This window comes from Haloarcula pellucida, assembly GCF_014647235.1.
Taxonomy (GTDB): Archaea; Halobacteriota; Halobacteria; order Halobacteriales; family Haloarculaceae; genus Haloarcula; species Haloarcula pellucida.
The window spans coordinates 445962-555663 of sequence record NZ_BMOU01000002.1 but is presented as its reverse complement, the minus strand read 5'-3'; the positions used below and the strand labels follow the sequence as shown (position 1 = coordinate 555663).

Below are 109702 nucleotides of genomic sequence, written 5' to 3'. Positions count from 1 at the left end.
GCCGTCAGCATGATGATAGCGCCCTCGTAGCCTCGCTCACGGAGTCGGTCGAGGACCTCGTCACCGTGTACGTCCGGCATCCGACGGTCCAGTAGAATCGCGTCCACGTCCGGTCCGGCCAGTTCCAGCGCCGCCTCGCCCCCGTACGCGACGCTCGTCTCGTAGCGCTCACGGAGTCGAAGCGCCTGCGTGTCCGCGATGTCGTGTTCGTCGTCGACAATCAGGACATGCCCACGTCTGTCTGTGCCGGGGGACACGTCCCTCCAGTAGGACGGAGAGACGCATATGTCTTATCGCCCGGCGGCGTCTCGAAAAAGGTTAACTCGTGGCCCGTCGACTCCGAAGTAGGATGGACGACACCTCCGGTAACGGCGCCGCGGCGTCCGGACGATTCGGGAGCCTCGCTGTCGTCGTCGGCTACATCGGCGCCGGAGCGATAACGCTCGCTGTGCTCATACTCGGGGTCGACACAGTAGCTGATCTCCCCGTCTCGCGAACGGTCGGACTCGGTCTCGGCGTCGCACTCGGCGGTGGTCTCGGCGCCGTGGTTCACTTCCTCCAGACTGCGGACGACGCCGAGATAGCGGACGAGACGATGACCGTCGACGTCGACGACTCGTCCGTGCCGGCGCCACAACCAGCGGACCTCTTTGACGGTCATCCGGATCCCGTCCTCTACTACGCGAACGAGGGTCACGGGCCGGTGATTCGAGCGGCCAACGAGGCGTTCGCCGCGACGTTCGGCGTTCCGGCCGACCAACTGGCGGGGACACCACTCTCCGAGGCAGTGCTCGTTACCGGTGCCGAGACGGCGGCGGAAACACAGCTAGACACGGACGGGTTCGACGCCGTCGTCACCTGCGAGACTGACAGTGGGGCGGCGTCGTTCCGACTCAGGACTGTCGCTTCCGAGACGAGCGGGTACGTCCTCTACACTCCGCTAGACGACTGAGCGAGTTAGCTCGGCCGGCGGCCGATCTCTTTGAACGCGGTGTCGATGCTCTCGAACTCCGAGAGCGCCTCGTCCATCTCCGATTTGAGTTCCTCCACACGTCGTTCGAGCGACTCGATACCGTCGCTGTCTTCGAGTGTCTGCGGAGTCTTCTCGCCTTCCAGCAGCGCGAGTTTCGACGTGACTTCGAGATACTCCGCGAGTCTGTCATCGTACCGGCGCGCGGCCAGTTGCTGGTCGATAGCCGCCACGAGGTCCGATTTATCGACCGGCTTACAGAGGTAGTCGTCGAACGGCATGTCGATGATGTCGAAGTCCGGGTCCACCGCCGTTATCATGATGACGCGGGTCGAGATGTCGCGGTCCCGTATCTCCGCGAGGACGTCGTCGCCAGAGATGTCTGGCATCCGTCGGTCCAGTAGCACGACGTCGACGTCCTCGTCGACCCGGGCGAGTGCGGCCTCGCCACCGTAGGCCGTCTCTGTCTCGTACTGGTTGCGGAGACGCAACGCATAGACGTCTGCGACCTCTTCCTCGTCGTCTACGACGAGAACGGTCGCATCCGCAGTGGAGTCTGACACGATATTATCTACTGCTAGCTGCGTACATATAACTATTCGTCACCGTCTGAGTCCCGGTACTGCCGGTCGGGAGCGGTGTCGAGGGCCGTCTCGGTGTGTGCCAACGAGCGGTGACGGAACGGAACTTTAAAGATTGCGTCACGGCCAGATTCGGGATAGGAATGCTCGCGCCACCGCTGCAAGTCATCGACAGCTTCCTGCTGAACTACACCATCGGTGATATCCTGCTCTTGGGGTTCGTCGTGGGCGCTGTCGGCATCCTCCCGATGCGCTCGCTCCGGATGCTGGGCGTCCACACCATCGCGATGGGTGCCCTGCTCCTCATCACGCCCGCAGCAGCGATGGAACCGAACGCCGGCAGCGTCCTCGCCTCGTCGTTCCAGTACAAACTGTTCGGGCTGGTACTGCTCGCCGTCGCGCCGGTCCTCTACGCCGTTGGCCGCCGCTAACCCAGTTTCCCCAGCGCGGTGAAGAAATCGAGCGGTGGCCCGGCCAGCCGGATCGGTTCGCTCGCCCGCGACAGCGTCACGCGCTCCGGCGGTGTTATCTCCTCGCGGACCCGTCCGTCACTGACTACGACGCCACTTTCTGCATCCGTCAGCGTCACGACCACGTCGCTGTCCGCGTCGACGACCAGCGGCGGCATCCCGTCGACCTCGGCCATCCCCGTCACCACGAGGCCCGCGACGTCGGGGTGGACGAGCGGCCCGCCCTCGCTGAGGTTGTACGCCGTCGACCCCGTGGGCGTCGCGACGAGTACCCCGTCGGCGTGCCCGCTGGTGTACAGCGACCCGTCGACGCGCACCTCGAACGTCCCGCCACCGCCGGAACCGCGGTGGGACCCCTGCACGACCACTTCGTTGAGCGCCGGAGAGAGCGTCCATCCGGGGCCGCTGGCCCGTAGCCGCGGCATCGCTCGCGTGCGGGCACTGCCGGTCTTCTGGATGTGTTCGACCTCGGCGACCACCGTCTCGACGGCCTCCTCGGGCGCGAGGGCGTTGAGAAAGCCGACTTCGCCGAGGTTGACGCCCATGAGCGGCGTCGACCCGGCACCGCGGGCGGCATAGAGGAAAGTCCCGTCCCCGCCGATGCTGACGACGAGGTCACAATCACGCATCTCCTCGACCGGACGACTCGACGGCTGTGATGCGTCCCACGCCTCGTGGTCGTCTAAGGCCGCTCCGGTCGTCTGGTCTACGGCCACCGATTCCCCCACCTCGGCGAGGCGGCCGGTCAGCCTGCTTGCGAGCGACATCGCCCGGTCGTTGTCTCGCTGGGCGACGATACCGACGGTCATTGCCCGTGTGTTTCCCGCGGGCGGGTATAAACCCTCCACGACGGCAAGGTTATATTTATCTGGGCGAGAACGTCACTCCATGGCCCGGGTCTGTGGCCGGTGGTCGGGGCGATGAGTGACGACGAGCGACGGGACGACGACTGGTTCGAGAGCGCTGTCCAGAGCGAACCCGAAGACGATACCGACGCCGACGACACGGAGCGCGAGGAGTCGACCGACGCGGAGCGTGACGACGGTCCGTTCGAGGACGCTGATGGCGACAGCCCGTTCGGGGACGCTGGCGGCGACAGCCCGTTCGGGGACGCTGGCGGCGACAGCCCGTTCGGGGACGCTGGCGGCGATAGCCCGTTCGAGGACGCTGGCGGCGATAGCCCGTTCGACGAGTCCGGCGGCGACGGGCTGTTCGACGACGACTTCGCGTCGGCCTTCGAGTCCGCCGGTGACCCCGGTGGCGGCGGTGGCGCCGACTTCGAGGACGAGGACTTCGACTCCGACATCCCGCGCATCGACGTCGGTATCGACGGGCTCGACCGGATGATACAGGGCGGGATTCCCCGTCGACACCTCCTCGTCACTATCGGGTCGGCAGGCACCGGGAAGACGACGTTCGGCCTGCAGTTCCTCCACCACGGCCTCCAGAACGGCGAGAGCTGCGTGTTCATCACGCTCGAACAGTCACACGAGGCCATCATGGACACCGCCGACGACCGTGGGTGGGGGTTCGAGGAGTACGAGGCCGAGGGTCGACTGGCCGTCATCGACTTAGACCCAGTCGAGATGGCGAACAGTCTCGACAACATCCGGGGCGAACTCCCGGACCTCATCGAGGACTTCGGCGCGGACCGACTGGTGCTTGATTCCGTCTCGCTGCTCGAGATGATGTACGACAAGCCCTCGAAGCGCCGGACCGAGGTGTTCGACTTCACGCGGTCGCTGAAGGACGCCGGCGTGACGACGATGCTCACCTCCGAAGCCAACGAAGACAACCCCTACGCCTCCCGCTACGGCGTCATCGAGTACCTGACCGACGGCGTGTTCATCCTTCAGTACGTCCGCTCGGAGACCCGCGAGACCCGTCTCGCCGTCGAGATTCAGAAGATTCGGAACGCGAATCACTCCCGAGAGACGAAACCCTACGAGATAACCATGGACGGCATCAGCGTCTATCAGCAAGCCAATATCTTCTGACGGCAGGACCGGAGTCGGCGTGATTCGGGACGCCGGCGCCATCACGAACCACACGTATCACGACCGGCCGTGTGATTTTAAGCCGCTGCCTGTCGAGTCACCGCTATGGTGCTGCTCGTTCCCTTCGACGGTTCGGAGCTCTCACAGGCCGCCCTCGAACGCGCGACGGAGTTCTCCGAGTACACCGGTGAGGACGTCCTCGCGCTGGTCGTCATCCCCGACGAACCCGACTACGCTCTGGAGCGCAACTGGCTCAACCCGAACGACCCCTTCGATCCGGACGACATCGCCGACACCCTGCGTGAGCGCGTCGCCGAGATAGCGCCGGAGGCGGAGTTCCGCGCGGAAGTCCCGGAAGACGTCAGTTCGATGGCCTCCATCACCACCGACGTGGTCCGGACGATTCGATCGGTCGCCCACGACGTCGACGCGTCTATCGTCTTCGTCGGCAGCGAGAACGCCGGCCGCGTCTCGACGCCCGTCTCCAGCGTCGGTGCCCCCGTCTCCGAGGACCCGCGATACGACATTCACATCGTGCGACACGCGTAATCGCGGCAGGTGAGCCGCGATTGCGCACGCCCGAATGTCGGCGGTGTGGCCGGCGCTTTGTCACGCGTAACCGCGGCAGGTGAGCCGCGAAAAGCGGCGTATCGGTAGCCTCGGCCGTCAGCGGATGACCGTCACGGGCACCGTCGCCCGGCGGACCACCGTCTCGGCGACGCTCCCGAGCAGGATTCGCGAGACCCCGGAGCGCCCGTGACTCCCCATCACGATCTGGTCGATGTCGTGGTCGTCGGCGTAGTCGACGATGGTCTGGGTCGGCCGACCGACCTCCAGCACTCGCTCGACCGTTTCGACGCCGGCGTCGTGGGCCGCCGCTTCGAGGTCGTCGAACAGCGACTCGGCGGCCGCCTTCTTCTGCTGGTACCACTCCTCGGAGAAAGAGGGAACAGACGCCTGCGCGCTGTACCCGGCCTCGGCCGGGTTGATGACGTGTAAGAGGACGACCGTGGCGTCGGGGTAGTTGTCGACGACGAACTCGGAGGCGGCCTTCGCCTGGTCGGACCCGTCGACGGGGACCAGAATACGCTTTCCCATACACTCCCTGCCCGCGGCCGACGGCTTGAATCTTCGGCCTGTGACAGCGACTGCGTCAGGGGACGCGCAATCGGACCGTCCACAGCGACCGAACGGCGTCGGCCAGCGCGTCTTCCGGATCGCCCGTCGCGTCGACGGTCCGGGTAACAGCGGCGTCGGCCTCGAACTCGTGGATGACCGACCCCTCGCCGACGACGTAGAGGGTGTCGGGGTCGACCGCCTCGATGGCGGCCCGACAGCGTTCGAGGTGGCTCGCTATCTGCTGGTCGCGCAACCGTTCGAACCGGGACTGGGAGAACCCGCCCTTCGAGTGCTGGCTCTTGAGGTCGGCGTCGAAGCCGTGGAACGCGGTGCGCTCGCCGTCTTCGTAGGTACCGAGCGCGAACAGGTCCGAGCGGACGAGCGCCACGGCGTACGTCCCGGTCGGTTCGAACCACGACCGTTCCAGTTCGACGCCGTCGCTCCACGTCGCGAACGGTTCGGGCGGCACCGGGACCGAGAGACAGGCCGACAGCAGGCCGGCGTCGTCAGTCACCGCGAGACACGGGGCGGCGCGGGCGACCAGCGACGCGCGGTCACCGAAGGCGTCTCGGACGGGGCCGGGTAAGTGACTCTCGTCGGCGACGTAGGCAGTGAAGACGCCCTCTGGCTCGCTCTCGACCGACGAGAGTCGGTCCAGTATCTCGCCCACTCGTCGGCCGTTGAGGCGGTCCTCGGCGCGGTAGGCGTACTCGCCGTCGTCGGCCTGCAGTCGCTCGACGCGGTCCTCGAGTTCGGTAACGCGGTCCTCTAGCCGGTTGACCTCGGCTTCGGCCTGCTGTCTGGCCGTCGACGCCTCGGCGCGGCGCTCTTCTTCGGCGTCAAGTTGCCGTTCGAGGTGGCGTTTCTCCGCTTCGAGGTCAGCGACGCGCTCTTTGAGCGAGGCACGCCCCAGCAACCGGTCCAGCATCGACTGGACTGCGGACTGGGACGGGCTTAAAAGTGGTTGCCCTCAGACGGCGCTATCGGGCAGCGCCGACGACGTGTCGGTCACCGACAGCAGTTGGGCCGCGTGGTCCGCCTTCGCGAGGAACACCTCACGAAGGCTGGGTGGGTTCCGCACGTTCGCAGATTCGAGCACCTCGTCCGGGACGGCGAGGGTGTCGGCCGGGACCCGGTCGTCGCCGTGGACCGGGAAGTGTCGGGGGCCGAGTTTCATTACGAGCGGGAGGTCTGTGCGTTCGACTCCCTCGCCAGAGGCGTACAGTTGCTGGTTGACTCGCTCGTGTTGGTCCCGACACATCGCGGCCGCCCCGTCCTGACGTGGTTCGACGTAGAGGCGACCGAGGTAGTAGCCGCGGGAGAACTGTTCGAACATCGGTACGGTCGTACGTGTGGTAGTCACACACATAAGCTTTCGCCGATACCCTTTTGCCGTCGGGCTTTCAGGCCGTAGCTCTCGCGCGCCGGGACCGATAGGGTTTCTGCGGGGCGGGGCCGAGAGGCCCCTATGGACAACGAGCGGGGGCCGTTGCCGCGTCGCTACGCGCGGTACTATCTGGAGAACACGCCGAGTCTCGTGTGGCTGGTCGTCGTCAACGTCGTAGGAATCCTCGTCGGCGTCCGGTACTACGTCGATACGATGCCCGGCGTCTCGACGTTCCTCTGGCCGCTGTACGCCGATTCGCCGACCGCCCTGTTCCTGCTGACGCTGTCGCTCGTGACGCTGCTCCCGTTTCTCGGGCGCTCGCTCGACGACGTGCCGGCGAACCTGCCGCTGGCGTACCTCCACACTATCGCGCTCGTGTGGCTCCTGAAGATGGGTGTGTGGACGTTCGTCGCCCTGAACCTCGGCTTTAGTGCGTACTTCCCGGAGCCGTGGGCGTACTTCGGTATCATCGTGACCCACGTCGGGTTCATCGCGGAGGGGCTGTTAGTCCCTCACTACGCCCGAACGACTCGCGGTGCGCTGCTGACGGCGCTGGTCGTTGCACTCGGCAACGACGTCGTCGACTACGGCTTTGGCTACTACCCGCCGCTCCGGTACGATCCGGGCCTCACGCTCGTCGTCGCGACGGTGGCGCTGTCAGTCCTCTCGGTCGGAGTGGCATGGAAGATCATGCCGAGGCTGGACGAGAGACGCTCCTAAACGCTCTTGGACCGTCTGCACTCGTTTCACTCGGCGCTGAACGGAGCGAACGAAGGGGCCGCTTTTTAGGGTGGGTCGGCAATGAGCGAGTAGAGATGACTCGACGGTACGTTGTGGGACTCGTGCTGTGTCTCGTCGCCGCTGCAATGCTGGGCTTACCGGCGGCCGCGGCACAGGAGACGACCACCGACACCGCGACCAACGAGACTGCGACCACCGACACCGCGACGAACGGTACCGCGGCCAACGACACCGACGGCGGACCGGGTCTCGGGGCGCAACTGACCGCGTTCCTGCAGTCCAGTTCGGCCGCGACCGACGACACGGTCGAGAACGGTATGTGGCAGGCCGGGTTCGAGCGTGCGAACGAGAATAAACGGGCGCAGATGGTGACCAGTCGAACGGGCGCTCTCGAACAGCGCCTCGAACGGCTTCGCGAGCGAAACGAGAGCCTCCGCGAACGGTACGAAAACGGAACCATCCCCCGGCAGGCCTACGTCGCCCAGCAGAGCCGTCTCGCCGCCCGCATGGACGCACTCGAAACGGCAGTGAACGACACGGACGAGGCCGCAGCAGTGGCCGGCGTCGAGGATAGCAGAATCGAACGGCTCAAAGAGAACGCCAGTCGGCTATCAGGACCGGACGTCGCCGCTATCGTGCGTGGGAACGGCGGCGGCCCACCGGTCGACGCTCCCGGCCAATCCGAGGCGAGTACCGACGAGGGAAACACGTCGGCGAGAGGCCGTGACCGAGGCGCTGACGGTCAACCCGGAGACGGCGGCGCCGTACCGGCCGACGAGCCCGGTCCAGCGGCCGGTGATGACACGGACCCTCGTAACTCGAACGCGACGAACAGTTCCGCGAACGAGACGGCCGGCAGCGACGGCGCGGGAAACGCGGGCGGCGGTGCTGGCGGCGCTGGTGATGGCGGTGCTGGCAGCGCTGGCGACGGCGGTGCTGGCAGTGCTGGTGATGGCGGTGCTGGTGGCGACGGCAGTGCTGGTGACGGCGGTGCTGGTGGCGACGGCAGTGCTGGTGACGGCGGTGCTGGCGGCGACGGCGGCGCTGGCAGTGCTGGTGACGGTGGCGACGGCGGTGATGGCGGTGCTGGCGGCGACGGCGGCGCTGGCAGTGCTGGCGACGGTGGCGACGGCGGGAGTGGGGACGGGTCGGCCGCCGGTGGCCGCGCTAACTGACGGCCGCAGGAGTCACCCTTTTCTACTGCGACCCGCTACCCTCGGGTGAATGGACTCCGCCGAGTTGCTCGACTTGCTGGGGAACGCCAATCGGCGACGTATCCTCCGCTTGCTCGCACACAAACCCTGCTACGTGACCGAGATAAGCGAGTACATCGGCGTCAGCCCGAAGGCCGTCATCGATCACCTCCAGAAACTGGAGGACGCCGGCCTCGTCGAATCTCGCACCGACGATCAGCGCCGGAAGTACTTCTCTATCGCCCGGAACCTCCGTCTGGAGGTCCGCGTCTCCCCCTACGAGTTCGGGACCAAGAGCGCCTACCCGGCCAATCCCGGACTCGACATCTCCACCTGTCGGCACCTCTCTATCGACGTCGACGAGGAGGGCGACGGCGAGTTGCGTGACCTCGCCCACGAACTCGAACACCTCGAACAGCTGGAGAACGAACTCTCGCTGGCCCAGCGGTGGGTACAGGGTCGCGTCACCGACGTCCGCGACCAGTTCGACCAGCGCGTAGATGACGGCGACGGCCGCCTGTACGCGGAACTCGTCAGTGCGCTGTCCCACGGGCCGGCGTCGGTCCGGAAGTTAGCACGGACTATCGAGGCACCGCCCGAGATGGTCGACGAGGCGCTCGAACGACTGGCCGATGAAGGCGTCGTCGAGCAGACCCGCGACGGGTGGCAGTTACGATAGGTCCCGCGTCAGGCCGTCGCGCAGGTCCCGGCCGAAGTAGTGACCGAGGAGTGCGAGGACGAGCCCCACGGCGGCGGCGACGGCGAACAGGCGCCCCATCCCGAGTTGACCGCCGGCGATGCCACGGACGACGAACTGCGAGAGAAAGGACGTGACCGAGAGGAGGCCAGCGGTGACCCCACCGGCCAGCGCCGTCTCCGCGTAGCGTCGCTCGCGCGCCACCAGCCCGTAGACGAACGCGCCGGCCGGAATCCCGAGTAGCGCGGTGAACGGAAGCAGGGGGACCAGACTCCCGGCGACGGCGCCGCCGCCGACGGCGACGAGCGCGAACAGGAGCGCCCGGAGCGAGAAGTAACTCCCGCCTGCTGACTCGGACTCGGTCTCGGTGGTCGTCGAGAACCCGTCGAGACGGCCGATACCGGGGCTCTCTTCGGCTGTATCGGCCTCCGCGTCGGTCTCGCGGGTCCGCTCTGCCGTTCGCTCGGACATACGTTTCGTTCGGCTCGCTGGACCTATGGCCTTTGTGGAGGTGTGGCGGTGGTGACTGGAACAGGCGCCCCCACCGCCCGGAGCGAGCGCCGAAACAAATGGGTTCAAGTCACGCCGGCAGGAACCCACGCGCATGAACGCAGGCGACCGTGTTCGCGTCGACAGCGCGGACCAGAGCTACGAGGGCGTCTTGCTGCCCTCCAGTACGCCCGACCACGTCGTGGTCAAACTCGACGGCGGGTACAACGTGGGCATCGACCGGGACGAGGCGTCGGTCGAGGTCCTCGAATCCGACGTCTACGACGTCGAGAGCGCACAGGACGAGGACAGTCACTCCGAAATCGAGTTCGACGAGGAACTCCCGACGGTGTCGCTCATCTCTACCGGCGGCACCATCGCCTCGACCGTCGACTACCGCACCGGCGCGGTCACCGCGCAGTTCGACGCCGAGGACGTCCTCCGGGCGGTGCCGGACCTCGCGGGGATGGCCAACTACCGGGGCCGCGTCGTCGCCAACATCCTCTCGGAGAACATGACGACCGACGTGTGGCAGGACCTCGCACGCGCCGTGAAAGCGGAGATCGAGGCCGGGGCGGACGGCGTCGTCGTCATGCACGGCACCGACACGATGCAGTTTACGGCCTCTGCGCTGGCCTTCATGCTCGATACGCCGGTGCCGGTCGTCTTCACGGGTAGTCAGCGCTCCGCGGACCGCCCGTCCTCGGACAACGTGATGAACGCCGTCTGCGCCGTCGAGGCCGCCAAGAGCGACTGCGCGGAAGTGCTGGTCTGTATGCACGCCGACGAGTCCGACGACCGCTGTGCGCTCCACCGCGGCACCCGCGTCCGAAAGAACCACACCTCCCGCCGGGACGCCTTCGAGACGGTCGGCGCGAAACCGCTCGGCGACGTCGACTACGACACCGACGGCGACAACGCGGTGACCTTCCGCCGCGAGTACACCGAACGGGGCGAGGCGGACCTCGCGCTCCACGACGCCCTCGCAACAGACGTCGAACTCCTGAAGTTCACGCCCGGGATGGACACCGAACTGCTCGAAACCGCCGCCGAGGGGGCCGAGGGTCTCGTACTGGAAGGCACCGGACTGGGCCACGTCAACACCGAGTGGATTTCGGTGCTCGACGACCTCGACATCCCCGTCGTGATGACCAGCCAGTGCCTCGAAGGCCGGGTGTGTGACCGCGTCTACGACACCGGCCGAGACCTGTTAGCGGCCGGCGTAATCGAGGGCGAGGATATGCTCCCCGGCACCGCGAAAGTGAAACTGATGTGGGCGCTCGAAAACGCCGACGACGCCGCCGACGCGATGAGCGAACCGCTGGCCGGCGAGATTCAGCAGCGGTCGACCCCTTGGTTGTAGCGCTCGCGACACCGCCGGCCGGGTCGAACTGACGTTTTAAAACCGCGTTTTGCGACGGTTACCACACGACTAGTAATTTCGCACACACCCGAGCGTGCGGACATGTCTCGACAGCAACTCGTCGCGCTCGTCCTGACGGTCGCGGTCTGTGTATCGCTGGTGCCCGTCGCCGTGGCGGGCCCGACCGACGCGGACGACTGGCCCGGCGAACGCGGTGGGCCCGCCGCGACGGGGTCCAACGCGGGGAACGCCCCCAGCGGCACGAACGTCACGCTGGCCCACGAGTATCCGGCCGGCGACTCCAGAGCGGGGGTCGTCCACCAGAACGGCACGAGAGGCGCGGGCGAACCGACCACGCCGGCCGTCGTCGACGGGACGATGTACGTCGGCTACGACCACACCGGTTCGCCGGGCTATCACAGCAGAGGCGACGTCGTGGCGTACGACACGACGACGGGCGAGATGGTGTGGAACCGGACCGCGTTGCCGAAGGTTCGGTCGACGCCCTCGGTGGGCAACGACCGCGTCTACGTCACCGGAACCGGCCCCATCTACGACCGACAGCACCCGGAGGAGGCGAGTGCTGTCGGCGGTCGCCCGGGCGGGACGTTCGCCATGAACGCGACGACCGGCGAGATGGAGTGGTCGCGAAACGTCTCTGGTCAGGGGCAGGTGCTGGGCGAGGACCGACTCTACGTCAACACCGGTCGCGCGGTCGCGCTGAACGCGACGACCGGTGAGACGGTGTGGGACGGTCCCGAGGACGTTCGACCCACCCACCTCGCGCTGTCGAACGGGACCCTCGTACTGACCGAGGCGTCCCGGAACGTCTCTGTCGTCGCGCTGAACGCGACGACCGGCACGGTCGAGTGGAACGCCACCCTCGACACGTCCGCGGAGTCCGCCGACCCCAGCGGCCTCGCTATCGACGACGGGACCGTCTACGTCTCCGACGGCGAGGACACGCTCGGAGCGCTTTCGCTCGCAGACGGCGCCGTCGAGTGGCGGCGAGACTACGGCCAGAGCGGCGAGCAAAGCGGCCTCACTGCACCGGCGGTCCAGAACGGCACCGTCTACGTGAGCGAGACGCTCGGACACTCGGCGGTGTACGCACACGACGCCGAGACGGGAGCGACCGAGTGGCAGTTCGACCCGGCGGGCGCGGCGTTCGCTGCCCCGACCGTCGCCAACGGGACCGTCTACGTCCCCGCGAAACAGGAACTGGCGTCCGGGGACCGCACCTCCGAAGGCGTGTACGCACTGAACGCCAGCACCGGCGAGCGGCGCTGGACGTACGCCGACGACCGACCCATCGACCGGAGTACGGTGGCCGTGACGCCCGCGGAGGGCCACGTGTACGTGACGCTCGGCGAGCGAGAGATATTCTACAACGACGGGGCGCTGTACGCCCTGAACGCCTCGGACGAGGCGCCCGCCGACTACAACCGGTTCGTCGACAGAATCGACGACGACCCCGCCCCCTCTGTCACCCTGGCGTCTGACCCGCCGAACGCCGAGGACCAGAATCTGCCGGGCGGGTACAACGTCACACTGACCGCGAACGCCAGCGACACCGACGGCACCGTCACGGCCATCGAGTGGGACGTCGACGCGGACGGCGAATTCGAGCAGTCCGGCGAGTCCGTCACGATTCCGCTTGATTACTGTGGGGCCCTGACGGTCACGGTTCGCGTCACCGACGACGACGGCAACGTCGCAACCGACCGTATCGTGCTGTCGACGGTATAGCGCGCCCGCCAGTTCGAAGCGGCCACGGAGTCCGGGCGTTCGAGGCCGGGGTGGGCACCGTACTCGGAGAGGCCACTGCGTCTCCCGGCGTACGGTGTCGAAAACGCGACGTTATGTCTGTTTAACAGAGGGATAGTAAATGGGAACTGCGATAAATTCTCCCACAGATGGAACGAAACCAACTCCTGACAATCGCAGCCGTCGTCGCTATCTGTGGGTCGGTCGTGCCGACCGTCGCCGCCGCGGGACCGACACTCGCGGAGACGGGCGACGACTGGCCCACCGACCGCGGCGATCTCGGACGGACCGGTGTGAACGCGGGTAACGCGCCGACCGGCCCGAACGCGACAGTCGAACGAGACTACCCCGGTACGGGGACGGAGTTCGGTGAGCCGACTGCTCCGGCAGTCGTCGACGGCACGATGTACGTCGGCTACGACGATACCGGCGGCGACGTGAGTTACCAGAGCAAGGGCCACCTCGTCGCCTACGACGCCTCGACCGGCGACGTCCTGTGGAACCGGAGTCGGTTCCCGAAGATTCGCCAGACGCCGACCGTCACCGACGGACGGGTGTACGTCTCGGGCCGCGGGCCGTACGACAGCGGGATGGGGCAAGTCACCGGCGACACTCGCGGCGGCGTCTTCTCGCTGAACGCGACCACCGGCGACGTGCGCTGGGCGCGCAACGGGAGTGACTTCGACCGGGTGACCGGCCATCTGGTGGCCGACGGTCGCGTCTACGTCCAGCAACCGAGGGTCCTGCGCGCACTGAACGCGACGACGGGAGCGACGGTGTGGTCCCGGAGCGACGTCTCGGCCGACGCGATGGCGTGGGGTAACGGAACGCTCGTCGCCGTCTCCGAGGGGAGCGACGGCCCGACGGTCACCGCACTGGACCCGGCGACGGGCGACCAGCGCTGGGCGACGACGACGTCCACCGACGACGAGTACGTCGATCCCGGTGGCGTCGCCGTCGCCAACGACACCGTCTACGTCTCCGACGGTGAGAACAACGTCTCCGCACTCGCCGTGGACGGTGGCAGTGTCGAGTGGACGACGGCGTTGCGCTCCGAGACGGGTGACGTCCCGGCCGAGTCGGCGTCCGCACCGGCGGTAGCAGCAGGCGTCGTCTACGTCAGCACGACCGACGATGCGGTCGGCACCGTCCACGCCGTCGACGCCGAGACGGGGGCGACCGCGTGGCGGTTCGAACGGGCCGAGGCGGAACTGTTCGCCCCGACCGTCGCGAACAGGACCGTCTACGTCGGCGCGAAACAGGCGGCAGAGGCGGGTCACCTGTCGGCCGACGGCGTCTACGCCCTCAACGCGACCGACGGTGGAGAGCGGTGGAACTTCGCCCGCCAGGAGTTCATCGACCGGAGCGTCGTCTCGACCACGCCCGCCAGCGGGAAGGTGTACGTCACCGTCCGCGAACGGGAGATATTCTTCAACAGCGGTTCGCTGTACACGCTCGAATCGACCGACGAGGCCGTCGGCCCCCGACACCAGTTCAGAGAGGGCCAGCCGGTGACCTACGAACCGACCCTCACTGTCACGACGACCCCGCCCGACGCAGAGCACCGGGACTTAGACGCGGGGACGAACGTCACGCTGACCGCGAACGCGAGCGACCCCGACGGCACCGTCGCGGCCATCGAGTGGGACCTCGGGAACACCGGTACCGTCGACCGGTCGGGCGAGCACATCACCGTGCCGCTGGACTACTGTGGAACGCTGGTCGTCAGGGTCCGGGTCACCGACGACAGCGGCGAGACCGTCAGCGAGTGGATCCGGCTCTCGACCTGACCCCGGCGACGCGGTGGCCTGTCGATACGTCGTCGGTACGCCCGAATCTCCCCGACGTGCGCACTCGGATGGCCGTCTAACGCGACATTATCACGGGTTATCTCTCAGATAGTAAACCTCATTCTCTTTGAAACGGCAGCTGATGGTACGAAACAAATTGTTGACAGTCGCAGTGGTCGTCGCCGTCTGTGGGTCGTTGGTCCCCGCCGTCGCCGTCGCAGGGCCGACCGCGACGGACGCGTCGGCAGACGACTGGACGGCCAGTCAGGGCGACGCACAGAACACGAACGCGAACGACGCCGACGGGCCGACGGGCCCGAATGCGACCGTCGCTCGGCAGTTTCCGGACGGTGGCGCGGAGTCAGACATCGGCCGACCGTCGGTGCCCGCCGTCGTCAACGGGACGGCGTACGTCGGCTACGACGACTCTGGATCCAGTGCGACCTACGTCAGCAAGGGCCGTGTCATCGCCTACGATACGGCGAGCGGCGAGGTCGAGTGGAACCAGAGCGACATCCCCGGATTCACCGAAACCCCCACAGTCGCCGACGGCTACGTCTACGTGACGAGTTCGGGCGACGGGGCCGACACGGACGACGACCCGGCGAACCAGACCGCCGGGGTCTACGCCCTGAACGCTACCACCGGCGAGATAGCGTGGACCCGGACCGGCTCCGATGCGGGTAACTTCGTCGTCAGCGACGGTCGGATGTACGTAGAGACCGGGGCGAACCTCACCGCGCTGAACGCCTCGACCGGCGAGACGGTGTGGACCCGGCCCGCCGAGCAGGACGCCTTCGACATGGCCGTGGACGACGGGACGCTGGTCCGTCGAGAGGGGGGACCGTCGGGGAACGAAACCACCCTGCGAGGCGTGAACGTCTCGACTGGTGACGTACGGTGGAACGCTACGCTCACCGGTACCGATACGTTCGACAACTACTACGTCGTGCCCGAGCGATCGACCGTCAGCGCCGCCGACGGGACCGCCTACCTCACGGTCGGCGACCGGACGCTCTCGGCCGTCTCGCTCGACGACGGGTCGGTCGAGTGGGAGCGGACAGTCACCAACGAGAAGCGAAACCTGGAGACCCAGTGGCTCTCCCCGCCAGCAGTCAAGCACGACACAGTGTACGTCAGCACGCTCCACGGGAGCGACGACGGTGACAACAGCACCGTCTTCGCTCTGAACGCGACGACGGGCGAGACGGAGTGGCAAGCGTACAACGACGCGAAACTGTTCGCACCGACCGTCAGCAACGATACCGTGTTCCTCCCGGCCGAACAGGTGACCGTCGAAGGCCAGCAGTACGGCTCCGCGCCTCGTGATGGCGTCTTCGCACTGGACGCCACCTCCGGCGAGATCCGCTGGACCTACGCGCTCCCCGGCCTCGCCCACAGCAGTCGGTTGTCGGCCGCGCCGGCCGAAGGGGCACTGTACGTCCGCACGACTACCTGGGACGTCTACAGCGACGACGGGCGGGTGTACGCGCTGGAGTCGACAGCGAACGCCACGCCAGCAGACAGTCGGTTCATCCTGCAGGACGACCCCCGGACGAAGCCGTTCGTCTCCATCGAGACGGACCCGGCAAACGCCGGGGACCGCGACTTAGACGCGGGGACGAACGTCACGCTGACCGCCGACGCCAGCGACCCCGACGGCGACGTCACCACCATCGAGTGGGACGGCGACGAGGACGGCGAGTTCGAACAGTCCGGCGAGTCCATCACCGTCCCGCTGAACTACTGTGGGACGCTGACGGTCACGGTTCGCGTCACCGACGACAGCGGCGAGACGGCCGTCGAAAGCGTCGAACTGACCACCTGACTCGTAGCTTTTTCCCCCCGCCGTCCGACGGACGAGACATGTCACCGACCGTCCGTCAAGCACGGGCCGACGACTACGACGACGTCGTCGCCTTCGCCGAGGAGGTATGGGCCGACCGGCCCGACACCGTCGACTACATCCCCGAAGTGTTCCGGCAGTGGGTCGACACCGACGGGCCGACCCAACACACCGTCGTCGCCGAGGTCGACGGCGCGGCCGCGGGCCTCTGTCAGGCAGTCATGCTCACCGACCACGAGGCGTGGTTTCAGGGCATCCGCGTCGACCCCGACCACCGCGGCGAGGGCCTCGGGAAAGCGATGGTCGGACACCTCTTCGAGTGGGCCCGCGGGCAGGGCGCGACCGTGGGCCGAAACATGGTGTTCTCGTGGAACGACGCCGGCCTCGGGCAGTCCGTCGCCACCGGGTTCGACCCGGACACCGCGTTCCGCTGGGCGCACCCCGAGCCACGCGACGTGAGGCCCGACGCCGACGGGCCCGCCGTCGAGAACGACCCCGCGGCGGCGTGGAGTTACTGGACCGGGAGCGAGGGACGAGGCGCGCTCTCCGGCCTCGCACTCGACCCGGGCCAGCCGTGGGCGCTCTCGGAGTTGACACGGGAGCGACTGTACACGCTAGCCGACGAACAGGCCGTCTTCGCCGTCAAGGACGACGGGACGTGCGGGATGGCCGCCCGAGTGCGAGAGACCGTCGACCCCACCGCCGACGAGACGCTCGCGGAGTACGCCCTCGGGACGTGGGTCGACGCCGACGCCGCAGCGTCCCTGTTCGACGCGATACGCGCCGACGCCGCCCAACTGGACGTCGACGGGACCAGAGTGTTGATTCCGGAGACGCCGCGTCACGTCGCCGAGGCGGCCTTCGTCCGGGCCGACCTCGCGGACTGGCCGGACTTCGTGCTCTCGGCCGACCTCACGTGACGACAAAAGACCGCCGATTAGCCGCCGCTGACCGGCGGAAACAGCGCCAGTTCCGACTCCGAGTCCACCGTCGTCGCGAGGCCGTCGCCGTCCGCGAACGGGTCCTCGCCGTCGACGAGGAGGCGGACGTGGTCGGCCAGTTCACCGTCTTCGAGGAGGTCCTCGGCCAGCGCCGGTCGCTCGGCTAGCAACGCGTCCAGTGCCGTCTCGACTGTCGCACCCTCCGCCACGTCGACGCGGACGGTCCCGCCGTCGGCCGCAGTCCGCAGATGCGCGAACAGTTTCCACTCCATACTCGAATCGGGGCCGGCCGTGACTAAGAGCGTTGCGACCGGTCAGGTGCCACCGCGGTCGGTGTCGTCGCTGTCGTCGGCCAACTCGTCGTCGCCCGCGGCCGTGTCGCCCCGTTCGTCGCTGCCAGTCGCTTCGGCATCCGCGGGTTCGGCGTCGTCTCTCGCCGCGTCGCCGTCCGAGTCGTCCGTGCCGGAGATATCGGCCGCGTCGACCTGTTCGTCGGGGTCCCACACCGGGATAGTGTCGTCGGCGTCTGTGTGCGACTGGGCCACCGACTCGGCGTCCGCCGACGTGCCGTCCTCCAGAAGCGCGCTGTCGTCACGCTCGTCGTCGGCATCGGACGAGTCGGAGTCAGTCTCGACGGGTACCTTCGCCGAGTCGGTCCCAGCGGCCGTCTGCGCGTCGTCGGTGTCGACCGCCGAGTCGGGGTCGGCGTCCGCGCGCTCCTCGTTGGGGCCGGGGGCAGCCGTCTGCGCGTCGTCGGTCGGTGGTTCGTCGGCTGCGTCGCTCACTCGGGGTTCTGTCTCTGCCGTCCCGGCCGTCTCGACACGTCGGAGGCCGTCGGGGGTGGCGATGGCGTAGATCACGTCGCCGGCCGCCAGCACGCGGTCCCTGGAGGGAATCGTCTCCGGACTCGCGTCGTCGCGGGTGATGGCCGCGACGGTCACGCCGAGACTCCCAACCGTCGTTCCGACGAGGTCGCTCCCCGCCTCGACAGTGACGGTGCCCATCGTCTCGTCTGCGGCGCGGAGGAGCGAGGCGAACTCCCGGTCCGGTCGGTCCTGTACCGGGAGCGTGACCAACTTGTACGTCTCCGCCGGGTCGAGTTTCGGGGTGTCGGCCGCGTCGATGGCGACGGTCACCACCTCGTCGGCGATACCACGGAGTTCGCCGGTGAGCACGCGCTTTGGCGGGTCGTCCGCCCAGACCTGCACGAGGTCGCCCGAACTGGCGGCATGTGCGGGGTCGGCCCGCACGGCGACGGCGTTCGTCGACGGCGGCAGGGTCGGCCCGATACCGGCGGCCCGTGACCCGACGGCGAGATAGGAGACGTCGCCGTCGTCACCGAACTCGACGTCGACGTGGCCGACGCCGTAGTCCGTCTTGAGTCGCGTGACGAGTCTGTCTCGCAGTTCCCCCTTCGTCAACCGACGGGGAAAGAGGAACCGGCGTTCGGCGAGTTGCGCCTTCGTGGCGTCGGGCATCGGGTCGTAACCCACGATGTCGGCAATCTCCTCAGGGAGGTGGACCGAGGTGACTCGCCCGACGGTCTGGACGATTTCGCTCACGTCGGCGTCGACGTCGCGCCCACCGGTCGCGGCAAAGAGGTCCGTCCCGAGGCGGTCACCGACCTTCGTCCCGGTCAACGCGGCGGCCCCGCCGACGGCGAAGGCCGCGAGGTTCGGCAGGACATCGCTGGACGCGAGGACCTGTTCCTTCCCGAGAATGACGTCGCCGAGTGAGCCCGTCGTCCCGAGGTACAGCGCGACCGCGCTCAGTCCGAAGAGGACGCCGAGGCCAGTCGGCACGCGTTCGCGGACGTACCACCGGTACCCCATCGCGACCATCCCGGCGGCCGACGCGGCGGCGATGCCGAGGCCGAGCAACTGTGCACCGAGAACGAGCGGATCGTCCGTTCGCAAGCCACTCTGCAGTACCACTCCCCCCTGCAACGGTGTCGCGGGCGTCATGCGACCGCCTCCTCGAAGGCGTCGAGGTCGTCGTGTGGCCCGACGGCGTACAGTTCTTCGCCCGCCTCGATGGTCGTCTCCCCCCGCGGCGCGAGTCGCCACCCACCCTGTTCGCGGACGGCGACGACGGCGACGCCGTACGTCTCTCGGACCCGCGCCTCTCCGAGCGTCGTCCCGTCGAGAGCGCCGTCGTCGCGGACCGTGAGTCGACGGAACCGGTTGCCTGCCCGTCGCAACAGCGAGACGAGTTCGTACTCCCGCCGGGTGCCCCGTGGCTCGACGACCACCTTCGCCGACTCGCTTCGGAGGAGTGGCTGGACGTCCGTCCGGTTGACCGCGATAGTCAGGCGTCCCTCGCCGCCGTCAGTCGTCGGCGCCCCGACCGGTGCCGGCGGCGCCTCGGTGTCGTCGGCTAGCTCCGGGTCGTCGGGCGTCTCGACCGACGTTTCGGACCCCTTCGACCGGGCACTGACGACGGTCCCTCTGACCTGTGCGTCCGTCGTGAGCACCGTCACTTCGTCGTTTCGCGCCAGTCCGGTCGGGAGCAGTGCATCGACGGAGACGGCGTGTCGCCCGTCGGTGACGCGTTTCGAGAGTCCCGAAAACGGCGGCGCGGCGACGACGGTGGCCCGCCCCTGTTCGTCGATGGTCACCGCCACGTCGCCGAGGTCGAACTCCGTCTTCAGTCGCCGCTCCATCTCCGCTTCGAGTTCGCCGATACGGAGGTCGGCGGGAAACGTCCACTCGCCGCCCCGAATATCGGCCCGGAGCGGTTCCGACAGCGGTGGGTACCCCTCCATGTCGGCGACTTCGCCGACGACGCGGATACGGACCTCGTCGCGTCCGCCGAACCGCTCTACCACGTCGGCCGAGAGCGTCCTGTCCCGGAGGCCCTGAAACGAAAGTCGCTTCGGGAACGTCGCCCCCATCTGGTCGCCCTTGCTGTGGGCGTACATCGACACCATCCCGACGAGGACGATGGCAGTGATGATTCGCTCGGCGTTGGGCGCCTGCGTGATGGACTCGTCGGCAAGCGCCAGCAACCCGCCGCTGACCCCTGCCAGCGCGATCGCGAGGACGGCGACGGCGAATCCGGGGAGGGTGACGCCAGTGAAGTACTTGAACCCGAAGCCGAGCGCCCACGACGCCAGCGCCGGGATGACCCCGACCAGCAGGCCAAGATAGATGCCCAGGAGAATCTCGATGGGGAGCGAAGCCATGTCCCCATCCTGCGCGGCCGGTGATAAATCGCTTCCGACGGTTCACCCGGCCTCGTCCCGGAGGTGGTGGGACAGTACATTTACACCACCCCATCGACACAGGGGTGATATGGACTGGTCGCGGGAGTGGTTGGGGACGCGGGCGACGATACTCCTTCCGACGCTGGTAGCCGTGCTGTCGTTCGCGACGGGCGTCGCCAACATCACCGCCCCCATCAGTGGAATACTCGGCACCACCGTCCCCGAGAGCCTGCAGCAGGCCGCCGGTTTCACGGGTGCGCTGACCGGCTTCTCGCTGCTCCTGAGCGTCCTCGGCCTCCGCCGCCGCCTGCGTATCGCGTGGTACGTTACCGTCGTGTTGCTCCCAGTTTCGGCGCTGCAGGGCGTGGTGCAGTCCTCGCCGCTCTCCCTGCCGCTGGTCGTCCTCTCGCTGGTGTCGCTACCGACGGTGCTGTTGAACCGCCGGCGGTTCGACCGGAAACTGGACCTCTCGACGACGCAACTCGCGGCGGGGGCGGCCCTGCTGGGCGCGCAGGTGTACGGCACCGTCGGGACGTGGGCGCTCCGCGAGGAGTTCGTCAACGTCGAGACGCTCACCGACGCGTTCTACTACACGCTCGTCACGGCCAGCACCGTCGGCTACGGTGACGTGACGCCGGTGAGCGAGCGGGCGACGCTGTTCGGCATGTCCGTCGTCGTGCTGGGGACGGCCAGTTTCGCCATCGCGCTGGGGTCCCTGCTCGGCCCGGCACTCGAAAAGCGGTTCGCGGAGGTACTCGGGAACATGACTGACGCACAACTCGACTTGCTCGAGAACCACGTGGTGGTTCTGGGCTACGGCGACCTGACGGAACCGATACTCGAAGAACTCGTCGACGCGACGGATTTCGTCGTCATCACGCCGGACTCGGAGACGGCGGCCCGCCTCCAGCAACGGGACATCGCGGTGCTGACCGCCGACCCGAGCGACGAGGAACCGCTCCGGCGGGCCGGCATCGAAGACGCGCGGGCGGCCGTCGCGGCCACGAACGACGACGCACAGGACGCGCTGGCGATTCTGACAGCCCACTCGCTCAATCCGGACCTGAACATCGTCGCCGCCGCGACGGAGCGAGAGAACATCGAGAAACTCCGTCGGGCGGGCGCGAGTACGGTCATCAGCCCCGCGCTCATCGGCGGCCACCTCCTCGTCCAGTCGGCGCTGGGTCGCGAAGGGATGGAGAACATCGCCGACCACCTGCTGGACATCGAACGCGAGGACGACGCCGACATCTAGTGGCTCCGGTCGACGATAGCCACGTCGGTATCGACGTCGTCCAACCGCTCGAACGTCGGCGGTGAGACGAACCGCGACGCCGCACTCCGGTCCCGACTGGCCCCAATCATGACGAGGTCGTACTGGGTCCCGCTCGTCTCCAGAAACTCGTTGATGCCGGCACGGGAGACGCGCGTCTCGATGGCGCCGTCGAACGGTTCGACGAGGTCGGCGAGCATCTCTTCGGCAGGGCGGCGGTTCTGGTGTTCGTCGATGCAGGTCGCGACGGCGACGTGACCGCTCTTGCCCGCCAGTCGGGTCGCAAAGTCGACCATGTTGTGGGCCACGTCGCTGGTGCGGCGAACCGGCACTAGCACCCGCTTCCAGTGGGACCGCTCGGCACGCGAGCGGTGGACGAGTACGTCAGTGTTCCCCCGGAACAGGCGTCGGAGGTACGGCGACAGTGCCCCGTGTTCGCTCTCGTAGGGCGCGACGACGAGGTCGCAGTTGGTCTCGGCGGCCGTTTGGAGCGTCGTCGCCGCCGGGTTGCCGTCGTCGATGGCGACGACGACCTGACACGGGACGCCGGTCCGCGTCTCGATTCGGGCGGCGTGGGTTTCGAGCCAGTCGACATGTGCGTCGAAGTCGGCGGCCTCTGTCGTCTGTGCGTCGACGGCGTCACCGCCGTCCCCGGCGATACGGCCGGCCGACTCGGTTCGCCCCGTGCCCGATACGTCGGTGTCCGTTTCGGAGAACATGTCCAGTTTGACGGTGTCCTGCAGCAGTTCCCGCTCCGTCGCCGCGGCCTCCGAATCGGAGACCATGTCGAGCAAGACGACCTTGCTGGCCTCGTGTGCGGCCGCGAGACGAGCGCCGAGCATCGCCGTCCGGCCCGCAGTCTCGCCGCGCATCGGCACCAGCACGTGGTCGTCGCCGGTCGTCGACCCGTAGAGATACGTCGCCCGCCGGTCGTAGAACCGGGCCCGCCAGACGACGAAGACGCTGGCGACCAGCGCACTCGCGAGGGAGATGCTCCCGACGAAGGCGAGTTGCTGGTTCGGTTGGACCAGCAACGCCAGCAACGCCGTCGAGTACGACGACGGTTCCTCGATGTCCAGCGGCCACGTCACGAGACCGGTGGCAAGCACCGCGAGGCCGGCGGCGGTGGCGCTGACCGCGAACTGGCCAGTGGGTGGCGCGAGGACGGCGCTCGACACGTTGAGCGCGCCGAGGCCACAGACGGCACCGATGGTGAGACCGACGACGAACCGCTTCGGGTCGGAGTACTTCGCCGTCGGGTCGACGAACAGCGTGTACGTACCCGACGCCAGCGGCGGGAACAGCAGGAACGTCAGCTGCGGGACGGCGTTGGCCAGTGTCGTCACGACGGCGATGAGCAACGGGACGAACACGAGCATCGAGAGGTGGACGACGCGGTTCGTCGTCTCGGCCCAGCGGCGGAACTCTCGCAGTTCCCGACGCTCGACCCGCCGGGCACGCGAAAGCAGCGTCCGGACTCGCCGGGCCAACTGGTCGAGCATATCTACACAGTCACACGACGAGGCCGTAAGTTCACCGCCGGGCGACGTGGGGATGCCAGCGGTCGCCGCCTCAGAGCGACGTGGCGGCGGTCAGCGAGATTTCGATGGCGCGTTCGACGTTGTTCTTGGCCTTCTCGGGGAGTTCCTCGGCGTCGGTCGTCCCCTTCTGGGTCCCTTCGACGAGATTGCCGTCGACGGTACAGATTGCGCCGGCGGCCAGTCCCTTCCGTCGGGCCAGCGAGAAGATGGCGGCGGCCTCCATCTCGACGGCCAGCAAGCCGGCGGCTTCCCAGTTCTCGACGTACGCGTCGGTCTCGGCGTAGAAGGCGTCGTCCGTGGCGATTGGGCCGACGTGGACGTCTTCGCCGTTGGCTTCGGCCGCGTCCACCAGCGCCGACAGGGCGTCGTAGTCCGGGACGGCCGGGACTGCCGTGGCCTCGTAGCGGTCGGTCGTCCCCTCGTCCTTGGCGGCGCCGGTGGCGACGACCATGTCGCCGATTTCGATGCCGGACTGGAGCGCCCCCGTGGTGCCGACGCGGAGGAACGTCTCGACGCCGACGGCGGCCAGTTCCTCGACGGCGATAGCCGCCGACGGCGACCCGATGCCCGTCGAACAGATCGTCAGGTCGGTGCCCTCGTAGGTGGCGTTGACGACCTTGTACTCGCGGTTCTCGGCGACCACCTCGTGGTCGTCGCAGTGGCCGGCGATGCGGTCGACGCGTCCGGGGTCGCCCGGCAGGAGCGCAACGTCGTTCAGATCGCCCGGTTCGACCAGCAGATGGGGTTGTTTCGCCATGGCGGTCGTTCGACCCGACCCAGTAAGAACGCCGGGGATTCGTCGGAACAATGAGGTAGGGGCAGGGCAACGGTGTGGGTATGAGTGACGACTTCTCGCCGTTCGACAGGCGGATGCGCTGGCCGGCGGTCGTCTCGGCCGTCGCCGGGTTCGGCCTCGGGTTCGTCGCCGTCTTCGCCCAGCGGACCGGCACCGGCGCGGACGTGCCGTGGGTGTACGCGCTCCCGTTCGGCGCGCTGGCGGCGGCGTTCCTGTTCGGTGTGATGTACCGCAACCTCTCGAAACAGTACGGCTGAGTCAGAGTTGCGTGACGAACACCGGGACCACGAGCGCGAGCGTCGTCCCGTAGATGAACGACGAGAGCGCCCACTGCTGGACGACGTCGTCTCGCCGGCCACTGAGACTCCCGCCGGCGCGGGGCATCGCCACGCGCTCGAAGAAGTAGTAGACGAACAGCGTGACACCGACGGCCCCCAGCAGATGCGGAATCGCCGGAACGCCGGCGAGCGAGAGGCCGGCCGGCAGTATCGCCGCCAAGGCGTAGACGAGAGCCCCGTACAGCAGCGCCGCGGCGGTGCCGGTGACGTGGTGGACGGCCACTGCGAGTGGAGTACTCACATCGGCCGGGTCGACAGCGGTCAGTCCCCCGGCGGCGACGTACGCCGGAAGGTATCCCTCCGGTTGGACGTACATCGGGATGTTCAGCAGAACCGCCGCGAAGACGCCGGAAAGCACGCAGATGAGCCCCCACTGGCCGAGCGAGAACGACAACATATCCGACACCTCGCTGGGGGGCACAATGAGCGTTTGGAACCTACACCGGCGTAAAGAGGAACAGCACGACGTTGTTCGTCGCCGGACCGAGGCCGACGGCGGCGATGAACGCCAGTAGGAGGCTTCCCTCGGCGGGTTCGTCCTCCAGATACTGGTGCATGAGGACGACGACGGCCACAGCGACGACGAGTTTCACCAGCGCGAACAGCCACCCCTCACCGATGAGAGGGGCCGTCGGGAGCGTCCCGGCGAAGTCCATGATGGCACGGGGCACCGGCGAGCGCTCGCCGACGCCGATGACGTCCGTCCCGATGGCCGTCGACACGCCGTCGAAGGCGTGGGCGAACACGACGACGGGCGCGGCGTACCGCGTACGGACGATTATCGGCGTCCGCCAGAGTGCGACGAGCAACAGCGTTATCGCCGAGAGGACGACAGCGCCGACCACGGCCACGGTGGGCCAGACGAGTGCCAGCAGTTCCGAGCGAAGCGCCGTGATAGCCGCGAGCACCAGCAACACCGTCAGGATGCCCGTGCCGGTCAGCCCGAGGTTCCGCGAGACAGTCTCGTCGTGGCCCCGCCGGACGCCGAACAGCGAGAGGAGGACCCACACCGTCCCCAGCGTGACGTACGTCGTGAAATACACCGACGGCGTCCCGAACAACGGTCTGAGGACCGGGTCGTACACCTCGATCGGGGGTTGGCCGAGTGCGTGGAGCGTCCCGCCGATCGCCATCCACGGAGCCAGCGCCACGACGATCCGCTGGTCTATCGGCGGGTCTAGCGCGACCAACAGAGCCGACACCACCAGCGTCCCACCCGCGAGCGCCGCCAGATACGGCACCGGCGGCAGTCCGAACCCCGTAGGCAATACCATATCTGCACGCCGACCCGGCACGCCGAAAAGGTTCCGGCCTCGCGTCGCGTCGTCGGGACGTTTAGGTGCTCGCCGCCTCTGGACCCGGTATGGACGACCTTCCCGACCGGGTGGAACACACCGTCCTCGGACCGACGACGACGCCCGACGACGTGCGAGCGTGTCTGGAGGACGCACTGGAGTACGGGATGCGGGCCTGTATCCCGCCGTGTTACCTCTCACTCGCGAGCGACTACGCGAACGTCCCGCTGGCGACGGTCGTCGACTTCCCGCACGGACAGGGAAGCACCGACACGGTCTGTCACGCGGCCAAGCGCGCGTGGGACGACGGCGCCGACGAACTCGACGTGGTCTGTAACGTCGGTTTGCTGAAAGCCGGCGAGGACGACGCCGTCCGTGACCACCTCACCGAAGTCGTCGCCGCCGTTCCCGTCCCCGTGAAGGTCATCGTCGAGGCACCGCTGCTGACCGACGAGGAACTCCACCGCGTCGGTCGACTGGTCGCCGACGCCGACGCCGCCTACCTCAAGACGGCGACGGGGTTCTGCGAGGGCGGTGCCACCGTCCACGACGTGGAGATTCTGAGCCAGTACCTCCCGGTGAAAGCCAGCGGGGGCGTGGGGTCCTACGAGGACGCGACGGCGCTGTTCGACGCCGGGGCCGAACGCATCGGGGCCTCCAGCGGGGACGTCATCGTCTCCGAGTGGCGCGACCAGCGACCGGAGTAGGCCGCTCACGCCCGCAGTTCGCAGGTCTCGGTCGACTGTATCCACGCGCCGTCCTCCTCGTGGTCGTAGATGAGGAGTTCGTCGTCGACCCGAAGCGCTGTGTACCGGTCGTCGACCGGGGCCCTAGACCACTCTCGCTGCGGTTCGAATTCACCGGTCATGGTGGCTCTGTGACGCCGAGGAGCGTCCCGCCGGCGTGACCGACACACGCCGGGTCGGGGACCACGAGGACCGTGCCGTCACTAGAGATGGAGACACCGCAGTCCTCGTAGACGAACGCGACGTGGCCGTTCGTAGACGCCGCGAGCACGTTCGAGAGTGCGTCCGGTTCGACGACATCGTACAACAGCGAATCGACGTCCGTGGGGCGTGTCCCCGTCGTCTCGACGACGGCACCGACGATCGTCTGTGTCAACTGCTCTGTCGAGGAGACGTCGTCGACGGTCCGTTCGACGTGCTGGTCTCGTGTCTCGCGCTGACTCATCGAGTCAGCGGACGCACTATGCGAGGATAGAGATGACTGCTACATGGACACGCCTCGTGGACCGGGACACACTATACATTTAGATTCGGGCGTTCCGACCCGTTCACGTCAGTCTCGGGGGCGACGCCGAGAGAGTCAGTAGCGGGCACGGTCACTCACCAGTCTCCTGCCGCCAGCGCTCGCGACAGGTCTCATCGCAGAACGCGTAGATACGGTAGCCCTCCTCCGGGTCTGCGACCACCGGGTACCACTCCGTGGTGTCGATCCCGGCACCGCAACTGGTACAGATACGGGGCTGGTCCGTCGCTGTCGTCGTGTCTTCGGGGTGGTCACCGGCCATACAGTAGTGAAATCGGGGCGGCGTCTATCGCACGGTCCAACTGTCGGCGTGTATACACGCCAGTCCTACAGAGGGAAAACGGACGTCGGTACGTGGATAGGGCCGCCGCGTCGACACCCACTATACACTGAAACCGCGCTCACTCGTCCAGCAGCAGCGTCAGCAGTTTGTGCTGACTCGCCCGCAGATGGCGGTTGAACGTCGGCTGTGAGACGCCGAGGGCCGCCGCCACCTCCTCGCCCGTGTTCTCGCGGGGCCACTCGAAAAACCCACTCAGGTAGGCCGTCTCGACCGCCTCTCGCTGTTTGTCGGTGAACCGATCGAGGAGTTCGGATCGGAACTCCGTCGCCGTCTGTACCGGCCAGTCGCGTTCGCGTCGAGCGAGCAACGTCGCGCCCTCGAAGGCCGTCTCGAACATCTCGGTGAACTCTCTGACGTCACGGTCGGCGGCCAGTTCGACGACGAGACGGCCCGTCTTGCCGTCGCTGGTGAGCGACTGCACTGTACCGCCGTGGTCGAAGACGGCGCCGACGATGCTCTCACCGACGACCGAACACTCAAAGAGGCTCTCGGAGTCGTCGCTGGCGACGTGTCTGACCTCGCCGACCCCCGGCGTCTCCGCCGCGGACTCGCGGACTTCGTCGGGGTCGACGGCCTCGAGTGTGACGAACACCCGGAGCGGGCCGCTCCCCTCCGCGACGACGCCCTCGAATTCGAACTCGCCGTCGACCGCCTTCACACACCGAAACAGCGCCGTGTCCGGGTTCTCGATGCTGAACTCCAGTTCGACCCGTCGGTTGCTCATCAGGGTCGTCTTGCGCTCGACGGCGTTGATGGCGTGGCCCACCGTATCGCCCAGTTCCGCGAGGACCGACTGCTCGACGTCGTCGAGGTGGGCCGGATCACTTCCGTAGACGGTCAGCGCGCCGTACAGTGCGCCTTCGTAGCTCACCGGTACCGAGACGACGGTGTGGTAGTCACGCTCCAGCGCTGCCTGTTCCCACGGGTCGAACGGTGGGTCGGAACGGGCGGGCGATGCGACCTGTGTGGTGTGTTCGCCGACAGCACGACCCGCCGGTTCCGCTCCCCCGACGGCGACCGTGATGGCGTCTAGGTATCCCGACTCGTCACCTGCCCACGATGTCGGCTGAACCTCGTCGCTGACGGGGTCACGCGCCCCGAACCACGCGAACTGATAGGGGCCGGTCGCCGCGAGCGTCTCACAGGCGACCGTCTCTATCTCCTCCCGAGAGTCCGCGTCGACGAGCGCGCTCGTGACGTCGCGTAACACCCCGTTGACCCGCTCCATCCGGGTCAGGCGCTCGGTCTTCGTTTCGAGCGTCGTCGTGTGCTCCCGGAGCGAGGCCTCGCGGTCGACTCGGTCCAGCGCCGTCTCGACGTGGGCCGCGAGCACTCTGGCGAGGTCGACGTCCGCGTCGGCGAACGATTCGGGGGTCGTCTCGCCGGTGATGAACACCCCGTGCTGGCCGAGCGGGAGAACGATAGCACTGTCGAGTGGGGTCCCCGGGCCGGAGACGTCGGCCCGGAACTCGATGTCTTCGTGGACGGTCACTTCGCTCTGGACGAACACCTGCCAGGACTCACCGTCCTCCGGTTCGAACAGCGACGCGTCGCCGACCAGTTCGGCGACGGCGTCGGTCCGGGCGCGTGGGACCAGACGGTTCCGTTCGGGGTCGTAGAGTTCGACGGCAGCCAGTTCGAGTCCAAGCGTCTCGCGCGCCGCCCTGACGGCGATGTCACAGACGGCCTGCTCTGACGCCGCTTCGGTCAACTCCCGTGACACTTCGTTGAGCGTCTCCAGTTGGGACTCCCGACGCGTCCGCTCGGTGATGTCACGGCCTTCGGGGACGAGCAGTTCCACGTCGCCCCGTTCGTCGGTGATGGGACGGATAGAGAAGTCGATAGTCGCCACGCGGTCGGTCCCCTGTACGTCCAGTTCGTGGCGGACGAACTCCCCGTCGGCCGCCCGCCGGACGTCCGCTCGAACCCGTTCCCGGACGTCGCCGTTCGTCTGGAACCACGCCGTCTCCCAGACGGGTTTCCCGACGACGTCGTCCCGGTCCAGACCGCCAAAGTCCAGCGCCGTCTCGTTGGCTTCGAGGACGGTTCCGTCCGGGTCCAACAGTCCAGTGAACTGGTAGGTCTGGTCGAACACTGCTTCGAGGCGGCGCTGGCGCTCCTTGCGGTCGGTGATGTCGGTGATGAACCCCTCGATGGCGACCAGTTCGTCGTCCGCGAAGACGCCCTCGCCTTGCTCCCAGACCCACCGCTCGGTGCCGTCGGCGCGGCGTATCTGGTAAGTGAGTGTAAACGGATCGCGTTCGTCTATGGCCGCCTGCACCTCGTTCCAGACCCGCTCCCGGTCGTCGGGGTGGATGACGTCCTCGCCCCAACTCACGTGTCCAGACTCTATCTCCGGTGGGTCATAGCCCGTGAGGTCCGCACACCCGGCGCTGACGAACGACATCGGCCACCCGACCTCGTTCTCACAGCGGTAGGCCATGCCGGGCAGGTTGGCGACGAGCGTCGAGAACATCCGGTTGCGCTCTCGCAGTTCCGCCTCCACTCGTTTGCGTTCGGTCACGTCCCGGCCCTCGGGGACCAGTGCCACGACCCGCCCGTCGTCGTCCGTGACGGGAGTCAGCGAGAAGTCGACCGTTATCTCTTCGCCGTCCGCACCCACCACCGTCGCCTCGTAGCGGACGAACTCACCCGTGGCGGCCGTCTCGACGGCATCCCGCAGGCGCTCGCGGGCGGTCTCGGAGTGGGACCACCAGTGGGTCTCCCAGAGCGGTGTGCCGACGACGTCTTCCCGTTCGACGCCGGCGAACGCCAGTGCCGTCTTGTTCGCCTCGACGAGCGTCCCGTCCGGTTCGGCCAGTCCGACCAGTTGGACGGGCGCTTCGGTCAGCGTCTCGTACGACCGGAGTTTGTCCGGTGCCGCTGAGAGGTCCGTCGTGACGACGCCGTAGCCTGCCGGTTCACCGTCCGACTGGAGCGCGACGACGGCGAGTCGCCCCCAAAAGCGGGAGTCGTCGGCCCGGACCAGCCATCCCTCGTCGACGACCTCGCCCTCCGTCTCGGCCCGGTCGAGTAGCGCTTCGGGGTGGTCCGCCGTCACGTCCCCGTCGGTGTAGAACGCCGCGAACGGTTCGCCGAGCGCCCCGTCGCCGTCGTAGCCCAGTAGCCGCCCGGCACCGTCGCCCCACTCGGTGACCCGCCCGTCGCTGTCGAGGACGAACACGCCGTAGCGATGGACCTGTTCACAGAGGAGGCGGTAGCGGTCGGGGTCCTCGCCGAAACCGTCCCCACCGCCGTCGGTGCAGGCGACGACCGGACCCGCCGGATAGCCGCGCCACTCACCGAGACCGCGCGTCGTGTCGGCCCCCCGACCGTCGGGCGAGAGCGGCGCCGCACCGGCGACGTCCCGGTCGGTCACGGTAACCGGCGATCTCCCCGTTCTGAGATGCCGGACACGCATACAGGTAAATGTCACTGCACACACGCATATAGTACTATGCGCAATCGGTCGCTGATCGGAGTCCGTACGGCTATGGGGCAGTTCCAGACTGTCGATCTGACCATTGCCGTTCCGACGGGCCGGACGAATCCGTCGCGCTTTTGGCCGGCAAGCCGTATCGCTAGGACGAATGGCCCGCTATCACATCGAGACGTACGGGTGCACCTCCAACCGAGGTGAGACCCAGCAGATAGAGCAAGCGCTCCGCGAGGGCGGCCACCACCCCGCCGACGGTCCCGAGTCGGCGGACGTGGCCATCCTCAACACCTGCACGGTGCTGGAGAAGACCGAGCGCAACATGCTCCAGCGGGCCAAAGAACTGGACGAGGAGACCCCCGCAGATCTCGTCGTCACGGGTTGTATGGCCCTCGCACAGGGTGAGGAATTCCACGACGCGGACGTCGACGCCGAGGTGCTTCACTGGGACGACGTGCCCCAACACGTCCTCAACGGGGAGTGTCCGACGGTCACGCCCGACACCGAGACAGTGCTGAACGGCGTCGTCGGCATCCTCCCCATCGCCCGCGGCTGTATGAGCGACTGCTCGTACTGCATCACGAAGCAGGCCACCGGCCGCATCGACTCGCCTCCCGTCTCCGAGAACGTCGAGAAGGCTCGCGCGCTCGTCCACGCCGGCGCGAAGGAGCTTCGCATCACGGGACAGGACACCGGCGTCTACGGCTGGGACACCAATCAGGGGACGAGCCTGCTTCCCGAACTGCTCGACCGCATCTGCACCGAGATAGACGGCGAGTTTCGGGTTCGGGTCGGCATGGCGAACCCGAAGGGCCTCCACGGCGTCCGCGAGGAACTGGCCGCGGTGTTCGCCGAGCACGACGAACTGTACAACTTCATCCACGCGCCGGTCCAGTCCGGGTCCGACGACGTGCTGGCCGATATGCGCCGGCAACACGCCGTCGACGAGTACCTGGAGGTCGTCGAGGCGTTCGACGACGCCCTGGAGTACTGGACGCTGTCGACGGACTTCATCGTCGGGTTCCCGACCGAGGACCCCGAGGACCACGAGCAGTCGATGGCCCTCCTCCGGGAGACCCGCCCCGAGAAGATCAACGTCACGCGCTTCTCGAAGCGGCCCGGCACCGACGCAGCCGACATGAAGGGACTGGGCGGCCAGACGAAGAAGGACCGCTCGAAGGCGATGACCGAGTTGAAGATGGAGACGACGGGGCAAGCCTACGAGGACATGGTCGGCCGTACGTCCTCCGTGTTGCTCGTAGAGGACGGCACCGACGAGTCGCTGGTTGGCTACGACGAGGCCTACCGGCAGGTCGTCGTCGCCGACGCCGAGGAGCGCGGACTGGAAGTCGGCGAGTTCGTCGACGTCGAGATTACGAGCCACAACACGGTGTACGCGTTCGGCGAACCGATCGAGCGGGCGGCGCTGGCGGACTGAGGCAGCCTATCGGTGGGTCAGACGCCCCGACCCACCGACGCGCCGCGACGGCTACTGGTCGTAGTATACGTACGTGAGGTTCCGATAGGGGATGTAGGCCACACGCTCGATGTCGCCCCCCTGAACCGCTTTTTTCAGATGCACGCCGTTGGATCCCTCGACGACTTCGAGGACTTCTTTTATTTCGGTCCCGTCGCTCATCTCTGCTGTCATGTGTGCCATGCTGTCTGGCACTACGGTCCGGGGAGGGAAACCGACACGGGTGCCGAACGCGGTTGCGACATGGTTTCCCGGGGTTCGAGAGCGTCACGACACGAGCGCTCACTCTAAGTCCGCCAACCGTTCGACCTCGTCGTCGTCTTTCCACTCGCCGAGTTCCTTCGGGTCGACGTGGACGAACACGTCGTCGACTTCGGGCAGTTCCTGTACGGACTGGATGACCGCCGTCTCGATGTCGTGGGCCTCGGTCAGCGTCAGGTCGCCCTCCACCTCGATGTGGAGACTCACGTCAATTTCCGGGCCGACGTAGTGGGCGATGACGTCGTGGGCCCCCTGCACCTGCGGGTGGTCGAGCGCGCGTTCGAGAATCTCCCGGCGGAGGTCCTCGGGCGGTGCGGCCCCCACCAGATAGGCGACGTTGTCCCTGACGACTTCGACGCCGGTGTAGAGGATGCCGACGGCGACGACGATAGCGGCGAGGGGGTCCGCGAGCGGATAGCCGGCGGTGGCGCCGAGGACCCCGACGAGTGCGGCCCCCGCCGTGAGGATGTCGTTGCGGTTGTCCTTCGCCGTCGCGACCAGCGCCGGGGAGTTCCGGTCCCGCCCGACGGCCAGACAGTAGCGATAGAGACCGTACTTCGCGGCCCCCGAGAGCGCGAGGACGCCGACGGCGACGGGCCCCTGTGTCACCGCGACGTTGCCGGTCAGCAGGGCGCGGCCGGCCTGCCAGAGGACGACGCCGCCGGCGGCGAAGATGCCGGCGGCGACGAACAGCGAGACGAACGGTTCGATGCGCTCGTGGCCGTGGGGGTGTTCGAAGTCCGGTGGCTGGGTGGTGAGATAGAGGCCCGCGACGATGACCAGCGAGTAGGCCGTGTCTGCGGCGCTGTTGACCGCCTCCGACTGGACGGCGAGGCTCCCGGTGGTCAGCCAGACCCCGCCTTTCAGCACCACCAGCGCGAGGTTCACGCCGAGGACGAGGAGGCCGACCCGCCTGAGAGTGGCACGGCGCGACATCTACTCGGAACTAACGGGGGGAGGCTAAAGCCGCTTTGGAGGCGCGTCGATACGCACAGCGGCGTCGGGGTCTGTGACGGTGGTGTCGTCCTGGGCGGCGAAGGCGTCGTGGAGGCGGTCGTAGGTGTCTTCGACGGCCTCGACGATGACCTTCGTGTCGCTGACGACGGGCATGAAGTTGGTGTCGCCCTCCCAGCGCGGGACGACGTGGGTGTGGAGGTGGTCGTCGATGGACCCGCCGGCCGCGGATCCGCCGAGGTTCAGGCCGGCGTTGTAGGCGTCGGGCCCCAGCCCCGCCTCCAGCGCGTCGAAACAGCGCTGTTTCAGGTGGGCGTGGTCTAACAGCGTCTCGTCGTCTAACTCGCCGTACTCGCCGGTGTGGTCGTGGGGCACGACCATCACGTGACCCGGGTTGTACGGGTAGTTGTTCAGGAGGACGAAGGCGTGGTCGCTCCGCGCGACGACGTTGTTCTCCCGGTCGGCGTCGCCCTCCCGAAACGCACAGAACACGCAGTCGGCGTCGGGGTTCTCGTTCTCGCGTTCGACCCAGTCGATGCGCCACGGCGCGAACACAGAGTCCATACAGCCACCGTTCGGCCCCCCGACCTAAACGACTTCGAACGGAGCCAAACTCAGTATTTAAATCTGTCGGCCGTTCACGAGGTAAATACCCCGTTCAAGTACGGAAAATCGATTTTGAATCGTCTACAGCCGTCTCTGGCAGCGGTTTACGAAAACCGGCCACGTCTTGCGATAAACGGTGTGAACGGAGTCCAACGAAAGGGGGTTTTTATGCGGTTCTTGGGGGAAGGGAGAGACGGGATGGCGACCACAAACGACGGCGTCGATATGTCAGAGTCGTGTTCGAACTGTGGGCGAGAGACACCGCACGAAGTCAGTCTCCAGATACAGACCGAGAGCACCAAACGCGAGAACGCGGAGTTCTCGCGCGAACCGTATCGGGTCAGCGAGTGTCTGGTCTGCGGTGAGACGACAAGCACGCGCATGAACAACGCATAGGCCATCCCGGACGAGTTCCATCCGCATCCGTCCACGGTTCCCCCGCCGCGCGGCCCCGATTACGTGGCCAGTGCTTCCTTTTCGGTGGCGGCGACACCGCCCGTACTGACACCGCAGCAAAAGACGTCCGTACCGTTAGCGCGTGGTCACTTCGACGCCATCGTCGGTGACGATGACGGTGTGTTCCTTCTGGCTGACGAACGTTCCTTCCCGTTCTTTGAGGACCGGATAGCCGTGGACGATGTTCTGCTGTTTCAGGCGGCGCAGCGCCATCTTCGCCCGCGGGGAGTCCAGCCAGCGGGCGGCGAACGGGAGCGTCTTGAACTCCTCGGTGATCTGTTCTAAGACCTGCCGAGCGTTCCGGTCGCGCACACTCCCCTCGCGTTCGAGCGCGAAGATCTCCTCGTCGGACCCTTCCTGTACCTTCCCGCGGCCGTCCGTCGCGAACGGTTCGATAGCGACGACGTCGCCGGGCTGGAGCGTCGCCCCCTGCGAGACTTCGCGGTTGGGGATGTTCGGCGCGGTGTGCTGTTCCCAGTGGCCGAGGCCGTGGCCCGTGAGGTTGACGACCGGGTTGAAACCGTACCCCTCGATGACCCGCTCTACGGCCGCACCGATCTCGCCGACGTCGACGCCGGGACCGGCGACCTCCAGTGCGGCGTCTAGCGCCTCGGCGGAGGCCGCCGCCAGTTCGTCGTGGCCCGAGAGGTCGACGGTGACGGCGGTGTCGGCCAGCCACCCGTCGACGTGGACACCGATGTCCAGATTCACCATCTCTTCGCCGAAGGTGGTCTCGTCGTCGCGCTCTGGCGTCGCGTGAGCGGCCTCCTCGTCGATGGAGATGTTGACCGGGAAGGCGGGTTCGCCGCCCAGCTCCCGAATCTCCTCCTCGGCCCACTCGGCGACTTCGAGGTGGGACGCCCCCACCTCGACGCGTTCTGCGGCCTCGTCGCGCACCTGCGCGAGGATCTCGCCGGCCTCGCGACACTTCTCGTACTGCTCGGACTCGAAGTCCACGTCGCTCATGCCCCGGCGTTGGGCGCTGTGCGTGAAAGCGTTTGTCGTTGGCCGGCAGCCAATCGACCGCCGGCGGATAGTCGGTCCCGCAGCGACGGACCGCGGGCCGGATGTCAGTCCGGCCCGGCCCGAGACGTCTGCATCGCGGCGGTGTTGTACTCGCTGCCGACGTGGCCGGCGTGGTCGAGGACGACGACGCCCGCTTGTCCGTCGGTCGCACGCTCGAACTCCGCGAGGGCCTCCTCGGCGGCCTGCCGCGGGCCGAACGTCTCCAACAGGTCGACCGCCCGCCGCGCGAGACCGAAACGGGCGATGGCCTCCCCCTCGCCGGTGGCGCTCGCACCGCCGCGCCCGTCGGCGTAGAACCCGGCGCCGATCTGGGGCACGTCGCCGACCCGACCGGCGAGCGCGAACCACCGGCCGGCCGTCGACGTGGCCGCCGCGAGTCGGTCTCCGTCCGTCGCGACGGCGCCGACGGTGTCCGTCCCCGAGAAGTGGTCGCGTACCCACGCGAGGTGGTCTGCGACGTCGTCCCCGGGCGGGTCGGCGTCCTCGTAGCGGCCACGGGTCCGGTCGGTCAGCAGGTCCTCGCCGGTGTCGATACCGCTCGCCGCCGCCAGTTCGATTGCCGGGTCACCGGCGAGGCAGACGTGGGGCGTCTCCGTCGCGACGACGCGGGCCACGTCGGCAGCGTGGGCGACGCCGGCCATCGAACACGCGGCGCCAGTCGTCCCGTCGTCGGTCACGAGGCCCGCCTCGGTGCGGACGACGCCGTCGCTCTGGACCGCCCCACCCACGCCGGCGTTGAACCTCGGGTCGCGCTCCAGCGGTCGGACAGCCGCGAGAACCGCATCGAGGGGCCCTTCGGCGTCGGCGGCGGTGTCGGCGGCGTCGGCGAGCGTCGACAGTCGGTCGGCCGGTTCGTCGGGCGGCCCGCCCGCGCCACCGTGGACGACGACGTACATACGACACCTCTCGGGCGCCAGACGGAAAATATATCCCCGGCCCACTGCGGCGTACCGACGTGCCGATGTACGCGCGCGACGACGCCGAGGCGTACCGCGTCCTCGACCGGTGGGAGGGCGGCGTCGGCTGGCAGGCCTTCCCCGAGGAGGGCGGCCAGCGAACGAGTCACGCGGTCCGCGGCCCCGACGGCGGCGTCTGGCTGGTCGACCCGCTGGACGCCCCCGGCGTCGACGACTGCTACGCCGACCTCGGCGAGGTGGCCGGCGTCGCCGTCCTCGCCGACTACCACGCCAGAGACGCGGCGGTGTTCGCCGAGCGACACGGCGTTCCGGTGACGGTGCCGACGGGGCTAGACCGGGTCGCCGACCGTCTCGACGTCCCGACCGAGCGGGCGACCCATTCGCTCGCCGGCTTCGAACTCCGACGGCTCAACCCACTCCGCGCGTGGCGCGAGACTGTCGCCTACCGCGAGGCCGACGGGACGTTGTACGTCCCCGACTTCTTCGCGGGCGGGCCCTACACCGTCGGATCTGAACGCCTCTCGATGCGGGTGTTCAGTCGCCTGTTCCCGCCGCGGGAGACGTTCGCGGATCTCGACCCCGAGCGAATCCTGCTGGGCCACGGCGCGGGGGTGTTCGAGGACGCCGACGCCGCACTCGAAGACGCTATCGACGGGGCCCGGCGACGGTTCCCGCGAGCGCTCCTCACGAACGGTCCGATGGAACTGAAGGCGATGGTCGACGCACTGCGGTAGTGTCGGCTGAGTTTTTAATGCCGTTCGTTACCACGTCTACGGGAAAACGGCAGTCCTTTAGGCGCGACTATCGATGCGCGAGGTATGGGCTACGACTACGAGAAAGTGGAGGTGCCCGAAGAGGGCCAGCAGATTGAGGTCACAGACGACAACGAACTCGACGTTCCCGAGAACCCCATCATCCCCATCATCCACGGGGACGGTATCGGGACCGACGTCGGTCCGGCCGCCCAGAAGGTGCTGGAGGCCGCCGCGAACGCCACCGGGCGTGACATCTCGTGGATGCGCGTCTACGCCGGTGAGTCCGCTCGCGAGAAGTACGACGAGAACCTGCCCGACGACACCGTCGAGGCCATCAAGGAGTTCAACGTCGCCATCAAGGGGCCGCTGACGACCCCCGTCGGTGCCGGCTTCCGCTCGCTGAACGTCGCGCTCCGGAAGACGCTCGACCTGTACGCGAACGTTCGACCGACCTACCACCTCGACGGCGTCCCGTCCCCCGTGAAGGAACCCGAGAAGATGGATATGGTCACCTTCCGGGAGAACACCGAAGACGTCTACGCCGGCATCGAGTGGGAGGCCGGCACCGACGAAGTGCAGGAGGTCAAGGAGTTCGTCGAGGAGGAGATGGGCTTCGACAGCACCATCCACGACGGCCCGGTCGGTATCGGCGTCAAGCCGATTACCGAGTTCGGCACCAAGCGGCTGGTCCGTGAGGCCATCGACTACGCCCTCGAAGAGGAGCGTGACTCCGTCACCCTCGTCCACAAGGGCAACATCATGAAGTTCACCGAGGGCGCCTTCCGTGACTGGGGCTACGAGGTCGCCGAAGAGGAGTACGGCGAGGACGTCATCACCGAGGACGAACTCTGGGAGGAGTACGACGGCGAACAGCCCGAGGGAACCCTCGTTGTCAACGACCGCATCGCCGACAACATGCTCCAGCAGCTCCTCACTCGTACGGACGAGTACGACGTCATCGCGACGATGAACCTCAACGGGGACTACATGTCCGACGCCGCCGGCGCACAGATCGGCGGCCTCGGCATCGCCCCCGGTGCGAACTTCGGTGAGGCCCGCTGTCTCGCGGAACCGGTCCACGGCTCCGCCCCGAAGTACGCCGGCGAGGACAAGGTCAACCCGACCGCGATGATTCTCTCCGGCCGTCTCATGCTGGAGTACATGGGCTGGAAGGACGCCGGCCAGCTCGTCCGCGACGCCGTCGAGGAGACCATCTCCAACGGCGACGTCACCTACGACCTCGAACGGCAGATCGAAGGCGGCAACAAGCTCGCCACCTCCGAGTTCGCCGACAAGGTCGTCGAGAACATCGAGAAGCTCGCGTAAGCGACCCTCGCTAACACGCCACATTCTTTCGCACTCGCCGGCGAGCGGCCGCTATCGCCGCTGGGTGACGGTCGTGTTCTGTACCCAGTCGGGGCGCTCGACGGCCGTCTCGCCGACGTCGGTGACTCGGACCTCCCGGACGATGTGGACCCGGTCGCCGCTGAGGGCGGCGTCGTAGCTGAGTCTTCGAGCGACGACGGTCCCGTCGTAGCGGACCCGCATCCGGACGGAGACGTTCGTTACGTCGCGGGCGAACAGCGGCGTCACCAGTCGGTCGGTGTCCCGCGGGCGTGATCCGACGAGGACCACGTCGCCGTCGGCTTCCCGGCGCGCGACGCGCATCTCGACGGCCGCGAGTTCCCCCTCCAGTCGCTGCTGGTCGGTGAGGTCGGTGAGCAGGTCGCTGTTCTCGGCCGGCCAGCGAAGCAACGTCACCTCGCCGCGCTGGTTCTCGTAGCGAGTGGCGACGATAGAGCGGTTGGCCCAGTAGTCCACCCGCGTCGTACGCCACCCGGCCCGGTACTCGCTGGCGTTCTGCTGGAACCGGCCGCGGTAGGTCGAGGTATTGGCGGCGATCCAGCGGACGTGGTCGGTCCGGCGTTCGAGGTCGCCGTCCTCGTCGTAGACCCGCTGTTCGCTCGTCAGCGTGTACCCGTCGGTCGACAGCGCCCCCGCGTGTGCGCTCGCCAGCGCGGACGGCACCACGCCGTCGTCGGTCACGCCGGGCGGATAGCGAAGGCCGTCGGTCGGCACCGGCGCCGGGGTCACCGTCTCCGAACTCTCCGACGGAGTAAAACCGCTACAGCCGGCCAGCACGAGCGCACAGCCCAGCACGAGCACGCGGAGCCGCATCGTTCAGTGCAGGTGCCCGAGACACAAACGTCTGTCGCGAAACCGGGGCGAACGCGTCGCTCGCCGGGTCACGAGGGGGTCGCAGTCTCGGTCCGGTCCGCGGCCGGCGTGGCCGTCGTCGCCCACGACGGTTCCGTCGGTGGCGCGCCGCCGACGTCGCTGACGAAGAAGTCGAAGCGGAACCACACCGGCTGCCCCGTCTCGCGCAGTCTGGCCCGACAGCCGATGGCGAGAGAGGTGACGACGCCGTCGCGGATGCGGACGTTTATGGCGCTGTCGTGCCCGTCTGTCAGGCCGGCCGGGAGCGGGACCGACCGGGCCTCGTCGCTGGTGCCGTAGAGTCGCCGTCCCTCCGGCGTCCCCTCGGCGGAGACGTCGAACCCCCGTATCAACCGGGCGACGTAGAACGACAGGGACGGGTCACTCGGACCGACGACGTCGCCGCGGCCGACGCTCGTGGTGCCGTTCTCCAGCGTCCGGCGGATGGCCGACCCCGACTCGCTCTGCCACGCGGCGTGGTCGCGGACCCTCTCGGGGTACGGCCCGGCGACGCGGCGGTTCCAGCGGTACCGTTCCTCGGGTCCGACGACGAACCGGTCGCGCAGGCGGCCGGTCGAACCGTTGTCGTACTGGACGGTGAAGGCCACCGTGATGGTGTACGACCGGCCGTCGAGGGCGGCCCGGTGGCGGTCGGCGATGCGGCCCGTGTCGACGCCCGTATCCCCGCCGACCGGCGTCGTGGTGGTCGTCGGCACGGGTGCCGGGGTCACCGTCTCGGGGCCGTCCGCAGCCTCTGTCCCGAGGCTCTGACACCCCGCGGTCACGAACAGGAGTGCGACTGCGAGCGCGAGCGTGCGTGACCTTGACACACGCGGCGGTTGCCCGCGTGCGGAGAAGTGTCTTACGTCGACTCGCGTCAGTCCAGCCAGTCGGGGTCGGTTCGGGGCGGGCTGAACACGTCGATACCGCTGACTGGGTCGTCTCGGCGGTTCTCCGCGCCGTGTGGCTCGTCGCCGGGAACGACGTAAGAGTCGCCCGGGCCGACGACGAACTCCTCGCCGTCGACCTCGAAGGTGAGCGTCCCCGTGATCACGTAGCCCACCTGTTCGTGGGGATGGCTGTGTTCGGGTACTACGGCGCTGGGTTCGATGTGGAAGTGCTGGACGCTCATCGCCTCGCCGGCGGCCAGCTGCGTGAGGTGGACGCCGTCGACGACTTCGACCGTCTCGCTCGCGGCCTGTGGAACTTCCTGCATGCACGGGGTATCGGCGGACGACAGCGTAAATCCACGGATGCGCACAATCCGAACGTTCAACCCCGAACCGGCCCAACGCACCGGTATGTACGCGGTTGTCGGGTGTAGCGAGTGTAGCGCCCTCTGGGTCGTGGAGGGACGGCCGGAGACCACGCAGTGTCCCCGCTGTGGGAAGCGCCGCAAGCACGCGAAGCGGCGGAAGTTCGTCGAGACGGACGACGAGGCCCACGCTCGCGAGGTGCGGGCCTCGATGCTCGCGAACCGGCAGGGCGAGGGCGACGCCTTCGCCGAACTGGACTCCTACGCCGAGATGGACCGTCAGGTCGAGGCGTCGGGCATCGACGACGAGACGTACCTCGAAGCGTCGGGCCTCGACAGCGACGAGGTGGCGGCCGCGGGCGAGCGTGCCGAACAGGGGGCGACCAGCGGGTCGAGTCGCAAGGAGACGGTGCTGTCGGCACTGCGCGAACTCGACGGTCCGACCGAGGACGACGTAGTGGCCTACGCCGCGGAACGGGGCGTCCCCGCCGACTACACGGAGAAGACGCTCCGCAAACTCGTCCGGTCGGGGCAGGCGTCGAAGTCCCGTGGCGTCTACCGGTTGCTATGAACTCCTCGCTGGACCTCGAACCCGGCCCCGTCGCCGTCGGGTCGCTCGTCGGCCTCTCGGGCTTGCTGTATCTGCTCGTGCCGGTCGTCGGCCCGGTGTCGCTGGGCGGCCTCTCGGTGAGCGTCGTCGCGCTGTCGGCCGTCGTCCTGACGCTGGGCTTCTCGCTCGGATTCGTCGTCTTCGCCCGGCGGGGCCACCGACTGTTCGCTGCCGCACACGGTATCTTCGCCGTCGCGTGGGCACTGCTGGCGCTCGGCCCGTTCCTCGGGAGCGGACCTGTGTTGATCGCCGGCGTCGTCGTCCTCGTCGCCGGCGTCGGCTTTCTGGTCACGCAGGGACGCTGAAAACGGTGGTGGGCCGTCAGACCCACCCGAGCGTCTTCGCCAGTCCCGCCAGCGCCGCGAGCGTCGTCGCGAGCAACTTCAGCAGGTGGAGGAGTCGATGTGTGAGCGATACTGTCGACTCGTCGTCGGTCGGTGGTGGGGACATAGTAGTGGCGCGCCCGCGGGTGCTGCCCGGCGGACGCTTTCGGACGTTGTGAGCGTCGGGGGATAAACCGGAGCCACACCTCCGGAGTGAAAGTGAAAGTGGTCGTCCGTCCGGTGGGTCCGGTTACCGCCCGAGTTCGGCGTGGGCCGAGGAGAGGTGTCGCGAGGACAGCGCCGCCAGCAGCGAGAGTTCGCCCGCCAGCGCACCCGCAGCGATGACCTCCGCCAGCGCGTCGGCGTTGCTCCCGGCGGGGTCGCCGCCGCCACCGTACCCCAGTACGTCGAGTGCTTCCGATTGGGTCGGCAGGCCCGTCCCGCCGCCGACGGTGCCGACCTCCAGCGAGGCGATGGTGACGGAGGCGTAGAGGCCGTCCTCGCGGTCGTCGACGGTCGTGATGGCGTTGCTCCCCTCGACGACCTGCGCGGCGTCCTGTCCCATCGCGAGGAACGCGGCGGCGACGACGTTGGCCGCGTGGGCGTTAAAGCCCAGCGCGCCGGCTTTGGCCGACCCGACGAGGTTCTTCCGGGTGTTTGCCTCGACGATGGCCGCCGACGTGGTGTCGAGGCGCTCCTCGACCTGTTCGTGGGGAATCAGCACGTCCGCCGAGACGGTCCGACCCCGGCCCTCGATGGCGTTGATGGCGGCGGGTTTCTTGTCCGAACAGAGGTTGCCCGACAGGGCCACGAGGTCCGCGGGCGTCTCGCGCTCGACCACGTCGCAGGCCGCCTCGGTGGCGATGGTCGCCATGTTCATCCCCATCGCGTCCTTCGTGTCGTAGGAGAAACGCAGAAAGACGCTGTCGCCGACGACGTAGGGAGTCACGTCCTGTAGTTCGCCGTGGCTGGTCGTCGACTCGGCGGCCTCGGCGAGTCGGTCGACGTTCTCTCGGACCCACGAGGACACCTCGCCGGCCTCGGCGACGTCTTCGACCCGGAACACCGGCGCGCGAGTCATCCCGGACTTGAGGACGCGCGCGGTAGCGCCGCCGGCGTTCCGGATGGTCGAGACGCCGCGGTTGACTGAGGCCAGCAGGGCGCCCTCGGTGGTCGCCAGCGGGAGGTAGTGCTCGCCCTCGGCCGCGCCGCCGTCGATGGGCAGGGGGCCGACGACGCCCATCGGAATCTGGGCCGCGCCGATCATGTTCTCGATGTTCGGTTCGGCGTCGGCGGCGTCGAAGGCGTACTCGGCGATCACGTCGAGGTCTACGCCGGTCTCCTCGGCCAGCAGGCGCCGGCGGGCGGCGGCGGCCGTCTCGGCGTCGGTGTGGGCTTCGAGTTCGTACAGGCGCAACTCGCCCTCGCGGACTCGGTCGGCGAGGGTTTCGGCGTCGATGTCGGTCATACAGGCGCGTGGATGGGGAGGGCCCTAACAGTTGCTCTTACCGACGCGAGCCGAGACGCTCGGGACGGTCTGGCTGTGCAGGTGTGAGTTCGCCCGACCGAAGAACGTCATCCGCGTCGTTGCAACGAGTACTCCCCGGCCGGGCACCGGAACCGGGCCAGCAACCGTCGGTTCGCGTTCGCCGAGTTCGTCCGTTTGTCGACGCCGTAGGCGCTGTACGTGCAGGCGTCGGGCGTGAACTCGACGGTGGCGTACCCCCAGTCGTGGCTGTCGAAGAACCGGACGTGGGGGTTGTACTCCTGTACGTATCGCTCGACGAGGCGCCGAACCTCGGGGTCGTTCGGCAGGCCGAGCAACTCGCGGAGGTTCTGGCTCGTGATCGCGGGCGTCATGAACTCGACGCCGTATCGGCGGTCCCGCCCCTCGATGTAGCCCGCCAGCGCGGTGTGCATGTCGCCGGTGAGCGCGACCAGCGAACTGTCGCTCTCCGCTGCGGCCCGGAGAATCCGGTCGCGTTCGGCGGCGAAGGCGTCCCACGCGTCGGCGTTGAGCAGTTCGACGCCGCCCAAATCGAGGTCGAACTCCATCGCCAACACCTCGTTGGCCCACGCCGACCACGTCGCGTCGCTGCCGGCGAGTCGGTCGGTGAACCACCGGCGCTGGCGCTCGCCGAGCATCGTCTCGGTTATCTCGCCGTCGCTCTCGCCGATGCGGGCGCCGAACTGCGCGCCGTCGGCGGGCGCGGTCCGGTACAGTCGCTCGTCGGTGACGAACAGGTCCACGAGGTCACCGAAGCGGTAGCGTCGCCAGAGGTCTATCTGGTCCAGCAGCGAGTCGGCGTCGGGGTCGTAGGCGACCCGCGTCGGCGTGTACTCCCACCACGCCCGGATACCGTCGGCGAACAGTTGCGTCATGAACTCGGGGTCGTCGTTGCGCGGGTGGTCACCGCGGCCGGCGTAGGGGCGACCCGTCTCGTAGTCCCAGTAGCGGTTGTTCACTATCTCGTGGTCGTCCCACGTCTGGATGATGGCGTGGGCGGCCAGCGCTTCCTGCAAAAACCGGTCCGTGCGGTAGGTGCGGTGGAGATAACGGAAGTCGTCGAGGTCCATCGCCACGTTCTCGCCGCTGGGCAGGGAGAGCGAGCGGTCGTCGAACTGCCCGCCGCCGTGTTCGTAGATGAAGTCGCCGAGGTGGACGACGAAGTCGACGTCCTCGTTCGCGACGTGGTGGTACGCGCCGTAGTAGCCGTTGCGGTAGTCCTGACACGTCGCGAGGGCGAACGCGACCCGGTCCGGACTGGCGTCGGGCGCGGGGAGAGTCCGACAGCGCCCGACCGGACTCGTCGCGCCGTCGTAGGCAAACCGGTAGTAGTAGCGCCGGTCGGGTTCCAGTTCCCCGTCGAGGGCGGCCTTGACAGTGTAGTCGTGGTCTGCGACCCGGTCGGCCGGGACGCGCCACGACCCGACGGTGTTCGAGAGGGCGGCGTCGCGGGCGACGGTCAATCGGAGGGGCACCCCCTCGCGGTGCGCGTCGGGCGAGACGCGCGTCCAGAGGACGGCGCCGGTCGGCGTGGGGTCGCCGCTGGCGACGCCCTGCGGAAACACCGCTGACGACGGGGGCCCGGCGGCGGTCATCATCGCCCGGGGGAACGACGAGACGTCGTGTGCGCGTGCGGCGGCCGACCCGGGGAGCGTCGCCGCCAGTACCGCCGCGAGGACGGTCCTGCGGCCGTAGTCGACGTCGTCCGTCTGTGGCATAGCCCGCCGGACGGCCGAGATGCACTAAGTAAACGGAGGATTAGCGACCCGACAACCGCGATAGGGCTGGCTTATCGGGACGGTCATCCCCGCTATTTGCTCCGCGGTAACAGACACCACAATTCGACAATCGCCGGTATCGAGGTGCGATTCCCAACACGAACGCGTATTGAAGGAGAAATCTTTTCAACACCACAGTCCGAACGGTTTAGTACCGATAGGTGCGTCAACCGTGCCCGAAATGGAAACGGCTGAGTTCGAAACCGACCTCAGTCTCTTCAAGTACGACAACCTCGAACAGCTCCCCCCGGCGTACCGGGACCTCGAGGAGGACGAACGGACCGAGCGCATCGAAGCCGCGCTCGAAGAACTCGGCGACGACGTGGTCATCCTCGGCCACAACTACCAGCGACGCGAAATCGTCGAGCACGCCGACTTCATCGGCGACTCCTACCAACTCTCCGTCGAGGCGGCCGAGAGCGACGCCGACTACGTCATCTTCGGCGGCGTGACGTTCATGGCAGAGTCCGCCGACATCATCACGGACGAGGACCAGAGCGTCATCCTGCCGTCGATGGAGGCCTCCTGCCCGATGGCGGGGATGGCCGAGGCCCTGCAGGTCGACGCGGCGTGGGCGGAACTGACCGCCGCGACGGACGAGGACATCATCCCCATCACGTACATGAACAGCTACGCCGACCTGAAGGCGTTCTGCGCCGAACAGGGCGGGCTGGTCTGTACGTCCTCGAACGCCCACAAGGCCTTCGAGTACGCCTTCGAGCGGGGCGATAAGGTACTGTTCCTGCCCGACAAGCACCTCGGCGAGAACACGGCCCACAGACTCGATATGGCCGACGAAACGGTCGAGTGGGACCCGTGGGACCCCGAGGGCACCGACGCCGAAGAGGCCGTCGAGAACGACGTCATCCTCTGGGAGGGGTACTGTCAGGTCCACGAGCGATTCCGCGAGGACCACATCGAACAGATTCGGGCCGACGACCCCGAGGCGAACGTCATCGTCCACCCCGAGTGCCGCCGCGAAGTCGTCGAGGCCGCCGACGTGGTCGGGTCGACGGCGACCATCTGTGAGACCATCGAGAACGCCGACCCCGGCGAGACGTGGGCCATCGGCACCGAGATTCACCTCACCAACCACCTCCAGCGGTGGCACCCAGAAGTGGACGTGGTTCCGCTCTGTGGCGACGCCTGCATGGACTGCAACGCCATGCGCCAGATAGACCCGAACTACCTGACGTGGGTACTGGAAGAACTCCTCGCAGGCCGCGAGCGCAACGTCATCGAAGTCGCGCCCGAGGAGAAGGAACTGGCGCAGGTCGCGCTCGACCGGATGCTGGAGATCTGATCATGAGCGAACACGACACTTCGGACGTGCTGGTCGTCGGGTCCGGCATCGCCGGGCTCGCGGCGGCGCTGGGGGCCGTTCGCGAGCTCGAACAGCGTGAGAGCTCGGAACGAGCGAGCGGTGGAACCGCGAGCAGCGAGGGCAGCGAGGTCACCCTCGCGACGAAGGCCACCCGCCCCGAGGGAGCCTCCTCGTGGTGGGCACAGGGCGGCATCGCCGTCTCTCGCGACGACCCCGAGCAGTTCAAACGGGACATCGTCGCCGCCAGCGACGACACCGCCGACCCCGACGCCGTCGACGTGTTGGTCGAGAACGCCAACGAAGCCGTCGAGGACGTGCTGTTCGACACGCTCGACGTCGAATTTGACCAGAACGGGGACGGCCCCGACTACACCCGCGAGGCCGCCCACAGCGAGGACCGCATCCTCCACGTCGACGCCGCGACGGGCAAGCACATTCACGTCCCGTTCCTGAACTATCTCGACGACCACGACGGCGTCGAGATTCTGGACGACACCGCCGCGCTGGAGTTGATTCGCCACGAGGGGCAGGTCCACGGCGCGATGCTCGAAGCCGACGGCGAGGTGACCCCACACTACGCGGGGAGCGTCGTCCTCGCCACCGGCGGCATCGGCGAACTGTACCCGCGGACGACCAACCCCGATAACGCCACCGGCGACGGCATCGCGATGGCCGCGCTCGCCGGCGCCGACGTCGAGGACATGGAGTACGTCCAGTTCCACCCGACTGCGTGTGTTAGCGAGCCACCCCGTGGCTCGGACGGAGGCGGTGGAACCGCCGGAGCGGACGGCGACGTCGCCTTCCTCGTCAGCGAGGCGGTCCGCGGTGAGGGCGGCCTCCTGCGGAACGGCGAGGGCGAGCGGTTCATGCCGGACTACCACGCGGACGCCGAACTCGCGCCGCGGGACGTGGTCGCCCGCGCCGTGAAGGCCGAACGAGAGGCGACTGGCGAGGTGACGCTCGACGTCTCACCTGTCGACTTCGCCGAGGAGTTCCCCGGCCTCGCAGAGCGGTGCGAAGACCACGGCGTCGACTGGGAGACGGGGATTCCGGTCGCCCCGGCCGAACACTTCCTCTGTGGCGGCGTCGCCGTCGACGAGTACGGCCGGACGACGCTCGACCGTCTCTACGCCGTCGGGGAGTGCTCCCGGACCGGCGTCCACGGCGCGAACCGCCTCGCGTCGACCTCTCTGCTCGAAGGGCTGGTGTGGGGCCTGCGCGCCGGTGAGGACGCCGCCGGCCGGCCCGTCGCGCCGATCGAGGCGCCGGACTTGCTGGAACGGGACCCGGACCTCCCGCCGAAGTTCGCCCGCGATAAGTTCCACCGCCTGCGTCGCGTGATGGACGAGCAGTTGGGCGTCGAGCGCGACCCCGAAGAACTGAACCGCGCGATGGCGGTTCTGCGCCGTCTCAAGGGCGAGGTCGACGCCTACGTCCGCACGCGAACGTCCCGGTCGCTGTACGAACTCCGGCACGCCAGCGTCACCGCGCTGCTGGTGGCCCGCCACGCCGCCGAGAACACGGAGAGCGTCGGCACCCACAACCTCGTCGAACCCGACCAGCCGGAACCCCCGGCCGACGACTGATGATTACGGACGCCGACGTCGAACGGTGGCTCCGCGAGGACGTGGGCCACCACGACGTGACGAACGACGTGCCGGGCGACACCGAGGGCCGTCTGGTCGCGAAGGAAGCCGGCGTCGTTGCCGGGGTGGACGCCGCGCGAGCGGTGTTCGAGTACGTAGGCGTGACCGTCACCGAGGCCGTCGACGACGGCACGTCGATAGCGACCGGCGACGTGGTCCTCAGCGTCGAGGGACCCGCCCGCGAGGTGTTGCGGGGCGAACGCGTCGCCGTCAACGTCGTCGGGCACGCCTCGGGTATCGCCACGAAGACGCGGGAAGCCGTGGACGAGGCGCGTGCCGTCGACGACGACGTGCGAATCGCGGGAACTCGCAAGACCACGCCCGGCCTGCGCGGCGTCGAGAAACGGGCCGTCGCCGCGGGCGGCGGGGACACCCACCGCCTCGACCTCTCGCACATGGTGATGGTCAAGGACAACCACGTCGCGGAGATGGGACTCGACGGTGCCATCTCCCACTTCCGTGAACGGGCCTCCTTCGCCACGCAACTCGACGTGGAAGTCGAGAGGCCCGAAGACGCGCCGAAGGCCGTCGAAGCGGGCGCGGACGTCGTCCTGCTCGACAACATGAGCGTCGCCGAGACGGAACGAGCGGTCGACCTCGTGGCCGCGGCCGAGGGCGACGCGCTCACGGAGGCCAGCGGCGGCATCACCGTCGCGGACGTGGCCGACTACGCCGCCACCGGCGTCGACGTCATCTCGATGGGGGCGCTGACCCACTCCGCGCCCACGCTCGACCTCTCCTTCCGCACCGGGTGAGCGGGACGCTTTTGTCGGTCACCGGCCGACCGTGAGGTGATGCCTGCCGAGGTGCGAACCTGCGACGACCACGGGTTCTTCGAGGGCGAGCAGTGTCCGAACTGTGGCGACAGCGGCCGCCTCGTCCTCCGGGGCGACCGACGACGACGGCTCTCGAAGTTCGTCTCGGGAGCGCTCAGGCACTTCCCCGAGGACGCCGGCCTCGAACTCGACGCGGCGGGATGGACGCCGTTCGCGGCGCTGGTCGCCGCCGTCGAACGGACCTACGACTGGGCCGACCGCGAGATGCTCGCAGGAGTCGTCGCGACGGACCCGAAAGGCCGGTTCGAGCGGACCGGTGGCGACGGTGGCGAGGACGACCGGATTCGCGCGGCCTACGGCCACTCCGTCGGCGTCTCGCTGGACACCGGCGAGGAAACGGTACCGGAGACGCTGTACCACGGCACCGCCCCGCGGAACGTCGACGCCATCGAGCGCGACGGACTGAAGCCGATGGGCCGCCAGCACGTCCACCTCTCGGGGAGCGTCGCGGACGCCCGCGAAGTCGGTCGCCGCCACGCGAGCGATCCCGTGGTGTTCGCCGTCGACGCCGCCGCGATGGAGGCCGACGGGCGCGACGTCACTCGCCGCGGCACCGGGACGTACACGACCGACGCGGTGCCGCCGCGGTACCTGACTCGTCAGGCCCCAGAGTGACGGAGACTGATCATATATGGCTGCGTTGGTCCCGGCAGACCGTCCCCGAATCACTAGCTTTATGCTGGAATTATCAGTCAGATACGACAGACACGAAACCGGGCGCGCCGGACGGCAGTCCGACCGTAGCGATGGTATCTGGAGAGGCAGGGGACCGAACGCGGACCGACGCACACCTCCGTGAGCGGCCGCTCCGTGACTATCTCGGCGGCGAAGAGGAACTGTTCTACGTCCTGCTGAACCAGCGCGTCGGCGTCGAACGGACTCGCGAGGAGACGGTCCAAATACGACCAGCAGCGGACTGTGGTGCCGTCGCCGGCCTCACCGACCGACGGGTCCTCCTCCTCGTGGGCGACCCCGACGGGCACGACGGGGACTTCGTCGCGTCGCTCCCGTACGCCGACGTCACCGACGCGACGGCAGTCACCGAGATGCTCACCGCCAGTCTTCGGTTCGAGACGGCGGCAGGCGCGACGTGGTCGTTCACCGCCCGCGAGGCGGACGTCGACGACGTGGCACAGTTCCTCGCCGACGCCTGTGACGGGTGGGGCGAGGTGACAACTGCACTGGACGAACTCGACGGTCACTGTGACGCCCTCGCGGCAGCGCTCGATGCGGCGAACTGGGCGGCGTTCGACGACCGCCGGGCCGCCGCAGAGTCCGCGCTCGAAACCGCCCGCGACGGCGCCGACGACGCGCCCATCGACGGCGTCGTCGACCGCGTCGAACGGCTCTCGACCGACCTCTACCGCCTCGTCCGGGACCGTCACGTCGGACGCGGCGAGGAACTCCTCTCGGAGGCCGAGCGCTTGCTCGACGACGGCGCGTTCGAAGCCAGTCACGACCGCGTCGAGACCGCCCGCGAGCGGTTTCAGGACGCGACCGACGTGGCGACCGCCCACGACGTCGACGACGAACCCGCACAGGCGGGCCTCGCGGCGGCCGACGACCTCGAAGCGTCCGTCACCGCACGCCCCATCGAAGCCGCTCGCGAGGCCTACGACGCCGTGGACGACGAGGGCGACCCCGCCGACCGCGTCGCGGCGCTCGAAGACGCACTGGACGCCTACCGCGTGGTGGCGCGGGTCGTGACCGCCGGCGAGCGCCCCTTCGACGGCGACTCCGAGACGGTCCGCGAGGAGACCGAACCGGTCATCGCCGACCTCGTGAGAGCGCGAGTCGAGTGCGCCCGCGAGCGACGCGCGGCCGGCGAGTGGGAGTGGGAAGCGGGCAACGACGAGGCCGCCTACGACCTGCTCTCTGCGGCCCGCGACGACTTCGACCGGGCCGTGGAACTGGCCGCGGAGTTCCCGCCGGGCGACGCCGACGCTATCCGGAGAGAGCGCGAACAACTGGTCGAGGACATCGACCCGCTCGTGATTCGCTACGAACTCACACAGGCCAACGAGAAGTTGGAGCACTGATCGGTTCGTGGCGCTCAGACGAAACGAATATTCCGTCGATACGACAACTGCAACCAGCGTATGCTCTATCGTGGTTGGTCCCCCAGCGAACGACAGCGGGCCGTCGTCTCCCTCGGTCTCGGCCTCCTGCTGGTCTTGAACCCGCTGTTCGTCTACACGCTCGGCCTCGGCGAACCGACCTACGAGTACCGAGCGGTCGAGGTGACGCCGGTGGGCGACAGCGTCGAGTTCGAGACGCGGCCGCATCCGGCGTATCGCATGCAACCGGTCCGGGGCGTCGACTGCGTCCGACTCCGTGGGTCGTACTCCTGTTACCTGTCGGAGTCCCTCGCGAAACGGGGGCGCGCGACAGTCAACGTCACCCGGTACGAGACGACGCCTCGCGCGCGATACGTCCGTCTCGACGATGGGTTCTACCGCAGGAGCGCCACGGAGCACGGGGAGGCGGTGACGCTGTCTCTAGAGCGTGTCTCCGCCGCGACGGTTCTCGATACCGTGAGTAGTTCGTTCGAATACGTCAGCCCGCCGGTCGCCGCCGCCATCGAGGACGGCACCGCCCGCTCACACGTCGAGGAAGACGGAGCGAAGTTCGTCGAAGCGGACGGGCGCTACTACTACGTCGCCGCGCGACAGGTCGACGGCGGCGTCGAAGGCAGGTGGTGGGTCTCGTCGCTCGGTGTCCTCGTCGGCCTCGCCGCACTCAGACGCGGCAGACGGATACGGACGAGCGAGCGCGCGTGACTCCTCACTCGACCAGCGGCGTGCCGGTCATCTCCTCGGGGCGGTCGATACCCATCAGTGTCAGCATCGTCGGCGCGAGGTCGGCGAGGGTGCCGCCGTCGCGGGCCGTCTTCCCGTCGGCAGTGCCGTCGGCCGAGAGGTAGATGAACGGCACCGGGTTGGTCGTGTGGGCGGTGTGGGGGTCGTCCTCGGTGCCCATGTCGTCGGCGTTGCCGTGGTCGGCACAGATCAGCAGGTGTCCGCCGGCCGACTGGACAGCCTCGGCGAGGCGGCCCAGTTGCTCGTCGACGGCCTCGACGGCCTCGATTGCGGCCTCGTAGTCGCCCGTGTGGCCGACCATGTCCGGGTTCGCGTAGTTGAGCACCATCGCGCCGGGGTCCTCGTCCTCGACGACCGAGACGGCGGTGTCGGTGACCTCCGGGGCGCTCATCTCCGGCTGGAGGTCGTAGGTGGGCACGTCGGGGCTCTCGACGATGTGGCGAATCTCGCCCTCGAACGCCACCTCGCGACCGCCGTTGAGGAAGTACGTGACGTGGGGGTACTTCTCGGACTCGGCGATGCGGAGCTGCGTCTCGCCGGCCTCGGCCAGCACCTCGCCCAGCACGTTCTCCGGTTGGTTCGGCGGGAAGGCGACGGGCACGTCGAAGGTGGCGTCGTACTGGGTCATCGTCACCAGCCGCGTCTCGGGCGGTTCGGTGTCGGCGCCCCAGTCCTCGGGGCGGATGTCGGCGAGCATCCGAGTGAGTTGTCGGGCGCGGTCCGAGCGGAAGTTGAAGAAGACGACCGAATCGCCGTCCGCCAGTGCGGGACCGCCCGCCACGAGCGTCGGTTCGACGAACTCGTCGGTCTCGCCGCGCTCGTAGGACTCGGTGACGGCGTCGACGGCCGTCTCGGCGGTGAACTCGGCCTCGCGGTTGACGATGGCGTCGTAGGCACGGCGGGTCCGCTCCCAGTTCTGGTCGCGGTCCATCGCGTAGTAGCGTCCGCAGACGGTGGCGACGTGGCCGGTGCCGTGTTCGTCGGCGTGAGCCGCCAGTTCCGCGAGGTAGTCCTCGCCGCCCGTCGGCGAGGTGTCCCGACCGTCGGTGAAGACGTGTGTCACGGCGTCGGCGCCCCGCTCGCCGGCGAGTTCGACGAGCGCGTGGAGGTGGTCCTGATAGGAGTGGACGCCCCCGTCGGAGACCAGTCCCATGAAGTGTACGCGCCCGCTGTGTGATTCGGCGTACTCGAACGCCGACAGTATCTCGGGGTTCTCGAAGAACGCGGGGTCCTGCGCGTCGTCGTCCGGCGGACTTTCGCCCCGCGAGCGGGCGATGCTGTCGCTGACGCGAGCGGAGTCCTGCTTGACGACGCGGCCGGCGCCGATGTTGAGGTGGCCCACCTCGGAGTTCCCCATCTGTCCCTCGGGGAGACCGACGCGGCGGCCGTGGGTCTCCAGCGTCGAGTGTGCGCCTGCGTCCCAGTACCGGTCGAAGTTCGGCGTGTCGGCCGCGGCCACGGCGTCCCGTACGTCGTCGTCCGGGTTGCGGCCCCAGCCGTCGAGGATGACGAGCCCGACTTGCATACTCGGAGGGTGGCGTGACCGGCCTAATAGCCCTTCGGTCGCTCGCAAGCCCCCGGATTTCTTCACCGACGGTAGCTCTTTCACCCCAGTGAACAAATTCACACTTGATGACACGAACTGCCGAACTGGCGTCGTTCAACAAGGCGCTCGGCGACCTGCTGACGGACGCACCGGAGATAGAACAGTTCACGGGGTTCCTCGAAACCGCAGAAGGTGACGACGCGTTGGACCACAAGACGAAGGAACTCGTGTCGCTGGCTATCAGCGTCGTCGTCCACTGTGAGAACTGCATCCTCTGGCACACCGACGCGGCGCTGAAAGCCGGCGCGACCCACGAGGAAGTCGTCGACGCGCTGAAAGTCGCCGTCGTGATGGGTGGCGGGCCAGCGCTGACCTACGCCGTCGAGGCCCACGAGACGCTCGAAGCGTTGGAAGACGAACGAGGCGAGTGAAAACCGTCCCAGAGGGTCGCCGTCCGGGGGTGCCGGGAACCCCGACGTTAAGAGGCTGGCCCGTCACCCTACGGGCATGACACGAAACATCCTCTCGGACGATCTCGCCGACAGCATCGTCACGACGGCTCGCACCGCCACTGGCGACTCGCTGCGGTCGGTCACCTACTTCACGCGTGCGAACTTCGAGCAGTTGTATCTGCGGGAGGACTTAGAGCAGGACGCGGACCTCAACGACTTCGTGGGTCACGAGTGGCAGGGGTACAAGCAGACGAAAAACGCCTATCAGGACTCCGAACTCGGCGAGTACAGATTCACCGTTCGGGCCTTCGAGAACGGCTACCTCTTGCGGGCCACTACCGACCGACAGGGCGTTCTCATCACCACCGACGGGCTCTCGATGAGTTCCTACGAGGAGATCGCAGAGGCCATCGAACGGCTCCTGCGCGAGGAATCCGGCAAGGAGTGATCAAAACAGGTTCGCCAGCCAGTTGGCGGCGTTGAGCGCGACCAGCACCCCACCTTCTAGCCGCGACAGGGCGGCGTCGGTGTAGAACAGCACCGTCACGAGCACGACGGTCCCGAGTAGCCACGCCGTCCCCTCGATGCCCACCGGCGTCACCGGGAGCGGGTGGACCACGGCCGCGAGTCCCAGCACACCGAGGACGTTGAAGATGCAACTCCCGACGAGGCTGCCCGCCGAGATGCCGGTCCGGCCCTGTCTGGCCGCCGCCAGCGAGGTGACGAACTCCGGCAGGGAGGTGCCGGCGGCGACGACGGTGATGCCGATGACCCACTCGGAGATACCCAGTGCCTGTGCGATGTCGACGGCCGACAGCACGAGGAGGTGCCCGCCGCCGACGACCAGTCCGAGGCCGGCGACGAGGCGGCCCACGTCGGGCCAGTGGAACGGCTGGTCCACGGCGGCGGCCATCTGGTCGCCCCCGTTCCGAGCGAGATAGAGGAGGTACCCCAGCAGTCCGGCGAACAGGAGCGCCCCTTCGAGGCGGCCGAGGCGGCCGTCGACGACCAGACCGAGCAGGGCCACCGTCGTCACGACGAGCAACACCGAGTCTCGGCGGACGAGCGCTCTGGAGGTCGCAAGCGACCGGACGAGGGCGACCCCGCCGAGGACGAACCCCAGATTGAGGACGTTCGACCCGACGACGTTCGCGACGGAGATGTCCGTCTGGCCCGCGAGTGCGGCGTCTATCGTCACGGCGAACTCCGGCGCCGAGGTGCCGAAGGCGACGACGGTGAGGCCGACAACGAGGCCCGGAACTCCCAGTTGGCGGGCGATACGACCAGCGCCGGTGACGAACCGGTCCGCGCCGAACCAGAGCGCGACGACGGCGACGCCGACGAACAGCGCGTCGAACAGCACCATCTCAGCACAGGGACGAGTTCGGGGCGACGTTCACGGCCGATGCTGGCGACATACTGCCGGCTACCACCAGCGCCCACCTAACCGTTGTGCCAATCTGTGGAGTCCGTCCGGTCCTGCGGCACGAGGTTCGATAGCCGGACCGTCTCGTCCGGTACCGGCGTCGAAATCACGGGGTTGCTGGCTGTCGGAAGCGTCGCCGCTGCCCATCGAAACCCCGTCCGTTACAGTGGGTAGACCCCACCAGAGTTATGCTCCCGCCAGCGAACCCACGCACATGACGTTGGACCCGGTACACGTCGACGGTATCGCGAAACTCGCCGGACAGGTGGGTGCGACCGTCGAGTCGAGTGACCAAGGGGCCGCCGCCGAGGAGGTGTGGGCGAACTTTCTGGACCCGCTGTACGACACCACCGGCCGCGAGATACTGGTCCCACTCGGCGAGCGACGCCGTCGGAAAGTCCCCATCGCCGACATCGCGCTGGAAGACCCCCCGTTCCCGACCCAACACGGGCTGGACTCGGGGACCATCAACCCGACCACGTTCAAGAACGGCCTCGTACTGGACGTCGCACAGGCGGCGATGAGCGCGACGCCCTCCGACGTGGACCTCCACCGCGGGCGGACCATCATCATGGCCGTCCACTCGAACGACACGACGCTCCAGTTCGACGGCGACTGGCGGGCCGACGACCGGGGGTACGCCCGCCGTCGCGTCCTCGACGCCCCGCAGGTCGACCGCTTCGAACAGCGCGTCGTCCACGCGCTGGCGCTGTATCTCGCCGAGAGCGAGCACGCGCTGTTGAACGCCGACTCGGTCGAGGACCTGTTCGTGCTGGACGGCCCCATCTACCCGACCGGACTCCTCCGGTGGGCCGACAGGGACACCGAACTCGCGGAGGTGTTGGCCGAGGACGACCGCCCGAAGAGCGTGGTCGGCAACTACGTCGAACTCGTCGAACGGTTCGTCGAGCGAGACGTGCCACTCGTCGGGTTCGTCAAGAACTCCTCGCGGAAGCCCCTGACCCGCGCCGTCCGCAAGAAGACCACCGCCCCGTGGACGAACGACAGCGCCTTCTTCCGCCACGTGCTGGAGCGTCGGGACGACGAGGGCGAGCGGCAGGACGACGCACTCACCTGCACCAACTGGTTCCGCTCGCGGGCCGGCACCGACGGGACGATGGCCGCCGACGGCGACGCACTGGGCATCGAGCGGACGCTGGACTCCGAACTGTACGAGGTCACGTTCTTCGTCTGCTACGACCCCCGCACCGACCTCGTCTTCCGCGTCGAAGCCCCCTACGCGTTCACGAAGGACCCCGACCGACGGGAACGGCTCACGCGTCAGGTACTCCACGACGTGGCCGCCGAGCGCGGCCCGCCGCTGGCCATCGCGAAGGCCGACGAACTCGCGAGCATCGACCGACAGGGGAGCGAGGAACTCACCCGCCGCATCGAACGGGAGTTCGACATCGACCGCGACTCGTCGTACAACGACCTCCGCTGGGGGGCCATCGAGGAGACGTTCTGAGCTACGCTTCCTCTGGCTGGAGCACCGACACCTCGACGGCGTCCGCGTCGACGCCGAGGCGGACGAACTGGGTGCGGACGTGCTCTCTGGCCGCCGAGAGCGCCGCCTCGCGGGTCTCGAACCCCCGTGGCATCGGCGACTCGAAGGCGACCCGTAGCTCCCGGTCGCCGACGGTCTGAGCCTGTCCGCCGCTCTCGACCTCGTAGAAGGAGTCACACACCCAGACGTAGGGCGCTCCTTCGTCCGGCGCACCGCGGTACGAGGGGGGCTCCTCGCCCGGTTCGTACAGCGTGCCAGTCAGTCCGGTCCCCCCGGCGGTCCCGCGAACGAGTAACATGGCCGTAGCTACGCGCTCTGACGGCAAAAACTCCCCGAGGACCGTCGTCGCCGCTGACAGGTCCGGCGATCCGGGCGGCGTGGGCGGGTCAGAACCGGCAGTCGACGGCCACGGGGAGGTGGTCCGAGGCGTAGTGGTCGTCGTCCCGGTCGGTGACGGCCGCCCAGCTATCCACCGCCACCCCCTCGCTGACGAACACGTGGTCGATGCCCATCTCCGGAACGAGGTCGTGAAAGTCCGTCCGCGTCGTCGTCGGGCCGTGCCGGACGGGTGTGCGGTCGCGGGCGTCCTCCAGCGTGCGCCCGTCGGGGAGCGTGTGGCCGTCCGTGCGCTGGTGGGCGGGGGCACCGACGACGCAGTTGAAGTCGCCGCTCAGGACGACCGCTTCGCCCTCGACGACGCGGTTTAGCCGCGACAACACGAGGTCGATGCCCTTCTCGCGCGCCTCGGCCCCGATGTGGTCGAGGTGGGTGTTCACCGCCAACAGCGCGTCCCCGGTCGCCCGGTCCCGGAGTCGCCCCCACGTCGCCACCCGGGGGTGTCGGGCGTCCCACCCGACGCTGCCCGGTGTCTCCGGTGTCTCCGAGAGCCAGAACGTGTCCGTCCCCTCACAGTCAAAACGCGCCGTCCGGTAGCCAATCGCCGTGTGCTCGCCGCCCGCTTCGACCGTATCGCGCGGGTCGCCGACCCAGTCGTACGTCGGGAGGAGCGTCTCCAGTTCCAATATCTGGTGTCTCTGTGCCTCCTGTACCCCGACGACGTCCGGGGCGTGGTACCGAATCGTCCCGGCGACGAGGCGGCGCCGATGGGACCAGTTGTCCAGTCCATCTTCGGGGGCGTCGTAGCGGACGTTGAACGACATCACCCGTACCGGTTCCATACCACCTCTCCAATACCCACGAGCGTAAGGTTTCACTTCCGCCACGCTGGGGAAAGGTGTTAATCCCCGGCTACCGTGGGTCCCGATATGTCCGACCTCGGGGATTTCACCGATTTCGACGGCGAGGACGCGGCCGACGACGAGGCGTCGGCTACCTCGTCTACCGGCACGGCCGACGAGACGGTCGCGGAGAGCGACGACGGGTTCGAAGACATCGACGTCGACCCGGTCGGTGCCGACAGCGGCCTCGGCGTGCTCTCGGCCGCCGACGGCCTGCGCATCAGCGAGGACGCCGAGGAGTGTCATCTCCGCGCGTACGTCACCGCCGCCAACCGCTCTGCGGTCCGCATCGGGAAGTACCTCCTCGTCCCCTATCCGGACGGCGAGCGCCTCTTCTGTCGCATCTCGGCGCTGGAGTACGCACAGGAGTTCCGCGCCGACGACGCCACGGAGATTCACGCCCGCCGCGCGATGCGCCAGCAGGGCATCGACGAACAGGACTTCAAGTTCATGGCGGAACTGGACCCCGTGGCGGTGCTGTATCAGGACGGCGACGAACTCAAACGGCGGATGACCGACCGGGTGCCCAAACCCGAGACCGTCGTTCGGGAGGCCACCGACAAGTCCGAGATAAAGACCGGCCTGAAGATTCCCGAGGACGGCGTCTTTCTGGGCCACCTCTCTGTCGGCGGCGAGAAGGTCAGGACCAGCGCCGAACCGCCGACCATCGACTACCGCCTGAAAGACGACTACGAGGACGGCGACCCCCTCGTCTTCCGGCACACGCTCGTCGCCGGTGGCACCGGGTCCGGGAAGACCCACAGTTCGAAGAACGTCCTCCGACAGTATCTGGGCCGCACCTACGAGATGACCGACGGGCGCTCGCCGGAACTGGCCGTCGTCCAGTTCGACCCACAGGACGAGTACGCCCAGATGCACGACGACAACCCGAAACTGACAGACGAGTTCGCCCGGCGGTGCGAGCGAGAGGGGGTGGCCTACGGCGGCTACGACGACACCATCGCGTTCGTCCCGAAAGTCGCGGGCACCGAGTACAACGCCAGCCACCACCGCGCCGAACAGGTGGAGTTCACGGTTCCGTTCTCGCTCGTCTACGAGAACCCGTGGCTCATCGCCGGGTCCAGCCTCAACGACAACCAGTACGGGGCGCTGGTCAACACGTTCCTCAAGCGGTTCAAGCGCGAGTACGGGGAAAGCGGCACCTACGACCAGTTCCTCACCTTCTTAGACGACCCGGCGCTGAAGGAGGAACTCCACGAGGCCGGCGACGTCCACGAGGCCACCTTCGACGCCGTCAAGCGGCGGGTGCGCGGCTTCGGCGCCGTCTTCGATCAGGACGCCAGGCCCATCACCGACCAGATATCCCAACTCGTCCGGGACGGCGGCCTCACGGTCATCCCCACCTACCACATCACGGACTCGCGGACGGCCTCCACTATCGTCCTCGCCGTCTCCAGCCTCCTCATCGATCAGAAACTCTCGAACGACCCCACCTACGACCGTATCAAGGAGACGCCGCTGGTCCTCGGCATGGACGAGGCACACAACTTCCTCACCGACGCCGACAGCGTACAGGCCCGGAAGGTCATCGGGAAGTTCACCGAGGCGGCCAAACAGGGCCGGAAAGAGCGGCTGGGCCTCTACCTCATCACGCAGGACCCCCAAGATATCGCCGACCCGGTGTTCAAGCAGATCAACACGACGATGGTGCTGAACTTGGGCGACGAGGACGCCATCAAGGCCGTGAACATCCCCAGCAACCTCGAATCGAAGGTCCCCTACATGGAGAAGGGCCAACGGGTCGTCTACTCCCCGGACAACTCCGAACCCGTCGAACTCATCGGCCTCTCGACGTGTGTCACCCGGCACGGGCGAGACTGACGACGCTTGTAGTTTTCGGCCGTCTGGGAGGGAAAAGGCCCATGTGTGACAGTCGAGTGGCTCTCAAACATGAGTAGCACCTTCGACCGCGGAACCCGCACCGTCGGGGCGACGGTCGACCGAAACATTAGCAAGATAATCGGGATGGGTACCGCGCTGGTCGCGGTCAACATCCTCGTGATGTTGGGGCTGTCTTACACGCCGATAGCACCGCTCGGCGCGGCGCTGTTCTCCAGTTTCTTCGTCGGCATCGCCGTCTTCGCCGTCTCCGTCGGGGGCGGCTTCTGGATAGCGACGAAGGGCGTCGAGCGCGGGAATATGGGGCTGGCCGGCGCCGGCGTCCTCCTGATTCAGGGCGGCTACGGCCTGTTCGGCGCGGCGATACTGTACATCTACGGCGGCGGGGGGATCCGGATACCGGCGCTGGGTATCACCACCGTCATCACCGGCGCTATCACCGCCGTCATCGCCACCGTCGTCTTCAAGAGTAACTACGACTTCTCGGGGTGGCAACGCTATGCCTTCGGGTGTTTCATCGGCGGACTGGTCGTCGGCGCCGCCGGCGTGTTCCTGAGTCCGCTGCTGGTAGTCGTCGCCGGCCTCCTCTTTTTCCTCGGGTTTATCGTCGACCTGACCTACGAGATATGGGCCGTGCGCGAGAACCGCTACGCCAGCGACTTGCGCAACGCCATCGGTATCTACGTCGCCGTCATGGGCGTGTTCGTCCACGTCCTCCAGTGGGTCCTGCGAATCCTCTCGATGCTGGACCAGTGACACGGGCGCCTGTCCACGGCGAAACGTGTCGCTGAACGGTTATCGAGAGCGTTATCGGCGCCGTCGCGACTCGCTCGTGTCACGCGGTGCCGTCTCGTCGTAGCCGGGCACTCGCGTCCGAACGGTGGCGAAAAGCGGGACGCCGAGCAACATCCCGAACGTCAGCCCGAGCAATCCAAGCGTGACGGCGATGTCTGCGAGCGGTTCACTCGACGGGGGGAGTATCGAATACATGCGGTGGCCGGACGTCTCTGTGCGGGGTTGGTTGGCCGCGAAGATATTCTTTCTCCACGACGATAATTAGTCATAGTTTACGCGTTAGCACGGCTGATACTGCGTGCCCCCGGTCGCGTCGCCGCGTCGACGACGCTCAGACCACACAACTGCGACGGACTGTCGGCCACCGGCAGTCCGTAGACGCGACCGTCCGACCATACCTTTAGGCCCGGGGACCGCGACAGTTCTCGTATGCAGGTCGCCGTCCTCGCCCACGAATCGTTCCCCGACCGCGCCAAGACGGCCGTCGGGTTGCTCCGCTACGGTGACCACGAAGTCCGCGCGCTGGTCGACAGAGAACACGCCGGCAAGCACGTCACCGACGTTCTTCCCGGGGTGCAGGACGCCCCCATCGTCGCGTCGATGGACGACGTGCCGGAGGTCGATGCACTACTCATCGGTATCGCTCCCATCGGCGGTGCGTTCGACGAGTCCTGGCGAGACGACGTGCGGACGGCGCTGGAACGCGGCTGTGACGTCCTCGCGGGACTGCACGACTTCCTCGAAGACGACGACGAGTTCGTCCGCCTCGCCGAGGAACACGGCGGCGAACTCCACGACCTCCGGAAACCACCCGACGACCTCACCGTCGCCGAGGGCACCGCCGGCGAGGTCGACGCCACCGTCGTCACCACCGTCGGCACCGACTGCTCGACGGGGAAGATGACCGCCTCCTTCGAGATACGCGACGCGGCCCGCGAACGGGGGCTGGACGCCGCCGTGGTGCCGACGGGCCAGACCGGCGTCGCCATCACCGGGTGGGGTATCGTCGTCGACCGAGTCATCGCCGACTACGCCGCCGGCGCCGTCGAACGTCTCGTCGAGACGCCCGAAGACAAAGACGTGCTCATCGTCGAAGGACAGGGCGCGCTCGCCCACCCGGCGTACTCCGGGGTCACGACGAGCATCCTCCACGGCTCGGCCCCGGACGCGCTGGTGCTGTGTCACAACGCCGGACAGGAAGCGATTCACGGCTACGAGTCGTTCACCATCCCGCCGCTGGACGAGTACGTCGAAATCTACGAGCGACTCGCGGCCCCGATCTCGGATGCGACCGTCGACGCCGGGATGCTGAACACCAGCGCCCTCGACGCGGCGGACGCGGTGGACGCGGTTGCCACGTATCGCGAGGCGTTGGGCGTCCCGGCGACGGACCCGGTTCGTGACGGCGTCCCCGACGAGGTGCTCGACGCAATCCTATGAAGTGGCACGTCGAACGGTACGACCTCCCGCTCTCGACGCCGTTCGGTATCGCCCGGCGGACCAGCGAGACGACCAGCACCGTCGTCGTCGAACTCACCCACGATGGCACCACCGGCGTCGGCGCGGCGACGCCGACGGAGTACTACGGCGAGACGCCCAGTAGCGTCGCCGAGACGCTCCCGGACCTGCTGACGACGGTCGAAACCGTGGGCGACCCGCACGCGGGCCAGCGCATCGAGCGCCGCTTGCACGAGCAGGCCCCCCACCAGCCGGCAGCCCGCACGGCCGTCTCCATCGCGCTGGCCGACCTCGCGGCCCGTACCCTCGACGTCCCCCTGTACCGCCAGTGGGGACTCGACCCCGAGCGGGTACCACCGACCTCCTACACCGTCGGTATCGACCCGCCCGAGCGGATGGCCGAGAAGGCCGTCGCCGCCGTCGAAGCCGGGTTCTCGACGCTGAAGGTGAAACTCGGCACCGACGCCGACCGGGACCGGTTCGAGGCGGTCCGAGAGGCGGTCCCCGACGCCGACATCCGGGTCGACGCGAACGCGGCGTGGGACCCCGAGCAAGCGGTCACGGCAGCCGGGTGGCTCGAAGACGCGGACGTGACGATGCTCGAACAACCGGTCGCCGCCGACGACATCGAAGGCCTCCGGCGGGTCACGCGGTCGACGGCGATGCCGGTGTGTGCCGACGAGTCCTGCGTGGTCCCGACGGACGTCCCGCGGGTCGCCGACGCCTGCGACGTCGTCAACGTGAAACTCGTCAAGTGCGGTGGCCTGCGGGCCGCGATGCGCCTCGTCCACGCCGCCGACGCCCATCGCCTCGCGACGATGCTCGGGTGCATGGTGGAGTCGAACGCCGCTATCGCCGCCGCGGCGCACCTCGCACCGCTGGTCGATTACGCCGACCTCGACGGCGCACTCCTCCTCGACGACGACCCCTACGACGGCGTCCCTATCGACGACGACGTCTTCGAACTGCAGGCCGTCGAATCGGGGACCGGCGTCCGGCCGAACCCCGGATTCGACGGCGGGGACTGACACCGACCCTGCATACGAAAGCCGGAGTGTTACCCCGCGGGAGCGTCAAGCCGTCCACATGCCCGAGTACTGTGACAACTGCGGGACCGAACTGGATCCATCACAAGCGCGCCACCAGCGCTACATGGTCGAACACGTCTCCGAGGACGTCGCCACGCTGGAAGGAGCGTTCTGCTCGGACTGCTTCTACGAGTTCGAAGCGTGGCTGGACGCGGCGTGACGGAACGGTATCTGCTTCGTGGCCGATTCAGGCGCTCTCGGCGGCGTCGAGCAGTTCCTCGTAGTCGGGTTCGTTGGTCGGGTCGTCGGCGACCCAACTGTAAGAGACGTCGCCGTCGTCGTCGACGACGAACACGGCGCGGTTGGCGACGCCGTGCAGGCCGAGGTCACCGATGTCGATCTCGAGGTCGTAGTCCTGAATCGCCTCGCGACTCATGTCGCTGACGAGGTCGAACGACAGGTCGTGTTCGTCGCGGAAGGCGTTGAGCGAGAACGCCGAGTCCGCGCTCAGACCGAGGACCGTCGCACCGGCACCCTCGAAGTCTTCGAGGTGTTCCTGCAGTGCGACCATCTCGTTCGAACACGGCGGCGTGAACGCCCCGGGGAAGAACGCGAGCACGACGGGACCGTCGCCGACCTGCTCGTCGAGTTCGAACGTCTCTACCTCTCCGTTCGCGACTGTCGCCGAGATGTTCGGCGCGGAATCGCCTGTGGATACCATCGGCTGTTCGTTATCGCTTGAGCCGAATAAATGGTAGTAACCCGGGAACCACTGCCCACAGTCCGGGCGACGCCCTGAGGCGGTTACACCCACTCGGCGAACTCGTGGTGCTCGCGACTGCACTCGAAGTAGTCCCGTTGCATCGCCGCGATAGCGGCGGTGAGGTCGTACCCGTCGTTCAGGTACGACCGAACGCGGTCTATCTTCCACGAACTCGGCGTCTCGCCGGCCTCGTAGCGGCGTTCGACTGGGTCGAGGTACTCGTCGATGCGGGCCGCCGGGACGTCCTGTTCGGCGAGGCCGAGGCGTGCGTAGTGGAACACCTCGTCGAAGATGACGTCGCGGTCGGTGGTGCGCTCGCCGTGGCTGGTGACCCACGCGAGGTCGGCGTCCAGTCCGTCCTCGGCGGCGGCATAGAAACTCCGACGGGCCTCCTGCCACGGCAGTTCGGCCAGCGGGTGGTCGGCGGCGACGAGGCCGCGGATGAGACCGACCGTCAGCGCCTGTAAGCCGATCATGTCCGTGACGTGGGGTTGCGTCGGCAACGGCCGGTACTCGATGCGGAGCGAGCGCTCGCTGGCGGCCCCGTCGACGGCCGTGCCGCCGATAACACAGCGGAGCCACCGCCAGTAGGTCCCTCGCTTGTGGTCGAACTCCCAGAACTCGTCCTCGAAGCCGTTCCGGTCGTCGTCTTCCAGCCACTCCCGCAGGAACGGGGCGAACAAGTCGTCTGCGACCACCCGGTCGACCACGTCGGTCACTGTGTCGATGTCCTCGGGCACCCGGACCTTCGGGTTCTCGCTGGTGTTGACCGACTGCTCGAAGGCGGCGATGCGGAGTTCGTGGTGGGTTTGCTCACAGAGCCACTCGCCGTCGACGCCGTCGTACATGTCCGCCGGGAGGAACGGCGAGTTCACCGAGATGGCGAGCAACGGCCCGAGCGTCCGGATGGCGGCGTTGTAGTAGGCCGGGAACGCGTCGCTGTCGGGAATCTGGAGGTGTGGCTGGATGGAGGTGGCCAGCGACTCGAAGAGGATCGTCGGGAACGCGCCGTCGTAGCCGGGCACGTCGAACGGAATCTCGCCGCCAGCGTGCCGGAGCGCCTCGTTGTCCAGCGCGACGTATCGCGGGGCCTGTCGCATGTTCTCGGCGAGTACCACGCCGTCGCGGTCCTCGTGAGCCGAGAGGTAGGACTCGCTGCCCTCCTCGGGGGGAATCGTCCACATCGCGTCCAGTACGAGTTCGCAGTGCTGGTTGCTCGCCTGCGCGCGGGCCTGCTTGGTCTGCATCTCGACGGCGGTGGTCTGGACCTCCATGCCCGTCTGATCGAAACTGTTCGGTTCGGTGTTGACCTCGGCGTTGTGCAGGCCGAGTTCCTTGTTCGCCTCGCCCTCGAAGACGACGTCGGGCAGGCGCGTGAGTCGCCCCTCCCACTCGTCGGGGTCCATGTAGGGGCCGTCCTCGTCGGCCACCGCCTCGACCGCCGGTTCCCCCTCGTCTTCGGGCGTCTCCGGGCCGTCGTCGGCGAGCGGGCTGTCGGGATCGATATCGAGCGACGGCCCCTCGCCGGGGCCGAACCGGTCGTCGCCGTCGTCGGTATCGTCGTCTGTGTCCGACGAATCGTCGGGTGCCAGCGGATCGTCGTCCGTCGGGTCGAGCGAGGCCCCGCCCCCGTCGGCGGGTTCCGCCGGGGCGTCGAGCGACCCGTCCCACGCGTTTCCGCCGCCGCCCGAGAGGTCGGCGTCTAGGTCGCTCTCGTCCAGTGTCTCCTCGTCCTCGTCGGGTTCGGGTGGCTCCGGGACACTGTTGATAGCGTACAACTCGATTTCGAGGCCGACGGAGAACGACTCGTTGTCGAACTCCCCTGCCTCGATGGCGGTCCGTAGCTGTGCCGCCTGGTCGTCGACCCGGTCGGCGAACTCCTCGTACGTCTCGTCAGCCAGCGAGCGGCGCACCAGGTCGACGATGTCGTCCATACCGTGAACTGTGGCGGTTCTTCCCTTATAACTACCCCGTCGTCGGCGAAGGTCTCGGCCGCGTTCGCGCTCCACGGCACCCTCCGGTCGGCGTTCCGCTTCGGGGGCGACGCTTTCACTGCCGTTCGTCTGTCCCTCGTTACTGCTCCACGGCTCCCTCCGGTCGCCGTTCCGCTTCGAGGGCCGCTCACTTCGTTCGCGCCCCTCGCTACTACTCGAACAGGTCCTCGTGGCGCGCGGCGAGGTTCGCGTAATCCCCAGAGGAGAACGCCTCGAACACTTCGTCGGGGTCGATAGTCGTCTCCGAGAGCGGCGTCACCTGCGCCGGACTCCCGCGGACGAACGACTCGGCCGGCACCTCGTAGCCCGGCGGGACGACGGTGCCCATCGCGACGATAGAGCCCTTGCCGATGACGGCGTCGCTGACGGTGGAGTTGAACCCGATCAGCGCGCCGTCCCTGACTTCCGCGTCGTTGAGGACGGCCCCGTGACCGACCATCACCTTCTCACCGACCGTCGAGGCGTGGAGGATAGCGCCGTCGCCGATGGCCGTCTCGCGTCCCACTTCGACCGGGGCGACGTCGCCACGGAGGACACAGCCCGGCCAGACGTTGGCGTTCGGGCCGATCGTCACGTCTCCGACCACGGTCGCTTCTCGACTGACGTGTGCGTAGCCGTGGATGTCCGGCGCCGCCCCCTCGAACTCGTATTCGCGACTGTCCATATGCGATACAGCGTGTTGCCCATCCGAAAAGATACCGGTCAGGCGGGTCAGGTGTGGTCGACGGCATCGTCGAACAGCGGTTTCAGGCGGCTGATCGTCTGGTCGTCGTGTGCGGCGGGGTCTACGTGGAAGTGCCCGACGGCGTCCACCTCGCGCAGCTGTCCGGCGAGCATGTGGAGGAACTTGAACGCCGACTGCAAGTCGACGAACTGGAGCAGTTCGGTCAGCGAGTCGAAACAGGCGACCAGTTGCATGCTGTCGTCGTGGTCGGTGAGGTAGTTGTTCAGCCGCATCCCCAGACCGGTCGGGTCGTTCGGGTTCGCCGTCGTGACGAAGACGTTGTCGGGCACGTCGTGGTCGTCCCCTCGGAGCCCCCCGTGGTCGCCGACGACGACGATGCCCATCCGCGCCGGCAGGTCGCCGTGATGCTCGCGCCAGTCGGCGATCAGTTCGGGCGGCGCGGCGGAGTACGTGACCTGCAACACGTCGAGGGTCTCGGGCGGGGCCGGTGCCAGCAGGTCCAGACACGTCTCCTGCTTGCTCGAACTCAGAGACGGTGCAGACACGAGGACGTTCGTCCCCGGACGAGCACCCGTCTGATCCATCTACTGGGCACCCCCGTCCCCGTCGAGCGTCGCCGCCGTGGACCCCGCACCCGGCGGTTGCTGGACGCGCATGTACGGTTTGTCCTCGATGTACTCGACGAGTCGCGTCGACCCCATGTAGCCGCTGGGCGACTTCTGGAGTTCGATGTACTGGAGGCCGTTGTCGGTCACCCACGTCTTCAGCGTCTGCCACGACCCGTTCTCGTAGAAGGCGGCGAGTTCGTCGTCCAGCGTCGCGGGGTTGAACAGGTACATCGTCGTGTCGCCCTCGCGATAGAGGTTCTCCTCCTCCCAGAAGCGCATCTGTCGGAGTTCGTCGTCGTCCAGCACCGGCAGTTGCGCCTCGACGTTGAGGACTGTGAACATCGACTGGTCGCCCCGCCTGTCGTCGACCGTGCGGAACACCGACGCGGGGTTGTCCGTGTCGTGTTCCTGCGGTTTGAACACGTTGCGTTTGGTGTTCTCCCAGATGTTGGCGAAGTCGATGAGGAACAACTGGTCGGTCGCCAGCAACTCCTCCATGTCACCGATGCGCTCGTCGATGATGCTGCGCAGGCGCTTGGGCGGGAGTTCCACCGGGGGGACGATGGTGATAGCGCTCCCGTCGTCGCGGGCCTCTACGAGCAGGTTCGTCAGGATGGAGTGGGGACTCGCCCGACCGTCGTGTTCCAGCAAGAGCGTCCCGCCCTGGACGATGCCGCCGCCCATGAGGTGGTCCAGCCCCGGGATACCCGTCGACATGTGGTCGCCGGGGACGAACTCGCCGGGGTGGGTCCGGAGGCGCGGTGCGACGCGCAACCCCTCGTGGGTGAACGACACCTCGTGGACGCGTGTATCGTGGTCGACGCCGCGCATCTTCACCACCTCGATAAAACGGTGGTAGTCGCCGCCGACGTTCTCCCGCCAGAGGCGGAGGACGCCGTGGGTGTTGAACTGGACGGCGTCGCTCGCGGCCACCGTCTTGACGTCGTCCTGCATGAGGTCCGGTTGGGACTCCTCGGCGGTGAATAGCGCCGTCGCGTCGAACTCGTCGTTGAGCAACCGGATGAAGTCGAGCAACGTCCGCCGGAACACGTCCTGGTTCTCGCCGATGGCCGAGAGCCCCGAGACGGAGTCGAGGACGACCCGGTCGACGGGCCCGAACTGTTCGAGGTAGCGCGTGATGTACTTCGACTCGAAGGGGGCCGAGTAGTCGCCACCGAGCATCTTCCCGCCTTCCAGCGTCTCCAGCGTGAGTTCGCGTTCGTCGCCGCCCTCGACGGTCTGACCCGGCGTCGCGTGAATCGACGTGACCGTCAGGTCGTCGTCGTGGAGGTCGAACGCGAAGTCCGCAAACGCGTCCGATAGCTCTTCGAACGTCTGTTCGGTGCTGATGTACAGGCACTCCTCGCCGCGGTCGAGCCCCGCCTGCAGGAATTGCATGGCGAGCGTCGATTTGCCCGTGCCCGGACCGCCGGTGACCAACACTGTGCGGCCCTTCGGAAGGCCACCGTCGAGGATACTGTCTAGCGTCTCGCTACCGGTGGGTACCGACATCGTAGTCTCTGTCCTCAGTTGGACAGCACGTGGTAAATGCGTAGTGCCAAACTATCAGGACTGAGACTGTCCTCACTCGATGTGGACGACGAGGACGGGCACCGGCGAACTCTCGACGACGCGTTCGGTGACGCTCCCGAGGTTCGCCACCCGGTCACGACCGGTCCGGCCGTGGGTCCCCATCACGACGAGGTCGATGTCCTCGTCGGCAGCGTACTGCGTGATAACCTTGTGTGGGATGCCCTCCTCCATCCGCGTCACGGTTTCGAGGGCTGCCTCCTCGCCGCCGACCGCGATGTCGTCGAGCGCTACCTCTCCCTCCTCGCGGAGCGAGTCGCGGACGTCGTCTTGCGTGTCCTTATCGGCCGCGAGGAAGAGGCGTCTGTCGACGACGTAGAGGCCGTGCAACACCGCGTCGTTGTCGCGGGCAATCGAGACGGCGTGTGCGAGCGTCTCGGTCGTCCCCGAACTGCCGTCGGTCGCGACGAGTACCTTATCGTACATCGGCACGTCGATACTGCGTCCCGACGATACATAGTACTCCCTGTTGGCACACCACACGACTACGCTCGGGACGGCCTGACTCCACCGTCCGACGACCGGCGAGTTACCATCGTTCAATCGAACGGCCGTTCCGGCATGACTTGTCAACTAGTGGAATTTTATCAGAGGGAATCATGTGTGGTACCACGATGCAAGGGAGTGACCTGCCGGCGGGCCGATCTGTCGAACTGTACGTTCGTTCGCTGCTACCAGAGGGGTACCACCAGTCACAGGAGTGTATCCTCGAACACGTGACGGAACTGGTCGAGACAGAGACATTCACCGACCGACAGGTGCACGTCTGGGGGCAACAGGTGCCAGCGACGGCCGAATCGGCCCAAACGACCGTCGGAGAGTACGTCCTCGACCGCGTCACCGTCTTCCGGGAGTGGGCGGCGGCCAACGGGTGCTCGCTGTCACCGGCGTTCGAACTTCGGGAGGTCGACGACATGCTCGTCGACGACCAGTTCCGTGCCATCCGATTCCCGTCTGTATTGCTCGTAGAGTTCCTCGGGGACTCACTCGTCTGTGTCTCGCCTCACGCCGTCGACGGCGACGTCACCACGGTTCCCGGCCGCCTCGATGCGCTCGAATCCGGCGACCAACGGCAGTTCGACCCGCTCGACGCAACGGCCGTCGAGGCGTCGCCGGACCGGGACGACCGGTCACGGCCCCCTCGCGAGGGCGACGAGGAAGAACTCCTGACGACTGAATGAGTCGCCGTCCGCGTCTCAATACACTTATCCCCGGCCGCTATCGTATCCACGGGTATGAGTACGGTCACGGTCACGCTGCCGGACGGGTCCACCTTAGAGATGGATGCCGGCAGTACGGTCGAAGACGTCGCCTACGAAATCGGACCGGGACTCGGTGACGACACCGTCGCGGGCGTCGTGGACGGCGAGTTGGTCGACAAGCACACCCCCATCGAGGAGGACGTCGAACTGGTCATCGTCACACCGAGCAGCGACGAGTACGTGGACGTGCTTCGGCACTCCGCCGCCCACGTCTTCGCGCAGGCGCTTCAGCGGGAGTTCCCCGAGGCGACACTGACTATCGGACCGTGGACCGACGACGGGTTCTACTACGACGTCACCGACGTCGACTTAGACGAGGACGACCTCGAAGACATCGAGGCCGAAGCGGAGGCCATCATCGAGGAGGACTACGACATCGAACGCGAACTCGTCGACCGCGAGGACGCCCTCGAACGGTACGAGGACAACCCGTTCAAGCAGGACATCCTCGAAACCGAGGCCGCCGGCGAGGAGCGCGTCTCCTTCTATACGCAAGGGGAGTTCTACGACCTCTGTCAGGGCCCCCACGTCGAGTCCACCGGCGAAATCGGCGGGTTCGCCCTGCTCGAAATCTCGGCAGCCTTCTGGCGCGGCGAGGAAGACAACGAGACGCTCACCCGCGTCTACGGCACCGCCTTCCCCACGCAGGACGAACTCGACGAGTACCTCGAACGCCGTCAGAAGGCCCAAGAGCGCGACCACCGCAAGATCGGACAGGAGATGGACCTGTTCTCCATCGACGACACCACCGGGCCGGGCCTCCCGCTGTACGAACCCAACGGGAAGAAGATTCTCAACGAACTGTCGGACTACGCCGCCGAACTCAACCGCGACGCCGGCTACGACGAGATCGAGACGCCCCACGTCTTCCGCACCGAACTGTGGAAGAAGTCCGGCCACTACGAGAACTACGTCGACGACATGTTCCTGCTGGACGTCAACGACGAGGAGTACGGCCTCAAGCCGATGAACTGTCCGGGCCACGCGACCATCTTCGATCAGAAGTCCTGGAGTTATCGGGACCTCCCGGTCCGCTACTTCGAGGACGGGAAGGTCTACCGGAAAGAACAGCGCGGCGAACTCTCGGGGCTCTCCCGGACGTGGGCCTTCACCATCGACGACGGCCACCTGTTCGTCCGCCCCGACCAGATAGAACAGGAGGTGCTTGCGACGGTGGACATCATCCTCGATACGCTGGATACGTTCAACCTCGACTACACCGTCCAGTTCGCCACCCGGCCCGAGAAGTCCGTCGGCGGCGACGAGATCTGGGAACGTGCCGAATCCCAACTCGAATCTGTCCTCGAAGAACAGGACATCGACTACGCGGTCGAACCCGGCGACGGCGCCTTCTACGGCCCGAAGATAGACTTCGCCTTCGAGGACGCTTTGGGCCGTAACTGGGACGGTCCGACGGTCCAACTGGACTTCAACATGCCCGAGCGCTTCGACCTGACCTACACGGGTGAGGACAACGAGGACCACCGCCCGGTGATGATCCACCGCGCGCTGTATGGCTCCTACGAACGGTTCTTCATGGTGCTGACCGAACACTACAACGGGAAGTTCCCGCCGTGGCTCGCCCCGGAACAGGTCCGCATCCTCCCGGTTTCGGACGACAACATCCCGTACTGTGAGGAGTTACAGGACGAACTGGGCGAGTTCCGCGTCGAAATCGAGGACCGTTCGTGGACCGTCGGCCGTAAGATTCAGCAGGCCCACGACGACCGAGTGCCCTACATGCTCATCATCGGCGACAACGAGGAAGACGCCGGCAACATCTCGGTGCGCGACCGCAAGGAGCGCGAGGAGACGGAGATCGACCTCGACGAGTTCCGCGACCACCTCGAAACCGAGGTCGAACAGCAGCGCACCGCCGTGACGTTCCTCGCCGGTCGGTAACGAACCGGCCCCGACCGCCGTGGCTGTGACTGCATCACAGCAAGGCGGTCCCTTTTATCTCTGGCGGGCGACGACTCCAGCATGACCGACGCCGACCGGGACCAGCCCAGCGACACCATGCGGGAGCGGGCTGACGAGAGTACGTGGTTCCTCTGGGTGTTGCTCGACGCCGACCGGCGGCTCGTCGCCGGCCTGTTCTCGGCGGGCCTGTTCGCGACGCTCGTCGTCGTCGGCGTCCTCCACCCGACTCCCGGACAGAAACTACTGACGCGTGGTGACCCCGTCGAGACGCTGTATCAGGCGCTCATCACCGGTACCATCACCGGCGTCACGCTGGTGCTGACGCTGAGCCAACTCGTCCTCTCGCAGGAACTCGGCGCCGTGGGTGACCAGCGCGACCGGATGGCGGGCGCGATGGAGTTCCGCTCGGACGTGGCCGACGCCGTCGGTGCGGCCGTCAGCCCCGCCGAACCGTCGGCGTTCCTCCGGTCGCTCGTCCGCGCGACGAAAGAACACGCCCAAGCGGTCGAGGAGGCCGTCGAAACCGACGACCTGGACCAGAACCTGACGGATCTGCTGTCGACGTACCTCGACTCCGTCGTCGGCAACGCCGACACCGTCACCGACCAACTCGAAGGCGCGAACTTCGGCGAGTTCGACGTCGTGAAGGCCGCATTGAACTACAACTACTCGTGGAAACTGTACGCCGGCCGGCGCATCCGTGAGGAGTACGCCGAGGAACTCTCCGAGGAAGCACTGGACCGACTCGGGACGCTCGTCGACACGCTGGAACTGTTCGGGCCGGCCCGCGAACACTTCAAGACGCTGTACTTCCAGTGGGAACTGTCGAACCTCTCTCGGACGCTGCTGTACGTCGCGGTGCCAGCGCTGGCCGTCGCCATCTCCGCACAGGTGTTTTTCGACCCACGTGACTTCACGAGCCTCACGTTCGGCGTCGGCAACTCGCTATGGATACTGGCGATTACGACCACGGTTTCCCTGCTGCCCTTCACGCTCCTGCTCGCGTACATCCTCCGCATCGTCACCATCACCAAGCGGACCCTCTCTATCGGCCCGTTCATCCTCCGCGAGACGGACCGTTCGGTGGACGTAAACTGGGACTGAGCGGGAGCGTCTCCTACGAGGGAAACCCGTCGACGCCACCCGTATTTATCACACGGCCGAACGTTCGGCTGGAGTATGGCAGCGCTCTCGACGGGTGCGTTGGTAGTGTTCGCACTCGTCGCCGCCACCCTGACGCTGTTCGTCACCGAGTGGCTCCCCCCGGACATCACCGCTATCGCCGTCCTCGTCTCGCTGGCCGTCCTCGAACCGTACACCGGCGTCCCCGCACGCGAGGCCATCGCGGGGTTCGCCAGTCCTGCGGTGGTCACTATCGTCGCGATGTACATCCTCAGCGCGGGCATAGAAGAGGCCGGCGTGGTCGACTGGCTCGGTGCCAGACTGGCGGCGCTCACCGGTGGCGACGAGCGACGACTGCTCGCGGCCATCGTCGGCACCACGGGCGTCGGCGCGGGGTTCGTCAACAACACCCCCATCGTCGCCGTGTTCATCCCCCTCGTCACCGGTCTCTCGGAACGGTACGGCATCTCGCCGTCGAAGTTCCTCCTGCCGCTCTCCTTCGCGGCGATGCTCGGTGGGACGCTCACCCTCGTCGGCACCGCGACGAACCTACTCGCGAGCGACATCTCCCGAGACCTGCTGAACGAACCGTTCTCGATGTTTACGCTCACGCCCGTCGGTATCGTCATCCTGCTGGTCGGCGTCGGCTATCTGCTCACCGTCGGCCGGGTGCTCGTCCCCGAGCGGATACGCCCGTTCGCGGACTTCACCGAGGAGTTCGACATGGACCGCCACCTCGCACAGTTGACGGTCCGCGAGTCCTCGCCGCTGGTCGGTCTGACCGTCGCGGAGGCCCTCGACAGCGACGGCGTGGACGCCGTCGTGGCGGCCGACGACGGCGAGGTCGCACTCGCCGACGGCGAACCCACCGAACCGGAGCCGATAGACGTCGACGTGCTCCAGATCGACCGGGACGGGGAGTCCTTCTTCGCGACGGCGACCGACCGACCGCTCGAACCGGGCGACGTGCTGACGGTTCGGGGCAGCACACAGGCAGTCAACCAGTTCGGCGAACGCTACGGCCTGCGACAACTCCCCCGCGAGTCCGTGACCGAGGAACTACTGGCCGAGAGCGGCCACTCCGGCGTGCTCGCGGAGGCCGTCGTCCACGGGGAGTCGCGACTGCGCGGCCGCACGCTCGGAGACGTGGACCTGCGCTCGCGGTTCGACGTGACGGTGCTGGCGATTCGACGCGGCGACACCGTCATCCGGGAGGCGTTCGCCGGCGTCGAACTCGCCGCCGGGGACACGCTGCTGTTGCAGACGCCGGTCGACGAGATAGCGCATCTGGAGGAGGAGGGATATCTCGTCCTCACGGAGGGGCCGCCCGAACTGTTCGACGTCATCCACGGCGAGGGATCGGCCCCCCCGCCGAGACTCAGTCCGCGAGCGCTGCTCCCGCTGGGAATCCTCGTCGCCGTCATCGCGCTCGCCGCGGTCGGGGTGGTTCCGATTTACATCGCCGCACTCGGCGGCGTCGTCGCGATGGTCGCGACGGGGTCGATCCCGGCCTCGCGGGCCTACGACGCGGTTAGCTGGAACGTCGTCTTCCTGCTGGCTGGGCTCTTACCTCTAGGCGCGGCGATGCAGGCCACCGGCGGCGCGGCGTTCGTCGGCGGCTTGCTCGCCGAGGTGGCCGTGGTCGTGCCGCCGCTGGTCTTGCTCGCGTTGTTCTACCTCCTGACGGCGGTTCTCGCCAGCCTCATCACCCCGGTCGCGACCGTCGTGCTGATGGCGCCAATCGCCGTCGCGACGGCACAGGACGTCGGCGTCGACGGGACGCCCTTCTTACTCGTCGTCACCTTCGCCGTCGCAACCGCCTTCCTCACCCCCGTCGGGTACCAGACGAACCTGATGGTGTACGGTCCCGGCGGCTACCGGTTCACCGACTACGCCCGCGTCGGCGCGCCGTTGCAGTTGCTCCTCTGTGTCGTCACCACGGTGGCGGTCGCGTTCGTCTGGCCGCTGTGAGCCCACGCAGTAACGGCGGGAAACGGAACGTCAGGCCTGCTCGTCGTCTTTGAGCTCTTCGAGTTCGGACTCGACCTCGCTCTCGTCGACGTCGGGCGTCTCCACGTCGGCGGCGGTGTCCTCGGCGAGTTCCTGTTCGAGTTCCGTCTCGGCGTCGCTGGGTTCGGCGTCCGCGGATTCGGTTTCGCTGGTCACCTCGTCGGCCTTGCCCATCTCCTGTTTCAGCGTGTCGAGTTCGGCGTCGACGGCCCCCTCCTGCTGGATGTCCTCCAGTTCCTGCTCCAGCGAGCTCTTATCGGAGAGCTGATCCTCCAGTACGCCGTCCTCGCGGAGTTCGTCCATCGCCTGTGCGCGAGCCTCCATGTCCTCGGTGCGTTCCTCTGCGCGCTCGATGGCACGGTTGACGTCCTCCATCTCGTCGCCGGCCCCGGTCATGGCTTCGTTGACTCGCTTCGAGGCTTTCGCGGCCTCGTGGCGGGCCTTCATCGTCTCCTTCTTGGTGCGGAACTGCTCTATCTGGCGCTGGAGCTCGTCTTTCTGGTCGACGAGTTGGTCCTGCTGGGACTCCAGGTGAGAGATTTGGGAGTCGAGTTCCTCTATCTGGGTCATCTTCTGCTTTTTCTTCTCTAAGGCCTGCCGGGCGAGGTCCTCACGGTCCTGCTTGACGGCCTGTCGGGCCTGATCGTTGTGCTTCTCGACGTTCTCCTCTAACCGACGCTTTTGTATCTCCAGCCGTTTCTTCTGGGTCGTCAGGTCCGCGATGCCTTGTTTGACGTCCTGCAACTCGTTTCGCATCTGCTCGTAGCTGTAATCGAGTGTCTCGGCGGGGTCTTCAGAACGGTTGAGCACCGCGTTCACCTTCGACCGAATGATGTACGAGGCACGCGAGAGGATTCCCATGGCTCAAAGTTCGGTGCTGTCGACTTAAATTTCTTCCACTACTGGCCGTCGTGAGACGGCCGTCACCGGGTAGGCCAACGGAGGCGACGACGCTTCGGACGACCGCGCGGCGCGTGCTGCGGCGACAGATACAGGGCCGCACCCGCCGACGGTGTGGGCATGAGCGAGACAGTTCACGTCCCCGGTGGTCGGCGGGTCGTGGCGACCCTCGACTCGCCCGAGACCGACCGGGCCGTCGTCGCCTGCCCGCCACACCCCCGGTACGGGGGCAGTCGGTCGGACCAGCGGCTTCGCGCGGTGAGCGACGCGCTCGGTCCCGACGTCGCCTGTCTCCGGTTCGATTACGGCCCGTGGGACGGGGGGCGGGGCGAGCGCGTCGACGCCGAGAACGCGCTGGCGTGGGCGAGCGAGCGCTACGACGCCGTCGGCCTGTTCGGCTACAGTTTCGGCGCCGACGTGGCGCTCCGGGCGGCCGCCGAGGTGAGCGAGGACGATGCCCCCGCCGCCCTCTCGGTACTGGCCCCGCCCGCCGCCCTATCGAACGGCGCTGCCGTCGACGCACTCGACGCCATCGACTGCCCGGTACAGGTCGTCTACGGCGACCGCGACGACACCGTCGACTGGCGGCCGGTGGTCGAACGCGCCCGAGAACTCGGCCACGCCGTCGAGTCGGTCGCCGCGGATCATCACTTCGTCGGGCAGGCCGAGGACGTCGCCGACGTGGTGGCAACGTTCCTCAGGGCGCACCTGTAGCGACCGGCGAAACGGCGAGCGCGCTCCCGCCGGACGAGGTCCAGTCGAGCGCGACGACGCGGCCGTCGCCGTACCGGACCAGCACCTCCGCCCCGCCGTCACCGTCGAGGTCCGCCGACGTGGCGAACGTCCAGATGGGGACCGAGCGTTCGTAGGCCGCGCGTTCCTCGCCGGTCCGGCCGTCGAGAACCGCGACGGTGCCGTCGTTCGTCACTGCAATCACGTCCTGCGTGCCGTCGCCGTCCACGTCGTCCAGCACCGGCGCGTAGGCCGTCTGGCGCTCGCCGCCGCCCAGCGACGTTCGCCACTCGGTCTCGCCGGCGTCCACGTCGACGGCCAGCACCGAGTTCCCCGCGACGCCGGCGTACACCTCGGCGCGGCCGTCACCGTCGGCGTCGCCCACGTCGTGGATTCGGGGTGTCCCGCTGATGTCGGCCGTCCACCGCCGCTCGCCGGTGGCCCCGTCGAGCGCGGTCAGTTCGCCCGTACTGCCCGCCAGCACCGTCCCGTCCGGGCCGACGGCGAGCGTCGTCGCGTCGACGTCGGTACGCCACCGCTCGGCACCGTCGCCCTCGTAGACGACGACGCCGCCGTCGCCGCCGAGGACCACCTCAGAGGCCCCATCGTCGTCCACGTCGGCCAGTCGCGGCCGCGCCCACACGGTCATGTTCGCGTCTCGTCGCCACGCCACGGTCCCGTTCCCGTGGGCGACGACGAGCGTCCCCGCGATGTCGCTCGTGACGACGTCCGGGCCCGCGTCGCCGGTGACGTTCCCGACCGAGGGCTGGCCGTAGCCGTACGTCGACAGCGGCACGCGCCACTCCTCGGTGCCGGTGGCCGCGTCGAGGACGACGACGGCGTTCTCCGTCGTGCCGACGGCGGCCTCCAACCCGCCGTCGCCGTCTACGTCCGCGACGGCCGGTTGGGTGAGCGCGTGGGTGAAACACTCTCCGGCCGGGACGCTCCACCGCCAGCGCGTCGCCCCGTCGCTCGGTCGGAGACGGACGAGCGAACAGGAGTTCGGGCCGATCGGTTCGGCGTTGGGGACGGCCGCGACGGGCGCGACGAGAACGTCGCCGCGCGGACCGACGCCGACGGCGTGGTGGTTCACCTCGTTCTGGCGGGCCGTGTCGCTCACCCACGTCTGGGCGAGTGCGCCGCCGTTGGCCGTCACGCCGACGGCGAGGACGGCGGCCAGCGCACCGCAGACCAGCAGCGCGACGAGGGTCGTCCGGGGTCGCATTGTCGACACTCGACGGCCGGCGAGCATAAGGTCGGCTATCGTCTGCGCCGGGCGAGCGAGAGCGGTACGTACTTGCCCGGCGGCGGGCCAGTCTGGGGTATGGACCGCCGCCGCCGCTGTCGGGCGCTCGCGCTCACAGTCACGACGCTCGCGGCCCTCGGGTTCGCCGGTGTCGCGAGCGCGCACGGAAGCGTCGGCAGCGGCGTCGAGGCACCGATTCCGCTGTGGCTCCTGTACACCGGCGCGGGTGGCACCGTCGCCGTCACCGCGGGGTGGCTGGCCATAGGGGAGCGAGAGGCCGGTGGCGGCCACGAGACACCGGCGCTCACCCTCCCCTTCTGGGCCGTACAGACGCTCGCCAACGCCGGGCGGACCGTCGGCCTGTTCGCGCTGATTGCCGTCCTCGCCACCGGCATCCTCGGCCAGCAGATCGCGTCGGAGAACGTCGCGACGGTACTGTTCTGGCCGGTGTGGCTGAAGGGGCTCGGCCTCCTCGCCGTCGTCGCCGGGAGTCCGTGGCGCGTCGTCTCGCCGTGGGGCACGCTGTATGCGGGCCTCGCGTGGCTTGAGGGGGACCAGCCGGCACTACTGGGTGAGTACCCCGAACCGCTCGGCGACTGGCCCGCCGTCGCCGGGTTCGCGCTACTGGTCGGCGTCGTCGAGAACCTCACGACGCTCCCGCGCTCCCCGCGTCTCACCGCCGCGCTGGTCGCGGGCTACGCCCTCGTGATGGTCGTCGGAGCGCTCGCGTTCGGGCCGACGTGGCTCCGCCGGGCCGACCCGCTGGCGGTGCTCTACCGACTGCTGGGCCGAATCGCACCGGTACACGTCGACAGTGGCTACCGGATAACGCTCCGAGCACCGTGGCGGGCCTGCACCCGCACCGTGACCGATAGCTCGACGGTGGCGTTCGTCGTCCTCGCGCTGTACACTGTCAGTTTCGACGGCATGGCCGAGACGACGACGTTCCGAGCGCTGCTGGCCGCGATGCCCGACGCACTCGGTCCGACCTCAGCCGCAACCGTGCTGTATCTCGCCGGGTTCGCGCTGTTTCTGGGGAGCTACTGGGCCGCCGTCTCGCTCGTCGACGCCGCCGCGGGCGAGTCGCGGCCGGTCGGCCGGACAGCGACGGCCTTCGCCGCCTCGTTGCTCCCCATCGCGGGGGCCTACGAGGTGGCCCACACCTACCCGTTCGTCCTCCGGAACCTCGGGACGCTCGCCGACCTGACGACCGCCGGCCTGTTCGCGCCCGACCCCGTCGCGGGCCTCTCGCTGGCGGCGTTCTGGGGGTCGCAGGTGGCACTCGTCGTCGGGGGCCACCTCGTCGCCGTCGTGGCCGCCCACACCGTCGCAGTCGGGCGGTACGGCCGCGCCGCCCGGCGGGCACATCTCCCGCTCGTCGTCGTCATGGTGGGGTACACCGTGCTCTCGCTGTGGATCATCTCACAGCCGGTCGCGAACTGAGGAGTCGACCATCGCCAGTGAGTTCGGGCATATCCTTATCATCAATAATGTACTATACAGGACTATGTCGACAGCACGACCGCTACCCATCGGTCCGCGGGTCACCCACGGGGCCGTCTCGCTCGTCACCGGCTTTCTCGCCGGTCTGGCGCTGTTCCTCGCCGTCGGTGCCACCGCTGACGACGCGGTCTTCTCGGCGCTATCGCTCGCGCTGGTCGTCACCGTCAGCCGGACGCTGATTCGGTGACGGCGGTCGTCAGTGACCGGCGCGGGGACACAAACGTCCAGTGTCTGACTGACAGGGCGTGACGAACGACGGGTGTCCCGAAACCGTTTTGGCGACACACTGTCCACGGTCGGTATGCCGACCGAACCCGAAACGGACTACGACCCGGAACTGGGTCGGAAGTTCATCTTCGTCACCGGTGGCGTGATGTCTGGCCTGGGGAAAGGCATCACCGCCGCCAGCACGGGCAGGCTTCTCAAGAACGCCGGGTTCGACGTTACAGCGGTCAAAATCGACCCGTATCTGAACGTCGACGCCGGTACCATGAACCCCTTCCAGCACGGCGAGGTGTACGTGCTCAAAGACGGGGGCGAGGTCGACCTCGACTTGGGGAACTACGAGCGGTTCCTCGACATCGACATGACCTTCGACCACAACGTCACGACGGGGAAGACCTACCAGCACGTCATCGAGAAGGAACGCGCGGGCGACTACCTCGGTCGCACGGTCCAGATCATCCCGCACATCACCGACGACATCAAGCGGCGCATCCGCGAGGCCGCCGAGGGCAACGACGTCTGTATCATCGAGGTCGGCGGCACCGTCGGCGACATCGAGGGGATGCCCTATCTGGAGGCCCTGCGCCAGTTCGCCCACGAGGAGGACGAGGACGACATCCTCTTTACCCACGTCACGCTCGTCCCCTACTCGAAGAACGGCGAGCAAAAGACCAAGCCCACCCAGCACTCCGTGAAGGAACTGCGCTCTATCGGTCTCCAGCCGGACATTCTGGTCGGCCGCTGTTCGGACAAACTCGACATCGACACGCGAGAGAAGATAGCCCTGTTCTGTGACGTGCCCACGGAAGCGGTGTTCTCGAACCCGGACGTCGACGACATCTACCACGTCCCGCTGATGGTCGAGGAGGAGGGCCTCGACGAGTACGTGATGGAGCAGCTCGACATCGCCGACGAGGCGCTGCCCGAGGACGAGCGCGAGAACCGCTGGCGCGAACTCGTCACCCAGCAGACCGACGGCGAAGTCGACGTCGCGCTCGTGGGCAAGTACGACCTCGAAGACGCCTACATGTCCGTCCACGAGGCGCTGAAACACGCCGGACTGGAGAAGAACGTCGACGTGAACGTCCAGTGGGTCAACTCCGAGAAGATGCCCGACCACCACGAAGAGCGGATGCAGGAGGCCGACGCCATCGTCGTCCCCGGCGGCTTTGGCACCCGTGGCACGCAGGGCAAGATCGACGCCATCCGGTACGCCCGCGAGAACGAAGTGCCCTATCTGGGCCTCTGTCTGGGCTTCCAGCTCGCCGTCATCGAGTACGCCCGGAACGTCCTCGGACTGGAGGGCGCTCACTCGGCCGAACTCGACGAGGACACGCCCCACCCCGTCATCGACATCCTACCCGAGCAGTACGAGATAGAGGACATGGGCGGGACAATGCGACTGGGTGCCCACGAGACGGACATCGAGGCCGGGACGCTCGCCGCCACGCTGTACGGCGGCACGTCCTGCACCGAGCGACACCGCCACCGCTACGAGGTCAACCCCGAGTACTTCGACCGACTCGAAGACGCCGGGCTGAAGTTCTCCGGGCGCTCCGGGAACCGTATGGAGATACTCGAACTCGCGCCCGAAGACCACCCGTACTTCATCGGGACGCAGTTCCACCCCGAGTTCCGCTCGCGCCCGACACGGGCTAGCCCGCCGTTCGTCGGCCTGCTGGAGGCCGTGCTGGGCGACGACCCCCACGCCGCCGAGACCGAGGAGGTGAGCCACTGATGGTGGACGTCGAGGCGTTCATCGAGGAGGCCACAGCCGAAATCGCCGAGGAAGTCGGCGACAAGAACGCCGTCATCGGCCTCTCGGGCGGCGTCGACTCCTCGACCGCCGCGGCGCTGGCCTACGAGGCCATCGGCGACCAGCTCACCGCTGTCTACGTCGACACCGGTCTGATGCGGAAAGGCGAGACCGACGAGATTCGCGAGACGTTCGACTACATGGACTCGCTGCGCATCGTCGAGGCCCAGGACCGCTTCTTAGAGGAACTCGAAGGCGAGACGGACCCCGAGGAGAAGCGCCACATCATCGGCGAGCAGTTCATCAGAGAGTTCGAGACGGTCGCTCGCGAGGTGGACGCCGACTACCTCGTCCAGGGGACCATCTACCCCGACCGCATCGAGAGCGAGGGGACCATCAAGTCTCACCACAACGTCGGCGGCCTCCCCGAGCGCATCGACTTCGACGGCATCGTCGAACCGATGCGCGACCTCTACAAGGACGAGGTCCGGGAAGTCGCCCGCGCACTCGACCTAGAGGAGATTATCTCCGAGAGGATGCCGTTCCCCGGCCCCGGTCTGGCCGTCCGCATCATCGGCGAGGTCACCGAGGAGAAACTCGAAGTCGCCCGCGAGGCCAACCACGTCGTCGAGGAGGAACTCGAAGAGTACGAGCCGTGGCAGGCCCTCGCGGCCGTCATCGGGAAGGCCACCGGCGTCAAGGGCGACAACCGCGTCCACGGCTGGGTCGTCGCGGTGCGGTCCGTCGAGTCACGTGACGGCATGACCGCCCGCGCACAGGAACTCGACTGGGAGACTCTCCAGCGGATGCAAAGCCGCATCACGGGCGCCCACGAGAACGTCGCTCGCGTCGTCTACGACGTGACCCACAAACCGCCGGCGACGATCGAGTACGAGTGACGATGCAGGTCATCATCGTCGGGTCCGACCCCGACGGCATCACCGACGCACTCGAAGCGGAGGGCCACAGCGTCACCGTCGCCGACGTGGGCAACCGCCCCGGGCTAGAGGAGGCCGGCATCCACGACGCCGACGTCTACCTCCTCACCGAGATGGCACAGGCCACCTCCATCGCCGTCGCGAAGGACCTCGTGCCCGACTTGCGGATCGTCGTCTACGCCGAGGGGTCGCTGCCGGACTTCGCCAGCAGACAGACCGACCTCGTCGTCGACCCGAACCTGCTCGGCCCCGAGGCCGTCGCCGAGGAACTGTAGTCCCGCCTCAGACCGTCGCCGCCAACTCTGCGACGCGCCCGCTCCCCCCTTTCTCGAACGGGACGCCGTGGCCCATCGCGGCCACCTCGAACGGCGGCACGCGGTCGATGAACTCGCGGAGACTCCGCGTCACCGCGCCCGTATCGTAGCTGAGGAGCCACGGCGACGCCGAGAGGGCCCCGCGGTTCTCCCGCACGAGGTCGCCGAGAAACGCCGTCGACAGCGCCTCGCTGACGTAACAGACGTGGCCCGGCGTGTGACCGGGCGTGTGGTAGACCGTGAAACTACCGACCGTATCGCCGTCGGCCACGGTTTCGACGGGGTTCGACGGCGCGGAGACGAGACGGCGAGTCAGTCGCTGGAGCGTCCCTTTGTGGTTCGTCAGCGGCGGTTTGTCGGTACCCGTGACGTACGGCGCGTCGGCCACGCCGACGTATATCGTCAGGTCGACGCCGTCGAACGCCGAGAGGCCGCCGACGTGGTCGAGGTCGTAGTGGGTCACCAGAATCCGCTCCAAATCGCGCAACTCGAAACCGGCCTCTCGGACGCCGGCAACGAGCGAGTTGCCGTGCCACGGCATCCCGGCGTCGACCAGCGTCAACGTCCCGTCGTCGTCGACGAGGTACGCGTTGACTCCCGAGAGGTCGTACCACCAGACGTCGTCCGAAAGCGGCGTCACCATACGTGCGTTTTGGGCCGCCGACGGCAAAACCCTTCTCGGCGGCGGGACCACAACACCCATAGACTGTCCGACAGAGCGGCCAACCATGGCCCGCGACACCGTCGTCTCCTGGCGGACGTTCGCCCTGTTCCTCCTGTGTCCGCCGCTGGCTATCCTCGCGCTCGTCCTGTTTCCACTGACCATCGTGGTGCTGGTCTGGCTGTACTATCGCGGCAAGAAACAGGCGCTCGACCAGCCGTCGGCGTCGACCAGCTAGCCAGAGACAGGTACGAGACGACCGGCTGTTCACTCGTCCATCGCGTAGGCGAGTCGGTGGGGCACCAGCGTCAGCGTGCGGACGATAGCCGCCAACGCGACGAAGATGCCGACGAGGATGTGGGCGATACCGCCGAGTTTCAGCCAGAGCAACAGCGACGGGTACTTGTGGATGGTCGCGAGTTGCGCGTTCAGCAGGGACGCACCGGCGCGGTCCGGGCCACCGCCGGCGATGCTGTGAGTCGTCTGCGTGGCGAAGAACTGGTCGATGAGCGGGTGGAACTGCGTGAACTCGAGGAACAACGCGGCCCCGACGAGCAGATATCCCACGCCCGCGAAGACGGCGCCGACCACGAGCATCTTCTGTATCGACCCCATCGTCGAGAGGATGGTCTCCGGGCTGTACGTCTCCATCGTCGGTGGCGTTTCGGTTGCCATGACGTACTGAGAGACGCAGGGTTACTATCTAAAACTGGGTTACTATTGCACACCTACATCCGGGCCGCGAAAACGTTATATATGGGGCCGAATGGCACACTCAGAACGGCAACTGTGACCGGAAGTAGTGGTACCCGGTCTTGACCTTCGAGGGCGAGCGGATGTGTGCCATCTCCGCGTCGGTCAACGTGAAGTCGAAGATTGCGAGGTTCGCTTCGAGGTGGTCGCGGCTGGACGCCTTCGGGATGGCGGCGACGCCGTCCTGCTGGACGAGCCATCGGAGCGCGACCTGTGCCGGTGACTTCCCGTAGCGGTTCCCGATCTGGACGAGGGCCGGGTCCTCCAGTACGCCGCCGCGGGCCAGCGGACTGTACGCCGTCAGGAGGACGTCGTGGATGCGGCAGTAATCGAGCAGTTCCCGCTGGTCACAGTAGGGGTGATACTGCACCTGATCGGTGAGAATCGGGGCGTCGGAGCGCTCTCGGGCCTCGTCGAGCAGCGACCGCGAGAAGTTGCTGACGCCGACGTGTTCGACGAGGCCGTCGTCGACGAGGTCGTTCATCGCGCCGAGCGTCTCCGAGAGGGGCGCCATCCACGGCGTGTTCGGCCAGTGGATGAGCAGGAGGTCGAGATAGTCGGTCCCGAGTCGGTTGCAACTCTCGCGGGCGGACTGGCGGACCCGCCGCGCGCTCCGGTTGCGCCCGTCGAGTTTCGTCACGAGAAAGACGTCCTCGCGGTCCACGTCGGCGGCGTCGATGCCCATTCCCACCTGCCGTTCGTTGCCGTAGGCCTGTGCGGTGTCGACGTGTCGATAGCCCATCTCCAGCGCCGTCCGGACCGTCTCGCGGCAGTCCGGCCCGGTCAGTTGCCACGTGCCGAGGCCGAGTGCGGGAACGGACTCGCCCTGCACCTGAATCGTCTCCATGGGAGCAGTTAGTCGGCCAGCGGCAAAACGGCAGTGCCAGCGGGAACCGGGACGGAAGACACAGAACGGGCGGCGGGCGTTCGTGACGGTGACAGCCGAGCCGTCACGACGAGGGGGCATCAGATGGGGCGTGCCGAGAGTGGGAGCGGTGGCGGACCGTCGAACAGCCGAGACGCTATCGCTCGATGATGGTGCCGCCGGCCCCGACGGCGATGTCGACCGAGCCGCGGACGACGGCTTTCAGGTTCTGGCCGGTCGGCGTCTGGTTCTGGGTCCACTCGCTATCGAGTTCGTACACCTTGCCGCCACCACCGACCGTGTAACCGTCACCGTCGCCGTCGGTGACCTCGATGTCCCGGAGGCCGGCGTCACCGGTGTCGTGGGGCGTCCACTCGACGCCGTCCCAGTGGAATAGCATGCCGCCGCCGCCCGAGACCCAGACGTCGTCGAAGCCGTCCGAGTCGACGCCGTAGAAGTTGACGTTGGCGTCTGCCAGCCCTATCTTGTTCCACGTCGACCCGTCTTGCGTGCGGAAGACGGACTTGTTGCCGTCGACGATGTGGCCCTTGCGGTCCTCGAAGAAGTCGACGGCGTTGATGGCCGACCCGGACCCGGGCGTGACGTACTCCCACGTCTCGCTGGCGCCGTTCTCGAAGGAGTAGTACATCTTCCCCGAGTCGCCGGCGACGTAGACGTTGGCCTCGCCGGCCTGCCCCGTGACCGAGACGTCGTTGAAGTTGTTGGTCACGTCCATGGGCGCGCTGTGGTCGGTGAGGACGCCGGACTCGACGTCGTACTCGCCGATGGCGCCGGAGCTACCGACGAACCAGAGGCGCTCGCCGTCGTCTGTCACGTCCGCGCCGTAGAGGCTGTTGCCGTTGCCGGTCGGGCCGCCGTCGAGAATCTTCTGCCAGCCAAGTTCCGTCCGTTCGAGGACGATGCCACCGCCGGCCACGGCGTACGCCCCCGCGTCCGTGTACTCCACGTCGTAGAGCGTGTTGCCCGTGGGCGACTCGACGGACTCCCACGGGCTACTCGCGGCGGCGGACCCGGAGAGGGCCGCCGTCCCCATCGCAGCAGCGACTGACGCACCGATACCCTTCAGGACGCCACGTCGGGTGGCTTCGCGTTCGGACATTGCACTCGGGGGGTGAGGAGCGTCCCACTTGAAGGAAGGTCGCGATTAAGTCGTTTTTTCGCGGTTTGTGGGTCCGGAAACCGACGATTTCGACCGGCGACCGCCGCCGAGACCGGGGATTCCGCGAAACCGAGGGCGTTCGGCCGTTTGCGGCGGAGTAAACGGTATGAAACGAATGAAATCGGCGGGGCTTCATAATTAGCCGGTCGCACCGGACGCGGTCGCAGTCGGTGGACCCGACCCGCGAGCGGTACGGGTTACTCCTGCAGGTGGTCGACCAGTTCCGGGGCCTCCGCTGCGATTATCTCGTCGACCGCGAGGGTCGCGGCTTCGGCGTCGGCCGGGAGACAGAACACGGGCGTCGCCGCTGTGATACCGGCGGTGGCCCGAACGGCGACGATGCCGGTCCCGATGTGCTCGAACAGGAGTGTCCTGAACGCCTCGCCGAACCCGGGGAGGGCCTTCTCGAACAGCGGGTGGACCGCCTCGACAGTCACCTCGCTAGCCGAGATACCGACGCCGCCAGCGGTGACGACCGCCTCGACGTCGTCGCGGCCGACCAGATTGTCGACGGCCTGCTGAATACCGTCGTAGTCCCCGCGCAGTCGTTCCCGTGCAGTGACCGTGTGACCGGCCGACTCGAGCGCAGTCGTCAGCGCCTCACCCGTCGGGTCCTCGCCCTGCCCGGTCGTCGTGCCGACGGTGACGAGCGCCACCTCGACCGGGCGGACGGCCGGCGTCTGCGACGGGCGGTCGGCCGCTGTCGACGGGTTACCGCTAGCGACTTTCGACCCTGCCGCGCCGCCGGCCGGGTGTCGCTCCGCGGACTGGGCCGTGTCGGCCGTCGCCGACGAGTCGGTCGAGTCGTCGTGGCCTGCCGGTCGGGACTGCGTCTCCGCAGTCGACTCCGTGGCCGCCGCCGAGTCGGACTCGACCGCGCCGGTCGACCCTCGGTCGCCCAGCGGGTCGGCGGCCGACGACTCCGCCGCGTCCGCCGTCGGGTGGTCGGCGTCGGTCTGCTCGGTCGCCGCGTCGGTCTCGACAGCCGTCTCGGCCGTCGTCGTGCTGTCGGTTGCTGCACGCTCTCCGTCCGTCGTCCCGTCGCCGGACTGGTCGGCCGCCGTCTCGTCTCGCTCCGCGTCGTCTTCGTCGTCGGTTTCGTCCCCATCGTCGCTGCTCGCCCGACGTGTATCGCGGGACTGGAAATCGACCATACCGATACGACGGCCCGCCGGTGGTAAGTCTTTCCGGCTACAGGGGTGCCCCACGCGATGGCTTTTATTCATCGCTCGCCCAGAAGTTTTATTATAAGTACACGTATGAAACAGCGTATGGAGAGGGTCTACCACGTCACGTGTCACGAGTGCACGTTCGAGGGGGTATTCGAGGACCACCGAACGGCGCTCGACGAGTGGAACGAACACGAACGAGACGACGACCACCGAGTGAGCATCCTCGAAATCGACCGACCGTCCCCCCGCAAGCCGGCCTGAACGGCGGACCGCCAGCGTTTTGCACACGCTATCCTGAACTCGGAGTATGCACGCTGTCCAGTACACCGACCGCGGCGGCCGTGCCGTCCGCACGGATGGCGGCGGACGTGGCCTCGAACTGTCAGACGCATCCGAGCGCGGCGACTGGCTGTCCGGCGACGTCGGTCTGGGCGGTGAGGACGGTGCCTGAGAACGGGGACGAGACCGTGATGGTGACGCCGGACGAGTCGCGGGCCGACGACGGCGACACGGCCGAGGACAGTCGTTACGTCCACCGCCCCAGCGGCGAACCGCCGAGACAGGCCGAGACGAGCGACGAGTTCGGCTGGGAGGGGTGGGCCCTCGTCGGGATGGTCGTCGTCGGCTTCCTCGTGATTCCTGTCGCCATCCTCGTGTTACCGGCCGCACAGGGCGTGGTCCGCTCGCTGGGCCTGACGCTTCGGGCCGCCTATCTGGCGCTGCCACTGGTTCCGGCGTTCCTGCTCGGTGCCGTCGCGGTGTGGTCCGCGCTGCGCTCGCGGCGCTCCTAGTATCGCCGACGATACTCGGCCGAGAACGTTTATCAAACAGTCTCCCAACGATCGAACAGATGCTGCTGTCGCCCCTGTCTGTGGTCCTCCTCGCGGCCGTGGTCGGGATGGGTGTCGCCGTCCTCGTCTGGCTCCACCGCGACAACCCCGGCGCCGGCCCGCTGGCGGCGTTCGTCGTCGCCGCGAGCCTCTGGGCCGTCGCGCAGGGCCTCGAACTGGCGGTGCCGGACGTGCAGACGATGGTGTGGTTCCAGCAGGTGCAGTTGACGCTCTCGGTGGTCGTCCCCGTCGCGTGGCTGGTCACAGTACTGGAGTACACCGGCCACCCCCACTGGCTCACGCGTCGGCGGGTCGCCCTGCTACTCGCCGAACCCGCCGCCTTCGTCACGCTCGTGTGGTCGAACGACGCTCACGAACTCGTCTGGGTCGGGTCCGACACCGTCGTCGTCGCCGAGGCGAGCGCGCTGGCCCCGGTCTGGGGGCTGGCCTACTGGGGCCATCTGGCGTACATGCTCGGACTGATTCTGGGCGGCGGCGTCCTCCTCATCCGTCAGATGTTGCGGACGAACCGCCTCTTTCGGGGCCAGAGTCTCGCACTGCTTGTGGCTATCACCATCCCGACCGCCGCCCAGTCGCTCCACGCACTCGGCTTCCTCGGGACGGTCGTCGACCCGACCAGTCTGGGCTACGTCGTCTCGGGCATCGTCCTCTCGGTGGCGCTGTTGCGCGGCCAACTGCTCGACGTGGCACCAGTGACCCGTGACCTCGGCCGGGAGGCGATCTTCGCCGAGATGGACGACCGGGTCGTCATCGTCGACGAGGACGGCCGCATCGTCGACGTGAACGCGGCCGCCGCCTCCCTGTTCGACGAGGACCCGGGCGCGCTACTGGGGCGATCACTGGAGGGCGAACTGCCGACGCTGGCCGCGACCCTGCCCGACGTCGGCGAGCGAATCCAGACGGAGACGCGACTCGAACACGACGGGGCGGTCCGCTACTTCGACGTTCGCGTGACGCCGCTGTACCGGGCTTACGGCGTCGTCTCGGGCCACCTCGTCAGTCTCCGCGACGTCACCAATCGCCGGCAACGCGAACAGCGCATCGACGTGCTCAACCGCCTCCTGCGGCACAACATCCGTAACGAGATGAACGTCGTCCGGGGGAATGCCGATCTGCTTGCCGGCAGCGTCGAGTCGGCAGACGACCACCGGGTCGACCGCATCATCCGAACCGTCGACGACATCGTCGACCGGAGTAACAAGATAGGGCGCGTCTCCGAAGCCTTAGAGAGCGAGGATCCGCGGCCGATTCGATTACGGCCGCTGCTCGCTCCGGTCGTCGACACCGTCCGGAACCGGAATCCGGGGGCCAACCTCTCGCTGGCCTGTCCCGAGGACTGCTGGGTCGAGGGCGGGCCGTCGCTCACCCTCGCCGTCGAGGAACTGCTCGACAACGCCATCGAACACAGTGACGGGCAGCCAACCGTCGAGGTCACCGTCGAACCGGCCAGCCCGGATACGGGAGTCGTCGTCCGTGTCTCCGACGACGGCCCCGGCATCGCCCCCTACGAACGAGAGGTCATCCTCGCCGGCGAGGAGACGCCGCTACAACACGGCTCCGGCGTCGGTCTGTGGCTGGTGAAGTGGGTCGTCCGCAACGCGGGCGGGACCCTATCGTTCGCCGAGGGGCCGGGCACCACCGTCGAGGTAGAACTGCCGGTGGCCGACCCGAACGACCCCGACGCCATCACGGACGTGAACGCACGGACCACCACGGACCGCTGACTACCACGGCTTTGGCTCCCGGTCGCGCCAGAACCGCCCGCGGGGCGCGTCGGGCCGGAACCGGGACAACCACACGGGCGTCTCGGCCCCCTTCTCGGGCGACCGTGGGGCCGACGCCTCGGTCATGTCCGTCCGGACGTACCCCGGACACACCGAGTTCGCGAGCAGGCCGTCGTCGGCGTACTCGCCGTCGAGATAGCGCGTGAGGCCGTTCAGCCCCGTCTTCGAGATTCGGTAGGCCGGCGTCCCGCCGGACTGGCGCTCGGTGATGGCCCCGAGTCCCGAGGCGACGTTGACGACGCGGCCGCCGGGGCGGTCGAGCAGTAGCGGGAGGGCGTGTTTCGTCAGTACCGTCGGCCCCCGGAGGTTCGTGTCCAGCGTGCGGTCGACGACCTCGGTGGGCATCGCGTCGAGCGGTTCCCGGGAGTCCATCACGCCGGCGTTGTTGACGAGGACGTCGAGACGACCCGCTTCGTCGGCGATGCGGTCGACGGCGGCGGTCATCTCCTCGTCCTCGGTCACGTCGAGTTCGATCGGGCGGCGGTCCGTCGCCGTCACGTCGGCCGGGTCCCGCGCCCCGGCGTACACCGTCGCGCCCTGTTCCACGAGGCCGTCCGCGATGGCATTCCCGATACCTCGCGTGGCCCCGGTGACCAGTGCGACCTGCCCGTCGAGCGAGTCGTAGAGCGACACGTCCATACCCTGCTGTAGGACGGCCGTGCCGAAAAGTCAGACGACGCCGGCAGTCAGGAGCATCACGCCGACTCCGAGGAGTACGAGGACGGGGCCGAGTGTCGCCACGCGAGGGACGTTGGTGGCGAACTGCCTGAGCGACGGGTTGCCCGCGTGGGCGACGACGAGTGGGTCGACCAGTCGGCCGCCGTCGGCGCGGCCCACGACGGTCACCTCGTCGCCGCTATCGACGCGGCGTTCGAGCGTCGCGCCGTCCGTCTCGCCGACGAGGAAGGCCAGACTCACGGCGTCGGGGTCGACCCGGACGCCGCCGTACTCGTCGGTCACCTCGAACGGGACGCCGACTCGCTCGGCGTCGAGCAGTTGCTGTGCTCGACTCGTGTCCGCGGTGGCGGCGTACGTCTCGCCGCCGACCAAGCGACCGGCCTCCGCGACCAGCGCCGAATCGCCGCTGTGTGGGGCCGTCACCGTTCCAGCGACCGGTTCGGCCGTACCGGTGACCGCGGCCGTCCCCTCGGTCGGCAGGTCACTCGGGGCGACGTGGGCGGCGTCCCGGAGCGTCGTCGCGGTGGCGTAGTGCCGCCCGCCGTGGCCCGTCATGAACACCCCCACTAGCAGGACGGCGAACCCGACGTGATACAGCGAGAAGTCGTACCGCCCCTCCAGTGGCGGCGGGGACCCGAGGGCGTAGGTACTCGCGACGAAAGCGACGACGAGCGCTATCCCGCCGACGAACAGCACCGTCCGCTCCCGGTCGGCGGACAGGTACGCAAGCAGGCGCGTGTCCTGATAGCGGTCGACGGCAGCGAGCAGAACCGCCACGAGCGCGAACGGGAGGGCGAAGTCCCAGAGGAACCCACTGAGCATATCTCCCCTGTTCGCTACGACCGCAAAAAACTAGCCTACCGCTCCTCGTCGCGGCGCATCGCGATCTCGAACCACGGACAGAGACGCAGTTGCCGGTAGTACTCCGGGTGCTCGCGCAGGCGGTCGTAGGGGACCCACATGATGCCGTCGACCTCCTCGGGGTTCGGGTCCAGCGACGTATCGGTGAGCGTGGCCTGCAACACGGCACAGACCTCCCACTCCAGACCGGCGTTCTCGTAGTAGCGCTTGTACTCGAAGCGGTCGGTCACGCGCAGGTCGTCGTACTGGTCGGGCGTGACGCCGAGTTCCTCTTCGAGGCGCTCCTCGGTGGCCTCGACCTGGGTCTGCCCTTCGACGGGGTGGGAGGCGACGGTGCCGTCCCAGTGGGTGTCCCAGAGGCGCTTCGTGGCCGCTCGCTGGGCCAGCAACACCCGGTCGTCCTCGTCGAACAGCAGTGCGGTGAACGCCCGGTGGCGGATGCCATCGCCCGTGTGGGCGTCGAGTCGGTTGACCAGACCTTCCTCGTTGTCGTCGGAATCGACGGCGATGACGTCCTGCTCCGCGTTCTCGTGTGTCTCGTCCGCGTCCGTACTCATATGGCCTATCAATCTCGGAGGGGATTCTTACACGCTTCGACTTGCCGCGCCTACCGCAGGTCGTCGACGAACTGTTTGACCACCTTCTCCTCGGCGCGGTGGAGCGTCTCGCTGCACGTGGATTTGGCGATGCCGACGGACTCGGCCAGTTCCGTCAGCGAGCAGTTCCGGGGCGTGTCGTAGTACCCCTCCTCGACGGCCGCTTCCAGCAGTTCCAGTTGGCTCTCGGTGAGCAACTGCTCGGACTCGACGTGTTGTTGGACGCGTTCGACGCTGAACGGGATGCCAAAGTCCGAGAGTTGCTCGCCCAGTTCGGAGAGGCGGTCCTGTGGCGCCGTAATCTCCCAGACGGCTTTGCCGTCCTGAAGCGTGAAGGGCATCTCCAGCGGAATCCCAGAGCCCTGCACCGGGAAGAGGAGCAGCGGCGTCGACGTCTCGAACTGTATCAGCGCCGTCTCGTCGCGGTGGGAGAGTATCTCCATCGTGAGGACGGCCTCACGGGACTCGACGTCCCGAAGCACCGCCGGCAGGTCCTCGGCGGTCACCTCCGCGAGGCCGACGCCCGACTCCTCGCCGGGAAGCGCCGCGAGGATACGGAACGTCGCGTCCGCGTTGGTCCGCGAGACGTCGCCGATCCAGATGTCGTCCGGTATCGTGAGCGTGAGTTCTGCGCGAGGCATCTGTCTATCCGAATATATTCGCCCGAACGGCGGGGCCAGTTATCCCGAACATGTTCGAACATACACCTCGGCACGGAAGAACGTACCGTCGTATTACAGGTCGAGTGGTGCGAACGAATCCCACGGCCTCGGTGTTGGGGGATGGTCGACCCGGTCCTGCTCTCGCTCGGTGCGTCCACAGTCGGATACTGGAGTTCGGTGGCAGTCGCCGGTAGCGGGCCGAACCCACGGACAGCGGCCCCGGAGCGGTCGGGACAGCGTCGAAGCGGGCCTCAGACCGGGTCGAGGTGACGCCCGTAGGCCGCCAGACAGTGCCGCGCGTCGGCGAGTCTCGCCGCGCGGTGGTCTGCGACCCGTTCTTCGAGGTCCGTGAGCGTCGCCCGGAGCCGGGAGACCTGTCCGGGGTCCGGCGGTTCCGGGTGCGCCTCCGCGAGGTACCAGAGCCTCGCTGCGACCTCGTCGAGACGGTCTTCGACGCCCGAGTCCGGCGGCGTCTCTATCGCCCGCAGTACCGCCCGGTTGGCCCGTCGGATGAACCGTCGGCACATGTCCGACCCTACTGACGGCAGCCACGAGAAAGGCGACCCGAACCAGTTCGGGGTCACCGAACGCTTATCTCGCTCGCCGGTCGCCATCCGGTATGGAACGCGTCTCGCTGACCCGCGTCGTCGACGCCGACGAGGAGACGGTGCGGGCCGCGATGGCCGACATCGGCCCGTTCATGACGGCGACGGGCGTCGACGGGGTGACCGTCGAGGGCGACACCATCGAAATGCGCAACCGGGTCGGCCTCTTCGAGATAGCACTCGACCTCGAAATCGTCGACGTCGAGGACGCGGTGCTGGCCTACGAGCAACGTGAGGGCGTCTTCGAGTCGATGCGCACCGAGTACTACGTCACGCCCGTCGACGGGGGGACGGAGGTCACCGCGACCACCGAGTACACCGCCTTGGACCTCGCGGTCATCGGGCCGGTACTCGACAGCACCGTCGTCGAGCGCCAGCGCCGGAAGGAACTGAACAGCCAGTTCGACTGGGTGGAGGCACAGGTCACCTAAAGACCCGAACGTCTTCGGGACAGGACACAGCGGTCGCGGGCCCGAACTCGCCCGTATGAGCCACGCCCACGACGACACGCCGTCGGTGACCGACGAGATTCACGACAACTCGTGGTCGGCGAACCTCGAAGGCCCCGAACACGCCGAGGACCGCGAGTTAGTCGTCGCACAGGCCCGCGAGGCCGTCGAGAAGACCACCGTCGGCAACCACGTCAATCTGGTGACCCACGAGGCCCACGGACATCCGGAAACGTACCTCTACGACCCCCTCCGGGAGCGGTTCGGCGAGCGGGTCGATCTGACCTACGTCGACCAGTGTGGCTGTGGCGGCTACGTCGTCCGCGCACGGGTGAGCGAGTGATGTTCGGCGAGATGGACTTCGAGGAGCGACCGCTGGTGCTCATCTGGGAACTGACGCAGGCCTGCGAACTGGCCTGCAAGCACTGCCGGGCCGACGCCCAGCAACGGCGACATCCCGACGAACTCACGACGGCCGAGGGGAAGGCCCTGCTGGACGAGGCCCGCGAGTTCGGCGAGGGCCAACTGGTCGTCCTCTCTGGGGGAGACCCGCTGGCCCGCGACGACGTGGCGGAACTGGTCGACTACGGCACCGACCGAGGCCTGCGGATGACGCTAACCCCCAGCGGGACCCACTCGCTGACCCGCGAGCGACTGGCCGAACTGGACGAGGCCGGTCTCCGGCGGATGGCGCTCTCTATCGACGGCGGGAGCGAGGCGGCCCACGACCGGTTCCGCGGGGAATCGGGCAGTTTCGCGGCGACGATGGACGCCGCCGAGACGGCCCGCGAGTTGGACATTCCCCTACAGGTCAACACCACCGTCTGTGCCGAGACGGTCGAGCAATTGCCGGCCATCCGCGAGTTGGTGGCGGACCTCGGGGCGGTGCTGTGGTCCGTCTTCTTCCTCGTCCCCGTCGGCCGCGGCCGGGTGTTGACGCCCGTCGACCCCGACCGGGCCGAGCGCGTGATGGAGTGGCTCCACGAGGTGAGCGACGAGGCGCCGTTCGGCGTCAAGACCACCGAGGCCCCCCACTACCGACGGGTCGGTCTCCAGAACGGCGAGGACGACGAGGGCGTTCGCCGACGGACCGGCGTCCGCGCCGGCAAGGGGTTCGCGTTCGTCAGCCACACCGGCGAGGTGTACCCCTCCGGGTTCTTACCGGAGTCGGCCGGCAACGTCCGCGAGGAGAGCGTCGTCGACGTGTACCGGGACTCGACGCTGTTCCGACGCTTGCGCGACGACGACGCCCTCACCGGGAAGTGCGGGGCCTGTGAGTTCCGCGGCGTCTGTGGCGGCAGTCGCTCGCGGGCCTACGCGACGACCGGCGACCCGCTCGCGGCCGACCCGCTCTGTACCTACGAACCGGACGGCTTCGAGGGGTCGATACCCGACCAGCACCCAGCCGATTGAGGGGGTTTTTCACACGCTGGGAACGCTGGCACCCCGTTTTATCCCGGGAGTGGTGACATACGCGTATGACCGACTCGGGCATCAGGGTCGAACTGTCCGTGGACTCGCCGGGCGCGTGCCCGGTCGCCGCCGTCTCCGAGGAGGCCGGCACGACAGTGACCGACGTGGCGCGCAGCGCACCGCTGGACGACGACGAGGGACAGGTCGTCGAAGAGTTCACCGCCGACGGCGGCGCACAGGCCATCGAGTCGCGGGGCGACATAGCGGAGGTGTTCGCCGGCGGCGGCGGCGCTCGCTATCAGTTCGAGCGCGAGCGAACGGGCTGTGTCTGTGAGACAGTCGAGGAGTTCGCCTGCCCCGTCGCGGACATCCGCGCCGAGAGCGGGCAGTTGCGACTCACCTTCCACGCGCCGGACGTCGACCGCATCCGCGCTATCGTCACGCGGCTGAAAGAGCTCTACGGCGACGTCTCGCTTCGGTCGCTGCGTCGCGACGGGGAGACGAACCCAACGGACTCGGTCCTCGTCGACCGGAGCCGTCTCACCGACCGCCAGCGTGAGGTGCTGGAGACGGCTATCGAGATGGGGTACTTCCGGTACCCGAAAGGCGCCAACGCCAGCGAGGTGGCCGAGGAACTGGACATCTCCGTCTCGACGTTCGCCGAACACCTCGCGGCGGCCCAGACGAAACTGCTCGACACTATCCTCGACGTGTGAGTCAGGTGGTCCGGCTCCGGAAGGCGGCCGCCACCAGCCACGCGTACAGCCCCGCGCCGACGACCCCCACGCCCTGCCCGAGCGTCTCGACCGGGGAGACGTCGACGAGAAGCCCGAGTCCCTGTCCGAGAAGCCCAGCCGCGAGCAGCGCCACCGCGACCCGCGCCGTCCGGTCGGACGCCAGCGGCCACCGTCCGACCGACGGCGGATAGAACTGGAACGTCGCGCCCACCACGGTCAACCCCAGAAACCCCAGCAGCATCGTCCGGTAGTGGGCGGTCACCAGCGCCGGGTCACGACCGACGAGCGCGATTGTGAGACCGAGTGCGACGCCGCCGACGCCGGCCAGCACGGCGAACGCGACGGCCCACAGCCCAACTCTGTGGCGCTCCGAGCGGCGGAACAGGACGAGATAAGTGACCGCGAAACCCACGACTGCGACCGCTTCGACGACGCCGCCGAGAACCAGGAGTCGGCGATCGAACAGGCCGACTGCGAGTGCCACCGGCGCGACCGCACCCGAGACGAGGACGACCGGGACCGATCGCTGCGGCGGGTGTGTGCCGAGAAACCGGGGAAACAGACGGAATCCGACCCCGAACACAAGCAACGCCGCTGTTCCCGCCGCGAGCAAGTGTGAGACCTGTGGCGTGGTGAGCGCCGGCCAGCCGACCGGACCGAGGAGTCGGACCAGCGCTACGACGGCGAGGTAGCTACACGCGACCGGGACCACGGCGTTCGCCCGCCGGTCGACGAGTCTGCGGTCGGCGTTCGCACCGCCGGTGCCCGTGGCCGCCCCGGAGAGGTTGTCTCTGACGGACCACGAGAGCGTACCGAGGAAGACGGCAACGCCGAGTGCCCACAGGACGCCACCGGCGGAGCCGAGCCACGACCGGCCGGTGACGCCGACGCTGTCCAGCGCCAGCGCGATGGTCCCGCTCACCGACAGCGCAGCGTGGACCGGGAGCGGCGTCGCCGTCTGAAGCTCCCGGTCGAAAAAAGACGGGACCAACGCGTAGGCCTTCCCGAAGATGACGTGGAACACGAACCCGTACAGCCCCACCGTGACGACGGTCCGGCGGCCGAGGCCGGCCGCTATCGCGAGGTGCGTCGCGAGGAAAAACGCGACACCGGCGGCGACGAACGCCCGACTCCACCGGGTGACCCGCCGGGCGCTCATCTCACGCCGATTCGACGTAGACGTGCCACTCGTCGTCGGCGACCCGTTCGCTGTCGTGCGTGTACCCCCGCTCCTCTAACACGCCGTACAGCGGGACTGGTTCGAAGCTGTTGACGAGTCGTAGCGTCTGGCCGGTCCCGAGGTCCGACAGGGCGTCCATGATGTGTGAGAACGGCTCTCCGTCGACGTCCCGGACGTCGAGTTCGCGCACGTTCGATCGCTCCGAGTGCATACGCTAACTGTCGGGTCGTGTCGGTCAGGCGCTTGTGCCGAACGTGTTCGACTCGGTGAACGCCGCCGGTCCCACGGGGACGCCACAGACGGCACACCCTGCCGAGAGGAGGCGGTCGCGCGCCCCGTCGTCGACGGCCACGTGTGCCCCGCACTCGGGGCAGGTGAACCAGTACTCTGCCACGGTGTCGAAACGAACCATCGGGGGACCGAAAACCACACACCCCAGATTTGGCGGGTTTTTCAGGCCCGCTACGGCCGGTATCCCCGCCGAATCCGGTCTCCGAGGCCACTCAGAACCGGTCGTCGGTACGGTCGTCGTCGTCGAACCCGCCGTCCTCGACGGTCGTGTCGGTGTCCGTGCCCCACGTCTCGTCGGTCGCGGCCGTCGGCGTGGTCGTACCACCCACACCCGCGAGCGGCGGTTCGCCGTACTCCGCTTCGTAGGCGTCGCTGAACCCTTCGGCCCAGATGTAGAAGATGGCCGATTGCCCGGCGAACACGAGGAACGGCACCGCGAGGTAACCGACGACGGTGATGCCGAGGATGCTACTGACCACCTGCATGAGGACGTTGACCACGAAGCCAAAGACGACGGCCTTCAGCATCGTCCCGTTGGTGACGAGCGTTCGCAGGACGTCGAGGTCGAACGCGGCCGAGATGCTGTCGACCCGGACGAAGTTACCCGTCGCGACTGGGAGGACCACTGCAAGCGCCAGTGCGCCGACGAGGTATACGAGGCCACCGATGAGGAAGCCCAGAACCGACAACCCACCGACGTCCGCTCCTACACCGGCCAGAACCAGCCCGAAGAACGGAATGCCAGCGACGAGAAGGACGACCAGCGTGTACGCCAGCACGATGACCGCGTGTTTGAGGCCGTCGACTGTCAGGTCAGCGAGGTCGGCGTCACCCCACTCCGGCGGATTCAGCGTGTCGCCGCCCATGACCCTGCGCATCACTTCGAGCATGTAGCCGTTGAACGTGAACAGCGGGATGATGAGGAAGACTCCCGGGAAAAGTAACAACCCACCGATGAGAATCCGCTTTAGCCAACTGTCACCCTGCGTCTGGTACTTGATGCTGTCTTCTATCATGTCATGATAGCAATCTTCGCATGCGTGTAAATAACTTATGACAGTTCAGATCGACTTCAGACGGTGTCAGCTAGCTATACGGACAGTGACCAGTCGGTCGTGGTCGCTCGCGACGGCCGACGACGGCGAGTGACTGCGCCGCCTCGCCGACGAACCGTGATAGGGCTACGTCTTCTCTCAACCGCCCCCACAATCAATGCCTCGCTTGCTGCATCTACATCACTGAGAAGCGGTTGAATGGGACTTCCCGGCACGGGTGAAAGAACGTGGCGTCGATAGCGGGACACGGACCACGCTGCGCTGTTGCATACAACGGGCGTGTTCCTACGCGTCTCCGGCTGGTAGGTTCAGGCCCGGCTCGAAGTCCAGTTGAGCGCGATAGTCGTACCGGGGTCGACGCGCTCGGTCGGCGTCACCTGGATCACCCGTGCCCACGTACCACCACCCGGGGCGGTGTAGATCATACCGCCGCAGTAACAATCGACTTTCAGCGCGGGGTTCGCCTCGTCGTGGCCGTCGTGCGGGTAGCCGGTGCGCGACCAGGCGCTCCAGTCGAAGGTGTCGCCGTCGTGGCGCGCGACGAGGGTAACCGTCAGTGGCTCACCGATGGTCGTCGTCCCGTAGTGGACGTCCTCCCGGTCGGTCTCGACGGTGTCGAGGGCCCGTGGTGGATCGGGTACCAGTCCCACCTGAGATAGCTCCTGTGTGTCGTAAGTCTTCGTGGCCTGGATCTCGGCGTCGTCCGGGGCGTGATACACCTCGGTCGTGAACGGAAGCGACGAGTCCTCGAGGCGAAAGCCGATCAGGACTTCGTCCGAAGGGACTGACGTCGCCTCGACCAGTGCCGGGTGAATCTCCTCCGGGTTCTCGACGAACTGGGCCGATTCGGGCGCTTCGGTAGCCGTGCGTTCCGGCGTGGCGGTGTTGCTCGAAGTCTCCGTCGCGGTCTGGGCCGGCTGCTGTGCCGACTCCGAGGAGCCAGACGTACAGCCAGCGAGACCGACGATGGCGACGCTACAGATTGATTGGAGGGCTCTCCTCCGGGTGTGATTCGTCTCCTCGCTCATAGACGTAGGTGTCGTCGCGCCCTCTTAGACACCTGTGACCCTTCACGTGAAACACCCGACTTACCACCTGTCTAAACGCGCCGTTTTCGCCGCCGATACCCCGGCTGTTCATCGTACTTTCTCCTCGAAGTAAACCGCTATCTCGGGTGTCTGTCGAGTAAACCGGCGTCGTCTACTGGCCGTTAAGACGAGCCGTTTTGCACACACCCCCATCGATCTGTGTGTGTGCGATTTCGAGACTCGGTTCGCTGGGACTGCGACCCCACCGCGTCGTGGACTGGCCAGCGCTACTCGGCGGTCGGCTTCGGGGTCCGCACGGAACCCGTACGAATTGTGCAGAGCGACCCCTATAGGTCTCTTCTGAAAGGGTTGAAATGATATGGCTGGGGAGTTTTGCCCCCAGATTCCGGATAGCTGGAAGCCACCCGGAGTGGGAGTGGGCCAACTCGGGGTCGGCGGATTCCTACCAACTTGCGTACCTAGCAGACCGAACCGCTTGCTTGCGTATCTCATTGTTATCATAGGTTATCTGGAATGTGTTCTCGCCGGCGTCGCATTCGCTGGCGCTTCGACGCCTGGTCGTAGTGCTTCTCCAGAATCTTCTCGCTCACGTCGCCCCGGTCGCTGACGACCTCGCGGGGCGTCCCGGCGTCACGGTGGGCCGTGATACTGCCCGCTCGAATCGGGTGCGGGGAGAAGTTCACTGGACACTTAGCGAGCAGGTCTCGCTCAGTGGCCTCACATTCGTCGGGGTCCCGGCCTTCAGGACACTCCTCGCCGATCTGGCAGGGTTGGGTCCAGAAGTACACCCAGTTTCGGATGGTGCCCTTCGACGGCCGACCCTCGCGGCAGGTGATGAGCGGCTCACGCCCGTACTCGTCGGTCACATCTTCGCGGTGTGGGCTCTCCAGAAAGTCCTCGATCACGTCGGCGACACGGGGTTTCAGGGACACGTCACGCTCGCCGCCCTTGTCGTTCTTCAGCGGCGTTCCCTCCTCGGGTCGGTGGCGGAACTCCAGCGCGCCCTCCTCGCGGTCGAAGTCCTGCACGTCGAGGGCCTGTAGCCCACCGAGTCGGCAGGAGGTCCGCCAGAAGATGAGGAAGGAGATGTGTTGCGGCGTCGCGTACTCCCAGCGATGCAGGTGGTCGAGTATCGCGCTCGCGCGCTCGGCGTCCAGCAGGCGCTCGTCGACGCCCTCACCGTGCTGTATCTTCGGCAGTCGAATCCGCTCGTGGAAGTCCGAGGGAACGCCCTTGATGTCTGAAAGATGCTCGAAGAACTTCCGCATCGTCGAGACCTGCCCCGACATCGAGACGGCGTTACAGGGGTCGTCGTCGGGGAAGTTCTCCTCGCGCTTGAACACCCGATAGGCGTGGACCGTCCGCAGGTCCACGTCGTTCATGTTCACGATCTCGCCGTCGCCGTACTCCTCGCTGGTCAGCCACCGGACGAACGACTGTAGCCGGTAGCGGTGGCTCTTGTACGTCTCGTCGGCGAGGTCGTACCGGCGCGTGTCGAGGTAGTAGTCCAGCGCGGCCTCGGGCGTGATCGGGTCGAGGTCGTCGCTCATGCTTCTCTCCGTCGGTGTCGCCGCCCACAGCCCAAACAACGCGACCAGCCGGGGTACGCGTCGCGCTCGCATCCATCTGCCTCACAGGTGGCCACAGACTCGATTACGCGGTCACTCACGCTTTCTCACCCCCACAGTCGGTGAGTTACCCCCGTGTAGTATTTCGAAAAACCACATTCTCAGTGTAGCACCTCCCCGGAATCGGTGAACGAGCGGCGGACTTCGAGCAGGTACTCCGCGTCGTCGGTCAGTTCGTATTCGTTGGTTCGCTGGTCGCGCGTGCCCTTCTCCAACAGATCCATCTCACACAGGTCGTCGAGGTTCGGGTACAGTCGACCGTGGTTGACCTCTTCGCGGTAGTACTCCTGTAGCGCGCTCTTGATGCCGAGACCATGCAGTGCGCCATCGTGGTGGAGAATCCAGAGTATGTCACGCTGGAAGGCACTCAGGTCCGCGAGACGGACTTCAACCTCGTCACCGAAGGAGGACCCCGGTTTATCCAGCAATCCACCGTCTGCCTGCAGACTCGCACAGTCCTTGCAGGTCGGCAGGCGGTCACGCGCGTCGATGCCGTCGGCGTCCGCGTCGCAGGTCGCGCAACTTCCGTCGTCAGAACTATTCGATAGCGATTCCTCGGTTCCCGTGCGGGGCTCATTCCCCGTACTAGTGGTTTCGCTCATGCTTCGCAGGGTGCGAAGCCACCTTCTGGGCGGTGTTGGCGCACCGCCCTTCGTCACGAACCGAGGAGAGTCATCATCAACCGAGTCGGAAGCTTCGCACATCTACCAATAACGGCATGTTGCATAAATGCAACGCTGTTCTATGTTCGGTACAATGTGGTTTAGTCGGAACATCACCAGCACAAACAACATTCTGTCCCGTACGAGGAACTGATGAGACAATCTGGCTCGTGGATGACAATCTGGGATGACCGGATTCTCGAAATCATCCGCGAGGAAGGCAATGGCTCGCCGAAAGAACTTGAAGACCGTGACGAGATTCGCATCTCGAAGTCATCGATATCTCGTAGGCTGAAGAAACTCGCCGACCATGATCTCCTCCAGCCTTTGGCGAATGGTGTCTACATCATCACGGACGAGGGGGAGGCGTATCTTGACGGCGAGTATGATGCCGGAAAAGAGCGATATATCAACGGAGGTGGTTCCTCCAATGGAGAGAACGGCGCCGACACTCCCGACGGTCCCGGAATCAATAGCTGACGACGTTGCCCTGAATCATGTCACGAACCCCTGCGGAATGGATGGTCCCGCTGGACGAACGGATACTCGAAATACTCCAGGCCGAAGGCTGGTCGTCGCCAGCCTACATCGCCCGGAAAGTGTCGCTGTGGGCGTCTGTGGGCCGGGTGCGTGAGCGCTGCCGGATGCTCACGTATGCACAGATGATCGAGCCGCTGACGCCCCGCTTCGAGAACTACGACATCACCGGTTTCGGCCTTCGGTATCTGGAAGGTCGGTTAGACGCGAGTAAGCAGCCACGGCCAAGTGCGAGGGAGGTTCTGAATAGTTAGCAGTTAAAAAACTCAAGCACTGCAACTTTGCCCAATAGTCGTGCATAAACTCTATTTATCGGACTTTAGTATATCCCGACATGTCTCAAAGTGGATCCTCTGATGATGCCCCTGAAATGGAGTCATCGCTTGAAGAACTCTCCTCTTTCAAAGAAGACAGTAAACTTGATCGGCAAAGCAATATAGAGGTCAATTTCGACCTGCTCGATCAAGTCTCATCGCAGTTGTATAGAAACCCAAGACGTGCCGTCGAGGAATTAGTGTGTAACAGCTATGATGCCGGTGCGAGGGAGTGTTACGTTGTTACCCCAGAACAGGGTGATCAAGAGGGAGTGATTTACGTATTAGATAATGGCAATTCGATGGATGAAGAAGAACTTGATCGGATGTGGGATATTGCGGATAGTCCAAAAAAGGAACTTGATGAGAATCCGGACGAAGATAGAGTAGATAATGGCCGACAACAGATTGGCAAGTTTGGCATTGGAAAGCTTGCTGCATTTGCAGTTGGAAACAAACTAACTCATATTGCTAGTAAAGATGACAGAACGAGAGCGGTCACTGTGGCAAAAGAAGATATTGAGGGTAGAAATCTCAATAGTCCACCAAAATGTGAAATATTCGGAATGGACGAAGAAGAGGCCAAAGACCACTTAGAACATCATTTCGAACAATCTGGACTAGTAATTCCTTGGGAACAAGAAGGGGACAACTGGGAAGAGTGGACGTTAGCAGTCGTTGATGATATCAAGCCACAGATTGTGGAAGAGGGGCTAAAATCGCAATACCTCCGCCGTATGATCCGAACGGCAATTCCTCTAAATACTGATTTCGAAGTCTATCTTAACGACCAGAAGATTGAACAGAGATCTCTAGACTACGAAGTTCTAAGTTCGCTGAAAATCGGCCAGGATGACGATTTCAAAGCACATCTGGAATCTGATCTAAGAGAAGCACGTGCTGAGATTGGCGATTATGAGTCAGAAGAGGATGTACCAGATAGTGAGTTTAGGTGTGAAAACACTAAGATTGATGGATATGAAACAGACCAGGACGACCGTGTTGGTTTAGAAATCCCAGATTTGGGTCCAATATCTGGTGAAGCGAGAATATATAGCGAATCATTAACATCTCCAAAGCGTGAAAAGAGAGATGTTCAGGACCACGGTTACCGTATTCGTGTGAGGGGGAAACTGGTGAACAGGGGTGAACCTCTCTTTGACACGCCTCAAAAATCATATAAATATTGGTCCAGTTTCATAGCGGAGATTGAAATACCAGAGCTGGATGATGCAATTTTGCTTCAGCGAGACTCCATAGATGAGTCCCAAATTGAAGCAAGGATAGTCAGAGAGGTGCTTGACAGCATTTTCAATTATCTTCGTTCCGATGCTAGAAGAAAGCTGGAATCTGAGGAGGTTGACCCAGGTACGTTTTTTCAACGTTTGAGCACTTTATCGCCGCATAAGACTCCTGAGGCCCTACAAGGGTTGGTCGATGAGGAAGGTGTAGATTTCCCCGCAGAGGGCTGGGAAGACGTCGATGTTGAATTCAAACAGTTCGACAAAGATCGTCTAGCTAGATACGATGGCGAATCACATGCAATACAAATCAACAAAGCGCATTCATTTCTAACCGCATTGGATGAAAAGTCATTCCCAGAGACTTCGCGCGAAGTAGTTGGTGAAGCACTTGCTGGTCAATTATTATCAATAGGATATCTCCGACATAATGGGGTCAGCTCTCACTTAATTGATGGAAGTGCAGAGATTGTAGAAAATGCCACACGGTCTGCAGCAAAGTTACTCCAAACCCCATCACAATACCACACTGAGAAGTTAGAGACGACCGTCACAGATGGTTCGGACCCATTTGAGCGGGCCGTTGTAGACTCGTTCATTAATTTAGGCTTGGATGTGACTCATTATGGTGCTTCAGATAACCCAGACGCAGTAATTGATATTTCTCGCCCGGGAGAGAATTTCCGGATCGCAGTTGAGGCTAAAGGAGGTGATAAGCAATCTACCGATCATAAAGAAGCTAGTATCGGCACCATGAAAGAACACGCCGACGAGCACAACTGTCAGATTTCAGTTGTTATCTCCTCAAAAGAGATTTTCCAGCTCAGAGGCCAAGCAGAGGATGAAGACAGTAGTCTCTTGAATCAGGTGAATCAGCATGAGGATATCTCTATTATGACTATTGAAACGATATCAGCAATGCTGAGTAACCATCAAAAGAACCCATATGACTATACCCAGCTCAAGAACATCTTCGAAATGAGATCTCCTGAGGAAGAAAACCCACAAATATGCATTAAGAAGGAAGTGGATGAAGAGGAATATGAGGAGTTATTCACAGAAAGAGCAGAAGATGGCAGACCAGTGCTATCGATTGAGGACCTTCCTGAGCTAGCTGACGCATGGTGGGAACAGATGCCCAGAAGTGAAAAAATGGTCAGGACAATTCTAGAAGCAGCTAAAGAACAACAGGGAAAACATAACGGAAGAGATACGAAAGCCAGAGTGGGCCAAATATACAGTCGTGAAGCTGTCGTTGAGGAGGATATTCGCGATCAAGACATTGAGGCTGTGCTTTCATCTGCAGCACTCACTGGTCTGGCTTGGATAGATGAGGAAGGGAAGTACTATGCTATACACCAATCCGTCGATGAAATAATGGACAAGATGACAGGGACTGTGGCGTAAAATATCCTCCCGATATACACTCCTTGTCGCCCCTGAAAGCACGTTCAATATTGCCTTTGCGATGATTTGATTTCAATTCTAATGCCTTTTATCCGTATTTAGATGCACAATAGCTCGGTTTTCTGGATCTACATCTTTAACGAACTGAAGTAACCGTTGAACTGCCGCAGGGTCCTCCTCGATACTACTCAGGAAATGCAACATTCCCTGAACTGCCCGGTCCTGCTTGTGGTAGTCCCAAAACTTCAGTTCCTCTTCGAGTTTGGTGTCAGTGAGTATCTCGACACCTGACGCACTCAAGATTTCCTCCGCTTCTGCAGTAACAGACCGGCAGATACCGACCACGACGACGTTCGTCCGCTCGGCCAGGTCCATCATCGCCTCGAATTCGGCGTGGACGTTGGACTCGTCGATGGGCTTGTCTTTCACTTCGACAGAGAGCATCAAATCCGGGCCGTGATAGCCGTCGATGTCGCCGTAGCGATGCTGTCGGGACGACCCCGTTCGGACCTTGCTGGCCCTGAATGAGAGGTGGGGCCAGTTCGTCCTGATGTAGCCGTACGAGAGTGCTTGATACGTCAGCCCACCCTCTTCGTCCGGATGCTTACGCGGATAGTCGTTCAGTATCTCTTTGAACGGATCAGGGAACGGTGGGTCGCGGGTATCGAAGTCACGCGCCGCCAGCTGATCCAATCCGATATCGAATAGCCGTTGAGCAGCCTCGTGACGTCCCGCGCTGGATAACCTGAAGCTCGATTCGAGGAGATCGTCGTACCGTTCCCACTCGCCGGTGTGGTGGCCCGGCGAGCTGGGAAAGTTCGTCCGGAGGAGGTCGGAACGGAATAGCTCGATCACATCGTTATGCACGGACCGGATAGAGTACCGAGAGTCGTGGACCAGCGTGAGGCTCGTCTTCGCACCGTTGTCGTACCAGGTGAACAACTGCGCCCGGTCGATTTCCGGCTGGAATCCTTCAAGCCGGTCGTCTGCCCGAGAAAGTTCTTCAGCGACCATCAGGAAGTCGAGTGCGAGTCCGAGGATACCCTTCGAGCTGTTGAACGCTGACTCGGTCGAATCGACCAGCGTCTCAATCTCTTCCAACTCCGTGTCGGAGAAATCCTCGACCGAGGGACCCTCGTCGGCGAAAAGCGATTGCTGACCGCCACCATCGTATCGTTCCGGAAAGTAATCTGCGAGGAAATCGACGATAGCGGCGTCTTCCTCCTCAGTTCGTTCGTATGTCACAGCGGTTCACCGCCTGCTTGTGGGGGTTCAGTATGGAGCGTCGCAGTCGAAAAGTTCCAGAGAGACATATCCATGTCAGTAGTACGTGAAATCGCTAGCGGACGATTGAATTGAACTTTATGGTTACATGACCGTTGAGAAGAAATTCCGCTGTTGTAGTACCAGTCGAGTGCGAATGATTAAGTGCTATATCGGCTAAGAATTCGACCAGATGAGTACACCGCGACTGAGCTACGTTGATCTCTTTGCCGGTGCGGGGGGGCTCTCTCTGGGTCTCGAAAAAGCGGGATTCGAGCCACTCCATGCCGTAGAAATGGATGACGACGCGCGGTCTACCTACGCGAACAACCGGGAGAAGTTCGAACCGGAAGATCTCTCTGAAGACATACGAGAAGTTGATACAGCCGAGATTCCCGAACTCGTCGGCGAGGAATCGGTGGATCTCGTCGCTGGCGGCCCACCGTGCCAGGGGTTCTCTGAAGTCGTCAGTCCCGACGGGTCTGACGACAGGAATCATCTGTTTACCTACTTCATCCAGTGGGTCAACGAACTCCAACCGAAGGCCGCACTCTTCGAGAACGTTCGGGGGATGGAGAAAACCGACAACGGACGGTTCTTCGAGGCTGTCAAGGAATCTTTCGACAACATCGGTTACGAGGTCGTTCCCCAGGTCGTGACCGCATCTGACTTTGGTGTTCCACAGCACCGTCGACGTCTTATTGTTCTCGCGTTCCGAGGTGATGCCCCGGCCCACTCGATTGAAGGGTTCGAAATTGACCCCGTCGAGACTCCGGGTGTAATTGATGGAATCGGAGATCTTCCTGAAGTCGGAGCTGGCGAAGAGGTAACGGAGTACGACAAGGAACCGGGTACGGTACTTCAGGACGACCTTCGAAATGGGAGTGAGAAACTGACCCATCACAAGGCAGCCAACCACACCCAGGATATGGTCGAGATGATTTCGCACATCTCTGATGGAGGAAACCGTACCGAGATACCGGATGAGCTGGCACCTACTTCCGGCTATCACAACTCCTATTCGCGGCTGGATTCGCAGGAGCCCGCGGTGGCAATCACCTCCAATATGTCGAAGCCGTCCAGCGCCCGGTGCATTCACCCCTTCCAGAACCGCGGCTTGACTCCGCGAGAGGGTGCCCGACTCCAGACGTTCCCTGACTCCTATCACTTCGACGGTGGGCTGGTATCTATCCGAAAGCAGATTGGGAATGCTGTTCCTCCCTATCTCGGCGAGGCTCTCGGCTACTATCTCAAAGAGGCAGTGTACGAACTGGATCTAACAGAAGCGGACCAGGAGCGTCTCAGAACGATTCGGTGCGGTTCCCTGCCCCTGGACCAATTTGAGCAAGAGCAAGACGAGATTGGCGGACTAACCAAACAAGCAACGCTTGATAATCTGACTTGAGACTATTTTCACGCATGTATCCAGGTATGCTGTAGTCCGGCTCAGCTCAGCAAAAAATAACGATTACTTTTGTCTCCACTGGCGGTTAGTCTACTGACAACGATTTTGATGTGTATTTTCACTACTAATTTTCAATCATATCTTAGTATTTGTAAGCGGTAAGTCCTAAGTCCGAGAATGAAACGTCCCAACTGCCAGGTTCCCAAGTCTCGTCACATTTTATACAACGGAATATGCCGTCAGATATCTCCACGTTCGTAATCTCACAATTTCCCTTCATTACGGCTTCGCTAATTCTTGCTGCACCTTGAGAGTCGGCTGTGTATGCCTTTATAATGTATCCAATAGATTCTACAGCCTTGTCTCCTGCTGGTATTATTGATAAGAGATTACTCGTTGCCAAAGCCACAAGAACACCTGAAAGAGCGGTTGCTGGACGAGAATAGGATTTTAACGCGTCGTATCCTTCGAACGGCTCTTGGCCACATTCAGGACACTTTCCAAACCGCTGATTCAAATTGGTCCAAGCCTCCTTTGTTCGAGGGTCGTACGGTCCCATAGTACACTCAGTTAGGTGTATATTGTTCCACTTCAATAATTGTCCTGATAGTTTCGGACTGCTTCATTGACTTCTCTCTCCGCTTTCCAAGCAGCAAAGAAACTTTGTCCGGCTGGAACGACGAACACTGCCCACAGTATTTCAAACAGAAATTGAAGTCCTTGCTTGTCCTGCGCGTTCTGAACCCAATTATCTGACTTCGGTTTTATAATTGCTAGCGCCACCGACTCTCCACACTCGTCCGATACCGCAACCCCAGCACACTCGTATTGAACCGCTGTATCGTCTCGGGGTCCATCTCGCCACGCGCATCCTGAATGTTCTCTTCGCTCTCGACCAGATGGGTAAGCGCTGCATCCAGCACGTCGGACATCGGTGGGTCGTCGTGCTGGTCGCTCGCAACAATCGCACTCGCTTTGTCGAGTAGTCGCTGTCGTTCGTCAGTGATCTTCAGGCTGGTGCGTCGGGTCATGGCTTAAACTGGTGTATGCACGGGGGGTTGGTTCGCGTCGGACGGGAGTGAGCGACTGGGTGGTTCTTCATAAACTGGGGTCGAACCGTCGACGTGATCGGTGCAAACCGCCTACCCAACCCACTCGATTCTATGCACCTCGGCCCACGGCCCACAGCCCACAGGTGCATACATCGAGGATTGGCGTTACATCTGAGTCTGACCCCACGGGGTCGGGTTCGCATCATGGACTGACCAGCTCTAAGCGGTAGTCGCCTTCGTCGTCCTCGTCGAGACTCTCGACCTTCGCCCAGTGGTCGCCCACGAGGTCGCCGTCCTCGTCGACGAGCCCGCGCTCGCGCAGGTCATCTATCGGTATCGAGACGGTCACACAGCCGCCGGCCGGGGAGAGTTTTCGCATCTCCATGGCACCGGCGGTGCAGTCCCGTTACTAAAATCTACGGGTGAGTCCCGTGAGTCCCGGGAATCGGTGCTTTCTAGCCAGCAGACTGCACGGCCGGGATACGGTCGCACTCGCGGCCGGTTCGAACCATGTTCGGTAAAATCGACATCGAAGACGCACTGGCAGGGGTCATCTTCACCGCCAGCGCGTTCGTCACCAACGGAATCGCCTCGATCACTATGCTCGGGTACGACCTCAGCGCCGCCGTCGTCACCGTCCAGAACACGGACATCACGTTCGCGTTCCTTCTCTCGCTCGGCGCGCTCGTCGCGGCCTACGCAACCAACCGGGTTAACGAGACGAAGAGCAAGACCTACGAAGTGGAAACGGACCTCTACGAAATCGTCCGTGGGTCGGCGACCGTCGAGACGTACCTCGCCGGGGGGACGCTTCTCATCGTCCTGCTGACCGGCCTGAACATCCTCGGTATCGGTG

At 66.3% G+C, this 109702-nt stretch carries 121 protein-coding genes (2 of these 121 only partly in view); 58 read left to right on the top strand and 63 right to left on the bottom strand.

The genetic code is table 11. From position 1 onward, the window contains the following. Window positions 1-257: the beginning of a HalX domain-containing protein gene (locus IEY28_RS09525; protein ID WP_166972074.1), read on the bottom strand. It extends 322 nt beyond the left edge of the window; only the first 257 of its 579 coding nucleotides appear in the window; the start codon lies at window positions 255-257; its stop codon lies beyond the left edge, outside the window. Window positions 258-349: 92 nt separating this feature from the next. Here IEY28_RS09525 and IEY28_RS09520 point away from each other — a divergent pair, with 92 nt between their 5' ends. Then, entirely contained in the window at window positions 350-952 is a 603-nt protein-coding gene (locus IEY28_RS09520) for a hypothetical protein (RefSeq protein WP_229783097.1), read from the top strand. 5 nt (window positions 953-957) lie between these two features. Here IEY28_RS09520 and IEY28_RS09515 read toward each other — a convergent pair whose 3' ends face one another. Next, window positions 958-1533, bottom strand: coding sequence for a response regulator (locus IEY28_RS09515; protein ID WP_188996715.1), 576 nt, complete (start codon window positions 1531-1533; stop codon window positions 958-960). Between the two features lie 161 nt (window positions 1534-1694). On the opposite strand from IEY28_RS09515, the gene IEY28_RS09510 reads away from it, so the two are divergent. Beyond that, window positions 1695-1982 carry a DUF8006 family protein gene (locus IEY28_RS09510; protein ID WP_166972080.1) on the top strand — a complete coding sequence of 96 codons (288 nt, stop codon included), beginning with the start codon at window positions 1695-1697 and terminating at the stop codon, window positions 1980-1982. Here the strand turns inward: IEY28_RS09510 and IEY28_RS09505 are convergent. Beyond that, window positions 1979-2830 carry an NAD(+)/NADH kinase gene (locus IEY28_RS09505; RefSeq protein ID WP_188996713.1) on the bottom strand — a complete coding sequence of 284 codons (852 nt, stop codon included), beginning with the start codon at window positions 2828-2830 and terminating at the stop codon, window positions 1979-1981. The two genes, IEY28_RS09510 and IEY28_RS09505, sit on opposite strands and share 4 nt — an antisense overlap. Before the next feature lie 111 nt (window positions 2831-2941). On the opposite strand from IEY28_RS09505, the gene IEY28_RS09500 reads away from it, so the two are divergent. Both IEY28_RS09500 and IEY28_RS09495 read left to right on the top strand, forming a co-directional pair. After that, window positions 2942-4018, top strand: a complete 1077-nt coding sequence (locus tag IEY28_RS09500) for a KaiC domain-containing protein (RefSeq protein ID WP_188996711.1) — start codon at window positions 2942-2944, stop codon at window positions 4016-4018. A 105-nt stretch (window positions 4019-4123) separates the two neighbouring features. After that, a complete protein-coding gene (locus IEY28_RS09495; protein WP_166972087.1) occupies window positions 4124-4567 on the top strand; it encodes a universal stress protein in 444 nt (147 codons plus the stop codon). Between the two features lie 117 nt (window positions 4568-4684). Here the strand turns inward: IEY28_RS09495 and IEY28_RS09490 are convergent, their stop codons facing one another. Genes IEY28_RS09490 through IEY28_RS09480 form a run of 3 tightly spaced genes read right to left on the bottom strand, consistent with a single transcriptional unit; the run spans window position 4685 to window position 6473 of the window. Then, window positions 4685-5116 carry a universal stress protein gene (locus IEY28_RS09490; RefSeq protein ID WP_166972089.1) on the bottom strand — a complete coding sequence of 144 codons (432 nt, stop codon included), beginning with the start codon at window positions 5114-5116 and terminating at the stop codon, window positions 4685-4687. Between the two features lie 55 nt (window positions 5117-5171). Beyond that, window positions 5172-6065: a Vms1/Ankzf1 family peptidyl-tRNA hydrolase gene (locus IEY28_RS09485; RefSeq protein WP_188996709.1), complete on the bottom strand. Its 894-nt coding sequence runs from the start codon at window positions 6063-6065 to the stop codon at window positions 5172-5174. A 42-nt stretch (window positions 6066-6107) separates the two neighbouring features. Continuing rightward, window positions 6108-6473: a DUF5802 family protein gene (locus IEY28_RS09480; RefSeq protein ID WP_188996707.1), complete on the bottom strand. Its 366-nt coding sequence runs from the start codon at window positions 6471-6473 to the stop codon at window positions 6108-6110. A gap of 132 nt (window positions 6474-6605) precedes the next feature. On the opposite strand from IEY28_RS09480, the gene IEY28_RS09475 reads away from it, so the two are divergent. The 3 genes from IEY28_RS09475 (at window position 6606) to IEY28_RS09465 (ending at window position 9137) form a co-directional block, all read left to right on the top strand. Then, window positions 6606-7244, top strand: coding sequence for a DUF1405 domain-containing protein (locus IEY28_RS09475; RefSeq protein WP_188996705.1), 639 nt, complete (start codon window positions 6606-6608; stop codon window positions 7242-7244). Window positions 7245-7339: 95 nt separating this feature from the next. Beyond that, on the top strand, window positions 7340-8440 hold the full coding sequence (locus IEY28_RS09470; RefSeq protein ID WP_188996703.1) for a hypothetical protein: 1101 nt from the start codon (window positions 7340-7342) through the stop codon (window positions 8438-8440). 49 nt (window positions 8441-8489) lie between these two features. Then, entirely contained in the window at window positions 8490-9137 is a 648-nt protein-coding gene (locus IEY28_RS09465; protein WP_188996701.1) for a metalloregulator ArsR/SmtB family transcription factor, read from the top strand. On the opposite strand, the gene IEY28_RS09460 is transcribed toward IEY28_RS09465, so the two are convergent. Further along, on the bottom strand, window positions 9129-9626 hold the full coding sequence (locus tag IEY28_RS09460; protein ID WP_188996699.1) for a hypothetical protein: 498 nt from the start codon (window positions 9624-9626) through the stop codon (window positions 9129-9131). The two genes, IEY28_RS09465 and IEY28_RS09460, sit on opposite strands and share 9 nt — an antisense overlap. 133 nt (window positions 9627-9759) lie before the next feature. On the opposite strand from IEY28_RS09460, the gene gatD reads away from it, so the two are divergent. From gatD to IEY28_RS09435, 5 genes are all read left to right on the top strand, one after another. Next, window positions 9760-11007, top strand: a complete 1248-nt coding sequence (gene gatD, locus IEY28_RS09455; protein WP_188996697.1) for a Glu-tRNA(Gln) amidotransferase subunit GatD — start codon at window positions 9760-9762, stop codon at window positions 11005-11007. A gap of 102 nt (window positions 11008-11109) precedes the next feature. Then, window positions 11110-12756 (top strand): outer membrane protein assembly factor BamB family protein, encoded by a 1647-nt coding sequence (locus IEY28_RS09450; protein WP_188996695.1) that lies wholly within the window; start codon window positions 11110-11112, stop codon window positions 12754-12756. 167 nt (window positions 12757-12923) lie between these two features. Further along, window positions 12924-14564 carry an outer membrane protein assembly factor BamB family protein gene (locus IEY28_RS09445; RefSeq protein WP_188996693.1) on the top strand — a complete coding sequence of 547 codons (1641 nt, stop codon included), beginning with the start codon at window positions 12924-12926 and terminating at the stop codon, window positions 14562-14564. Between the two features lie 142 nt (window positions 14565-14706). Next, window positions 14707-16392, top strand: coding sequence for a PQQ-like beta-propeller repeat protein (locus IEY28_RS09440; protein WP_188996691.1), 1686 nt, complete (start codon window positions 14707-14709; stop codon window positions 16390-16392). Between the two features lie 38 nt (window positions 16393-16430). Further along, entirely contained in the window at window positions 16431-17330 is a 900-nt protein-coding gene (locus IEY28_RS09435; protein ID WP_188996689.1) for a GNAT family N-acetyltransferase, read from the top strand. Between the two features lie 17 nt (window positions 17331-17347). On the opposite strand, the gene IEY28_RS09430 is transcribed toward IEY28_RS09435, so the two are convergent. The 3 genes from IEY28_RS09430 to IEY28_RS09420 are packed head-to-tail and all read right to left on the bottom strand — an operon-like array spanning window position 17348 to window position 20535. Then, on the bottom strand, window positions 17348-17623 hold the full coding sequence (locus IEY28_RS09430; RefSeq protein WP_166972116.1) for a ubiquitin-like small modifier protein 1: 276 nt from the start codon (window positions 17621-17623) through the stop codon (window positions 17348-17350). 42 nt (window positions 17624-17665) lie between these two features. Beyond that, a complete protein-coding gene (locus IEY28_RS09425) occupies window positions 17666-19315 on the bottom strand; it encodes a cation:proton antiporter regulatory subunit (protein WP_188996687.1) in 1650 nt (549 codons plus the stop codon). Next, window positions 19312-20535: a potassium channel family protein gene (locus IEY28_RS09420; RefSeq protein ID WP_188996685.1), complete on the bottom strand. Its 1224-nt coding sequence runs from the start codon at window positions 20533-20535 to the stop codon at window positions 19312-19314. The genes IEY28_RS09425 and IEY28_RS09420 overlap by 4 nt, the downstream gene beginning before the upstream one ends. 109 nt (window positions 20536-20644) lie before the next feature. On the opposite strand from IEY28_RS09420, the gene IEY28_RS09415 reads away from it, so the two are divergent. Further along, window positions 20645-21811 carry an NAD-binding protein gene (locus tag IEY28_RS09415; RefSeq protein ID WP_188996683.1) on the top strand — a complete coding sequence of 389 codons (1167 nt, stop codon included), beginning with the start codon at window positions 20645-20647 and terminating at the stop codon, window positions 21809-21811. Here IEY28_RS09415 and IEY28_RS09410 read toward each other — a convergent pair. After that, the gene (locus tag IEY28_RS09410; RefSeq protein WP_188996681.1) at window positions 21808-23331 is read right to left on the bottom strand and encodes an HPP family protein; all 1524 of its coding nucleotides are present in this window, start codon (window positions 23329-23331) and stop codon (window positions 21808-21810) included. The two genes, IEY28_RS09415 and IEY28_RS09410, sit on opposite strands and share 4 nt — an antisense overlap. Before the next feature lie 70 nt (window positions 23332-23401). Further along, window positions 23402-24127: a guanosine phosphorylase gene (locus IEY28_RS09405; RefSeq protein WP_188996679.1), complete on the bottom strand. Its 726-nt coding sequence runs from the start codon at window positions 24125-24127 to the stop codon at window positions 23402-23404. An 80-nt stretch (window positions 24128-24207) separates the two neighbouring features. Here IEY28_RS09405 and IEY28_RS09400 point away from each other — a divergent pair, with 80 nt between their 5' ends. Then, window positions 24208-24423 carry a hypothetical protein gene (locus IEY28_RS09400; protein WP_188996677.1) on the top strand — a complete coding sequence of 72 codons (216 nt, stop codon included), beginning with the start codon at window positions 24208-24210 and terminating at the stop codon, window positions 24421-24423. A 1-nt stretch (window position 24424) separates the two neighbouring features. Here the strand turns inward: IEY28_RS09400 and IEY28_RS09395 are convergent, their stop codons facing one another. Continuing rightward, a complete protein-coding gene (locus IEY28_RS09395; RefSeq protein ID WP_188996675.1) occupies window positions 24425-24901 on the bottom strand; it encodes a hypothetical protein in 477 nt (158 codons plus the stop codon). A 40-nt stretch (window positions 24902-24941) separates the two neighbouring features. After that, window positions 24942-25778 (bottom strand): DUF63 family protein, encoded by an 837-nt coding sequence (locus tag IEY28_RS09390; RefSeq protein WP_188996673.1) that lies wholly within the window; start codon window positions 25776-25778, stop codon window positions 24942-24944. An 89-nt stretch (window positions 25779-25867) separates the two neighbouring features. Here IEY28_RS09390 and deoC point away from each other — a divergent pair, with 89 nt between their 5' ends. Beyond that, window positions 25868-26506 carry a deoxyribose-phosphate aldolase gene (deoC, locus tag IEY28_RS09385; RefSeq protein WP_188996671.1) on the top strand — a complete coding sequence of 213 codons (639 nt, stop codon included), beginning with the start codon at window positions 25868-25870 and terminating at the stop codon, window positions 26504-26506. 5 nt (window positions 26507-26511) lie between these two features. On the opposite strand, the gene IEY28_RS09380 is transcribed toward deoC, so the two are convergent. The 4 genes from IEY28_RS09380 to IEY28_RS09365 all read right to left on the bottom strand — a co-directional run bounded on the left by IEY28_RS09380 (window position 26512) and on the right by IEY28_RS09365 (window position 30790). Next, the gene (locus IEY28_RS09380) at window positions 26512-26667 is read right to left on the bottom strand and encodes a DUF7331 family protein (protein ID WP_188996669.1); all 156 of its coding nucleotides are present in this window, start codon (window positions 26665-26667) and stop codon (window positions 26512-26514) included. Next, on the bottom strand, window positions 26664-26990 hold the full coding sequence (locus IEY28_RS09375) for a HalOD1 output domain-containing protein (protein WP_188996666.1): 327 nt from the start codon (window positions 26988-26990) through the stop codon (window positions 26664-26666). Before IEY28_RS09375 ends, IEY28_RS09380 begins: the two co-directional genes overlap by 4 nt. 151 nt (window positions 26991-27141) lie before the next feature. Further along, window positions 27142-27330, bottom strand: coding sequence for a DUF7576 family protein (locus tag IEY28_RS09370; RefSeq protein WP_188996664.1), 189 nt, complete (start codon window positions 27328-27330; stop codon window positions 27142-27144). Window positions 27331-27469: 139 nt separating this feature from the next. Continuing rightward, the gene (locus tag IEY28_RS09365; RefSeq protein ID WP_188996662.1) at window positions 27470-30790 is read right to left on the bottom strand and encodes a PAS domain S-box protein; all 3321 of its coding nucleotides are present in this window, start codon (window positions 30788-30790) and stop codon (window positions 27470-27472) included. 211 nt (window positions 30791-31001) lie between these two features. On the opposite strand from IEY28_RS09365, the gene IEY28_RS09360 reads away from it, so the two are divergent. After that, the gene (locus tag IEY28_RS09360; RefSeq protein ID WP_188996661.1) at window positions 31002-32285 is read left to right on the top strand and encodes a tRNA (N(6)-L-threonylcarbamoyladenosine(37)-C(2))-methylthiotransferase; all 1284 of its coding nucleotides are present in this window, start codon (window positions 31002-31004) and stop codon (window positions 32283-32285) included. Between the two features lie 51 nt (window positions 32286-32336). Here IEY28_RS09360 and IEY28_RS09355 read toward each other — a convergent pair whose 3' ends face one another. From IEY28_RS09355 to IEY28_RS09345, 3 genes are all read right to left on the bottom strand, one after another. Continuing rightward, window positions 32337-32507 carry a hypothetical protein gene (locus tag IEY28_RS09355; protein ID WP_188996659.1) on the bottom strand — a complete coding sequence of 57 codons (171 nt, stop codon included), beginning with the start codon at window positions 32505-32507 and terminating at the stop codon, window positions 32337-32339. Window positions 32508-32606: 99 nt separating this feature from the next. Further along, window positions 32607-33521 carry a cation diffusion facilitator family transporter gene (locus tag IEY28_RS09350; RefSeq protein ID WP_188996657.1) on the bottom strand — a complete coding sequence of 305 codons (915 nt, stop codon included), beginning with the start codon at window positions 33519-33521 and terminating at the stop codon, window positions 32607-32609. Window positions 33522-33545: 24 nt separating this feature from the next. Continuing rightward, window positions 33546-34103 carry an HIT family protein gene (locus tag IEY28_RS09345; protein WP_188996655.1) on the bottom strand — a complete coding sequence of 186 codons (558 nt, stop codon included), beginning with the start codon at window positions 34101-34103 and terminating at the stop codon, window positions 33546-33548. A 240-nt stretch (window positions 34104-34343) separates the two neighbouring features. On the opposite strand from IEY28_RS09345, the gene IEY28_RS09340 reads away from it, so the two are divergent. Then, complete coding sequence (locus tag IEY28_RS09340) at window positions 34344-34541, top strand: DUF7835 family putative zinc beta-ribbon protein (protein WP_188996653.1); 198 nt, start codon at window positions 34344-34346, stop codon at window positions 34539-34541. Window positions 34542-34676: 135 nt separating this feature from the next. Here IEY28_RS09340 and map read toward each other — a convergent pair whose 3' ends face one another. Continuing rightward, on the bottom strand, window positions 34677-35567 hold the full coding sequence (gene map / locus IEY28_RS09335; RefSeq protein ID WP_188996651.1) for a type II methionyl aminopeptidase: 891 nt from the start codon (window positions 35565-35567) through the stop codon (window positions 34677-34679). A 104-nt stretch (window positions 35568-35671) separates the two neighbouring features. Further along, window positions 35672-36523 (bottom strand): isoaspartyl peptidase/L-asparaginase, encoded by an 852-nt coding sequence (locus IEY28_RS09330; protein ID WP_188996649.1) that lies wholly within the window; start codon window positions 36521-36523, stop codon window positions 35672-35674. 65 nt (window positions 36524-36588) lie between these two features. Here IEY28_RS09330 and IEY28_RS09325 point away from each other — a divergent pair, with 65 nt between their 5' ends. Together IEY28_RS09325 and icd are read left to right on the top strand one after the other, a co-directional pair. Next, a complete protein-coding gene (locus tag IEY28_RS09325; protein WP_244995539.1) occupies window positions 36589-37278 on the top strand; it encodes a hypothetical protein in 690 nt (229 codons plus the stop codon). Window positions 37279-37362: 84 nt separating this feature from the next. Beyond that, window positions 37363-38625 (top strand): isocitrate dehydrogenase (NADP(+)), encoded by a 1263-nt coding sequence (gene icd / locus IEY28_RS09320; RefSeq protein ID WP_188996645.1) that lies wholly within the window; start codon window positions 37363-37365, stop codon window positions 38623-38625. Between the two features lie 51 nt (window positions 38626-38676). Here the strand turns inward: icd and IEY28_RS09315 are convergent, their stop codons facing one another. The 3 genes from IEY28_RS09315 to IEY28_RS09305 all read right to left on the bottom strand — a co-directional run bounded on the left by IEY28_RS09315 (window position 38677) and on the right by IEY28_RS09305 (window position 40732). Beyond that, on the bottom strand, window positions 38677-39477 hold the full coding sequence (locus IEY28_RS09315; protein ID WP_188996643.1) for a hypothetical protein: 801 nt from the start codon (window positions 39475-39477) through the stop codon (window positions 38677-38679). A gap of 68 nt (window positions 39478-39545) precedes the next feature. Continuing rightward, window positions 39546-40346: a hypothetical protein gene (locus IEY28_RS09310; protein WP_188996642.1), complete on the bottom strand. Its 801-nt coding sequence runs from the start codon at window positions 40344-40346 to the stop codon at window positions 39546-39548. Window positions 40347-40393: 47 nt separating this feature from the next. After that, the gene (locus IEY28_RS09305; protein ID WP_188996640.1) at window positions 40394-40732 is read right to left on the bottom strand and encodes a cupin domain-containing protein; all 339 of its coding nucleotides are present in this window, start codon (window positions 40730-40732) and stop codon (window positions 40394-40396) included. 85 nt (window positions 40733-40817) lie between these two features. On the opposite strand from IEY28_RS09305, the gene IEY28_RS09300 reads away from it, so the two are divergent. After that, window positions 40818-41342, top strand: coding sequence for a DUF5817 domain-containing protein (locus IEY28_RS09300; protein WP_188996638.1), 525 nt, complete (start codon window positions 40818-40820; stop codon window positions 41340-41342). Further along, complete coding sequence (locus IEY28_RS09295; RefSeq protein WP_166972165.1) at window positions 41339-41686, top strand: hypothetical protein; 348 nt, start codon at window positions 41339-41341, stop codon at window positions 41684-41686. Before IEY28_RS09300 ends, IEY28_RS09295 begins: the two co-directional genes overlap by 4 nt. Before the next feature lie 16 nt (window positions 41687-41702). Here IEY28_RS09295 and IEY28_RS20760 read toward each other — a convergent pair whose 3' ends face one another. The 3 genes from IEY28_RS20760 to IEY28_RS09285 all read right to left on the bottom strand — a co-directional run bounded on the left by IEY28_RS20760 (window position 41703) and on the right by IEY28_RS09285 (window position 44929). Continuing rightward, window positions 41703-41831, bottom strand: a complete 129-nt coding sequence (locus IEY28_RS20760) for a hypothetical protein (RefSeq protein WP_255491950.1) — start codon at window positions 41829-41831, stop codon at window positions 41703-41705. 123 nt (window positions 41832-41954) lie between these two features. Then, window positions 41955-43172 carry a hydroxymethylglutaryl-CoA reductase (NADPH) gene (hmgA, locus tag IEY28_RS09290; RefSeq protein ID WP_188996636.1) on the bottom strand — a complete coding sequence of 406 codons (1218 nt, stop codon included), beginning with the start codon at window positions 43170-43172 and terminating at the stop codon, window positions 41955-41957. A 107-nt stretch (window positions 43173-43279) separates the two neighbouring features. After that, a complete protein-coding gene (locus IEY28_RS09285; protein WP_188996634.1) occupies window positions 43280-44929 on the bottom strand; it encodes an alkaline phosphatase D family protein in 1650 nt (549 codons plus the stop codon). Between the two features lie 241 nt (window positions 44930-45170). Between IEY28_RS09285 and nadA the strand changes: the two genes are divergently transcribed. From nadA to IEY28_RS09255, 6 genes are all read left to right on the top strand, one after another. Further along, window positions 45171-46292, top strand: a complete 1122-nt coding sequence (gene nadA / locus IEY28_RS09280; protein ID WP_188996632.1) for a quinolinate synthase NadA — start codon at window positions 45171-45173, stop codon at window positions 46290-46292. Window positions 46293-46294: 2 nt separating this feature from the next. Next, window positions 46295-47899: an L-aspartate oxidase gene (locus IEY28_RS09275; protein WP_188996630.1), complete on the top strand. Its 1605-nt coding sequence runs from the start codon at window positions 46295-46297 to the stop codon at window positions 47897-47899. Continuing rightward, on the top strand, window positions 47899-48714 hold the full coding sequence (gene nadC / locus IEY28_RS09270) for a carboxylating nicotinate-nucleotide diphosphorylase (protein ID WP_188996628.1): 816 nt from the start codon (window positions 47899-47901) through the stop codon (window positions 48712-48714). The genes IEY28_RS09275 and nadC overlap by 1 nt, the downstream gene beginning before the upstream one ends. A gap of 39 nt (window positions 48715-48753) precedes the next feature. Further along, window positions 48754-49410 (top strand): RNA 2'-phosphotransferase, encoded by a 657-nt coding sequence (locus IEY28_RS09265; RefSeq protein ID WP_188996626.1) that lies wholly within the window; start codon window positions 48754-48756, stop codon window positions 49408-49410. Window positions 49411-49541: 131 nt separating this feature from the next. Continuing rightward, window positions 49542-50834 (top strand): hypothetical protein, encoded by a 1293-nt coding sequence (locus IEY28_RS09260; protein WP_188996624.1) that lies wholly within the window; start codon window positions 49542-49544, stop codon window positions 50832-50834. A 60-nt stretch (window positions 50835-50894) separates the two neighbouring features. Then, on the top strand, window positions 50895-51575 hold the full coding sequence (locus IEY28_RS09255) for a DUF8127 domain-containing protein (RefSeq protein ID WP_188996622.1): 681 nt from the start codon (window positions 50895-50897) through the stop codon (window positions 51573-51575). Between the two features lie 4 nt (window positions 51576-51579). Here the strand turns inward: IEY28_RS09255 and gpmI are convergent, their stop codons facing one another. Continuing rightward, window positions 51580-53139 (bottom strand): 2,3-bisphosphoglycerate-independent phosphoglycerate mutase, encoded by a 1560-nt coding sequence (gene gpmI / locus IEY28_RS09250; protein WP_188996620.1) that lies wholly within the window; start codon window positions 53137-53139, stop codon window positions 51580-51582. 107 nt (window positions 53140-53246) lie between these two features. On the opposite strand from gpmI, the gene IEY28_RS09245 reads away from it, so the two are divergent. Both IEY28_RS09245 and IEY28_RS09240 read left to right on the top strand, forming a co-directional pair. Continuing rightward, on the top strand, window positions 53247-53591 hold the full coding sequence (locus IEY28_RS09245; protein WP_188996618.1) for a carboxymuconolactone decarboxylase family protein: 345 nt from the start codon (window positions 53247-53249) through the stop codon (window positions 53589-53591). A 76-nt stretch (window positions 53592-53667) separates the two neighbouring features. Continuing rightward, a complete protein-coding gene (locus IEY28_RS09240; RefSeq protein WP_166972191.1) occupies window positions 53668-54060 on the top strand; it encodes a DUF7522 family protein in 393 nt (130 codons plus the stop codon). Here IEY28_RS09240 and IEY28_RS09235 read toward each other — a convergent pair whose 3' ends face one another. Further along, window positions 54061-54978 carry a sodium:calcium antiporter gene (locus IEY28_RS09235; protein WP_188996616.1) on the bottom strand — a complete coding sequence of 306 codons (918 nt, stop codon included), beginning with the start codon at window positions 54976-54978 and terminating at the stop codon, window positions 54061-54063. A 274-nt stretch (window positions 54979-55252) separates the two neighbouring features. On the opposite strand from IEY28_RS09235, the gene IEY28_RS09230 reads away from it, so the two are divergent. Further along, window positions 55253-56506, top strand: coding sequence for a DNA double-strand break repair nuclease NurA (locus tag IEY28_RS09230; protein WP_188996614.1), 1254 nt, complete (start codon window positions 55253-55255; stop codon window positions 56504-56506). 1 nt (window position 56507) lies between these two features. Here IEY28_RS09230 and IEY28_RS09225 read toward each other — a convergent pair whose 3' ends face one another. Both IEY28_RS09225 and IEY28_RS09220 read right to left on the bottom strand, forming a co-directional pair. Continuing rightward, on the bottom strand, window positions 56508-56843 hold the full coding sequence (locus IEY28_RS09225) for a DUF7113 family protein (protein WP_188996612.1): 336 nt from the start codon (window positions 56841-56843) through the stop codon (window positions 56508-56510). 88 nt (window positions 56844-56931) lie between these two features. Beyond that, window positions 56932-57723: an endonuclease/exonuclease/phosphatase family protein gene (locus tag IEY28_RS09220; RefSeq protein WP_188996610.1), complete on the bottom strand. Its 792-nt coding sequence runs from the start codon at window positions 57721-57723 to the stop codon at window positions 56932-56934. Between the two features lie 87 nt (window positions 57724-57810). Between IEY28_RS09220 and IEY28_RS09215 the strand changes: the two genes are divergently transcribed. Then, window positions 57811-59625 (top strand): ATP-binding protein, encoded by a 1815-nt coding sequence (locus tag IEY28_RS09215; RefSeq protein ID WP_188996608.1) that lies wholly within the window; start codon window positions 57811-57813, stop codon window positions 59623-59625. Window positions 59626-59694: 69 nt separating this feature from the next. Continuing rightward, window positions 59695-60399, top strand: coding sequence for a Bax inhibitor-1 family protein (locus tag IEY28_RS09210; protein WP_188996606.1), 705 nt, complete (start codon window positions 59695-59697; stop codon window positions 60397-60399). 51 nt (window positions 60400-60450) lie between these two features. On the opposite strand, the gene IEY28_RS09205 is transcribed toward IEY28_RS09210, so the two are convergent. Continuing rightward, window positions 60451-60633 (bottom strand): hypothetical protein, encoded by a 183-nt coding sequence (locus tag IEY28_RS09205; RefSeq protein WP_188996604.1) that lies wholly within the window; start codon window positions 60631-60633, stop codon window positions 60451-60453. 234 nt (window positions 60634-60867) lie between these two features. Here IEY28_RS09205 and IEY28_RS09200 point away from each other — a divergent pair, with 234 nt between their 5' ends. The 3 genes from IEY28_RS09200 to IEY28_RS09190 are packed head-to-tail and all read left to right on the top strand — an operon-like array spanning window position 60868 to window position 63144. Beyond that, window positions 60868-61878, top strand: a complete 1011-nt coding sequence (locus IEY28_RS09200; RefSeq protein WP_188996602.1) for an N-acetyltransferase DgcN family protein — start codon at window positions 60868-60870, stop codon at window positions 61876-61878. After that, on the top strand, window positions 61875-62924 hold the full coding sequence (locus tag IEY28_RS09195; RefSeq protein WP_188996600.1) for a dipeptide epimerase: 1050 nt from the start codon (window positions 61875-61877) through the stop codon (window positions 62922-62924). The genes IEY28_RS09200 and IEY28_RS09195 overlap by 4 nt, the downstream gene beginning before the upstream one ends. Window positions 62925-62982: 58 nt before the next feature. Then, window positions 62983-63144, top strand: coding sequence for a hypothetical protein (locus IEY28_RS09190; RefSeq protein ID WP_188996598.1), 162 nt, complete (start codon window positions 62983-62985; stop codon window positions 63142-63144). A 27-nt stretch (window positions 63145-63171) separates the two neighbouring features. Here IEY28_RS09190 and IEY28_RS09185 read toward each other — a convergent pair whose 3' ends face one another. The 6 genes from IEY28_RS09185 to IEY28_RS09160 form a co-directional block, all read right to left on the bottom strand. Beyond that, window positions 63172-63645 carry a redoxin domain-containing protein gene (locus IEY28_RS09185; protein ID WP_166972214.1) on the bottom strand — a complete coding sequence of 158 codons (474 nt, stop codon included), beginning with the start codon at window positions 63643-63645 and terminating at the stop codon, window positions 63172-63174. 83 nt (window positions 63646-63728) lie between these two features. Then, window positions 63729-65621, bottom strand: coding sequence for a glutamate-cysteine ligase family protein (locus IEY28_RS09180; protein WP_188996596.1), 1893 nt, complete (start codon window positions 65619-65621; stop codon window positions 63729-63731). Between the two features lie 211 nt (window positions 65622-65832). Next, window positions 65833-66345 carry a gamma carbonic anhydrase family protein gene (locus tag IEY28_RS09175; protein ID WP_188996594.1) on the bottom strand — a complete coding sequence of 171 codons (513 nt, stop codon included), beginning with the start codon at window positions 66343-66345 and terminating at the stop codon, window positions 65833-65835. 47 nt (window positions 66346-66392) lie between these two features. Then, the gene (locus IEY28_RS09170; protein ID WP_188996592.1) at window positions 66393-66950 is read right to left on the bottom strand and encodes a DUF7504 family protein; all 558 of its coding nucleotides are present in this window, start codon (window positions 66948-66950) and stop codon (window positions 66393-66395) included. Continuing rightward, window positions 66951-68486, bottom strand: coding sequence for a DUF7125 family protein (locus IEY28_RS09165; RefSeq protein ID WP_188996590.1), 1536 nt, complete (start codon window positions 68484-68486; stop codon window positions 66951-66953). Between the two features lie 72 nt (window positions 68487-68558). Further along, window positions 68559-68990 (bottom strand): universal stress protein, encoded by a 432-nt coding sequence (locus IEY28_RS09160; RefSeq protein ID WP_188996588.1) that lies wholly within the window; start codon window positions 68988-68990, stop codon window positions 68559-68561. Between the two features lie 188 nt (window positions 68991-69178). Between IEY28_RS09160 and IEY28_RS09155 the strand changes: the two genes are divergently transcribed. From IEY28_RS09155 to IEY28_RS09140, 4 genes are all read left to right on the top strand, one after another. Next, window positions 69179-69745, top strand: coding sequence for an HTH domain-containing protein (locus tag IEY28_RS09155; RefSeq protein ID WP_188996586.1), 567 nt, complete (start codon window positions 69179-69181; stop codon window positions 69743-69745). 54 nt (window positions 69746-69799) lie between these two features. After that, entirely contained in the window at window positions 69800-71728 is a 1929-nt protein-coding gene (thrS, locus tag IEY28_RS09150) for a threonine--tRNA ligase (protein ID WP_188996584.1), read from the top strand. Window positions 71729-71809: 81 nt separating this feature from the next. Next, complete coding sequence (locus IEY28_RS09145) at window positions 71810-72853, top strand: DUF7972 family membrane protein (RefSeq protein ID WP_188996583.1); 1044 nt, start codon at window positions 71810-71812, stop codon at window positions 72851-72853. 75 nt (window positions 72854-72928) lie between these two features. Next, window positions 72929-74842, top strand: coding sequence for an SLC13 family permease (locus IEY28_RS09140; protein ID WP_188996581.1), 1914 nt, complete (start codon window positions 72929-72931; stop codon window positions 74840-74842). 30 nt (window positions 74843-74872) lie between these two features. Here the strand turns inward: IEY28_RS09140 and IEY28_RS09135 are convergent, their stop codons facing one another. Further along, entirely contained in the window at window positions 74873-75742 is an 870-nt protein-coding gene (locus IEY28_RS09135; RefSeq protein ID WP_188996579.1) for a PspA/IM30 family protein, read from the bottom strand. Between the two features lie 159 nt (window positions 75743-75901). On the opposite strand from IEY28_RS09135, the gene IEY28_RS09130 reads away from it, so the two are divergent. Then, window positions 75902-76495: an alpha/beta hydrolase gene (locus IEY28_RS09130; protein ID WP_188996577.1), complete on the top strand. Its 594-nt coding sequence runs from the start codon at window positions 75902-75904 to the stop codon at window positions 76493-76495. Here the strand turns inward: IEY28_RS09130 and IEY28_RS09125 are convergent. After that, window positions 76479-77738, bottom strand: a complete 1260-nt coding sequence (locus IEY28_RS09125) for an outer membrane protein assembly factor BamB family protein (protein ID WP_188996575.1) — start codon at window positions 77736-77738, stop codon at window positions 76479-76481. The genes IEY28_RS09130 and IEY28_RS09125 overlap by 17 nt on opposite strands. Before the next feature lie 99 nt (window positions 77739-77837). On the opposite strand from IEY28_RS09125, the gene IEY28_RS09120 reads away from it, so the two are divergent. From IEY28_RS09120 to IEY28_RS09100, 5 genes are all read left to right on the top strand, one after another. Then, on the top strand, window positions 77838-79202 hold the full coding sequence (locus IEY28_RS09120; RefSeq protein WP_188996573.1) for a hypothetical protein: 1365 nt from the start codon (window positions 77838-77840) through the stop codon (window positions 79200-79202). A 64-nt stretch (window positions 79203-79266) separates the two neighbouring features. Continuing rightward, window positions 79267-79449: a hypothetical protein gene (locus IEY28_RS09115; protein WP_188996570.1), complete on the top strand. Its 183-nt coding sequence runs from the start codon at window positions 79267-79269 to the stop codon at window positions 79447-79449. A 114-nt stretch (window positions 79450-79563) separates the two neighbouring features. Further along, window positions 79564-81225: a CTP synthase gene (locus tag IEY28_RS09110; RefSeq protein ID WP_188996569.1), complete on the top strand. Its 1662-nt coding sequence runs from the start codon at window positions 79564-79566 to the stop codon at window positions 81223-81225. Further along, window positions 81225-82142 carry a glutamine-hydrolyzing GMP synthase gene (gene guaA, locus IEY28_RS09105; RefSeq protein WP_188996567.1) on the top strand — a complete coding sequence of 306 codons (918 nt, stop codon included), beginning with the start codon at window positions 81225-81227 and terminating at the stop codon, window positions 82140-82142. Before IEY28_RS09110 ends, guaA begins: the two co-directional genes overlap by 1 nt. Window positions 82143-82144: 2 nt before the next feature. Continuing rightward, window positions 82145-82456, top strand: a complete 312-nt coding sequence (locus IEY28_RS09100; protein WP_166972249.1) for a DUF7126 family protein — start codon at window positions 82145-82147, stop codon at window positions 82454-82456. Between the two features lie 7 nt (window positions 82457-82463). Here the strand turns inward: IEY28_RS09100 and IEY28_RS09095 are convergent, their stop codons facing one another. Next, window positions 82464-83138, bottom strand: a complete 675-nt coding sequence (locus tag IEY28_RS09095; RefSeq protein WP_188996565.1) for an MBL fold metallo-hydrolase — start codon at window positions 83136-83138, stop codon at window positions 82464-82466. A gap of 85 nt (window positions 83139-83223) precedes the next feature. On the opposite strand from IEY28_RS09095, the gene IEY28_RS09090 reads away from it, so the two are divergent. Then, window positions 83224-83394: a hypothetical protein gene (locus tag IEY28_RS09090; protein WP_188996563.1), complete on the top strand. Its 171-nt coding sequence runs from the start codon at window positions 83224-83226 to the stop codon at window positions 83392-83394. Between the two features lie 29 nt (window positions 83395-83423). Here IEY28_RS09090 and IEY28_RS09085 read toward each other — a convergent pair whose 3' ends face one another. The 4 genes from IEY28_RS09085 to IEY28_RS09070 all read right to left on the bottom strand — a co-directional run bounded on the left by IEY28_RS09085 (window position 83424) and on the right by IEY28_RS09070 (window position 87108). Then, window positions 83424-83831 (bottom strand): hypothetical protein, encoded by a 408-nt coding sequence (locus IEY28_RS09085; RefSeq protein WP_188996561.1) that lies wholly within the window; start codon window positions 83829-83831, stop codon window positions 83424-83426. 100 nt (window positions 83832-83931) lie between these two features. After that, window positions 83932-84756: an aldo/keto reductase gene (locus tag IEY28_RS09080; protein ID WP_188996559.1), complete on the bottom strand. Its 825-nt coding sequence runs from the start codon at window positions 84754-84756 to the stop codon at window positions 83932-83934. Between the two features lie 175 nt (window positions 84757-84931). After that, entirely contained in the window at window positions 84932-85894 is a 963-nt protein-coding gene (locus IEY28_RS09075; RefSeq protein WP_188996557.1) for a WD40/YVTN/BNR-like repeat-containing protein, read from the bottom strand. 257 nt (window positions 85895-86151) lie between these two features. Further along, on the bottom strand, window positions 86152-87108 hold the full coding sequence (locus IEY28_RS09070) for a molybdopterin-binding protein (protein ID WP_188996555.1): 957 nt from the start codon (window positions 87106-87108) through the stop codon (window positions 86152-86154). Window positions 87109-87225: 117 nt separating this feature from the next. Here IEY28_RS09070 and IEY28_RS09065 point away from each other — a divergent pair, with 117 nt between their 5' ends. From IEY28_RS09065 to IEY28_RS09050, 4 genes are read left to right on the top strand one after another with little or no spacing between them, the layout of a single operon-like run. Next, a complete protein-coding gene (locus IEY28_RS09065; protein ID WP_188996553.1) occupies window positions 87226-87387 on the top strand; it encodes a hypothetical protein in 162 nt (53 codons plus the stop codon). Window positions 87388-87433: 46 nt separating this feature from the next. Continuing rightward, on the top strand, window positions 87434-87577 hold the full coding sequence (locus IEY28_RS09060) for a hypothetical protein (protein WP_188996551.1): 144 nt from the start codon (window positions 87434-87436) through the stop codon (window positions 87575-87577). Next, window positions 87570-87917: a DUF7977 family protein gene (locus IEY28_RS09055; protein WP_227015598.1), complete on the top strand. Its 348-nt coding sequence runs from the start codon at window positions 87570-87572 to the stop codon at window positions 87915-87917. Before IEY28_RS09060 ends, IEY28_RS09055 begins: the two co-directional genes overlap by 8 nt. A 59-nt stretch (window positions 87918-87976) precedes the next feature. Then, window positions 87977-89701: a sensor histidine kinase gene (locus IEY28_RS09050; protein ID WP_188996549.1), complete on the top strand. Its 1725-nt coding sequence runs from the start codon at window positions 87977-87979 to the stop codon at window positions 89699-89701. Here the strand turns inward: IEY28_RS09050 and IEY28_RS09045 are convergent, their stop codons facing one another. From IEY28_RS09045 to IEY28_RS09025, 5 genes are all read right to left on the bottom strand, one after another. Continuing rightward, a complete protein-coding gene (locus tag IEY28_RS09045) occupies window positions 89702-90400 on the bottom strand; it encodes an SDR family NAD(P)-dependent oxidoreductase (protein ID WP_188996547.1) in 699 nt (232 codons plus the stop codon). 30 nt (window positions 90401-90430) lie between these two features. Further along, on the bottom strand, window positions 90431-91261 hold the full coding sequence (locus IEY28_RS09040) for a hypothetical protein (RefSeq protein ID WP_188996544.1): 831 nt from the start codon (window positions 91259-91261) through the stop codon (window positions 90431-90433). A gap of 35 nt (window positions 91262-91296) precedes the next feature. Then, the gene (locus tag IEY28_RS09035) at window positions 91297-91857 is read right to left on the bottom strand and encodes an isopentenyl-diphosphate Delta-isomerase (RefSeq protein ID WP_166972273.1); all 561 of its coding nucleotides are present in this window, start codon (window positions 91855-91857) and stop codon (window positions 91297-91299) included. 50 nt (window positions 91858-91907) lie between these two features. Further along, window positions 91908-92537, bottom strand: coding sequence for a helix-turn-helix domain-containing protein (locus tag IEY28_RS09030; RefSeq protein WP_188996542.1), 630 nt, complete (start codon window positions 92535-92537; stop codon window positions 91908-91910). Window positions 92538-92809: 272 nt separating this feature from the next. Continuing rightward, window positions 92810-93085: a DUF7553 family protein gene (locus IEY28_RS09025; protein ID WP_188996540.1), complete on the bottom strand. Its 276-nt coding sequence runs from the start codon at window positions 93083-93085 to the stop codon at window positions 92810-92812. A 92-nt stretch (window positions 93086-93177) separates the two neighbouring features. Between IEY28_RS09025 and IEY28_RS09020 the strand changes: the two genes are divergently transcribed. The 4 genes from IEY28_RS09020 to IEY28_RS09005 all read left to right on the top strand — a co-directional run bounded on the left by IEY28_RS09020 (window position 93178) and on the right by IEY28_RS09005 (window position 95741). Next, on the top strand, window positions 93178-93594 hold the full coding sequence (locus tag IEY28_RS09020; RefSeq protein ID WP_188996537.1) for an SRPBCC family protein: 417 nt from the start codon (window positions 93178-93180) through the stop codon (window positions 93592-93594). 55 nt (window positions 93595-93649) lie between these two features. Next, complete coding sequence (locus tag IEY28_RS09015) at window positions 93650-93955, top strand: CGCGG family putative rSAM-modified RiPP protein (RefSeq protein ID WP_188996535.1); 306 nt, start codon at window positions 93650-93652, stop codon at window positions 93953-93955. Then, window positions 93955-95025, top strand: a complete 1071-nt coding sequence (locus tag IEY28_RS09010; protein WP_188996533.1) for a radical SAM/SPASM domain-containing protein — start codon at window positions 93955-93957, stop codon at window positions 95023-95025. The genes IEY28_RS09015 and IEY28_RS09010 overlap by 1 nt, the downstream gene beginning before the upstream one ends. A gap of 65 nt (window positions 95026-95090) precedes the next feature. Beyond that, a complete protein-coding gene (locus IEY28_RS09005) occupies window positions 95091-95741 on the top strand; it encodes a helix-turn-helix domain-containing protein (protein ID WP_188996531.1) in 651 nt (216 codons plus the stop codon). A gap of 1 nt (window position 95742) precedes the next feature. Here the strand turns inward: IEY28_RS09005 and IEY28_RS09000 are convergent, their stop codons facing one another. The 7 genes from IEY28_RS09000 to IEY28_RS08970 form a co-directional block, all read right to left on the bottom strand. Then, a complete protein-coding gene (locus IEY28_RS09000) occupies window positions 95743-96921 on the bottom strand; it encodes a hypothetical protein (RefSeq protein ID WP_188996529.1) in 1179 nt (392 codons plus the stop codon). 1 nt (window position 96922) lies between these two features. Next, the gene (locus IEY28_RS08995; RefSeq protein WP_188996527.1) at window positions 96923-97153 is read right to left on the bottom strand and encodes a DUF2249 domain-containing protein; all 231 of its coding nucleotides are present in this window, start codon (window positions 97151-97153) and stop codon (window positions 96923-96925) included. Between the two features lie 24 nt (window positions 97154-97177). Beyond that, window positions 97178-97336 carry a DUF7560 family zinc ribbon protein gene (locus IEY28_RS08990; RefSeq protein WP_188996525.1) on the bottom strand — a complete coding sequence of 53 codons (159 nt, stop codon included), beginning with the start codon at window positions 97334-97336 and terminating at the stop codon, window positions 97178-97180. Between the two features lie 109 nt (window positions 97337-97445). Further along, window positions 97446-98249 (bottom strand): DUF4013 domain-containing protein, encoded by an 804-nt coding sequence (locus tag IEY28_RS08985; protein ID WP_188996523.1) that lies wholly within the window; start codon window positions 98247-98249, stop codon window positions 97446-97448. A gap of 347 nt (window positions 98250-98596) precedes the next feature. After that, window positions 98597-99316, bottom strand: coding sequence for a hypothetical protein (locus IEY28_RS08980; protein ID WP_188996521.1), 720 nt, complete (start codon window positions 99314-99316; stop codon window positions 98597-98599). Between the two features lie 518 nt (window positions 99317-99834). Then, window positions 99835-100887, bottom strand: a complete 1053-nt coding sequence (locus tag IEY28_RS08975) for a tyrosine-type recombinase/integrase (RefSeq protein ID WP_188996518.1) — start codon at window positions 100885-100887, stop codon at window positions 99835-99837. A gap of 179 nt (window positions 100888-101066) precedes the next feature. Next, the gene (locus IEY28_RS08970; protein ID WP_188996516.1) at window positions 101067-101567 is read right to left on the bottom strand and encodes a helix-turn-helix transcriptional regulator; all 501 of its coding nucleotides are present in this window, start codon (window positions 101565-101567) and stop codon (window positions 101067-101069) included. 213 nt (window positions 101568-101780) lie between these two features. On the opposite strand from IEY28_RS08970, the gene IEY28_RS08965 reads away from it, so the two are divergent. Then, the gene (locus IEY28_RS08965; protein ID WP_188996514.1) at window positions 101781-102107 is read left to right on the top strand and encodes a helix-turn-helix domain-containing protein; all 327 of its coding nucleotides are present in this window, start codon (window positions 101781-101783) and stop codon (window positions 102105-102107) included. Between the two features lie 391 nt (window positions 102108-102498). Beyond that, the gene (locus IEY28_RS08960) at window positions 102499-105126 is read left to right on the top strand and encodes an ATP-binding protein (protein ID WP_188996512.1); all 2628 of its coding nucleotides are present in this window, start codon (window positions 102499-102501) and stop codon (window positions 105124-105126) included. 78 nt (window positions 105127-105204) lie between these two features. Here the strand turns inward: IEY28_RS08960 and IEY28_RS08955 are convergent, their stop codons facing one another. After that, the gene (locus IEY28_RS08955; RefSeq protein ID WP_188996510.1) at window positions 105205-106371 is read right to left on the bottom strand and encodes a hypothetical protein; all 1167 of its coding nucleotides are present in this window, start codon (window positions 106369-106371) and stop codon (window positions 105205-105207) included. A gap of 211 nt (window positions 106372-106582) precedes the next feature. Here IEY28_RS08955 and IEY28_RS08950 point away from each other — a divergent pair, with 211 nt between their 5' ends. Further along, a complete protein-coding gene (locus IEY28_RS08950; protein WP_188996508.1) occupies window positions 106583-107794 on the top strand; it encodes a DNA cytosine methyltransferase in 1212 nt (403 codons plus the stop codon). Window positions 107795-107936: 142 nt separating this feature from the next. Here the strand turns inward: IEY28_RS08950 and IEY28_RS08945 are convergent, their stop codons facing one another. The 3 genes from IEY28_RS08945 to IEY28_RS08935 all read right to left on the bottom strand — a co-directional run bounded on the left by IEY28_RS08945 (window position 107937) and on the right by IEY28_RS08935 (window position 109231). Continuing rightward, window positions 107937-108353: a hypothetical protein gene (locus IEY28_RS08945; protein ID WP_188996507.1), complete on the bottom strand. Its 417-nt coding sequence runs from the start codon at window positions 108351-108353 to the stop codon at window positions 107937-107939. Between the two features lie 214 nt (window positions 108354-108567). After that, window positions 108568-108825 (bottom strand): DUF7386 family protein, encoded by a 258-nt coding sequence (locus tag IEY28_RS08940; protein WP_188996505.1) that lies wholly within the window; start codon window positions 108823-108825, stop codon window positions 108568-108570. A 223-nt stretch (window positions 108826-109048) separates the two neighbouring features. Beyond that, window positions 109049-109231, bottom strand: a complete 183-nt coding sequence (locus IEY28_RS08935) for a DUF8053 family protein (RefSeq protein WP_188996503.1) — start codon at window positions 109229-109231, stop codon at window positions 109049-109051. A gap of 125 nt (window positions 109232-109356) precedes the next feature. Between IEY28_RS08935 and IEY28_RS08930 the strand changes: the two genes are divergently transcribed. After that, window positions 109357-109702 carry the 5' portion of a DUF8023 family protein gene (locus tag IEY28_RS08930; protein WP_188996501.1) on the top strand. 86 nt of this gene lie beyond the right edge of the window, so 346 of the gene's 432 nt are visible here — the first part of the coding sequence; the start codon lies at window positions 109357-109359; its stop codon lies off the right edge, out of view.

Coding starts and splice junctions, on each gene's coding strand:
- IEY28_RS09520 (WP_229783097.1), top strand. CDS start 350: ATGGACGACACCTCCGGTAACGGCGCCGCGGCGTCCGGACGATTCGGG.
- IEY28_RS09510 (WP_166972080.1), top strand. CDS start 1,695: ATGCTCGCGCCACCGCTGCAAGTCATCGACAGCTTCCTGCTGAACTAC.
- IEY28_RS09505 (WP_188996713.1), bottom strand. CDS start 2,830: ATGACCGTCGGTATCGTCGCCCAGCGAGACAACGACCGGGCGATGTCG.
- IEY28_RS09500 (WP_188996711.1), top strand. CDS start 2,942: ATGAGTGACGACGAGCGACGGGACGACGACTGGTTCGAGAGCGCTGTC.
- IEY28_RS09495 (WP_166972087.1), top strand. CDS start 4,124: ATGGTGCTGCTCGTTCCCTTCGACGGTTCGGAGCTCTCACAGGCCGCC.
- IEY28_RS09490 (WP_166972089.1), bottom strand. CDS start 5,116: ATGGGAAAGCGTATTCTGGTCCCCGTCGACGGGTCCGACCAGGCGAAG.
- IEY28_RS09485 (WP_188996709.1), bottom strand. CDS start 6,065: ATGCTGGACCGGTTGCTGGGGCGTGCCTCGCTCAAAGAGCGCGTCGCT.
- IEY28_RS09480 (WP_188996707.1), bottom strand. CDS start 6,473: ATGTTCGAACAGTTCTCCCGCGGCTACTACCTCGGTCGCCTCTACGTC.
- IEY28_RS09475 (WP_188996705.1), top strand. CDS start 6,606: ATGGACAACGAGCGGGGGCCGTTGCCGCGTCGCTACGCGCGGTACTAT.
- IEY28_RS09470 (WP_188996703.1), top strand. CDS start 7,340: ATGACTCGACGGTACGTTGTGGGACTCGTGCTGTGTCTCGTCGCCGCT.
- IEY28_RS09465 (WP_188996701.1), top strand. CDS start 8,490: ATGGACTCCGCCGAGTTGCTCGACTTGCTGGGGAACGCCAATCGGCGA.
- IEY28_RS09460 (WP_188996699.1), bottom strand. CDS start 9,626: ATGTCCGAGCGAACGGCAGAGCGGACCCGCGAGACCGACGCGGAGGCC.
- gatD (WP_188996697.1), top strand. CDS start 9,760: ATGAACGCAGGCGACCGTGTTCGCGTCGACAGCGCGGACCAGAGCTAC.
- IEY28_RS09450 (WP_188996695.1), top strand. CDS start 11,110: ATGTCTCGACAGCAACTCGTCGCGCTCGTCCTGACGGTCGCGGTCTGT.
- IEY28_RS09445 (WP_188996693.1), top strand. CDS start 12,924: ATGGAACGAAACCAACTCCTGACAATCGCAGCCGTCGTCGCTATCTGT.
- IEY28_RS09440 (WP_188996691.1), top strand. CDS start 14,707: ATGGTACGAAACAAATTGTTGACAGTCGCAGTGGTCGTCGCCGTCTGT.
- IEY28_RS09435 (WP_188996689.1), top strand. CDS start 16,431: ATGTCACCGACCGTCCGTCAAGCACGGGCCGACGACTACGACGACGTC.
- IEY28_RS09430 (WP_166972116.1), bottom strand. CDS start 17,623: ATGGAGTGGAAACTGTTCGCGCATCTGCGGACTGCGGCCGACGGCGGG.
- IEY28_RS09425 (WP_188996687.1), bottom strand. CDS start 19,315: ATGACGCCCGCGACACCGTTGCAGGGGGGAGTGGTACTGCAGAGTGGC.
- IEY28_RS09420 (WP_188996685.1), bottom strand. CDS start 20,535: ATGGCTTCGCTCCCCATCGAGATTCTCCTGGGCATCTATCTTGGCCTG.
- IEY28_RS09415 (WP_188996683.1), top strand. CDS start 20,645: ATGGACTGGTCGCGGGAGTGGTTGGGGACGCGGGCGACGATACTCCTT.
- IEY28_RS09410 (WP_188996681.1), bottom strand. CDS start 23,331: ATGCTCGACCAGTTGGCCCGGCGAGTCCGGACGCTGCTTTCGCGTGCC.
- IEY28_RS09405 (WP_188996679.1), bottom strand. CDS start 24,127: ATGGCGAAACAACCCCATCTGCTGGTCGAACCGGGCGATCTGAACGAC.
- IEY28_RS09400 (WP_188996677.1), top strand. CDS start 24,208: ATGAGTGACGACTTCTCGCCGTTCGACAGGCGGATGCGCTGGCCGGCG.
- IEY28_RS09395 (WP_188996675.1), bottom strand. CDS start 24,901: ATGTTGTCGTTCTCGCTCGGCCAGTGGGGGCTCATCTGCGTGCTTTCC.
- IEY28_RS09390 (WP_188996673.1), bottom strand. CDS start 25,778: ATGGTATTGCCTACGGGGTTCGGACTGCCGCCGGTGCCGTATCTGGCG.
- deoC (WP_188996671.1), top strand. CDS start 25,868: ATGGACGACCTTCCCGACCGGGTGGAACACACCGTCCTCGGACCGACG.
- IEY28_RS09380 (WP_188996669.1), bottom strand. CDS start 26,667: ATGACCGGTGAATTCGAACCGCAGCGAGAGTGGTCTAGGGCCCCGGTC.
- IEY28_RS09375 (WP_188996666.1), bottom strand. CDS start 26,990: ATGAGTCAGCGCGAGACACGAGACCAGCACGTCGAACGGACCGTCGAC.
- IEY28_RS09370 (WP_188996664.1), bottom strand. CDS start 27,330: ATGGCCGGTGACCACCCCGAAGACACGACGACAGCGACGGACCAGCCC.
- IEY28_RS09360 (WP_188996661.1), top strand. CDS start 31,002: ATGGCCCGCTATCACATCGAGACGTACGGGTGCACCTCCAACCGAGGT.
- IEY28_RS09355 (WP_188996659.1), bottom strand. CDS start 32,507: ATGGCACACATGACAGCAGAGATGAGCGACGGGACCGAAATAAAAGAA.
- IEY28_RS09350 (WP_188996657.1), bottom strand. CDS start 33,521: ATGTCGCGCCGTGCCACTCTCAGGCGGGTCGGCCTCCTCGTCCTCGGC.
- IEY28_RS09345 (WP_188996655.1), bottom strand. CDS start 34,103: ATGGACTCTGTGTTCGCGCCGTGGCGCATCGACTGGGTCGAACGCGAG.
- IEY28_RS09340 (WP_188996653.1), top strand. CDS start 34,344: ATGGCGACCACAAACGACGGCGTCGATATGTCAGAGTCGTGTTCGAAC.
- map (WP_188996651.1), bottom strand. CDS start 35,567: ATGAGCGACGTGGACTTCGAGTCCGAGCAGTACGAGAAGTGTCGCGAG.
- IEY28_RS09330 (WP_188996649.1), bottom strand. CDS start 36,523: ATGTACGTCGTCGTCCACGGTGGCGCGGGCGGGCCGCCCGACGAACCG.
- IEY28_RS09325 (WP_244995539.1), top strand. CDS start 36,589: ATGTACGCGCGCGACGACGCCGAGGCGTACCGCGTCCTCGACCGGTGG.
- icd (WP_188996645.1), top strand. CDS start 37,363: ATGGGCTACGACTACGAGAAAGTGGAGGTGCCCGAAGAGGGCCAGCAG.
- IEY28_RS09315 (WP_188996643.1), bottom strand. CDS start 39,477: ATGCGGCTCCGCGTGCTCGTGCTGGGCTGTGCGCTCGTGCTGGCCGGC.
- IEY28_RS09305 (WP_188996640.1), bottom strand. CDS start 40,732: ATGCAGGAAGTTCCACAGGCCGCGAGCGAGACGGTCGAAGTCGTCGAC.
- IEY28_RS09300 (WP_188996638.1), top strand. CDS start 40,818: ATGTACGCGGTTGTCGGGTGTAGCGAGTGTAGCGCCCTCTGGGTCGTG.
- IEY28_RS09295 (WP_166972165.1), top strand. CDS start 41,339: ATGAACTCCTCGCTGGACCTCGAACCCGGCCCCGTCGCCGTCGGGTCG.
- IEY28_RS20760 (WP_255491950.1), bottom strand. CDS start 41,831: ATGTCCCCACCACCGACCGACGACGAGTCGACAGTATCGCTCACACAT.
- hmgA (WP_188996636.1), bottom strand. CDS start 43,172: ATGACCGACATCGACGCCGAAACCCTCGCCGACCGAGTCCGCGAGGGC.
- IEY28_RS09285 (WP_188996634.1), bottom strand. CDS start 44,929: ATGCCACAGACGGACGACGTCGACTACGGCCGCAGGACCGTCCTCGCG.
- nadA (WP_188996632.1), top strand. CDS start 45,171: ATGGAAACGGCTGAGTTCGAAACCGACCTCAGTCTCTTCAAGTACGAC.
- IEY28_RS09275 (WP_188996630.1), top strand. CDS start 46,295: ATGAGCGAACACGACACTTCGGACGTGCTGGTCGTCGGGTCCGGCATC.
- nadC (WP_188996628.1), top strand. CDS start 47,899: ATGATTACGGACGCCGACGTCGAACGGTGGCTCCGCGAGGACGTGGGC.
- IEY28_RS09265 (WP_188996626.1), top strand. CDS start 48,754: ATGCCTGCCGAGGTGCGAACCTGCGACGACCACGGGTTCTTCGAGGGC.
- IEY28_RS09260 (WP_188996624.1), top strand. CDS start 49,542: ATGGTATCTGGAGAGGCAGGGGACCGAACGCGGACCGACGCACACCTC.
- IEY28_RS09255 (WP_188996622.1), top strand. CDS start 50,895: ATGCTCTATCGTGGTTGGTCCCCCAGCGAACGACAGCGGGCCGTCGTC.
- gpmI (WP_188996620.1), bottom strand. CDS start 53,139: ATGCAAGTCGGGCTCGTCATCCTCGACGGCTGGGGCCGCAACCCGGAC.
- IEY28_RS09245 (WP_188996618.1), top strand. CDS start 53,247: ATGACACGAACTGCCGAACTGGCGTCGTTCAACAAGGCGCTCGGCGAC.
- IEY28_RS09240 (WP_166972191.1), top strand. CDS start 53,668: ATGACACGAAACATCCTCTCGGACGATCTCGCCGACAGCATCGTCACG.
- IEY28_RS09235 (WP_188996616.1), bottom strand. CDS start 54,978: ATGGTGCTGTTCGACGCGCTGTTCGTCGGCGTCGCCGTCGTCGCGCTC.
- IEY28_RS09230 (WP_188996614.1), top strand. CDS start 55,253: ATGACGTTGGACCCGGTACACGTCGACGGTATCGCGAAACTCGCCGGA.
- IEY28_RS09225 (WP_188996612.1), bottom strand. CDS start 56,843: ATGTTACTCGTTCGCGGGACCGCCGGGGGGACCGGACTGACTGGCACG.
- IEY28_RS09220 (WP_188996610.1), bottom strand. CDS start 57,723: ATGGAACCGGTACGGGTGATGTCGTTCAACGTCCGCTACGACGCCCCC.
- IEY28_RS09215 (WP_188996608.1), top strand. CDS start 57,811: ATGTCCGACCTCGGGGATTTCACCGATTTCGACGGCGAGGACGCGGCC.
- IEY28_RS09210 (WP_188996606.1), top strand. CDS start 59,695: ATGAGTAGCACCTTCGACCGCGGAACCCGCACCGTCGGGGCGACGGTC.
- IEY28_RS09205 (WP_188996604.1), bottom strand. CDS start 60,633: ATGTATTCGATACTCCCCCCGTCGAGTGAACCGCTCGCAGACATCGCC.
- IEY28_RS09200 (WP_188996602.1), top strand. CDS start 60,868: ATGCAGGTCGCCGTCCTCGCCCACGAATCGTTCCCCGACCGCGCCAAG.
- IEY28_RS09195 (WP_188996600.1), top strand. CDS start 61,875: ATGAAGTGGCACGTCGAACGGTACGACCTCCCGCTCTCGACGCCGTTC.
- IEY28_RS09190 (WP_188996598.1), top strand. CDS start 62,983: ATGCCCGAGTACTGTGACAACTGCGGGACCGAACTGGATCCATCACAA.
- IEY28_RS09185 (WP_166972214.1), bottom strand. CDS start 63,645: ATGGTATCCACAGGCGATTCCGCGCCGAACATCTCGGCGACAGTCGCG.
- IEY28_RS09180 (WP_188996596.1), bottom strand. CDS start 65,621: ATGGACGACATCGTCGACCTGGTGCGCCGCTCGCTGGCTGACGAGACG.
- IEY28_RS09175 (WP_188996594.1), bottom strand. CDS start 66,345: ATGGACAGTCGCGAATACGAGTTCGAGGGGGCGGCGCCGGACATCCAC.
- IEY28_RS09170 (WP_188996592.1), bottom strand. CDS start 66,950: ATGGATCAGACGGGTGCTCGTCCGGGGACGAACGTCCTCGTGTCTGCA.
- IEY28_RS09165 (WP_188996590.1), bottom strand. CDS start 68,486: ATGTCGGTACCCACCGGTAGCGAGACGCTAGACAGTATCCTCGACGGT.
- IEY28_RS09160 (WP_188996588.1), bottom strand. CDS start 68,990: ATGTACGATAAGGTACTCGTCGCGACCGACGGCAGTTCGGGGACGACC.
- IEY28_RS09155 (WP_188996586.1), top strand. CDS start 69,179: ATGCAAGGGAGTGACCTGCCGGCGGGCCGATCTGTCGAACTGTACGTT.
- thrS (WP_188996584.1), top strand. CDS start 69,800: ATGAGTACGGTCACGGTCACGCTGCCGGACGGGTCCACCTTAGAGATG.
- IEY28_RS09145 (WP_188996583.1), top strand. CDS start 71,810: ATGACCGACGCCGACCGGGACCAGCCCAGCGACACCATGCGGGAGCGG.
- IEY28_RS09140 (WP_188996581.1), top strand. CDS start 72,929: ATGGCAGCGCTCTCGACGGGTGCGTTGGTAGTGTTCGCACTCGTCGCC.
- IEY28_RS09135 (WP_188996579.1), bottom strand. CDS start 75,742: ATGGGAATCCTCTCGCGTGCCTCGTACATCATTCGGTCGAAGGTGAAC.
- IEY28_RS09130 (WP_188996577.1), top strand. CDS start 75,902: ATGAGCGAGACAGTTCACGTCCCCGGTGGTCGGCGGGTCGTGGCGACC.
- IEY28_RS09125 (WP_188996575.1), bottom strand. CDS start 77,738: ATGCGACCCCGGACGACCCTCGTCGCGCTGCTGGTCTGCGGTGCGCTG.
- IEY28_RS09120 (WP_188996573.1), top strand. CDS start 77,838: ATGGACCGCCGCCGCCGCTGTCGGGCGCTCGCGCTCACAGTCACGACG.
- IEY28_RS09115 (WP_188996570.1), top strand. CDS start 79,267: ATGTCGACAGCACGACCGCTACCCATCGGTCCGCGGGTCACCCACGGG.
- IEY28_RS09110 (WP_188996569.1), top strand. CDS start 79,564: ATGCCGACCGAACCCGAAACGGACTACGACCCGGAACTGGGTCGGAAG.
- guaA (WP_188996567.1), top strand. CDS start 81,225: ATGGTGGACGTCGAGGCGTTCATCGAGGAGGCCACAGCCGAAATCGCC.
- IEY28_RS09100 (WP_166972249.1), top strand. CDS start 82,145: ATGCAGGTCATCATCGTCGGGTCCGACCCCGACGGCATCACCGACGCA.
- IEY28_RS09095 (WP_188996565.1), bottom strand. CDS start 83,138: ATGGTGACGCCGCTTTCGGACGACGTCTGGTGGTACGACCTCTCGGGA.
- IEY28_RS09090 (WP_188996563.1), top strand. CDS start 83,224: ATGGCCCGCGACACCGTCGTCTCCTGGCGGACGTTCGCCCTGTTCCTC.
- IEY28_RS09085 (WP_188996561.1), bottom strand. CDS start 83,831: ATGGCAACCGAAACGCCACCGACGATGGAGACGTACAGCCCGGAGACC.
- IEY28_RS09080 (WP_188996559.1), bottom strand. CDS start 84,756: ATGGAGACGATTCAGGTGCAGGGCGAGTCCGTTCCCGCACTCGGCCTC.
- IEY28_RS09075 (WP_188996557.1), bottom strand. CDS start 85,894: ATGTCCGAACGCGAAGCCACCCGACGTGGCGTCCTGAAGGGTATCGGT.
- IEY28_RS09070 (WP_188996555.1), bottom strand. CDS start 87,108: ATGGTCGATTTCCAGTCCCGCGATACACGTCGGGCGAGCAGCGACGAT.
- IEY28_RS09065 (WP_188996553.1), top strand. CDS start 87,226: ATGGAGAGGGTCTACCACGTCACGTGTCACGAGTGCACGTTCGAGGGG.
- IEY28_RS09060 (WP_188996551.1), top strand. CDS start 87,434: ATGCACGCTGTCCAGTACACCGACCGCGGCGGCCGTGCCGTCCGCACG.
- IEY28_RS09050 (WP_188996549.1), top strand. CDS start 87,977: ATGCTGCTGTCGCCCCTGTCTGTGGTCCTCCTCGCGGCCGTGGTCGGG.
- IEY28_RS09045 (WP_188996547.1), bottom strand. CDS start 90,400: ATGGACGTGTCGCTCTACGACTCGCTCGACGGGCAGGTCGCACTGGTC.
- IEY28_RS09040 (WP_188996544.1), bottom strand. CDS start 91,261: ATGCTCAGTGGGTTCCTCTGGGACTTCGCCCTCCCGTTCGCGCTCGTG.
- IEY28_RS09035 (WP_166972273.1), bottom strand. CDS start 91,857: ATGAGTACGGACGCGGACGAGACACACGAGAACGCGGAGCAGGACGTC.
- IEY28_RS09030 (WP_188996542.1), bottom strand. CDS start 92,537: ATGCCTCGCGCAGAACTCACGCTCACGATACCGGACGACATCTGGATC.
- IEY28_RS09025 (WP_188996540.1), bottom strand. CDS start 93,085: ATGTGCCGACGGTTCATCCGACGGGCCAACCGGGCGGTACTGCGGGCG.
- IEY28_RS09020 (WP_188996537.1), top strand. CDS start 93,178: ATGGAACGCGTCTCGCTGACCCGCGTCGTCGACGCCGACGAGGAGACG.
- IEY28_RS09015 (WP_188996535.1), top strand. CDS start 93,650: ATGAGCCACGCCCACGACGACACGCCGTCGGTGACCGACGAGATTCAC.
- IEY28_RS09010 (WP_188996533.1), top strand. CDS start 93,955: ATGTTCGGCGAGATGGACTTCGAGGAGCGACCGCTGGTGCTCATCTGG.
- IEY28_RS09005 (WP_188996531.1), top strand. CDS start 95,091: ATGACCGACTCGGGCATCAGGGTCGAACTGTCCGTGGACTCGCCGGGC.
- IEY28_RS09000 (WP_188996529.1), bottom strand. CDS start 96,921: ATGAGCGCCCGGCGGGTCACCCGGTGGAGTCGGGCGTTCGTCGCCGCC.
- IEY28_RS08995 (WP_188996527.1), bottom strand. CDS start 97,153: ATGCACTCGGAGCGATCGAACGTGCGCGAACTCGACGTCCGGGACGTC.
- IEY28_RS08985 (WP_188996523.1), bottom strand. CDS start 98,249: ATGATAGAAGACAGCATCAAGTACCAGACGCAGGGTGACAGTTGGCTA.
- IEY28_RS08980 (WP_188996521.1), bottom strand. CDS start 99,316: ATGAGCGAGGAGACGAATCACACCCGGAGGAGAGCCCTCCAATCAATC.
- IEY28_RS08975 (WP_188996518.1), bottom strand. CDS start 100,887: ATGAGCGACGACCTCGACCCGATCACGCCCGAGGCCGCGCTGGACTAC.
- IEY28_RS08970 (WP_188996516.1), bottom strand. CDS start 101,567: ATGAGCGAAACCACTAGTACGGGGAATGAGCCCCGCACGGGAACCGAG.
- IEY28_RS08965 (WP_188996514.1), top strand. CDS start 101,781: ATGAGACAATCTGGCTCGTGGATGACAATCTGGGATGACCGGATTCTC.
- IEY28_RS08960 (WP_188996512.1), top strand. CDS start 102,499: ATGTCTCAAAGTGGATCCTCTGATGATGCCCCTGAAATGGAGTCATCG.
- IEY28_RS08950 (WP_188996508.1), top strand. CDS start 106,583: ATGAGTACACCGCGACTGAGCTACGTTGATCTCTTTGCCGGTGCGGGG.
- IEY28_RS08945 (WP_188996507.1), bottom strand. CDS start 108,353: ATGGGACCGTACGACCCTCGAACAAAGGAGGCTTGGACCAATTTGAAT.
- IEY28_RS08940 (WP_188996505.1), bottom strand. CDS start 108,825: ATGACCCGACGCACCAGCCTGAAGATCACTGACGAACGACAGCGACTA.
- IEY28_RS08935 (WP_188996503.1), bottom strand. CDS start 109,231: ATGGAGATGCGAAAACTCTCCCCGGCCGGCGGCTGTGTGACCGTCTCG.